The organism is Prosthecobacter debontii (assembly GCF_900167535.1).
Classification (GTDB): Bacteria; Verrucomicrobiota; Verrucomicrobiia; order Verrucomicrobiales; family Verrucomicrobiaceae; genus Prosthecobacter; species Prosthecobacter debontii.
Map to the genome: position 1 here is coordinate 1 of NZ_FUYE01000020.1, position 111708 is coordinate 111708.

82 protein-coding genes are annotated in these 111708 nt (G+C 56.7%); 20 read left to right on the forward strand and 62 right to left on the reverse strand.

Annotated elements, in window-relative coordinates:
- A partial coding sequence (locus B5D61_RS21745; RefSeq protein ID WP_078814018.1) for a beta/alpha barrel domain-containing protein occupies positions 1 to 825 on the reverse strand: 825 nt, incomplete at its 3' end.
- A gap of 105 nt (positions 826 to 930) precedes the next feature.
- On the opposite strand from B5D61_RS21745, the gene B5D61_RS21750 reads away from it, so the two are divergent.
- On the forward strand, positions 931 to 1755 hold the full coding sequence (locus B5D61_RS21750; RefSeq protein WP_078815553.1) for an AraC family transcriptional regulator: 825 nt from the start codon (positions 931 to 933) through the stop codon (positions 1753 to 1755).
- A 22-nt stretch (positions 1756 to 1777) separates the two neighbouring features.
- Here B5D61_RS21750 and B5D61_RS21755 read toward each other — a convergent pair whose 3' ends face one another.
- The gene (locus B5D61_RS21755; protein WP_078815554.1) at positions 1778 to 2422 is read right to left on the reverse strand and encodes a 3-keto-disaccharide hydrolase; all 645 of its coding nucleotides are present in this window, start codon (positions 2420 to 2422) and stop codon (positions 1778 to 1780) included.
- A gap of 117 nt (positions 2423 to 2539) precedes the next feature.
- Here B5D61_RS21755 and B5D61_RS21760 point away from each other — a divergent pair, with 117 nt between their 5' ends.
- The 4 genes from B5D61_RS21760 (at position 2540) to B5D61_RS21775 (ending at position 6928) form a co-directional block, all read left to right on the forward strand.
- Positions 2540 to 3160 carry a L,D-transpeptidase gene (locus B5D61_RS21760; RefSeq protein ID WP_176159608.1) on the forward strand — a complete coding sequence of 207 codons (621 nt, stop codon included), beginning with the start codon at positions 2540 to 2542 and terminating at the stop codon, positions 3158 to 3160.
- A 45-nt stretch (positions 3161 to 3205) separates the two neighbouring features.
- Positions 3206 to 4447 carry a 4-hydroxy-3-methylbut-2-enyl diphosphate reductase gene (locus B5D61_RS21765; RefSeq protein ID WP_078815556.1) on the forward strand — a complete coding sequence of 414 codons (1242 nt, stop codon included), beginning with the start codon at positions 3206 to 3208 and terminating at the stop codon, positions 4445 to 4447.
- Positions 4448 to 4502: 55 nt separating this feature from the next.
- A complete protein-coding gene (locus tag B5D61_RS21770; protein ID WP_078815557.1) occupies positions 4503 to 4946 on the forward strand; it encodes a hypothetical protein in 444 nt (147 codons plus the stop codon).
- A gap of 95 nt (positions 4947 to 5041) precedes the next feature.
- A complete protein-coding gene (locus tag B5D61_RS21775) occupies positions 5042 to 6928 on the forward strand; it encodes an adenylate/guanylate cyclase domain-containing protein (protein WP_078815558.1) in 1887 nt (628 codons plus the stop codon).
- A gap of 33 nt (positions 6929 to 6961) precedes the next feature.
- Here the strand turns inward: B5D61_RS21775 and B5D61_RS21780 are convergent, their stop codons facing one another.
- From B5D61_RS21780 to lysS, 33 genes are all read right to left on the reverse strand, one after another.
- Positions 6962 to 7522 (reverse strand): response regulator, encoded by a 561-nt coding sequence (locus B5D61_RS21780; RefSeq protein WP_078815559.1) that lies wholly within the window; start codon positions 7520 to 7522, stop codon positions 6962 to 6964.
- A gap of 757 nt (positions 7523 to 8279) precedes the next feature.
- Positions 8280 to 9107, reverse strand: a complete 828-nt coding sequence (gene map, locus B5D61_RS21785) for a type I methionyl aminopeptidase (protein ID WP_078815560.1) — start codon at positions 9105 to 9107, stop codon at positions 8280 to 8282.
- A gap of 29 nt (positions 9108 to 9136) precedes the next feature.
- On the reverse strand, positions 9137 to 10645 hold the full coding sequence (gene secY / locus B5D61_RS21790) for a preprotein translocase subunit SecY (protein ID WP_078815561.1): 1509 nt from the start codon (positions 10643 to 10645) through the stop codon (positions 9137 to 9139).
- A gap of 99 nt (positions 10646 to 10744) precedes the next feature.
- Positions 10745 to 11185 (reverse strand): 50S ribosomal protein L15, encoded by a 441-nt coding sequence (gene rplO, locus B5D61_RS21795; RefSeq protein ID WP_078815562.1) that lies wholly within the window; start codon positions 11183 to 11185, stop codon positions 10745 to 10747.
- A gap of 44 nt (positions 11186 to 11229) precedes the next feature.
- Positions 11230 to 11760, reverse strand: coding sequence for a 30S ribosomal protein S5 (rpsE, locus tag B5D61_RS21800; RefSeq protein ID WP_078815563.1), 531 nt, complete (start codon positions 11758 to 11760; stop codon positions 11230 to 11232).
- An 18-nt stretch (positions 11761 to 11778) separates the two neighbouring features.
- Entirely contained in the window at positions 11779 to 12135 is a 357-nt protein-coding gene (gene rplR / locus B5D61_RS21805; RefSeq protein ID WP_281251809.1) for a 50S ribosomal protein L18, read from the reverse strand.
- 18 nt (positions 12136 to 12153) lie between these two features.
- A complete protein-coding gene (rplF, locus tag B5D61_RS21810; RefSeq protein WP_078815565.1) occupies positions 12154 to 12693 on the reverse strand; it encodes a 50S ribosomal protein L6 in 540 nt (179 codons plus the stop codon).
- 16 nt (positions 12694 to 12709) lie between these two features.
- The gene (rpsH, locus tag B5D61_RS21815) at positions 12710 to 13099 is read right to left on the reverse strand and encodes a 30S ribosomal protein S8 (RefSeq protein ID WP_078815566.1); all 390 of its coding nucleotides are present in this window, start codon (positions 13097 to 13099) and stop codon (positions 12710 to 12712) included.
- 27 nt (positions 13100 to 13126) lie between these two features.
- Positions 13127 to 13714: a 50S ribosomal protein L5 gene (gene rplE, locus B5D61_RS21820; RefSeq protein ID WP_078815567.1), complete on the reverse strand. Its 588-nt coding sequence runs from the start codon at positions 13712 to 13714 to the stop codon at positions 13127 to 13129.
- An 88-nt stretch (positions 13715 to 13802) separates the two neighbouring features.
- Positions 13803 to 14075 (reverse strand): 50S ribosomal protein L24, encoded by a 273-nt coding sequence (gene rplX / locus B5D61_RS21825; protein WP_078815568.1) that lies wholly within the window; start codon positions 14073 to 14075, stop codon positions 13803 to 13805.
- A 4-nt stretch (positions 14076 to 14079) separates the two neighbouring features.
- Positions 14080 to 14448 (reverse strand): 50S ribosomal protein L14, encoded by a 369-nt coding sequence (rplN, locus tag B5D61_RS21830; protein ID WP_078815569.1) that lies wholly within the window; start codon positions 14446 to 14448, stop codon positions 14080 to 14082.
- Positions 14449 to 14493: 45 nt separating this feature from the next.
- Positions 14494 to 14775 carry a 30S ribosomal protein S17 gene (gene rpsQ / locus B5D61_RS21835; RefSeq protein WP_078815570.1) on the reverse strand — a complete coding sequence of 94 codons (282 nt, stop codon included), beginning with the start codon at positions 14773 to 14775 and terminating at the stop codon, positions 14494 to 14496.
- Positions 14776 to 14810: 35 nt separating this feature from the next.
- On the reverse strand, positions 14811 to 15017 hold the full coding sequence (gene rpmC / locus B5D61_RS21840) for a 50S ribosomal protein L29 (RefSeq protein ID WP_078815571.1): 207 nt from the start codon (positions 15015 to 15017) through the stop codon (positions 14811 to 14813).
- 24 nt (positions 15018 to 15041) lie between these two features.
- Positions 15042 to 15461, reverse strand: a complete 420-nt coding sequence (rplP, locus tag B5D61_RS21845) for a 50S ribosomal protein L16 (protein WP_078815572.1) — start codon at positions 15459 to 15461, stop codon at positions 15042 to 15044.
- 48 nt (positions 15462 to 15509) lie between these two features.
- The gene (rpsC, locus tag B5D61_RS21850; RefSeq protein ID WP_078815573.1) at positions 15510 to 16328 is read right to left on the reverse strand and encodes a 30S ribosomal protein S3; all 819 of its coding nucleotides are present in this window, start codon (positions 16326 to 16328) and stop codon (positions 15510 to 15512) included.
- Between the two features lie 28 nt (positions 16329 to 16356).
- The gene (gene rplV / locus B5D61_RS21855) at positions 16357 to 16740 is read right to left on the reverse strand and encodes a 50S ribosomal protein L22 (RefSeq protein ID WP_078815574.1); all 384 of its coding nucleotides are present in this window, start codon (positions 16738 to 16740) and stop codon (positions 16357 to 16359) included.
- Positions 16741 to 16744: 4 nt separating this feature from the next.
- Positions 16745 to 17548, reverse strand: coding sequence for a hypothetical protein (locus tag B5D61_RS21860; protein WP_078815575.1), 804 nt, complete (start codon positions 17546 to 17548; stop codon positions 16745 to 16747).
- Positions 17549 to 17580: 32 nt separating this feature from the next.
- Positions 17581 to 17859, reverse strand: coding sequence for a 30S ribosomal protein S19 (gene rpsS, locus B5D61_RS21865; protein ID WP_078815576.1), 279 nt, complete (start codon positions 17857 to 17859; stop codon positions 17581 to 17583).
- Between the two features lie 31 nt (positions 17860 to 17890).
- A complete protein-coding gene (rplB, locus tag B5D61_RS21870; RefSeq protein ID WP_078815577.1) occupies positions 17891 to 18730 on the reverse strand; it encodes a 50S ribosomal protein L2 in 840 nt (279 codons plus the stop codon).
- A 42-nt stretch (positions 18731 to 18772) separates the two neighbouring features.
- Positions 18773 to 19057, reverse strand: coding sequence for a 50S ribosomal protein L23 (gene rplW, locus B5D61_RS21875; protein WP_078815578.1), 285 nt, complete (start codon positions 19055 to 19057; stop codon positions 18773 to 18775).
- 1 nt (position 19058) lies between these two features.
- The gene (rplD, locus tag B5D61_RS21880) at positions 19059 to 19664 is read right to left on the reverse strand and encodes a 50S ribosomal protein L4 (protein ID WP_078815579.1); all 606 of its coding nucleotides are present in this window, start codon (positions 19662 to 19664) and stop codon (positions 19059 to 19061) included.
- An 18-nt stretch (positions 19665 to 19682) separates the two neighbouring features.
- Positions 19683 to 20333 (reverse strand): 50S ribosomal protein L3, encoded by a 651-nt coding sequence (rplC, locus tag B5D61_RS21885; protein ID WP_078815580.1) that lies wholly within the window; start codon positions 20331 to 20333, stop codon positions 19683 to 19685.
- Between the two features lie 38 nt (positions 20334 to 20371).
- Positions 20372 to 20680 carry a 30S ribosomal protein S10 gene (gene rpsJ / locus B5D61_RS21890; RefSeq protein WP_078815581.1) on the reverse strand — a complete coding sequence of 103 codons (309 nt, stop codon included), beginning with the start codon at positions 20678 to 20680 and terminating at the stop codon, positions 20372 to 20374.
- A 39-nt stretch (positions 20681 to 20719) separates the two neighbouring features.
- The gene (gene fusA / locus B5D61_RS21895) at positions 20720 to 22870 is read right to left on the reverse strand and encodes an elongation factor G (protein WP_078815582.1); all 2151 of its coding nucleotides are present in this window, start codon (positions 22868 to 22870) and stop codon (positions 20720 to 20722) included.
- 52 nt (positions 22871 to 22922) lie between these two features.
- The gene (gene rpsG, locus B5D61_RS21900; RefSeq protein ID WP_078815583.1) at positions 22923 to 23396 is read right to left on the reverse strand and encodes a 30S ribosomal protein S7; all 474 of its coding nucleotides are present in this window, start codon (positions 23394 to 23396) and stop codon (positions 22923 to 22925) included.
- A 51-nt stretch (positions 23397 to 23447) separates the two neighbouring features.
- A complete protein-coding gene (rpsL, locus tag B5D61_RS21905; protein WP_078815626.1) occupies positions 23448 to 23858 on the reverse strand; it encodes a 30S ribosomal protein S12 in 411 nt (136 codons plus the stop codon).
- Positions 23859 to 24317: 459 nt separating this feature from the next.
- Positions 24318 to 24722, reverse strand: coding sequence for a Fur family transcriptional regulator (locus B5D61_RS21910; protein WP_078815584.1), 405 nt, complete (start codon positions 24720 to 24722; stop codon positions 24318 to 24320).
- 140 nt (positions 24723 to 24862) lie between these two features.
- Positions 24863 to 28297 (reverse strand): chitobiase/beta-hexosaminidase C-terminal domain-containing protein, encoded by a 3435-nt coding sequence (locus B5D61_RS21915; protein WP_078815585.1) that lies wholly within the window; start codon positions 28295 to 28297, stop codon positions 24863 to 24865.
- Positions 28294 to 31569 (reverse strand): fibronectin type III domain-containing protein, encoded by a 3276-nt coding sequence (locus B5D61_RS21920; protein ID WP_078815586.1) that lies wholly within the window; start codon positions 31567 to 31569, stop codon positions 28294 to 28296. The genes B5D61_RS21915 and B5D61_RS21920 overlap by 4 nt, the downstream gene beginning before the upstream one ends.
- A gap of 37 nt (positions 31570 to 31606) precedes the next feature.
- Positions 31607 to 37057 (reverse strand): hypothetical protein, encoded by a 5451-nt coding sequence (locus tag B5D61_RS21925; protein WP_078815587.1) that lies wholly within the window; start codon positions 37055 to 37057, stop codon positions 31607 to 31609.
- 68 nt (positions 37058 to 37125) lie between these two features.
- On the reverse strand, positions 37126 to 40833 hold the full coding sequence (locus B5D61_RS21930) for a WD40 repeat domain-containing serine/threonine protein kinase (RefSeq protein WP_078815588.1): 3708 nt from the start codon (positions 40831 to 40833) through the stop codon (positions 37126 to 37128).
- A gap of 46 nt (positions 40834 to 40879) precedes the next feature.
- Entirely contained in the window at positions 40880 to 41617 is a 738-nt protein-coding gene (locus tag B5D61_RS21935; protein WP_176159610.1) for an RNA polymerase sigma factor, read from the reverse strand.
- A gap of 56 nt (positions 41618 to 41673) precedes the next feature.
- Positions 41674 to 43149 (reverse strand): lysine--tRNA ligase, encoded by a 1476-nt coding sequence (gene lysS, locus B5D61_RS21940; protein WP_078815590.1) that lies wholly within the window; start codon positions 43147 to 43149, stop codon positions 41674 to 41676.
- An 877-nt stretch (positions 43150 to 44026) separates the two neighbouring features.
- Here lysS and B5D61_RS21945 point away from each other — a divergent pair.
- On the forward strand, positions 44027 to 45505 hold the full coding sequence (locus tag B5D61_RS21945) for a DNA polymerase Y family protein (protein WP_176159611.1): 1479 nt from the start codon (positions 44027 to 44029) through the stop codon (positions 45503 to 45505).
- Positions 45498 to 48602, forward strand: a complete 3105-nt coding sequence (locus B5D61_RS21950; protein ID WP_078815592.1) for a DNA polymerase III subunit alpha — start codon at positions 45498 to 45500, stop codon at positions 48600 to 48602. The genes B5D61_RS21945 and B5D61_RS21950 overlap by 8 nt, the downstream gene beginning before the upstream one ends.
- 2 nt (positions 48603 to 48604) lie before the next feature.
- Here the strand turns inward: B5D61_RS21950 and hemW are convergent, their stop codons facing one another.
- The 5 genes from hemW to B5D61_RS21975 all read right to left on the reverse strand — a co-directional run bounded on the left by hemW (position 48605) and on the right by B5D61_RS21975 (position 57127).
- The gene (hemW, locus tag B5D61_RS21955; protein WP_078815627.1) at positions 48605 to 49708 is read right to left on the reverse strand and encodes a radical SAM family heme chaperone HemW; all 1104 of its coding nucleotides are present in this window, start codon (positions 49706 to 49708) and stop codon (positions 48605 to 48607) included.
- 49 nt (positions 49709 to 49757) lie between these two features.
- Complete coding sequence (locus tag B5D61_RS21960; protein ID WP_078815628.1) at positions 49758 to 51182, reverse strand: DUF1501 domain-containing protein; 1425 nt, start codon at positions 51180 to 51182, stop codon at positions 49758 to 49760.
- A gap of 20 nt (positions 51183 to 51202) precedes the next feature.
- Positions 51203 to 54352, reverse strand: a complete 3150-nt coding sequence (locus tag B5D61_RS21965; protein ID WP_078815593.1) for a PSD1 and planctomycete cytochrome C domain-containing protein — start codon at positions 54350 to 54352, stop codon at positions 51203 to 51205.
- A 226-nt stretch (positions 54353 to 54578) separates the two neighbouring features.
- On the reverse strand, positions 54579 to 56360 hold the full coding sequence (gene rho, locus B5D61_RS21970; protein WP_078815594.1) for a transcription termination factor Rho: 1782 nt from the start codon (positions 56358 to 56360) through the stop codon (positions 54579 to 54581).
- Positions 56361 to 56377: 17 nt separating this feature from the next.
- Positions 56378 to 57127, reverse strand: coding sequence for a YebC/PmpR family DNA-binding transcriptional regulator (locus B5D61_RS21975; RefSeq protein ID WP_078815595.1), 750 nt, complete (start codon positions 57125 to 57127; stop codon positions 56378 to 56380).
- Between the two features lie 321 nt (positions 57128 to 57448).
- On the opposite strand from B5D61_RS21975, the gene B5D61_RS21980 reads away from it, so the two are divergent.
- The 4 genes from B5D61_RS21980 (at position 57449) to B5D61_RS21995 (ending at position 62899) form a co-directional block, all read left to right on the forward strand.
- A complete protein-coding gene (locus B5D61_RS21980; RefSeq protein WP_078815629.1) occupies positions 57449 to 59389 on the forward strand; it encodes an NAD(+) synthase in 1941 nt (646 codons plus the stop codon).
- A gap of 91 nt (positions 59390 to 59480) precedes the next feature.
- Positions 59481 to 60911: a glycoside hydrolase family protein gene (locus B5D61_RS21985; RefSeq protein ID WP_078815596.1), complete on the forward strand. Its 1431-nt coding sequence runs from the start codon at positions 59481 to 59483 to the stop codon at positions 60909 to 60911.
- Positions 60912 to 61019: 108 nt separating this feature from the next.
- Positions 61020 to 62528, forward strand: coding sequence for a peptidylprolyl isomerase (locus B5D61_RS21990; RefSeq protein WP_078815597.1), 1509 nt, complete (start codon positions 61020 to 61022; stop codon positions 62526 to 62528).
- Positions 62529 to 62557: 29 nt separating this feature from the next.
- Positions 62558 to 62899 carry a tetratricopeptide repeat protein gene (locus B5D61_RS21995; RefSeq protein WP_078815598.1) on the forward strand — a complete coding sequence of 114 codons (342 nt, stop codon included), beginning with the start codon at positions 62558 to 62560 and terminating at the stop codon, positions 62897 to 62899.
- Positions 62900 to 62976: 77 nt separating this feature from the next.
- On the opposite strand, the gene B5D61_RS22000 is transcribed toward B5D61_RS21995, so the two are convergent.
- From B5D61_RS22000 to B5D61_RS22010, 3 genes are read right to left on the reverse strand one after another with little or no spacing between them, the layout of a single operon-like run.
- A complete protein-coding gene (locus B5D61_RS22000; protein ID WP_078815599.1) occupies positions 62977 to 63357 on the reverse strand; it encodes a rhodanese-like domain-containing protein in 381 nt (126 codons plus the stop codon).
- 44 nt (positions 63358 to 63401) lie between these two features.
- Positions 63402 to 63971, reverse strand: a complete 570-nt coding sequence (locus B5D61_RS22005; RefSeq protein ID WP_078815600.1) for a hypothetical protein — start codon at positions 63969 to 63971, stop codon at positions 63402 to 63404.
- Positions 63972 to 63985: 14 nt separating this feature from the next.
- Positions 63986 to 64708: a superoxide dismutase gene (locus tag B5D61_RS22010; protein WP_078815601.1), complete on the reverse strand. Its 723-nt coding sequence runs from the start codon at positions 64706 to 64708 to the stop codon at positions 63986 to 63988.
- Between the two features lie 104 nt (positions 64709 to 64812).
- On the opposite strand from B5D61_RS22010, the gene trmB reads away from it, so the two are divergent.
- Positions 64813 to 65400, forward strand: coding sequence for a tRNA (guanosine(46)-N7)-methyltransferase TrmB (gene trmB / locus B5D61_RS22015; protein ID WP_078815602.1), 588 nt, complete (start codon positions 64813 to 64815; stop codon positions 65398 to 65400).
- 82 nt (positions 65401 to 65482) lie between these two features.
- Entirely contained in the window at positions 65483 to 69301 is a 3819-nt protein-coding gene (gene hrpA / locus B5D61_RS26870) for an ATP-dependent RNA helicase HrpA (protein ID WP_245846585.1), read from the forward strand.
- Positions 69302 to 69310: 9 nt separating this feature from the next.
- On the opposite strand, the gene B5D61_RS22025 is transcribed toward hrpA, so the two are convergent.
- The 8 genes from B5D61_RS22025 to B5D61_RS22060 all read right to left on the reverse strand — a co-directional run bounded on the left by B5D61_RS22025 (position 69311) and on the right by B5D61_RS22060 (position 84295).
- Positions 69311 to 71005, reverse strand: coding sequence for a PPC domain-containing protein (locus tag B5D61_RS22025; RefSeq protein WP_139373424.1), 1695 nt, complete (start codon positions 71003 to 71005; stop codon positions 69311 to 69313).
- Entirely contained in the window at positions 71002 to 72330 is a 1329-nt protein-coding gene (locus tag B5D61_RS22030; RefSeq protein WP_078815604.1) for a DUF1501 domain-containing protein, read from the reverse strand. The genes B5D61_RS22025 and B5D61_RS22030 overlap by 4 nt, the downstream gene beginning before the upstream one ends.
- A 26-nt stretch (positions 72331 to 72356) precedes the next feature.
- Entirely contained in the window at positions 72357 to 74540 is a 2184-nt protein-coding gene (locus tag B5D61_RS22035) for a DUF1549 and DUF1553 domain-containing protein (protein WP_176159612.1), read from the reverse strand.
- 29 nt (positions 74541 to 74569) lie between these two features.
- On the reverse strand, positions 74570 to 75895 hold the full coding sequence (locus B5D61_RS22040) for a c-type cytochrome domain-containing protein (RefSeq protein WP_078815606.1): 1326 nt from the start codon (positions 75893 to 75895) through the stop codon (positions 74570 to 74572).
- A complete protein-coding gene (locus B5D61_RS22045) occupies positions 75892 to 77355 on the reverse strand; it encodes a DUF1501 domain-containing protein (RefSeq protein ID WP_078815607.1) in 1464 nt (487 codons plus the stop codon). The genes B5D61_RS22040 and B5D61_RS22045 overlap by 4 nt, the downstream gene beginning before the upstream one ends.
- 42 nt (positions 77356 to 77397) lie before the next feature.
- A complete protein-coding gene (locus tag B5D61_RS22050; protein ID WP_078815608.1) occupies positions 77398 to 80049 on the reverse strand; it encodes a PSD1 and planctomycete cytochrome C domain-containing protein in 2652 nt (883 codons plus the stop codon).
- 85 nt (positions 80050 to 80134) lie between these two features.
- A complete protein-coding gene (locus tag B5D61_RS22055; RefSeq protein ID WP_078815609.1) occupies positions 80135 to 82108 on the reverse strand; it encodes an ATP-binding response regulator in 1974 nt (657 codons plus the stop codon).
- A 21-nt stretch (positions 82109 to 82129) separates the two neighbouring features.
- Complete coding sequence (locus tag B5D61_RS22060; RefSeq protein WP_176159613.1) at positions 82130 to 84295, reverse strand: PAS domain S-box protein; 2166 nt, start codon at positions 84293 to 84295, stop codon at positions 82130 to 82132.
- A gap of 195 nt (positions 84296 to 84490) precedes the next feature.
- Here B5D61_RS22060 and B5D61_RS22065 point away from each other — a divergent pair, with 195 nt between their 5' ends.
- Positions 84491 to 85318, forward strand: coding sequence for a TrmH family RNA methyltransferase (locus B5D61_RS22065; RefSeq protein ID WP_139373425.1), 828 nt, complete (start codon positions 84491 to 84493; stop codon positions 85316 to 85318).
- Positions 85319 to 85357: 39 nt separating this feature from the next.
- On the opposite strand, the gene B5D61_RS22070 is transcribed toward B5D61_RS22065, so the two are convergent.
- The 4 genes from B5D61_RS22070 to B5D61_RS22085 form a co-directional block, all read right to left on the reverse strand.
- The gene (locus B5D61_RS22070) at positions 85358 to 89050 is read right to left on the reverse strand and encodes a beta strand repeat-containing protein (protein WP_176159614.1); all 3693 of its coding nucleotides are present in this window, start codon (positions 89048 to 89050) and stop codon (positions 85358 to 85360) included.
- A 146-nt stretch (positions 89051 to 89196) separates the two neighbouring features.
- Positions 89197 to 90105, reverse strand: a complete 909-nt coding sequence (locus tag B5D61_RS22075) for an anti-sigma factor (RefSeq protein WP_078815613.1) — start codon at positions 90103 to 90105, stop codon at positions 89197 to 89199.
- Positions 90102 to 90671 carry an RNA polymerase sigma factor gene (locus B5D61_RS22080; RefSeq protein WP_078815614.1) on the reverse strand — a complete coding sequence of 190 codons (570 nt, stop codon included), beginning with the start codon at positions 90669 to 90671 and terminating at the stop codon, positions 90102 to 90104. The genes B5D61_RS22075 and B5D61_RS22080 overlap by 4 nt, the downstream gene beginning before the upstream one ends.
- Positions 90672 to 90839: 168 nt before the next feature.
- A complete protein-coding gene (locus B5D61_RS22085; RefSeq protein ID WP_078815631.1) occupies positions 90840 to 91358 on the reverse strand; it encodes a glutathione peroxidase in 519 nt (172 codons plus the stop codon).
- Positions 91359 to 91501: 143 nt separating this feature from the next.
- Here B5D61_RS22085 and ptsP point away from each other — a divergent pair, with 143 nt between their 5' ends.
- From ptsP to B5D61_RS22100, 3 genes are all read left to right on the forward strand, one after another.
- Positions 91502 to 93280 (forward strand): phosphoenolpyruvate--protein phosphotransferase, encoded by a 1779-nt coding sequence (ptsP, locus tag B5D61_RS22090; RefSeq protein ID WP_139373426.1) that lies wholly within the window; start codon positions 91502 to 91504, stop codon positions 93278 to 93280.
- A gap of 384 nt (positions 93281 to 93664) precedes the next feature.
- A complete protein-coding gene (locus tag B5D61_RS22095) occupies positions 93665 to 94720 on the forward strand; it encodes an Mrp/NBP35 family ATP-binding protein (protein ID WP_078815616.1) in 1056 nt (351 codons plus the stop codon).
- Positions 94721 to 94856: 136 nt separating this feature from the next.
- A complete protein-coding gene (locus B5D61_RS22100) occupies positions 94857 to 95708 on the forward strand; it encodes a phosphatase PAP2 family protein (RefSeq protein WP_176159616.1) in 852 nt (283 codons plus the stop codon).
- On the opposite strand, the gene B5D61_RS22105 is transcribed toward B5D61_RS22100, so the two are convergent.
- The 6 genes from B5D61_RS22105 to B5D61_RS22125 form a co-directional block, all read right to left on the reverse strand.
- On the reverse strand, positions 95698 to 97407 hold the full coding sequence (locus B5D61_RS22105; RefSeq protein WP_078815618.1) for an ArnT family glycosyltransferase: 1710 nt from the start codon (positions 97405 to 97407) through the stop codon (positions 95698 to 95700). The two genes, B5D61_RS22100 and B5D61_RS22105, sit on opposite strands and share 11 nt — an antisense overlap.
- A 194-nt stretch (positions 97408 to 97601) precedes the next feature.
- Positions 97602 to 99113, reverse strand: coding sequence for an anthranilate synthase component I (gene trpE / locus B5D61_RS22110; RefSeq protein WP_078815632.1), 1512 nt, complete (start codon positions 99111 to 99113; stop codon positions 97602 to 97604).
- A gap of 143 nt (positions 99114 to 99256) precedes the next feature.
- Positions 99257 to 99373: an MFS transporter small subunit gene (locus B5D61_RS27240; protein WP_425440079.1), complete on the reverse strand. Its 117-nt coding sequence runs from the start codon at positions 99371 to 99373 to the stop codon at positions 99257 to 99259.
- Positions 99374 to 99478: 105 nt separating this feature from the next.
- Entirely contained in the window at positions 99479 to 100786 is a 1308-nt protein-coding gene (locus B5D61_RS22115; protein ID WP_078815619.1) for an L-lactate MFS transporter, read from the reverse strand.
- Between the two features lie 61 nt (positions 100787 to 100847).
- Positions 100848 to 101144: a GYF domain-containing protein gene (locus B5D61_RS22120; protein WP_078815620.1), complete on the reverse strand. Its 297-nt coding sequence runs from the start codon at positions 101142 to 101144 to the stop codon at positions 100848 to 100850.
- A gap of 213 nt (positions 101145 to 101357) precedes the next feature.
- Positions 101358 to 104588, reverse strand: coding sequence for a LamG-like jellyroll fold domain-containing protein (locus tag B5D61_RS22125; RefSeq protein ID WP_176159617.1), 3231 nt, complete (start codon positions 104586 to 104588; stop codon positions 101358 to 101360).
- A 225-nt stretch (positions 104589 to 104813) separates the two neighbouring features.
- On the opposite strand from B5D61_RS22125, the gene B5D61_RS22130 reads away from it, so the two are divergent.
- The 3 genes from B5D61_RS22130 to B5D61_RS22140 all read left to right on the forward strand — a co-directional run bounded on the left by B5D61_RS22130 (position 104814) and on the right by B5D61_RS22140 (position 110785).
- Entirely contained in the window at positions 104814 to 106280 is a 1467-nt protein-coding gene (locus B5D61_RS22130) for a GTPase domain-containing protein (protein ID WP_176159618.1), read from the forward strand.
- A 578-nt stretch (positions 106281 to 106858) separates the two neighbouring features.
- On the forward strand, positions 106859 to 109129 hold the full coding sequence (locus B5D61_RS22135) for an outer membrane protein assembly factor BamB family protein (protein ID WP_078815623.1): 2271 nt from the start codon (positions 106859 to 106861) through the stop codon (positions 109127 to 109129).
- Between the two features lie 27 nt (positions 109130 to 109156).
- Complete coding sequence (locus tag B5D61_RS22140; RefSeq protein ID WP_078815624.1) at positions 109157 to 110785, forward strand: outer membrane protein assembly factor BamB family protein; 1629 nt, start codon at positions 109157 to 109159, stop codon at positions 110783 to 110785.
- Between the two features lie 248 nt (positions 110786 to 111033).
- Here the strand turns inward: B5D61_RS22140 and B5D61_RS22145 are convergent.
- A partial coding sequence (locus B5D61_RS22145) for a transposase (RefSeq protein ID WP_078815625.1) occupies positions 111034 to 111708 on the reverse strand: 675 nt, incomplete at its 5' end.

Here is a 111708-nt window from a genome sequence, read left to right on the forward strand (position 1 = left end):
CACCCCGCTGGCACCCTGCTGGATGGCGTTGTAGCTCATCTTCAGCGCGTCCAGCTCAGGCAGCTTCTTACCGCCGGCGATCACGATCGGCACCGGGCAGCAGGAAGTGATCGTCTCAAAACCTTCGTCCGTGTAGTAGCACTTCACCACGTTGGCTCCCAGCTCCGCCATGATGCGGGTGGCCAGACGGAAATACTGCGCGTTACGTGCCATCGCACGACCCACAGCGACCACACCCATGACGCCGATGCCGTAACGGCTGGCGGCGTCCACAAGGTCGGTCATGTTCTTCAGGCTCTGGCGCTCGTAAGCGCTGCCGATGAAGACCTGCACGGCCAGGATGCTGGCGTTCAGGCGGATGGCTTCTTCAATGTTCAGAGCGGTGCTCTCGTTGGAGAGAGGCTCGAAACCTGGGCGGCCAAATTTCACCTTCTTGCCGTCGAGGTCACCTTCCCACTCTTCGAAAGGGCTGACCATGGAGGTGCCACCGGAGGCACGCAGGGCGATGGCCTTCTGGGTGGAGGCAGGGATGACGCTGCGCTGGATGCCACGGGTGAGCATGAGGCAGTCGGCATAGGGCTCCAGGGGGAGAATGGTCTGGTCCACACGCTCCAGGCCGGTGGTCGGGCCCTGGAAGTAACCGTGGTCGAAGGCGAGCATGACGGTGCGGCCGTCTTTAGGATTGAAGACCTTGCTCAGACGGTTCTTCAGACCCCAGTCATACTGGTGGGAACCTTTGAGGAAGAAGCCCGGAGCCTGCTGGGGCACGTCGGTGAAGTATTCCTTTTCCTTCTTGTCTGCTGCGCTGGTGCTGATGTCGGCCATAGTTTTGTTTAGGTTGGTGGTTCTATTAAAGGGCGCACATGCTAGCCATCCCAGTCTTGTCATCCATACCACCATTGGCTAGACTTGTGTCGAATTTCGCAATCCATGCTTCAGGAAACCAGTGTCCTCAGCCTCGTCCCCGCCGGTGCCGCGCATCGTGTGGTGGGAAATCGCGCCGTCGCACTCCCCGGGGTCACCGTGGATATTCTGACCACCCGGAAGATCGAGCTGGAGCAGTGGGAACTGCGCCGGTTTCACGATCCCTACTGGCGCCTCTACTGGCCCCTCGGCGCAGGGGGCATCATCGAAATCAATGGGGAGGAAACCGCGCTTCAGCCGGGGCATGTTTACCTGATCCCGCCCCACACCACCTTCAGCACCCGCACCCGGCAGCCCTTTGCCAAATGGTATGCGCACTTCAATCTCGGCCCCTTGGCTGACCGAGCCGCGCCGGGCATCTATCAATATCCCATCACGGCGGAGATGCGCAGCCTGATGCAAAAGGTCACCCTGCCCTCCAGTGAAAAAATCCGCTTTCCCTGGCACTCCATCCTCTGGGTCACCGAGGCCGTGCAGTGCCTACCCGACAGCGTGTGGGAGCAGCAGCGGCTCGACCCGCGTGTGCTCACCGCCATGGAGTTCATGAACACGCATCTGAGCCTGAAACTGACGGCAGAGCAGATCGCCAAATACGCTGGACTTAGTGTGCGAAATCTGAACCACCTCTTTCAGCAAGAACTCCAGCAGGCCCCCATGCGCGTGCTGCTGGACTACCGCCTGGATGAAGCCTGCCGCCTCCTCCGCCATGGCGATGCTAGCATCGATGAAATCGCCGAACAATGCGGCCTCATCAATCGCCACTACCTCAGCCGCATGATGCGCCAGTATCGCAACACCTCACCGGCGGCTTATCGGAATGAGATGGTTTAATCGGTAACCAAACCCACGTGTCTTACTTCACTGGCAGAGTTTTCATGCGCACGTTTTTGATCGCAGCGGTGGTGTTGTAGGTGGTGAGGGAAAGTGGGGCATAGAGCTCGATGGGCCCCTCCCGCAGGCTGACCTTACGGTCCTTGATGTCCTGATCCACCACCTGTTTGTCATCCACCCACACGCTGAGGTTTTCAGGCGTCACCCGCAGGCGAAAGGAATACCATTTGTCGTCGTCATAACGCTGGTAGGTGCCCGTGGCATTGTTGGCCGCATCCATGCCATCGATGCTGCTGATGCCCGTGACACTGCCGCCCCAGCCGCCGCAAATGAGCGTGGCATTGCGCTTGAGGTCCCCGACGGGAAAAGTCAGCCCGCAGAAGAAATCCACCCCTTGCAGGCGCTTGGCCTGGAGCGTGATCTCATAATTCGTCAGCGGCAGTTCTTCCACCTTCTTGTAAACCACACCGCTGAGGCTCTCCCCCTGGTTGATAATGAGCTGCCCGCCCTCCACGGACACTTCACCACTCCCTCCCATGTCCACGGTTTCCCAGTCCTTGAGGTCTTTTCCGTCGAAGAGCACCCACTCGGTCTTCGCCGCCTGCGGCTCTTGAGCCATCGTGAGAGAAGACACAGCGAGGAGAAGGGCGGAGACGAGCGTTTTCATGGGGGATGCCAAGATGCTGCTATGAAACGCCGCTGCTCGTCAAGAATACCGACATTTTCTCCAGAAGAAAATCGGTGGAGGGACCGCCAGGAGCATGCTAGCCGTATGCTCACCAGCATGAACTCCACGCTCACCCGCCGTTTTTTCCAAACCATCGCCGTTGTCGCCGTCGCTGCCGCTCTGAGCAGTTGCGCCACTAAAAAGGGAGGTCACTACTCCGTTCACTTTGACCCACCGGCCAAACCTGTCACCAATCCCTCCGCCCTGAAGGTGAAACTCAGCACTGGTGCCCAGCGCGTGTATGTGGTCCAAGGCAATGAAGTGCTGCTGGCCACGCCCTGCTCGGTCGGCACCGCCAGCACACCGACTCCCCACGGCACCTTCACCATTTATAACAAACAGGCCAATCGCCGCCGCGTCAGCCAGCCCGGGGCCGGTTACCCCATGACCTTCTGGATGGAGTTCAAGTCCGCCTACGGCATGCACTGGGGCTGGGTGAAACCTTATCCATGCACCCATGGCTGTGTGCGTTTGCCCATCAAGTCCGCCCAGAAAATCTTCAGCATGGTGCCCACTGGCACACCGCTGATCATCGCCTCCAGCCACCCCGAGGATGCCACCATTGGCAAGACGCTGCCCGTGCTGGATGACTCCTCCCTGGCCGATCCTCCGATGAGCTACATGCTCAGCGCTCAGGTCTTTGAAGACGCCAAAAAAGGCAAGATCTACACCTACTAATCGGTCCCTCACCTGCCCCTTTTCTCCACGCCTCCAATCAAACCAATGTCCGCCGCCCCTGCATCCACCTCCCGCCGTGTCAACGTCCGCACTCCTGAAGTCATGGAGCGCGTGCAGGCCGAGGTGGAGACCCACTACCGCAGCACCTTGGTGGAGGCCATTCGGGCCCAGGGCAGCGTGATCCAGATCGGTGAGACCACCGTTCGTTTGGCTCGTGACTTTGGCTTCTGCTACGGCGTGGAGCGGGCGATTGACCTCGCGTATGCCGCGCGCCGTGTCTTCTCCGATCGGCGCGTTTTCCTCCTCGGTGAAATCATTCACAATCCCGAGGTGAACCGTCAACTCCTGGAGATGGGCATCATCAGCATCCCCGTCAGCCAGCATGAGGAAGAGCTGGCTAAACTGAACAGCGACGACGTCGTCATCGTGCCCGCTTTCGGGGCCGAGACGAAGCTGATGAAGATCATCGCCGAGCGCGGCTGCATGATCGTGGACACCACCTGTGGTGACGTGATGAGCGTGTGGAAGCGCGTGCGCAACTATGCCAAAACCGGTTTCACCTCCATCATCCATGGCAAGGCGAGCCATGAAGAAACCCGCGCCACCTCCTCACGTGCACTCGGAGATCAGGGCAATGGCCACTACCTCGTGGTGCTGACGCTGAATGATGTGGACTATGTCTGTAACTACATTCGAAATGGCGGAGACAAAGCCGCCTTTCTGGAGCGCTTCAAAGGAGCCAGCGCCTACTCCGAAGGCTTCGACCCCGAGGTGCATCTGAAACAGATCGGCGTGGCCAACCAGACGACGATGCTCAAATCCGAAACGGAAGAAATCCAGCGTCGCCTGAAACAGGCTGTGGAAGACCGGGACGGTCAAGGCAGTGCCAATTTCCAAGTCTTCGACACCATCTGCGGAGCCACCCAGGAACGCCAGGACTCGCTATTCCTCCTGCTCCAGCAACCTCTGGATGTGCTGCTGGTGGTCGGTGGCTACAACAGCTCCAACACCACCCACCTGGTGGAAATCGGCGAGCAGCAACTCCCCACTTTCTTCATCCGCACCGCTGAGTGCCTGAAAAGCCTGGAGGAGATCGTCCACTTTGACCTGCATCTGAAGGCAGAGAAAACCAGCTACTCCAATAAACTGGCTTCCGAATCCCCCATCGTGGTGGGCATCACTGCCGGTGCCTCCTGCCCGAATAACCTCATCGAGGACACCCTGCTGCGTGTTTTCAAACTGCGCAGCATCTCCGAAGAGCAGGTGCGAGCCGCCGCTGGCGTCTGATTTGGCGTAAATCCCTGCTGAAAAGCGGTTTCGTGCAGCGTTCCTGGTGAAAGCCATGACACGTCTTCCCCTTTTCCTGCTGCTCTGCTTTGCCGCCCTGCTTTGCTCCTGCTCCATGTCCTTCCACAGGGAGTGGAAGGCGGCCCTAAAAGCGGGACCTCAAGAGGGTGTCGAAGGCGCCTGGGAAGGCACCTGGCAGAGCGACGTCAACGGCCATCACGGCAAGCTGCGCAGTGTCGTTGGGCCGGTTAAAAATGCGGAGGGAGATCACAGTTTTCATTATCACGCCACTTGGGGGAAGATCCTCAGCGGCGCTTATCGGGCCGATCATCGGGTAAGACAGGTCAAAAATGTATCGGCCTTTCAAGGCCAGCACCAGATGCCCAACTGGGCAGGCGGTCTCTATACCTATGAAGGCACCGTCAAAGGCGACGACTTCAAGGCCACCTATGAGTGCTCCATGGATAAAGGCAGCTTCACCATGAAGCGCGTCCGCTGAGCGAAGAAGGAGCAGGTGGGCATCGACTCACTTTACCTGCATCCTTTTGTCTCGACTCGGGGTTCATACCCGGCGCATCATCGCATGCGCTACTCATGAAGTTTTTCTCCAGCTTTCGCGCCAAGCTCATCCTCACGATCTTCCCGGTCGTGGCTGGCGTCACGATGGGGGCGATCATGCTATCCGAGTGGAAATTCAGCGCCACCTACCAACGATTGTTTGAGGAGCAGTTCGAGAGCCAGATCACGGCAGTCACCCAAGCCAAGAATCGACGATTTTACGCCCTCTCCAGCGTGCTCGATAAAATGGCGCAGAAGCCCGACCTGCTGCAAGCCATGCGCTCTGGCGACTATGGCAAAGCCATGTTTGATCTGCGTCCCGCCTTAGAGTCTCTGGCTCAGGAACGACTGCAAAATGAGTTCAGCAATCTCGGTCGGCCACCTCCCCTGCTCCCAAATGACCCGCGCGACGAACGCCAACGTCCGTTTCGAGAGGCATCTCGCTTCAATGGCGGTGGCCAATCCGCCCCTTTCATTGCCCTCATCAATGCCCAAGGGGAATTGGTCACCAACTCGCGTAGCCGGAGCACGCTAGCTTTATCCAGCACCTCCGACGACGCCGAGCCGACGGTCCGCCGCAGATCCGAAAAACTTCTCTGGCTGAGTGACCGCAAGTTTGAAGAGACGCTCAAACAACAAGAGGTCGGTTACCTCCTCGTCGAAGCCGGAGAAAAGCGCGCGGAACAAATCCGTGAAGTTTTCATCACTCCTCTGCACGATCCCATGGATGGAACCTTCCTGGGTGCCTTTGCCTTTGGTCTGCCGCTCCCCGCCATCGCAGACCGACTGCTCTATGAACAAACGCGGCGTAGTGACTACGGGGAGATCATGGGAGGGATCTACCTGGAGGGGAAACTGGTGTCCACCACCGTGCCCGACGACCAAAAAGAAGCCGTCGAAAAAACCATTGCGAGATTGTTATCCATTTCTGACCGTCATCACCGCCATGCGCTCCTTCCTATCGGGGGTGTCCAACACCGTCTCATCTATCGCGTCCTCAATCCCGACAGTCCCTTCCCCCAAGCGGTGCAGGTCAATCTTTACTCCCTTGCCGCAATGGACCACGAAATCGCGGATCTACGGCGCAGTTCCATCGGCTTAGGTCTCGTCGCCCTCATGACGGCCTTGCTCCTGGTCATGTTCATTTCGCGCGGATTGTCAGGCCCCATCAGCACCCTGGTCAATGCCACGCAAGAGATCGAACGCGGCAACTATGACATCCGAGTCAAAGTGACCCGCAACGAAGTGGGCCGTCTCGCACGTGCCTTCAACGACATGGCCACTGGATTGGCCCTCCAAGAGAAATACCGTAGCATCCTCAATGCCGTCGCAGATCGCACCGTGGCGGAGAAGCTGATTGAAAATCGGGAAGCTCTGAGTGGGGAACTTAAAGACGTCACCATGCTTTTCTGCGACATCCGCGGATTCACCGCCCTCACCGAAAAAATGCAGCCTCACGAGGTCATTGATTTGCTCAATGAGCATATGACTACCCTCACAGAAGTAGCCTATGAGCATGGCGGCATCGTCGATAAATTCGTGGGCGATCTTATCATGGTGCTCTTTGGAGCTCCCGTCAGCACCGGAAACGATGCTCAACGTGCGGTGGCCTGCGCCCAGGCGATGCTCAAAGCCCGGAAAGAAAGAAACCTCACCTCCACCCATGCCCTGGAGATTGGCATCGGCATCGCCACGGGCACGGTGGTGGCCGGCTGCATGGGCTCAGATCAACGCCTCAGTTACACCGTGATCGGCCATCGGGTCAATCTCGCCTCACGCCTCTGTAGCATCGCGCAGCCGGGGCAAATCATGGTGGATGCAGATACTGCGTCCAGACTGACTTCGGAGATCCATGTGGAATCCATGCCCCCAGTGCAGCTAAAAGGCATTTCCCAGCCGACGGAGGTCTTCCGAATCGGGTGAAAAATGCCCTGCAAAAACCCCAGCTATGATCTGTTAGGCCTCAGCGCCTTTGTGACCAAGCTGTTTCACGGCTTTGTTCAGCTGATCATACTCAATCGGCTTTTTAATCACCGTGACGGGGCCGTGAGAGAGAATGCGGCTGAGGATCTCGCTGTCAGGATAACCCGTGATGACCACGATAGGCAGATCTGGGTGCATCTCCTTAAGCTGAGAATAAACTTCGTCTCCGGGCACGTCCGGAAGTTTCAAGTCAAGGAAGACGAAATCGAAGCGCTGCTTCTTCGCCATGCTGATGGCCTCAGAGCCTGTTCCAACGACGAGACGCCCAAAGCCAGCCTTCTTTAAAAACTGCTTAAAGAGGGCCTGCAAAGCAGGATCATCATCCACAACCATCACGGTGGGCTGACCAGACTCATCTTCCTTACGCAAGACATCACGGTCCAACAGGCTGCGCTTGATGCGCCAACGGCCCCCAATCTGCACAGCTGGCAGCTGTCCTCTCTGCACAAGATAATAAACCGTAGGCAAAGGGATGCGAAGATACTCCGCAGTCTCTTTGACTGTCATAAGTTCTGGGGAGGAGAGTTCAGCCATAATAAGGTTGTGGTAAGAATGGAAATTCATTGCGAGTTTTGTGAACAAACTCGGCAAACTCAGAATTGAGTCGAAGTTGCTATATAATTTCTATCACATCAAGCCCGTTTTTGAAGATTTTAGCGATCCTGTAATTTCCAATGAGTGTCATATTTGAGAAACTCATTGTCTATGCATAGCAAAATTGCATCTTTCACGCTGTCTGGCGATATGCATGACTGAGTTTTAGCAAGATTAAAAATTCAAGATGTCTTAATTTTCACAATCATTAGACTGGTCTCAACTTTGATGAAATACCTACAGGCAGAGAGTTAGCAGCTTGAAGTCGATGGCCTGTTTAAAACGCCAAGAGGGGGGGAAGTGTCTCGGCTAAAATATTCAGATGAACATCTTCGTCATTAAGATCGCTTAGACGGTTAAGATGTTCGAAAAAAATTTCCTCGTCCGTAAACCACTCCATCAACCTCTTAATTGCATTAAGGGCGTCGTGTCAGCGCGATCTGTATTATTTGACGCATGTGCTTGCCGAATGCGCTGCGCAACCGCAGGCAGACATCGCCTTGAAGCCTGAGTGCGGCTTCACGAAAACGACTTGTGGCTAGAATTGTCGAAAGCCGTGGCTATTCGCCCGCATTTTGGGTTGGCCCCGCCTTTCAGCTCAAATATGTGGCCAAGTGCGGCCTCCGGCTGACGATATCTGTCGTCATGCCGACTTAACGCTATTCCAATCAAGACGCAGGGCTGTGCGAAAGCGATCTTAGATCAACTCCGATACAGGGAGCGGTGTCAGGTCCTTGACCCCTTGAGGAAACATGCGCTTGCGGAAAGTCAAAATTTCCGGCTCTGTCGAAGTGACCAGCACCACATGCTCAAAGTGGGCGCTAGGCTTCCGATCCTGCGTGATAGCCGTCCAATTATCAGAGAGCACTCGCGTTTTAGCCGTGCCGAGATTGATCATCGGCTCAATGGCCAAAGTCATGCCCGCCTTGAGGCGTGGGCGTTCCCCACGTTTGCCATAATTGGGCACCTGGGGTTCCTCGTGCAGTTTGCGGCCGACACCATGGCCGACAAATTCCCGGACCACGGTGTAACCGTATTGAATGACGTGTTCTTCAACGGAGGCGCAGAGATCTCCGAGCATCCAACCATCGCGAGCGTGATTGGCAGCGATGTGCAAAGACTCCTCTGTCGCCGCCAAGAGATGAAGTGTCTCCTTGGCGACATTCCCGATCGGTACCGTGAGAGCGTTATCTCCGATCCAACCGTTGTATTCGATGCCGACATCGATCTTCACGATATCGCCGTCTTGAATCACCCGGGGCCCACCGATGCCATGCACCACCTCTTCATTGATGGAGATGCAGATGTGACCAGGAAACTTGCGATAGCCTAAGAAAGCACTCTTGCAGCCACGCGCTTTCATTTCTGCCGCCGCATAGCGATCCACTTCCCCGGTCGTCACACCCACTTGAGCTTGAGCGGCTGTTTTCAGCAAGATGTCGCGGGCCATCTGACAGGCCTCGCGGATACCCTGCTGCTGGGCTCCGTGACGAATTGGGATTTTGTTGCTACTGAGCAGTGCCATGAAGATGAAGCGTTTCCTTCGGTCTCGAATTACATGCCTTTGTTATAGATCAGCCAAGCCACGCCCAGAAGGGTGATCAGGGCGATCCCGGTCCAAAGCATGACCACAGTCGCAGGATTCGCCACATTGCCGGTCTGCTGCATGCGGTCGAAGCGACCACGAATGCGGCCCTTCTTCAGGAAGCCATCATAGTGGCTCTGCAGAAGGTGGGTCTCAATCTGACGCATCACGTCGAGAACCACACCGACCAAAATCAGCAAGCTGGTGCCGCCGAAGAACTGAGCGGTCTGAGGTGCGATGCCCAAGATGGAGCTGACGACGCCTGGCATGATGTAAAGCAGAGTCAGGAAGATAGCGCCAGCAAAGGTCAGGCGGCTCATCGTGAAGTCCAAGAAATCTGCCGTGGGCTTACCAGGGCGAATGCCAGGAATGTAACCACCACTGCGCTTCAGATCTTCAGAGATCTGCGTCGGTTGGAACATCGTGGCCACCCAGAAGTAGCTAAAGAAGAAAATCAAGGCGGCGGACAAGCTGTAATAAACCCAACCGGAAGCAATGGTCTGGGAGAAACGCTGCACCCAGCCCACGTCAGGGAACATCGAGGCAATGATGGAGGATGGGAAAAGCAGGATCGCTTGCGCGAAGATGATCGGCATCACACCGGAATAATTGATCTTCAAAGGCAGATACTGAGTCTGGCCGCCATAAACTTTACGACCAACCACGCGCTTGGCATACTGGATGACGATTCGGCGTGTCGCCTGCGTCAAGGCAATGACTCCAGCAATGACAATGATCATGAATGCCAGCAGCAGCACCAGGGTGGCGGGCTTGCTCATATCGCTGCCCACATTGCCCACGTAGGTCTGCCAGACCTGCACCATGGCGCCAGGAAGATCGGAGACGATGTTCACGCAGATCAACAGAGAGACACCGTTGCCGATACCGCGCTCCGTGATCATCTCACCCAGCCACATCATCAGCATGGTGCCGGCAGTGATGGTGATCACCGAAGGCAGCACAAACCCCCAGAAGCTGTAGTCTGGAACGAGAGGGCGATGCAAACGCTCAATGGTTTCCTGAAGACCACCCAAGAAGATGTTCTGACCTGGGTTCTGCAACGACTGCGCCAACAGATATCCTTGGAATACGCAGAGAACGATCGTGGCCAATCGTGTGTATTGAGTGATTTTCTGGCGACCTCCGTCTTCACGAGCCATTTTGCTCAGCCTAGGCACCACAGCCGTCAAGAGCTGCAGCATGATCGAAGCACTGATGTAGGGCATAATGCCGAGGGCAAAAATCGCGCAATTTTGCAGACCACCACCGCTGAAAACGTTCAGCAAGGCGGCTACTTGAGCAGCACCAGAGCCAGCATCCGCCGTGCGGTTTTTGATCCATTCATCGAGCACAGTCACATCAATGCCAGGAAGCGTGATGGAGGCGCCAATGCGGACGATAACGATCATCGCCAGCGTGAACAGGATCCGGGAGCGGAGGTCAGGAACTTTGAAGCTGTTAGCAAAAGCAGAAATCATGAGAGAGGGAGGTAAGAGAAAGCGGGCCTAGCCAACTCACAACCAAAGAGGTTGATCGGTGACCGGCCCGCTGACGGGGTTGGGATTCGATCTGAATAATCAGGCGGCGATGGAGCCACCGGCCTTCTCGATCTTCTCGCGGGCCGATGCACTGACGTTCTTGATCTCAATCGTCAGCTTACGGGAAAGATCGCCAGAGCCGAGGATCTTGATAGCGTCGCAGTTGCGGTTCACAATGCCTTTCTCACGAAGAGCGGCTTCATTGATCACAGCACCATCTTCGAAGGCGTTCAGAGAGCTCACGTTCACGACTTCATACACATCGCGGAACTGAACATTGCTGAAACCTTTCTTCGGAAGGCGACGATGAAGGGGCATCTGACCACCTTCGAAGCCAGGGCGGATGCCCTTACCGGCACGTGCCTTCTGGCCCTTGTGACCTTTACAGGAGGTCTTACCGTGGCCGGAGCTTTCACCGCAGCCGATACGCTTGCGGCGCTTCTTAGCACCCGGGCGGGGTTGGACGTCTTGGAGTCTCATACTATTTTAAATTGGAATGGAAGTTCGAGGGGTGAAGGCCAAAATTACAGAGCCTTCTTCTCTTTGATCTCCTTACCGCGAGCGCGGAGGATCTCATCCTTCGGACGAAGAGCGCCGAGGGCGGCCAGAGTGGCCTTGACGACGTTGGCATGGTTGCTGGAGCCCAGCGACTTACCGATCACGTCTTTCACACCAGCGGCTTCAAGCACAGCGCGGGCTCCACCACCAGCAATGATGCCAGTTCCGGGACCTGCGGGCTTGAGCAGGATGCAACCGCCGCCATGCTCGCCGAGCACTTCATGAGGAATGGTTGCCTCATCGAGATGCACACGATTCATGTTCTTGCGGGAAGCTTCCGTAGCCTTCTTGATCGCGTCTGCGACTTCGTTAGCCTTACCGAAACCCCAGCCGACTTTGCCCTGCTGGTCACCAGCGACCACGAGCGCGGAAAAGCTGAAACGACGACCGCCTTTGACGACCTTAGCGCACCGGTTGATGTGCACCACTTTTTCGATGGTGTCCGGACGGGAATCCGAAGATTCACCTGTGGCGGGACTGAGTGTAGCTGCTGCCATATATAGGATTCGTCGAGATTAGAATTTCAGACCTTTTTCGCGGGCGGCATCAGCCAGCGCTTTCACTTTGCCATGGTAGGTAAAGCCGCCACGGTCAAAAACGACGGCCGTGATGTTAGCTCCGAGAGCGCGCTCAGCGATGGTCTGACCCACCTTGATTGCGGTTGCCACGTTAGCGCGGCTTTCGCCGAAGCCTTTTTCTTTGGTAGAAGCAGAAACAATCGTCTTGCCAGCGACGTCATCGATCAACTGGGCATACACGTTGGAGTTTGAGAAATAAACTGCCAGACGTGGACGCTGAGGAGTGCCACTAAGGGTCTTGCGAATGCGCGCGTGAACACGCGTGCGGGTGAGTTTGCGATTCTTCACAGCCATGATCAGGGTCCTCCTAAATTACTTCACACTCTTACCGGCCTTACGGCGGATCTGCTCACCAGCGTAACGAACACCCTTGGCCTTATAAGGCTCTGGCGGGTAGTAAGCACGGATGTCAGCGGCGAGCTGCCCGACGACCTGCTTATCGATGCCTTCAATTGCGATCTTGGTGTTGTCAGTGACGGTCACTTTGACACCATCCGGGATCGGATGAAGACGTGGGTGGGACTGGCCCAGGTTAAGATCGATCACGTTGCCCTTCACAGCGGCACGGAAACCCACACCGTGGATTTCGAGGTTACGGGTGTAACCTTTGCTCACGCCTTCGATCATGTTGCTGATCAAACGCTGAGATGTGCCGTGCATGGCACGCACTTTGCGATCTTCGCTAGCGCGGGTGACGTTCAGTTGATTGCCTTCTGGAGTAACGGCCACCCCTTCAGGGAGTGTCCAGTTAAGCTTGCCCTTAGGTCCTTCGACAAGGACGCTGCGGTCAGCACCGATCTTCACGGTGACCTTGTCAGGGAGAGAAATGGGTTGTTTACCGACTCGTGACATGATGATGATCCTCGTGTTACCAAATTTGCGCCAGAAGTTCGCCGCCCACTTTGGCTTTCTTCGCACGGGCACCAGTCATGATGCCGCGGGAGGTGGACAGGATAGAGATGCCGAGGCCGCCGAGCACGCGAGGGATCTCGTCGGAACCTACGTATTTACGCAGACCAGGCTTGCTAACGCGGGTCAGGCTGCGGAGAACAGGGGCTTTGCCCTGATACTTAAGCTTCAGCTTCAGGCGTGGGTGAGCTTCAGTGGTGTCCACCTCGTAGCTCCACAGGTAGCCTTCTTCTTGAAGGATGCGGGAAATCTCGGCCTTCATCTTGGAATAAGGCACAAACACCTCTTGCAGGCCAGCAGCAGCGGCGTTGCGAAGACGGGTGAGATAATCGGAAATCGGGTCAGTCATGGATCGCGGAATTATCGACGTTACAGATTAGGCGGCGGCTTCGGCAGACCCATCAGCTTTCGCTTGGGTAGTCTTACCACGGAATGGCATGCCGAGGGCGCGCAGCAATTCACGCGCATGATCATCATTGCTGGTGGAGGTGACAAACGTGATGTCAAATCCGAGAGTGCGTTTGACCTTTTCCAGTTCCACTTCTGGGAAGATGGATTGGTCGCTGATGCCGAGGGTATAGTTACCACGGCCGTCAAAAGCTTTGGTAGCCACGCCGCGGAAGTCGCGGATACGTGGGATGGCGGTCTTGACCAGACGCATCATGAAGTCATACATGCGGCGACCGCGAAGTGTGACCTTAACACCGACAGGCTCACCCTGGCGAAGCTTGAAGTTAGCGATGGCCTTTTTGGAGAGCGTGATGACTGGCTTCTGGCCAGTGATCAGGGTCACATCATTAACGGCGTCTTCGACGGCTTGTTTACGCTCGCCCTGGGAACCGACGGAGCAGTTCAGGACGATCTTTTCAAGCTTCGGGACTTGATGGACGTTTTCGAGGGCGAGCTGAGACTTCAGCGCGCTACGGACGGTGTCTTTATAGAGCTTTTGCAGCTGGGGTTCCATGGATCAGATTTGGCTGTGCTTCCTTTCCTTTGGAGGCCTCGCGAAGACGAGGCGGGAAACAAAGGGGGTGAGCATATTCGACGGACTACTACTTCTTCGCAACTTTCTTCTTCGTCGTTTTCGCTTTTGTTTCAGCGACCTTGACGTTGGAGATATGAATCGGGCCTTCCTGCTCGACAATACCACCGTTTGGGCGCTCCTGGGAGGGCTTCACGGTTTTCTTGATCATGCGCACGCCTTCAACAAGGACGCGGTTCTTAGCAGGCTGCACCTCAATGATGGTGCCCTGGGCACCCTTATGGGCGCCGGAGATGACGACGACGTTGTCGCCTTTTTTGACGTGGGTCTTGATTCGGCTCATGGCGTTACAGCACTTCGGGGGCGAGGGAGACGATCTTCATGAAGTTCTTATCGCGCAACTCACGGGCGACAGGGCCGAAGATACGGGTTCCCTTGGGGTTGTTGTCTTTGTCGATGATCACGATCGCATTCCGGTCGAAGCGGAGGATGGATCCATCATTACGACGAATTGGATGCGAGGTGCGGACGACCACAGCGCGAACGACTTCACCTTTTTTCACGCTGGCAGTCGGGGTGGACTCACGAACGTGGGCGGTGATGATGTCACCGACATAGGCGAAACGGGTATTTTTCTTGCCGAGCACACCAATCATTTTGGCGACGCGGGCTCCGGTGTTATCGGCCACCGGAATAGATGACTCCATTTGCAACATAACTTTTCTTCCTCAGATGAACGGGTTGAACTGTCTCGACAAGGCTTAGTGCTTCTGCACTTCCACCAGGTTCCAGCGCTTCAGCTTGCTAAGCGGGCGGCACTCCTCAATGAGCACCTTATCACCGACCTTGGCTTGCTCGTTTTCATCATGCGCATAGAACTTGGAAGTCTTGCGGATGATCTTCTTGAACCGTGGGTGTGGCACGCGGCGCTCCACTTCGACCACGATGGTCTTGTTCATCTTGTCAGACACCACAACACCGACACGCTCCTTGCGGACCGGGGCTTTGGTGGGTTGCGCTTCTGCGGTAGTAGCCTCACTCATGATTTGGAAAAAGGGTCAAAGGTTTGTGGTTCGGCTTAAGCAGCCTTGCTGGCAGCGATACCACGCTCCGTCACGATGGTCTCGATACGAGCCACCTCACGGCGAAGCAGGGAGAGACGGGAAGGATTTTCAAGCTGGCCACTCTGCTGCTGCACACGCAGATTCAGCATTTCCTGGCGCAGCTCGCGACGACGAGCATTGAGCTCTTCGACGGACAGTTCACGGAGTTCTTTGGTCTTCATGATGGGTCTAGTGCGAGAGGAAAATTAAACAGATGCAGTGCGGGTGACGAAGCGAGTGCGCAGACCCAGCTTGTTAGCAGCAAGGCGGCAAGCTTCACGGGCGGTCGCCTCGTTAACGCCGGAGACTTCGAAAAGCATGTGGCCTGGAAGCACCACTGCCACCCAGAATTCTGGAGAGCCTTTACCTTTACCCATACGAGTTTCAGGTGGGCGGGCCGTGACGGGCTTGTGAGGGAAAATACGGATGAAGACCTTCCCCTTACGCTTGAGGTAACGGTTGATTGCCACACGGCAGGCTTCGATCTGGTTGTTTTTGATCCAGCCACGATCCAGGGTCTGAAGGCCAAACTCACCGAAATCGAGTTTGTTGCCACGGGATGCGGTGCCCGCGCGGCTGCCGCGCTGGGTCTTGCGATGTTTTACACGACTGGGAAGAAGGGCCATAAGTCAGCTCCTGGTTAAGATCCGAATAAAGGGGGTTACAAAGATGAATTACACTGCTGCAGGAGCTGCGGCTTCAGGCTGTGCCTGAGGCTGCGACTGTTGAGGAGCTTGCTGCTGCTGGTTGTAGGAGCGAGGACCACCCGGACGGTCACCACCACGGCGACCAACGCCACCTGCACCGCCACCGCTGTTGCGGTCACCACGATCACGACGACGCTCGTTACGAGGGGTGGTGTTTTCTGGGGCGTTACCACGGTTCATCCACACTTTCACGCCGATGATACCATACACGGTCTTAGCTTCGGTGAAGCCGTAGTCGATCGGGATACGCAATGTCTGAAGAGGCACTTTACCCTGACGATATTGTTCAGCGCGAGCAATGTCAGCACCGCCGAGACGGCCTGCGACACGGATACGAATCCCTTCGCCACCCATATCCATAGCCGTCTGGACAGCACGCTTCATCGCACGGCGGAAAGAAATACGACGCTCAAGCTGCACGGCCACGCTCTCAGCGATGAGCTGGGCGTCGAGTTCTGGCTGCTTGATTTCGAAGATGTCGATCTTCACCTGCTTGCCACCGCACATCTCAGAAACCTTCTGGCTCATCACCTCGATTTCCTGACCTTTACGACCGATCACCAAACCTGGGCGAGCCGTGTGCAGAGTCACGCGGACCTGGTTCCAAGCGCGTTCGATGATGATCTTGGAGAGGGCGGCCTGCATGAGCTTCTCTTTCAGATACTTGCGGATGGCAAGGTCGCTGTGAAGAGCTTCTGCATATTCCTTCTCTGGAGCATACCACTTGGAGCGCCAGTCTTTGGTGACTGCGAGGCGGAAGCCGATTGGATTAACTTTCTGTCCCATAAATCAGGTGTGTGTGGCGGGTGAGTAATTATTCAGCGGCGACTTTGGCTGCCTTGGCTTTCTTCGCAGGCTTCTCTTCCTCTTTCGCGCCGAGCACGACAGTGATGTGAGTCATGCGCTTCTTGATCGGAGATGCAGAGCCGCGAGCACGAGGAGTGATGCGCTTCAGGGCAGGACCAGGGGTGGCCACAGCACTGCGAACGATGAGTTCATCGGCATCGAGCTCGTGATTGTTTTCTGCGTTAGCAACAGCGGAGCGCAGGACTTTACCGACCAGGAACGCGGCCTTCTTCGGGGTGAAGTCGAGGACGCTGAGGGCCTGAGACACTGGCATGCCAGTGATGGCTCGTGTGACTTGACGCGCCTTCTGCGATGAGATGCGGGCGTATTTATAGATTGAACGCACTTCCATAACCTTAGAATGATCTGTTGATATCCACTTTGCCTCTGTCTCCGACCTTCACCGGATCAGCAGCGTTTGCTAACTCCTGAACCACTGCACCGCTGACGGAGCCGCGCACTTCAGTGACAAGGATCTTTGCGATGGGTTTATCCTCGCGAAAAATTTCAAATGGCATCCCGGGCTTAACGCCATCACGGGAGCCTACTGAGAGAACTGCAATTCCCAAATCGGGCTTCAAACTCACGATGCGAACGTTTTGCAGATCAGATACCGCAGCAGGTGCCGGTGCCTGACCCTGAGGAGCAGCAGCAGCGCTCAGGACTTCCTCGGCCTTGGAGAGCGCTTTCGAAAGCTGCTCGCCGGCGATCGGCTCGGGTGTTGGGACGGTCTTTGCAAACTGAAGGGATGCTTCAGCCAGTTGCATCAGGCTTTCGGCCAAATTTTGGCGGGACGTCTCAGAGATTCGGAGATCACTGAGAGCGGAGAGCAGACGGGCCTGAGTCTGCTCGGTTGAATTTTCCAGGGCACCGATTCCAAGGCCTTCTAACAGACCCCGCAAGCGTTCATAACGATCGCGGAGCTCGGCTGCCTCTTGGTTGGCTGCCGCAGCACTCTGCGTCAGCGCATCTGTTTTATCTTTGGCGGCGGCTACTTGCTTCTCCAGAGACTGGATCTTCTGAGCCGCCACTTGCAAAGCGGTATTAAGTTCCTGCAACTCGAAGGCCGTCTGGGCCTGCACACCGCCACCTAGCACCACCAGAGCTGCAAGGAGCAGCTTAGCGCGCTGAGCGATTCGGTTGTGCAGAGTGACGATCATGTGAAGCAGGGTAAACAGCGCGCTTTTAAAACTTACTTCGAAGCCTTCACAGTGTGAGCACCGTGGCCTTTGAAGAGACGCGTCAGGGCGAATTCACCCAGACGATGTCCAACCATGTTTTCCGTGACATACACGCTCACGAAGTCCTTGCCGTTGTGCACCAGGAAGGTGTGACCGACAAGATCTGGAGTGATCATGGAGCTACGGGCCCAAGTTTTGATTGGGCGCTTCTGACCGGCGTCATTAAGCTTGTCCACTTTTTCAAGCAGAGCTTGCTGAACGAAAGGGCCTTTTTTGAGTGAGCGTGCCATAGGGCTAGAGAGTCAGAATTCAGGAAACAGGTTACTTCTTGGCGTGGCGGGTCTGAACAATCAGTTTGTTCGTCGCCTTCTTCTTGTTGCGAGTCTTCTCGCCCTTGGCATGACCCCATGGGCTCAGAAGGTGCTGGCGACCACCACCGGACTTGGAGCGGCCTTCACCACCACCGTTCGGGTGATCAATCGGGTTCATACACATACCACGGACGGTCGGGCGAGTACCCTGCCAGCGTGTGCGGCCCGCTTTACCGGAGACCACGTTCATGTGCTCGGTGTTACCGACCTGACCGATGGTTGCGTAGCACTCAGCGTGGATCTTGCGGATCTCACCGGAGGGCATGCGCACCAGAGCGAAATCACCTTCGCGGTTGGACAGGATCGCAGCCTGACCAGCGGCACGGGCGACGACGCCACCACGACCCTGAGTCAACTCAACGTTGTGGATGGAAGTTCCGAGAGGGATCTTGCGGAGGGGAAGAGCGTTGCCCACTTCAGGAGCGGCCTTCTCACCAGCCATCACGCTAGCACCCACTTGAAGGGCGTTTGGAGCGATGATGTAGGCGCGCTGTCCGTCATTGTATTCCACGAGGGCGATACGAGCGGAACGGTTGGGATCGTATTCGATGGCGATCACCTTCGCGGCTTCATCACGGCGGGAGCGCTTGAAGTCGATGAGACGGTAGCGGCGCTCGTGGCCACCACCGATGTGACGGGTGGTGATGCGACCGGTGTTGTTACGTCCGCCGGACTTGCGAAGAGCAACGGTGAGGCTGCGCTGCGGGCTGTCCTTGGTGATCTCCTCAAAGGAGTTCCACTCCTTGTAGCGGTTGGACGGGGTATTGGGCTTGAAAGTTTTCAGCGCCATGGCTCTGCGTCTTTCTTTTTAAAGGGTTACCGAATTTGAGGATTACACGAGGTCGAGACGCTCACCTTCTTTGAGGCGAACCACGGCCTTTTTCCAATGATTGGTCCGGCCATAATCAGCGCGGCGCTCGCGGCGAGCTTTGCCAGCGTAGTTTGCGGTGCGGACGGACTCGACTTTCTTGCCGAAGTGCTTTTCGACAGCCTGCTTGATCTCCAGCTTGTTAGCCTTGGGATGCACGACGAACACATACTCATTGTTCGTTTCGCCAAGCATCGTGGCTTTTTCTGTGAGACGAATCGTTTGGATGATCGTTTGCGGATCTTTCATATCAGGCAGTCCTCCGGGCAAGAGTTGGGAGAGCGTCGGTGGTCACGAGCACCTGCGGGTAGAGAAGCAGGTGTTCTGCGTTGACCTCTTCGGCAGAGATAAGCTGGACGTTCTGCACGTTGCGTGCGGAGCGGAAAGTCAATTCATCGAAGGAACCGACGATGAGAGTCTTCTTAGCGGTGGAAAGAGAAGCCACAGCGCTCACGAAGCTCTTGGTCTTGCCGTCAGCGACAGCAAAGTCGGAGATGGTGGAGACGGCGCCGTCCACGATACGAGCGGTCAGAGCGGTGCGAAGAGCAAGCTTGCGGACGTTTTTCGTGGTCTTCTTGGAGTAGTCGCGAGTTTTGGGACCGAAGACGACACCACCACCAGACCAGATCGGGGAGCGTTTGCTACCCATACGGGCGTTACCAGTGCCCTTCTGGTTCCAAAGCTTCTTGCCGGATCCGGAGACTTCAGCACGAGACTTGGTGTGGGCATTGCCCTGACGGCGATTGGCGCGATAAGCGACGAGGACGTCGTTGAGAGCCTGCTTACCCTGGTGACCTTCGACAAGGTTCAGGTTCGCCTGCTTGGCGCTTTCAGTAGAAAGAACGGTTGCTGACATGATTCAATTCCTCCGGGGTTACTTGGCTGGGGCAGGCTTCTTCTTGGCAGGGCGCACCACGACGATGCTGCCTTTGTTGCCAGGGATGGCTCCGCTGATGAGAAGCACGCCATCTTCTGGGCGGCTCTGGATGACTTTCAGGTTTTGGGTGGTCACACGATCCACACCATCATGACCAGGCATTTTTTGGTTTTTCCAAACCAGACCCGGAGTCAGACGGCAACCGATGGAACCAGGACGACGATGCATCATGGAGCCGTGAGTGGCGGGCTGACCGGCGAAGTTCCAGCGTTTCACAACGCCCTGGAAACCTTTACCCTTGGTGGTTCCGATCACGTCCACCCACTGACCGTTGCTGAAAAGGCTGGCATCGATCTTTGCATCAGCAGCTGGAAGCTGATCGTCAGAAGTCACGCGGAATTCTTTAACGATGCGCTTTGGAGCGGTGCCGTGCTTCTTGAAGTGACCCAGAGCTGGCTTGCTCAGGCGGGACTCCTTTTGGTCTCCGTAGCCGATCTGAACGGCAGAGTAACCATCTTTACCGGAAGCCTGCTTCACTTGGACCACTGCGTTTCCGCTGACGTCCACCACTGTGACAGCAATCGCTTCACCTTTGTCGGTATAGACTTTGGTCATACCGAGTTTTTTGCCAATCAATCCTAAAGACATAATGTTTTACCTCCCAGTAGGTCGTTCGAAGGTTAAGACTAGATTTTGATCGTGATGTCCACGCCGGAAGGAAGGTTGAGCTTCTTCAGCTCATCCACCGTGCGGGAGGTGGGGTCAACGATGTCCAACAAACGCTTGTGCGTGCGGATTTCGAACTGGTCCATGGACTTCTTGTCCACGTGCGGAGAACGGTTCACGGTGAACTTCTCGATACGGGTCGGAAGCGGGATCGGGCCGGCCACTTTGGCACCCGTGCGCTTGGCGGTTTCGACGATGTCTGCGGTGCTCTTATCAAGCACGCGATAGTCGTAAGCGCGGAGGCGGATTCTGATTCTCTGATTGTTCATGACGTGTGTCCGGCGTGAATAGTTATCTTTGAAAATTGCTTAGTTCTTGTCACCGCCGCGCTGCTCGACGATCTGATCCACGATCTGCTGTGGCACCTGCTCAAAGTGGGAAGGCTGCATGGAGTAGCTGGCTCGACCGGAAGACAGGGTGCGGATGGTGGTGGAGTAACCGAACATTTCCGCAAGAGGCACTTCAGAACGAATGATGGCAGTGGTGCCGCGAGTGTCGATACCTTGGATCTTACCACGGCGACGGTTAAGGTCACCCATGATATCACCCTGATAATCTTCCGGAGTGGAAGCTTCGACAGCCATGATTGGCTCAAGGAGGATGCACTTGGCTTTCTTCAGAGCGTCTTTGACGGCGAAGATAGCGGCCATCTTGAAAGCGTTTTCGTTGGAGTCAACGTCGTGGCTCGAACCATCAACCAGGTCGATGTGCATGTCGATCACTGGGTAACCGGCGATGATGCCGTTCATAGCAGCTTCGATACAGCCAGCCTTGGAGGGGTTGATGAACTCCTTCGGAATGCTTCCGCCGACAGTTTTGTTTTCAACCACGATGCCGGAACCTTTTTCACCAGGGCGGACCTTGATGACGACGTGACCATATTGACCACGACCACCGGACTGCTTGACCAGCTTGCCTTCACCATCAGCCTCTTTCGTGAGGGTCTCACGGTAGGCGATCTGTGGCTTGCCAGTGTTGGTTTCCACTTTGTGCTCGCGCTTGAGGCGGTCGCAGAGAATTTCAAGGTGAAGCTCACCCATGCCAGCGATGATCGTCTGGCCGGTCTCTTCGTCCGTCTTGACAAAGAAGGTTGGATCTTCTTCCGAGAGACGCTGCAGAGCGTTACCCATCTTCTCCTGGTCACCCTTGGTCTTCGGCTCAACAGCCATGGAGATCACAGGCTCAGGGAAGGTTGGAGGCTCAAGCAGAACTTCCAGACTTGGATCACAGAAGGTGTCACCGGTGCGGACGTCTTTCACACCCACGAGGGCGGCGATATCACCTGAGTAGCAGACTTCGATGTCCTTATGGACGGAGGCTTGAATCTGAATCAAGCGGCCCACGCGCTCAGACTTACGTGTGCGGGGGTTGTAGATGGTGTCACCCTTCTTGACGCAACCGGAATAGACACGGAAGAACACCAAGCGACCGAATTTGTCGGACCAGAGCTTGAAACCAAGGGCAATGAACTTGCCGTTGTCATCTGGGATGGCCTCAACTTCGTTTTCAGGCTCATCAATGACGTGACCTTTCTGAGGCTCAATGTCAAGGGGTCCTGGGAGATAGTCGATGACGGCGTCGATCAGATACTGAACACCTTTGTTCTTGAAGGCAGAACCACCGGCCATTGGGATGATCTTATTAGCGATCACACAGCGACGAAGACCTTCCTTCAGTTCCTTCACGCCGATTGGCATTTCCTCAAGGAACATCATGCCCAACTCTTCGTCATGGCTGCAGACCTGATCAAGGAGACCATCGTAGGCTTCTTTAGCCTTAGCGATTTCAGCACCCTCAAGTTCGCGCACTTTGTAGGTAGAGCCGAAACGGTCATCATCAGAATAGATGATCGCCTTCTGGTTCACCACGTCGATCTGGCCGGAGAGGTTGTCTTCAGCGCCGATTGGAATCAGGATCGGCCAGGCATTGGCACCCAGCTTTTCACGAACGTCTTTCACCACGTTTTCGAAGTTGGCACCTGTGCGGTCCATCTTATTCACGAAGGCGATACGAGGAACACTGTATTTCTCAGCCTGGCGATAAACGGTTTCAGACTGCGGCTGCACACCTGCCACACCGCAAAGAACGAAGATCGCGCCATCAAGAACACGAAGGGAACGTTCCACTTCAGCGGTGAAGTCCACGTGTCCAGGAGTGTCAATGATGTTCACCCGCATGTCTTCCAGCTCACGAAGCTTGAAGATTCCCTCTTCCTTAAGCTGCTTCCAGCGAGCCGTCACAGCGGCGGAGGTGATGGTGATACCACGCTCTTTTTCCTGCTCCATCCAGTCGGTGGTGGCAGCACCATCGTGCACCTCACCGATCTTGTGAATCATCCCTGTGTAGAACAGGATACGCTCAGTCAGAGTCGTCTTGCCCGCGTCGATGTGGGCACAGATCCCGATGTTACGGGTGCGCTCCAGAGGATATTCGCGGCTAGGGGAATTAGGGTTCGACATGGGACAAAAAAGTGTGGTGTGAACGATTCAGCGTGATGTGAAAAGCGCCAGATTAGAAGCGGAAGTGAGCGAAAGCGCGGTTGGCCTGAGCCTGCTTATGCACATCGTCACGCTTACGGACAGAGGAACCCTGACCCGTGGAAGCTTCTTTGAGCTCGTTAGCAAGAGCGCGGTGCATTGGAACACCCTTGCGACCACGAGCATAACCAACGATCCAGCGCATCGCCAGAGACTCGGAACGAGCCGTATTCACTTCCAGAGGAACCTGGTAAGTAGCACCACCCACGCGGCGGGCCTTCACCTCAACCTTCGGCTTCGCATTATCGATCGCACGATTAAAGAGCTCAAGCGGGTCGATGGAGTCAGACTTTTCATTCAACTGCTCGATAGCAGCGTAAACAATGCGCTCAGCGAGGGACTTCTTACCACTCTGCATCACGCGAGCGATCAGGTGAGCCACAAGTTGGCTATCATAGCGAGAGTCCTTGTGAACCGGCTTGTCGTAAACTCGTTTTCTGCGGGCCATAACGGTAAAGGGGCGTGTGTGTAATTAACAGAGATTCAGTTTAACTGAGGCTTACTTCTTGCCTTTGGCAGGAGCAGCGGCGGCAGCACCCTTCTTCGGACGCTTAGCACCATACTTAGAACGACCACGGCGACGCTTATCAACTCCAAGGCAGTCCAGAGTTCCGCGGACGATGTGGTAACGCACACCCGGCAAGTCTTTTACACGACCACCACGAACCAACACAATGCTGTGCTCCTGGAGGTTGTGACCTTCACCGCCGATGTAGGCAATGACTTCGTAACCATTCGTCAGACGAACTTTGGCAACCTTACGCAAAGCCGAGTTTGGCTTTTTAGGCGTGCGGGTCATGACCTGAAGGCAAACGCCGCGACGCTGCGGGCAGCTTTCAAGCGCAGGCGACTTCGACTTCACCGCTTTATCTTTGCGGCCGTGTCTGACGAGTTGATTGATGGTGGGCATGGTCTGAAAAGTTTTCCGTTCCTTAATGGCCAAATCAGGCGGGAATCAGAAGAGACAGTGCCTCACCCCTATTGTCAGGGATTAGCACAGTGTTTTTCCGGTTCACTGCTCCGATAGCGAAAGACTCACTCTCGTGAATCGTTTAGCCGACACTCACGAGGAGCGTCTGGGCCGGGGAGCGCGCACTTTGCGATGGATCCTCATCTTAGCAAGATGTTTTTTGACTGTTTTTGCACTTTTTCACAGTTCATTGTCTAAGTTATGCTAAGTAAATGCGGCTTTCCGGGCACTTTTCTTGGCGGCTAGATCGCGTCGCAATCCTGGTTAGACTACATACCATAGATCGTGTTAGGCCTGACCACCGATGGGACTTGGCATTGCAAACCGTCGAGTGTCACTCAAGTCAATGCCTCTGCAGAACCCGCGTAAACCGCTCATTACCAGCTTTTTGCAGCCGACTTACTGAGCGCATTCCGGGCATTGACCGAAGAACTCGAGCTCATGATAGAGCTTTTTAAAGCCTGACTTCTTGGCGATTTGTTTCTCCAATGCCTCGACCGGACAGGAGATATCCAGCTTCTCTATCCGCCCGCAGTCATTACAAATCAGGTAATCACTGTGTTCACCAGGTAAAATGATCGTGTAGTAGGCGGCGCGGTCATGCAGGCCCAATCGCCGGATCAAGGAACGCTCCTCCAATTTCATCAAAAGACGATAGACCGTGGCCTTATCGGCCCCGCTATCCAGCTCCTCTGATTCGGCGATGTCAGCCAGAGTCAGGGGTTGGCAGGCATGGATGAGGATGCTCAAGACATCTTCGAGAGCTTTTGTCCGCCGTAGGCCAGCACCGCGGGCACGTTCCATCGCCTCTTTGAGGAGCTTTTCAGGCTCTGGCCGGAAACAGCCTTCATGATGGTGGTGGTGGTGCTTACTCACAGCGGCTTATTTCGCCGAAATCTCAGGCAATGCAAAGACGCTTTCACCGACTAAATAGGATTCTGATCCTATGGCAGACGTACACCCACCCGGTAGTAGGCACGCGGATCTGCTGAGGCGGGAACCATCGCTCGATAGCGATTCTCCCCTAGACTCTGAATCTCTGCATCACAGGGAGAGAAGTGAACCAAGTCCGCAGAACTTTGAACGACGAACTCGAAGGCTCCTGAGAGCGTATTGGTCCACGCAAACTCAATCACGAAACTGCCGTCAGGCTGTCGCTCCTGGGAAACAGGCCCGAAACGGAAAGTCGCAATTTCACCCGTAGGGCTGCTCTGGGCATCGGTGGGATCTGTGCCAGCCAGGAATTCCTGGAGCAAGCTGTAGCCGCTGCCATCCATGGACAGAGAGGCATTGAGCCCCATGCGTCCAAAAAACAGCAACTCCCATTCATCGGGTAACAAATTGCCGTCGGCATCGGTGGAACTCGGAAGAGGAAGGGTTGTTAGGCTCAAAGAAAGCACTTCCAGGGCCGATTTTCCACCGACACTGGGCAGATCATCGTAAGCGGTGATGGAAAACTGGCTCCCTGGGGTCACCCGAAAATGCCCGGGGAGCTCAAACGGACGTCCTCTGGCATCCATGAGCACATACAACTCGCCCTCAGGCACGGACGCCGCATAGGTCAGCCCGTCCAGGGGCGTTTCTTCTGGGATCTGGAGGGTCAGAGTCACGTGCGATCTCACCGGTGAATCAAAGCGAAGCGGGTAGAGGATGGGATAAATCTGCTGCAGTTCAGCCTCCGTCAGATTGACGCGGTTGGCATATTCTTGGTCGAGATTGATGAAACGCACAAACTGCCGCAGCACGTCCAAAGGTGGTTTGAGCAGGCCAGGCTCTTCATCATGGTGCTGGCTACTCACTCGGTAAACCTCACGGGCGAGACGCTTCAGCAGTTCGACGGCTGGATCCATGGCATCATTGCGCACCACCGTCTCATAATGTCTCAGCAGATCATGCAAGCGGACCGCTGTGGAAAACTGCGGGTCACCCACGGCACGTTCTAAGCTGCGCAGTTCCGCACTGGACACCGTGGAAGGGAAAAAGGGATCCCGATACTCATGCTCACGAAAAGGAGTTAGGCTGAAACCCGTCGTCGAGCCGCCTAACCCACGGAACTGCAACAGATCCGCAAGGCGTGCTTCCATGAGCAGAAAAGCCAGGGTCTCATCCACCCCCACCGCCTTGATCACCAGAGGCGGACTGGCTGAGCGGTAAGCAGCCTGTGCTGCAGTAATCCAGCTCTGCACCTCGGTTCCGAGCGTTCCATCTTGGTATTGGTAGGCGACTTCGATCGGCACTGCCGGAGGCACCTCGATCAGCCCGATCAACTCCCTGCCACGCCGCTCCCCTTCCCCATCACTGCGCAGGGAATAATGCAGCGGTGTGCTAACGACTAACAAACGCTGCTGCGCCTCTGCGGGCTGAGCAGAAAAGACCGCGACCGGCTGATCCAAAGGCTTGTCCGCCGTGCCGGCACCTAACAAAGCTCCGTCCACTTCATGACACTCCACAGCAAGCCCCACGCTCGCGTAAACCTCATGGTTAGACCCGCCATCCCACGGCAGCGGCTGAATGGCGAGATTTAACTTAGCAGCGGTGTTAGCCCTTTCTTCATTCGGAAAACTCTCTGGATCATTGAGCAAGGTGCCTGCTAAAAGCTCCTCGAGATCACTGTATCCATCTCCATCCGAATCAGCTCCACCGGTGGGATCCAGGTTCCGGGCCACTTCGACAAAGTCCGGCACGCCATCGCCATCCGCATCCTGCTTTTCGGGAGGTTGGTTGAAATGAAACACCACTCTTGTCACGGGCGTGCGCTCTCCTGTGGTCAGTTTGGCATAGGCTTCCACCGTTGTTTCCCGAAACAGATAGAATGGAGCCCCATAGGGCTCAAAGTCGACTGATCCCGTCCGCCGCACATGCAGGGAAGCACCGGGCTGCGCTGCGGTCAGGCTCACCAGCACAGCTTCACTGAAGACTCCCCCGCTCGGTGAAATACCAACGCCGGAGGAGACTTCCCCCAACACCCGAGGGGTTCGGTCCAGCCGAGCCAGGGAAATATCATCGCGGTATTGGTTAGCCAGGGCCCCCATAGCCCCCATGGGTTTGGGATTGAATTGGCGGGTAAAACGACTGCCTAGCCCCAGCGTGCTGCTCACAAAGGATTCTCCATCGGCTCGCGGAGTGGCTCCAAAAATCATCGCCGAGGACCAATCCCCCACGCTCCATTGCCCCACCAAGCGTGGGTTTTCCTCCAGAAAAGGCACCCCATTGAAGAAGAACACATTTCCCCACATGGCACTCCCCTGCCCGAGTCGTGGTAGCGTTCCCCCCGAATGGGCGAAGTAGCCCTCAGGCCCTCGACGATACAGACGATAAGCCACAGGTCCCCCATCGGCACCACGCCCGGTCAGCAGAGCAAAGGAACCGTCAGCCAAAACGACAGCGGTCTGGGCTGCCCCAGGATCTCCGGTGAGATCCAGTGCTTTCTCCAAAATGAAGCCTCCGGCGCGGCTGAAGTCATAGATTCCTGCCGACCCATCGGCAGAGAGAATCAACATCTGATCCGCTTCCTCGGCCTCGCCTTTCAGCCGCAGCATCTGCGTCACTGGTGCGTCAAAGACGGCTGTTTGCCCCGGCAGAAAGCTCTTCTCGTTCGCCGCCACACTCAAGACGTCCACCTTCTCGTGACCAGGGACATAGATGAAAAAGTCACTCTGAGCTGAGTCGAACTGACCATAAGCGAGCCGCGAATCAGCACGCAAATCACTCACGGAAAGAGGATCGGAATAGTCTCCTGCGGGTAATGTGTGAACACGAAGGATGGCAGACACGGCCTGCTCGAAATAAGCAAGCCTCACCGTCCCCGTCCGAGAAAACGTCACCGGATTCCAGCCGCTCAGCGTGGCTGATGTGACCGAGCTCACCGTCGGGGTGAATTTCCCGTTCTGCAGATTCGCCATGAGACCGAGAGACTTCGTCCCCATGGAGCCACCCGCAAAAGCGATATCGTCGAACGCACCTTCGCCAAACGCAGCCAGGAACTGCGGTTCCGCCAGAGGATACTGCGCCTGAAAAGGCAGCAGATCCTCTGCCTGGAGAGAAATCACCTCCACCCGATTCGCCAAGGGAGCCGTGAGTGCGAGGGTGTCTTGATCTGCCGATTGAAAGCGGCCCATCGCCATGCTGGAAACTTCAGGAATTCCAGACGCTACAGGTGGGCGGAAAATGAGGCTGCCATCGGCCTGCTGAATCCCCACGGTCACAACACCACTCACGCGATCCACCAGCACGGCATCTGAGCGTCCATCGCCATTGACATCTCCGGCTGTCGTAAAGCCGCTCGGAGATTCGTGGACAAACTCCGCCCCCTGCCCCCCACCGCTCAGGCTGAGAGCTAATAAGATCCACCGTAGGAAGTTCCAGTTCACGTTCTTCATGGGATTTGGACAGCGTTGGTGGTCAGGATCTCGGCGATCTCTCCGTTCTTGGCGTAGCGGACCAGCATGTAGGTGTAGGAGGCCCCGGCGATGACCGGGTTTCGATCGAGCCAAAAGATCTCCCCATGAATTCCGCCAGGGATGCCGCTGACCTGAATATTGATAAAAGGATCGTGGATCTGAGTCACATTGTCCGCATTCGCCGTCTCTTGCGTGTGGGCGATGACTTCCATCAGAGGAGACGCCTGGGCCGTATCCGCCGAGATGGGGAGCAAACTCACCGCCGAACTCGTCTGCATTCGGTAAAGCACACAAGGGAGCAATTCGTCCTCACGCTCGCTGTTGGCGGCGGCCGAGACCCGCCGAAACAGCATGGTCTTTGGATCGATGTGATCTTTGAGCGCATATTGGGGCAACCCCGTAGGCCCTGGATTTCCCACTTTGATCAAGGTGCTATTACCTCCCACATAATCGTATTCACCGATCCGAATCCCCACTCCCTGCCAATCTCCATTGGTAATCAACTTCGGGAGATACACGGCCCTGATGCGCGGATGAAACGTCGTCGCGGCCACAGCGTCGGGCAAATCTCGCGCAGGCCAAGGCACCTGGATCCCTGGATTAACCTCCGACGCATTCCACTGAAAGACCTGCATGTTGGAGAAACCACCGGCCAAGCGATCCCCAAAACGGCCTCGATCCACAGCACGGACCAAGACGTGATAAGTCAGGAGTGTCTGAACTGGGACATCCACATAGAAGACCGCCCCGTCTTGGAGGGTCGCAAGTCCACCCACGAGCCCTGTCTGATAGACGCCAAAGTCCTGGCTAGGAGACGAAGGATTCCGCGTCGGACGAATGAGGGCCAGATTGTCACTGAGCAGGCTGCCACTCCAACCCGTGTTCGGTACCCCTTGCTTCTTGGCAATCCAAAGCTCAAAACGCTCCACACCATAAGAGGCACATGACCAACTCAGGCGTGCCTTGTTATTCGCCAGGTGCTCAGGAGGGAGCAACATGGGCACCGGCAAAGCGGCTGATGAACCGGTATGAATTTCCCCCCCTGCACGAACCAGCTCACTCGGCTGACCATTTTCATCGAAGCCTTGGACAAAATACTGATTGTCAGCCGGGGTCACGGGGAGCTCTCCATCACACCACTGCACCGGTGTGCCGGGCGTCACTTCTTGAACCGAAACCAAGGTCAGCGGCCCGTCATCCACCTGCCGATAGATCTTTAGCTCTCGTGTGCTAGGTGCCGGCATCACCGACATACAAATCGGAGACACGTCATCCGTTCCCGGCTGAGTCGTCAAATGGGTGCTGCCACAGGCCCCGCCAGCGATGGCCGGCGTGCTGTTGAGTGAAGCCGTAAAAAGGATCTGAAGTCGCTGATCTCGGGCTTTGGAGGGAGCCGAAACGGTCGCCTGCACCCAGTCACTGGTGCGCCCACCTCGCAGGGCAGCCCGACAGTAGATCTGGTTGGGCCAAGCCTCCCGTGAAAGCAGCAACCGAGCGATCTGGGACTCGGTGCCGCGATCTCCGAAATACACACGCCCCACGGGGCTGGCCACGTAAGTGAACCCATCGCCGAAACGAAACTCCGTCCATTCAAAGGTCTCTTGAAAGGGAGTCACGCACACCAATTCCAGATGATAAGCATTCTCCGTCAGTCCGGTTTCAGGTTTCAGCGACGCTGAGGTAAACTCCACCACAGGTTGATGACACTGAATCACTACCTGCCCGATAGGTGCTGCCGGGCCTTCAGGATCGCGAATCACGCCTCGAGAAGGAGCGCTGTGGGGTGAGGCGTTGGCCCCGCAGGCTCCGGAATCAAGCGCCCGCACCGTGTAAATGAATCCCGTCCCCGAGATGTCGGGCTGACCCTCAAGCGGAGGAAAACGAGGCGCTCCATGGCCTGCATCCAGATAACGGTATTCCCTCGCTTCTGGATCATGAGGAATGATGGCTACACGATTCATTTCAGGCTGATTCCCCTTCTCCTGCATCTCCTCGAGACTGCTCCAGCGATAGACGTGATACGCGGACACACTGCTATCTGCATCCTGGACGGGTGCCCAACGCACCAGCAATTGCTGAATGCTTTCGCCATTCACATAATTCACCTCAGGAACCACCCGAACCTGGACGGGAGCCGGGGGTCTCATGCGATCACAAATCGTCGTGAGCCTACCTGGAGAAACCTGGCCATCTCGCAACAGGATGTCTAACGCCGTGACGAAGTAATAATACTGGGCTCCGTTGGGCAGGGGCTCTCCACCCGGATCGAAGCGATCATTGTCATCCGTAAAAAAGTAGGTGGTCTGATCCCCCGGATTCTCAGCCCCTGTCGCCCCAACTCCCTCATCCATGAGTTGATCGGGATAAATCGGCGCTGCATTCACTTGGTGCACTTGGTCAGGCACCGTATGAGCCGCCGTCAGCAAGGTATCGGCACTCGGAGGTGTGTTTTGCCACTTGCGGGCACCGTTCTCCGCATAAGCACGCGTCACCCGATAGACGCGATACCCGGAATGTTTCAGAGCCAGTTCACGCAAGGAGTTAGGCGTGGCCCAACGCAGATGGACTGAAAGATGGCCTTCTTGTTTTCGGGCATCCGGCAAGAGCATCACATAAGGACGCCCAGGGGCGGGCAAACGGATCGCAGCAGAAGTATCCACCGTGACTCGTCCCAAGACTCGAATATCCTCCTGAACCGCGGAGTCAAACTCACGCAGTTCATACGTGTAGCTCCCTGGAGCGGGAAGACGGTCTGGCAACGCCTGGCCTAAGGCCATGGCAACCAGAGGGTGACTGCGGGCTACGAAGGCCAGAGAGGTGCGCCGCTCCGTATCGCCGCGCGTTCCTCGAATGACCGCGGACAGCCGTGCGGCGAGAGACACCTCCTCGCTGGGCACGAGATCCTGAAACATCCGCCGCAGACTGCTGTTTAGGGCCTCCACATCCTGACCCAGACGCACAGCTCTGGGGATCAAGGCCTGGAGGGTGCGTTCATCACCTTGATCCGCCGTTACGGCCAATCGCTGAAACAATCCAGCCGGGGTATCCCGACGATACAGCGCCAATCGGCTTCCCTCAGCCAAGCTGTCTTCGGTGGACTGCCAGAGCAAATAGGCCCAGGACTGCCCTTCCACCTGAGTCGTGGTGCCCACCATGGAGATGAAACCCACATCATCCGGGAGCTGAGCCGATGCCATCCAGGGTAACACCCAGGAGAAACTCAAAACCAAAAAACAAAGAACAACCTTCATGAGCTAAAAAGTTAAAATCTGAGCCTCCACATCGAGATCAATAATCCGCGTCCCAAGAGCCGCCCTGATAGGTGAAGCGAACCGTTTTGTTAAACCGCTTGCAGAAGGGACACACACCGATCTTGCCCTTGATGCGGCCTTGACCCGAGAACCGAAAATCATCCCCCCGCTTCACGCCGATCAAATTGACATCCCCTCGGACGCTGATCACACAAAGCGCCTCACCGCTGGCACTCATCTGCATTTCGCCCCCCCAAGTCGGGCCTTCCGCGGCATAAAAGACGCCCGCGCCAATCCCTGCCGAAAGATTCAACAAGCAGCCAAAGTCCACGATCGGCAGTCGGCCCGCACCAAAGACGTATCCACCTGTGAAACCTCCGCTGCCCAGCACGTTCCCCAGTTGCGGATTGAGAAAGAGGATCGGTTCCAGCGTGCAAGCGCGTCCCAAGAAAATACACCCTTCCAGCCCCGAGCCGGACAAACGCACCGCCCCTGCAAGCCCGACGTAATTTTCTCCCAGCACCAAACCGTTCTGCCCCGGTGCCATGCCGATTTTCACCGTCCCTTTCACATCCGTGACCTCCGCACCGCCAAACCCCATACTGCCGACCGTCTCAAAACGTCCGCCAACACTGATGGGCAGAGGCACGCCCTGAGGAGCATAGAAACCCACCGTTGCCTCCACGTCTGCCTGCACGCCCGGGCTGAGCCATTCTAAAGAGGTGTTACGAGCACCCAGTGTGACTTCTCCCGCCGAGACAGGCGATGGCCCTCCCATATCAGGGCAACCTCCCGGCCCCACACTGTCCAACTGCTGAAAGCGAGCATACCCATCGAATCTGAGCGGCGTCTCATCGGGGATGCCGAGTTGCAGCCGTGCATCTAGCCGCAGTTCTCGCAAGGCTTCGCCCTGAATATGGGCATGGCCTGTGATGCGTCCTGCTTGGATCACATCCCCCAACCCCTTGGCATAACCATTGAGAGTATCGTCCAGGCCCGACAGCGCCCCGGTCAACGCCTTGCGGATGATCTGATTCACCTCGTCAAAGGCCGCATCCACCGCTTCTCGATAAGCGAGATGCACCACCTGCAGTTTCGCCCGCAAGGCTTCCTGCACCCCCCGTATCGCAGGGGTAGCCATCAGCCGAGTCAGCAACTCCCGTCGGACTCGACTTTCGATATCTTCCCTCAAGCGATCCAGGTAAGCGTTCATCTCCGCTTCTGTTGGGAAGGTGCTTGTGGCCTCATTCAACACCTCGTCCAAATAAGCCTGCACGGCATCGGCGAGCGCCTCCAAGACCAAACCTTGCAGGTCAATATCAAGCTGCGTCTGTAAGTCCGTCAGTTGGTCCAAGAACCCGTGATTGGGCAGTTCAAAATCGAGTTGCTTTCTCAAGGCCGAGATGGCCTCTCGAATATCCAGAAAGGAAGCCTGAATCTGGGATAGCGCGCCTTCCGCCTCTTGGATGAAGGTAAAACGGGGCGCGGACTGGATCACATTAACATACTGAGGGGCCAAATCCGTCACGAGGTTCTGCACCAGAGCATCCAACACCGCACGGCTTCCGAAAGCATCACGCCCCAGAACACCGGCGTTCGGGAGTGGATTCTCAAGATCATCCGCATCTCCAGCGAAGGCGAAGAGCGAGGTCTCGATCCCTGACAAGCGTAAATTTAATGAGGGCACGAGACCCGCCTGTGTATCCAGGTCACCTACCCAGGACGCGAGATGGGTTGAGATCGGCACCAGAGGTGGTCCCTCGATCTGACTGACCTGCTCCCGATCCGCCGCCTCCCGGGAGGGTCTCAGGTAAGTATCCACCACATCCTTAACGGCTTGACGCACATCTTGTTGGGCCGCCACCGCCTCTCCCGCAGCGGCCTTAACGTGAACAAAAAACACCTCCAAGCCTGGATTGACGACTCCCGCCACCGTCTCCGCCAGCATCGCGTCCAGTCGATCCGTTAACAGGTCTGCAAAACCATCCACTCCGCCTTCAATGCCTGCCAAAACTTGATCTCCAGCAGAACGGGCTAGGCTGCTCGCCACCCCCACATTTTCATCCACCAGATTGGTCAAGGCATTGCTGATGCTGATGCGGGGTAGGCCCGTGTATTCGACTCCGAAAGATATCTCAGTCTGATCAGGACTGAGATAATCCACCCGATGCTGAGCCTCCATGATGAGAAGATCCGCAGGCACGGTCGAAGGAGATTTGAAGGTGCGTCTAGCGCTGTTCCATTGCAGCGGGTAGTTGAAATCAAGGAGACCTAACCAGAGCTGATGTGCATGGGTGCGATGAGCTTCACTGCTCCGATAACTCGCCGGACTGCTGCCGGTGAAACCCACATGAGCAGCGTCAAAGTCCCGGTCGGTAAACATTTCTCCCCATCCACCCGTCACATGCAGACTCGCCAAGGGTTCGGCGGGATTGGCGCTCGTATGCGCATGCACTTTCAAATCCTCAAAGAAAGGCACATCCATACGGCCCACCAGATTCCAAAAGCCGACGCGATCGACATCCGGTGGACGACTATCCGCAGCTTCGTGGTTGAGATAAGCCCACCTCGTTGGCGTGAATGCATAAGACTCCGCTGGAGATTCGGAAGTCCGCTTCGGACCATCCACCCGGAACACCGCAGGCAGCGGTAACTCTGAGGTGATGTCAGCCAGATGATCTGCCGGACGAATGACCTGGCCATTCTGGCGGAATCCCAAAACACCGGTCAAGGGCTGCGAAATATTTTTGGCCGCCAACCTCATAGCCACGGTTAGAAACCCTGCCGACGGATCACAAATGCCCTCATGCTTAAACTCCAGGCCGAAGGCGGTGAAGGGTGCCTGCCAGTAATCCAAGTCTTCCGTCAAGCTGCCCCCTGCCATTCCCCCGATGGAAGGTGCCCCTAAACAAGTGAAGGTCAGATCATCAAAAGCCAGGGTGAAATCCGAAGGCTCTGGAACCAGAAGTGAGCCATCGGTGCGAGAAAGGATGTTTTCATTGCTCAGCCAACTCAGACCGAAGGTGTCAAACACCACCGGATATCCCATCAACAATCCCGTAGCCGAAGACAGCCCCCCCAGAGCCTGCTGCACGCCGCTCACACCGCCATAACGAAGGTAAAACTTGCTGTTGGAAGTGAGCTCATAGGCGTCTGACAAACTGCCTCCCAAGCGACTGCGAAACGAGCACGCGGCATCCGAGCTTGGAGCCCTGAGATTCATACCTGCATAATCGCCTGTCCCTGTCACATAGGCCGCCGACCCGGGCAATTCGGATTGGGTTAGATTGGCGGGGTCCACGCCGCGCAGATGAATGTAGGCGGGGGTTAAACCGCTACCGAAGGGCAAAAGGGTGGTCGGCAAGAAATGACCGCTCATCAAGAAACTACCGCGTTGAAAGGGCGTCACCGCTTCATGAGCCGCCGGAGATTCTTCATTGAGAACACCCCAACTGATCAGGTGTGAGAAAGCGGTGGCCCCACTCCCATGCAATCCTCCATCAGGGGTGAAACGCAGGCGACTGCTATCAGGATTAATGCGATAGTAGTAAAAACTCTTCTCCCCACCTGGACACTCGTCCACCACCTCCGTGCAATGCCGCCCATAAGGCACGGTCACGCCAGCAACACCTTCCAAGCTACTGTTGGCTGAATTGATGGAGTCCCCCTGAATCTGCACGACACCCGAGGTCCAATTGATGCTGGTGTTCTTGGGAAAGTGCGTGGAGAAAAATCGGTTAGGCAACAGATTGACGGTCGCATGCAACTGAGCAGCCCCGGTCACACTGGCCTGGAGATAGGGTGTCGTATTGATCGTGGCGACTTCATTCCAATAGGCATCGTTGGAGGCTTTGGTCTTGAACTCATTGGCCAAACCTGGAATGGTTTCCATGGCATCCACCAGAGGCCGCCTCAGGGAGTGCACCGCTGTCGCATTCAGCGTGAAACGCCCCAGGCTTGGGCTCCACGTGATGACTGAAGCCTCGGTCTTAAAAGGCTTGGTCTCTTCATGAACGAAAAACTTGGGACTTCCTGAAAAGGCCACCGACGAGGTGGGTGCGAGGCTTTGGTTGAGCGCCACACTCCCCACAGGCCCTAGCTTATTTTGCAGCCGATTCTCCGTCAAAGTGCTGCTGTATCCACTGCCCACAGGCATCCAGGCCGAAACGTTGCCCACCAATCCGCTTTGAGTCAAAACCAGATTCTCAAAGCTGTATTGGACTCCATTGAGCAGATTTGGCTCTCCCGTCGGACCACTCACCTCTACGGACATTCCCTTGAAAACCGCGTCTCCTCCCGGCTTGAGCAGAACCTCCAAGTTTTGTCCCGTGCCAAAGGTCCATAGTTCCGTCCCACTGATCCCACCTGCGTCTTGAGCTACGGGAACGTTGAGTCGAGGCTCGGCCACATTCACCGTCGTGATGGAGCCATTCAAAGCTGTGAACTGAGTATTGATCGCACCGAATATCAGCTTGCCCGTGAAATGGAAAAACTGGGCATCCGACGTATCCCAAGCGTTTCCGGTGACTTTCGGTTGTCCTAAAACCTCCTCATGCAGGACCGTTACCTTCACATAATACTGCTCATCAAAATCCAGCCACTCGGCAGGGTCCAGCCTCAGATCAAGCAGGTCCACATCCGAGGCCGTGACGGTGACAGGCACCTTGATGCCGCTCTGGGATACCCATGGCGAGATCGAAACTGTGAAAGGGCGCTCCGTAAAATCCGCTGCGTTTCCCTGATCGTTGAGCACCTGTATCACCCCATCATCGGACACGCGCCGCAGTTCCAGCTTCAAAGTCACCGCGATGTTGGTCGCTACACTGACGATGCTATCCCACGCATCATAACGAAGCAGGCGAAACCCGGCCGCTGCGTGGATGTATTCGTTTCCGCTCACACTATCGACGAGGTAACGACGCACGGCTAAAGTGGCACCCGTCATTTGGGCAATGACATTGCGCTCTGGATCTCCCGTCGTCACGCTGGGAAAGTGATAATAGGCGCGCCCGGTGGCTTCGGTTTGGCTGGCCTGAGGGAACCAAGCAAAGTCAAACGGAGGCGGTGAACCCGTTGCCTCTCGACGCGCGACCTCGACTTTCAACCGTGTCCGCTCATACGGGCCAATCCGCGAAGGAAAACTCGTAATGTCTGAGGAGTCATTGATCGTGGCGCCTGCACTGACGCTCCCAAGGGCTTTGAAGACTTCCGTCAAAACATCTCCCGAGGAATCGATCAACTGATACCGCAAACGATAAGTGCCCGCCGATGGAAAGGTCACGCTACTGGAACATGTCACATAGTGACGATTGGTATTGGCATCGCCATCCACGCTATCAGCCGCGATCAAGTAAGTGCTGCTCGCCTCGTTTCCACGATTGAGAACTTGGATGCTGTTGATGGTCTGGCCAATGGCTGACACAGAGCTGCCAAGAATGAGGCAGCAAAGGGCGATGAATCGAAAGTAAGAAGACCGGGGGAAAGTCATAGAAAGCAGGGCTCGCTGCTTCCTTCCACCGCATTCCCTTCAATTCGTTACAACCGAGCGAGAAAAAATCACTCAGGCCGTTCCGCACGTTCGTCAGGATCGGCAGCCAACCATTTCATCCAGGCGATTTGAGGATTGGTGGGATCATCAGGCAAAGCCAAAACTTCTCGGCGGGCTTCATCGAACACTTGATACGACATCACCTGCAAGACATTCTCTGAGGTCAATCTCCAGCGGCCAAATCCCTCCGCAAAACGCAAAAAGCATTCTGGCAATGGGAGTCCTTCTGAAGGAGGAAGGCTCCAGACAGACACTTCTCCCGTCTTTTCCACGGCCAATGCTTTCCGGCCATTGGCCGAAAAATCCAGACTCACCACGGAAGCATTCAATTGGAAACCCACAGACGCTGGCAGATAACGCGATAAGCTCCACAAGGAGACACGATTGTCCAACTCAGCGGTCAGCAGGAGCCCTCCTTCAGGAGACTGAACAACGTGCGTGACCGGACTGGTATGAGTCAAATAAGGGGCTGTGTGTTGCCCTGTCTGCGCGCTAAAACTGCGAACGCGAAGATCCCTCGAATTGTAGCTCAGGAACTGCTGGGCATCTTGAGCAAACAGTGTCTTCACACCACCTGCCATCGAGCTATCGGCGTGGCGAGGTGTTCTCGCTAAAGATTCTGGCACTTCGGTCCTCGACTTCACATCCCAGAGATACAAAAGAGCGTCCTGTGAACCCGAAACCAAACGAGTGCCATCGGGATTCAACGTCAAGCTCAACACCTCAGCCTTACTTCGGGACTTCACCGCCCATCTCGCCTCATGGACGAGATCATGAAAAACAAGCATCCCATTCGGATGTCCCGTCACAACTATCCGCCCATCTCGACTCATGGTCAAAGCCGTGATACTTCCCTGATCGGATTCCCAAGAATAACCAACTTTATTGGAAGCCAGCGAGATCAGACTGACCGATTCCCGACTCGCATCTAAAGCCAGCAAGCGTTGCCCATCCTCCGTCGCGTGAAGCTCCACCACAGGACCAGGGGCCATGCCCTCCTTTTCCACCTGCCATGTCACTAAATTAACGGTGGTCATGCGTACCCCGGCAGCTATCACCAATCTCGGTTGTCGGCCTGTGGTTTGATAAAAAGCCGAAGGTTTTCGGCCCAACTCGACGAGAGGTTTTGACAGATGCCCCGCCCAATCTTGGCGCCGTAACGTGCCCGAATTTGTCAAAACGAAGACGCCGGAGTCCTCAGGCAAAAAACCTCCCATCATCACAGGTTCACCCGTTTGTAAAATCTGGGGGAGCAATCGTCGCGAACGAATGTCCATGACCGCCGCCGTTTCAGAATGACAGGTCACGAGAAGCTTCTGTGCCTGGGGATGAAACGATAGATCCGTCACCACGCGATGCATCTGGAGAGGGGCTCCCAGAGGCACGCCGGTTTGACCATCCATGAGCGATACGGTGGCCTGAGGTTCCTGCGTTCCAGCAGCCAGCCAACGACCATCCGGTGAAAAGGCCAGCGACCGCACCACATCCGGCATACGCTCGGCATGAATGAATACACCTTTGAGATTTCGTAGCCGCACGTAACCGTCCTGCCCCCCTGTCGCCACACGTTCGCCTCCTGGTTCGACCGCCACATCATAGAGCCGATCATAGTGCTCGAGATTGCCGTGCTTTTGACCCGTTTTGGCATCCAGAACTGCCGAAAAGGTATCCCCCCCTTTGATGAGCACCCTCTTGCTGTCGGGGCTGAACATCACCCCCTCCACTCGATTGCGCTGCACAGGTGCCTCATGAATCACCTGACCGTTCAAGGCCTCGTAAAGCCCCAACCGAGTATCATCATAACCGGCCGCCACACGTTCCCCATCGCTGGAGACAGCGAGACACCGCGCCACGGATGTCCCTCTGACCTCCCATGCCAAAGTCGAGTCAACCCATCTCCAGGCTCGTAGAGCTTTGTCCGAGGTGCTAGTGTAGAGGAGTTGTGCATCGGGAGAAAAAGCCATCGACACCACTTGGTGAGGACTCCCCTTAACCGCGTTGTCTTCACCAAGCATCATCAGGGGTTGCCCCTGCAAATCTCCACTCTCAACGGACCACACTCGCGCTTGGCAGCTCTTTTCAGCGACTGAACCCGAAGCCACCCAGCGGCCATCTGCAGAAACAGCAAAGGCAGAGATGGCATCGGGCATGACAAAACTGCGGACGCGATTCACCTTCCCAGGCTGCCAATCCCACAAAGCCAAGATGCCGTCCCTCACGGATGCGGTCAAAATCTGCTTCCCATCCGGCGGGAGAAAGCGCCCTTGCCAAATGGATTCAAAATGTTGAAGCGATGGGCAATCCATCACGCCCACAGGGGCTTCTGCCATCAGAGTCATCAGTCGGAAAGCCGCTTCCCGATTGTGCGGGTCCAATCGCAAGGCTCGACACAAGAGAGCCACGGCTTCACCATACTTTTGGCTAGCCACCTTGTCGTGGGCCGCCGTCGTATCCGAAAGGCTGAAGGCATGACGTGTTTTCTTCTCCGCCACTTCGGCACGCATGGCCATGGTCAAACTGACCACCGACCCCACCACTAAAACCACCACCACGGCAGCCGCTGCTAGAACCTGTCCGCGATGCCTCCGCACATACTTTCGGGTGATGTAGCTGAGGCTAGGAGGTCGGGCACTGACTGCCTCATCTCCCAGAAAACGCCGCACATCTTCCGCGAGCTCACGCACGGTTTGATACCGACGCTCGCGCTCTTTAGCCAAAGCCTTCAGTACCACCCAATCCAATTCATTTTCGGTTCTTGAAGTGAGGAGTTTCAACTCTTGCGCTTCAGCCCCAAGCGTGGCCAACCGACGCGATGGACGAACCGGAGAGACCTCTCGAATCACGCGCACCCATTCATCCAGGCCTGTCTGGGCAAGCTGCGCACCGCTCAGCGGTGGTTGCCCGGTGATCATCTCATACAAAAGCGCGCCCAGTGAATACACATCGGCTCGAGTATCGATATTCAATCCACCATGAAGAGCCTGCTCCGGGCTCATGTATTCCGGCGTTCCCAGCATCTGTCGTGGATGCGTGTAGAGCGTATGGGGTGTCAGTTCCTGCCAGAGTGCTTTTGCGATGCCAAAGTCAATGATGGTGACCTTCGGCAAATCTCCCTTTTGCCCAGTGGAAACCATCACATTGGAAGGCTTCAAGTCACGATGGATGACGCCCTTGGCATGCGCGTGCTCCATCCCCGCACAGATGTCCAAAAAGAGTTGCAGACGCTCATTGAGCGTCAACCTGTGCTTCGCGCAAAACAGATTCACCGGCAGCCCCTCCACCAATTCCATCACGAAAAACGGACGCCCATCAGCCGTGGTTCCCGCATCGAGAGCACGTGCGATATTCGGATGATCCAGCAAAGCCATGGCCTGTCTTTCCGTCTCAAATCGGGCGACGACGACTCGGCTATCCAATCCTGGCTTGATCAACTTCAAGGCCACCTGACGCTGAAACGGTTGCGTCTGCTCCGCACGATAAACGATGCCAAAGCCGCCTTCGCCGATGGGCTCCATCAAACGATAGCGCCCAATCATGTCCCCAGCGGCCCGCACCGGCTCATCCATGGACAAGGGTTCGGCACCATCCGAGCTGAAGAAATTCGCAGCCAAACAAGCCGGGCATAACCACATGGGGCCATCCAGGGGCATGGGACGCCCACAGTCCGGACAAGACACCGGGCGCGGCATCGGCTTGGTTGGAATCTCCTCAGTCATTTCAGCTCAGGACATCCCTTTCACTCAGATTCGTTACAAGCCTGCCTCATTTCATCAGAATGGCCTGGAGATGCTTCAGCTCTTCGGTGACCTCGGCCTCATCTCCCACCGTCTGAGCAATCACTTCACAGAGCGCGGAGCGGAAATGTTTGCGGATTCGGTAGAGAAGCACGCGGAGATGCCCTTCCGTCACATCCGCCTTCACAGCCAATTCGGCCATCGGCACCTTGGCATCTCCTCGGCTGAGCATGGGAATCAATAAAGCAGCAAGCTCCCCCTTCCCGGCAGACTCGTAGTCAGCCCGCAAGCGCACGATCGCTTGATCCAAAAGGGTCAAAGCCCAACGCCGCTCAAACAATCGTTCAGGAGTCTCTGAATGGGAAGGCTCCAGCTTATAACGCTCCTCTGCGGTCAGGGAGTCCATGGAAAAGACCGTTCCCCCTCCACGCTTTTGCGCAGCACGCTTGTGATACTGCTTGGTCATCCAGTTCTGGATGGAAGTCAGCAGATAAGATCTCAGCTTACCTTTATCGGCTCCGCCGAGTCTCTCAATCACCTTGAGTTCCAGCAAATGCTCAAAGAATCCCTGCGTGATATCTTGAGCATCGTCAGGGGTCGCTCCTCGCCTCCTCACATAGGCATAAAGCGGATACCAATACTGCTGGCAAAGCTCGGATAAAGCCGCGCGCCTCAGAGATGCATCTTCCCCGCCGGCAGCCAAAACTAGGCTCCACCGCGTCTCAGGAAAGCTCGCCTTCCCTCCCACTGACAAATCATGAAACACGGAGCTTTAGTGGCGCAAAATCCCACTTCGCGCCACTAAAGATGTCTTAAATCGAATCAATCCGCCTTGCGCTTGAGCTGTGGGAAAAGCACCACATCACGGATGCTCTCCGCACCCGTCAGCATCATGATGAGACGGTCAATGCCGATGCCAATGCCCCCTGCTGGCGGCATGCCGTGCTCCAGAGCCAGGATGAAATCTTCATCGATCTTCTGGATCTCTTCACCCGCCTGATGCTCCAGACGCTCGCGCTGCACGATGGGGTCATTCAGCTCAGAGTAACCCGGGCTGATTTCCTGACCGTTGATCACCAGTTCATACACATCCACCACGCTGTCATCCGTCGTGTTCTGCTTAGCCAGCGGCACCAGCTCTTTCGGCACATGGGTCACGAAAAGCGGGTTGAAGCTTTTCTCTTCCACCAGCTTTTCAAAGATCTTCTGATCGAGCTCGTAGTGCTCATCACCCGCGTGAATTTCCTGCACGCCGAGGCTCTGGGCACGCTCCACCTTGGCTTCCTTGCTCAGGGCAAACCAGTCTTCACCGGCAGCGCCTTTGACGAGATCACGATACGGTGTGCGCTTCCAAGGACGGCTAAGGTCAATCGTCTTGGTGACATTGCCTTCTTCATCCTTGTGCTCAATCACCAGACCTCCGCAGAACTTCTCAGCCAAATGGCAAACCATGCTTTCCACCAAGTCTGCCATTTGTTCGAAGTCAGAGAACGCCCAGTAGGCCTCCAGCATGGTGAACTCAGGGTTGTGACGACGGCTCACACCTTCATTGCGGAAGTTACGGTTCAGTTCGAAAACCTTCGTGAAACCGCCTACCAAAAGACGTTTCAAATACAGCTCTGGCGCAATGCGCAGATACATCTTCTGATCCAGGGCATTGAAGTGGGTCTCAAACGGACGTGCCGCCGCACCCCCAGGAACGTCCTGCATCATCGGTGTTTCCACTTCCAGGAAATCGCGCTGCTGGAGGAAGTTACGAATCTCCGCCACCATCTTGCTGCGTGTCACGAAGACTTCGCGGCTGCGGTCATTGGAGATCAGGTCCAGATAACGCTGGCGATATTTGATCTCGCGATCCGTCACACCATGCCACTTATCCGGCAGCGGACGTAGGGCCTTGGACTGCGGAGCAAACTCCTTCACATGAATGGAACGCTCCCCTTTTTTGGTCACGAAAGTCTGGCCGGAAAGACTGACGAAATCACCGATGTCGATCTGCTCGATGAAAAGCGCATAGCCTTCATCACCGACATCCCCTTTGCTCAGGTAACACTGGATGCGGCCAGAGATATCACCGATGTCAAAGAAAGTGGCCTTACCCATCTGACGACGAGAAAGGATACGACCCGCCACACGGACATCGATACCTTCGACGAAGTCTGCCTTCAGAGCACCCGGAGCATGGGTGACGTCAAATTTACCGCCGAACGCCGCGATGCCACGTTTCTGCATCTCCTCCAGCTTGTTGCGGCGGAATTGGAGCAGTTCGGATTCGGTGTGTTCAGGGGCAGGTTGCATGGTCAGACGAATAGTGGGGCGGAGTCTTTAACTGATTTGGCAGCATTTACCACGGTAAATTTAAGCTCTGGAGCCAAGGGCATGCCCCTTGGGCTGCCGTCTGTTTTTTGATCGAACCCAAATGGCGGTTGCAAAACCCGGCGATCAAACAATGTTCTAATGAACATATATGAACACTTCGACATCAAAGCTTTCTCACCTCAGATCGCTGCTTCAAAGCCGTTTCCCCACAGCGATGATCACGGCTCCCGCGCGAGCAGATGCCGAAGTTCATTCCGCCGACGTCACCCTCTTGCCAGGTAGATTGATCGAGGTCGTCTCTCCGGCCAACCGTCCTGGCGGTGGACTTATTTTAAGGCGACTAATGCGATCAATTTCCACGCCTCTCGCATTCATCGATGGTTGCGACTCGCTCGATCCAGCCTCCATCGATAAAGCCGTTAGGCAGCGCTTGCTTTGGGTGCGTTGCCATCAAGTTCGTGAGGCTATTCGTGCAGCGGATCTGCTCTTGAGGGATGGTAATCTCTCAGCGCTGCTCTTGGACCTACGCCAGGCACCCACGAAAGATCTTCTTCATCTACCGTCCAGCATCTGGCACAGGCTGCGTATGCTGGCTGAACGGACAAATGTTTCCTTGGCCGTGTTTTCTCCCGGGCCAGTCATACCCTGTGTCGCTAAGCGATGGCTCCTTCGCCCTAATCTGCATTTAGCGGATCTAGAAACATCAGCGCAAGATCTCTGTCTGCGTGTGAATGCGCAACTGCAACGTGGAAGAGGTCTTCCTTCAGCCCAATCTCCAGCGTTGGTCTCTGTCTAGCTGATCCCAATCGAAGATGAGGTGTCTATCATGTTCGCGGCTTGGCTCCTTCCCCGTTTTATGCTGCAAGCTCTGCGGGCTCGACAGCCAGATCGAATTGCTGTCTTGGAGGAAACTCCCTGTAAAACAGTCAGCCAACAAGAGAACACCCTGATTCTCAGTATCAGCCATGGAGCAGAAAGAACCGGCGTGCATCCAGGTATGACCGTGTCCCAAGCACTGGCACGCTGTCCAAATCTCCAAGTGCGCTATCGCGACGGACAGGCGGAGCAAGCCGTGCAGTCACTCTTGCTGAAGGCGGCGGAATCATGGACTCCCGACTATGAATCGACTCGTCCAGGGATCTGTGTCCTGGACCTCTCTCATACACGCTGGCTCTCCCAGGAAATCCATCTCCATGCTTGGCAAGATCGCGGATTACAAATGCGTCAGGACATGCAGACTCAAGGCTATGATCTGCGCGTCGGCTTCGCTGAAAATGCGGATCTTGCCATCTTAGCAGCTCATGTAGCAGATCCAGTGCGAGTCCTGCGTGCGGGAGTGGCTGAGGAAAAACACGTGCTGCATGACCTGCCCCTCACGATTCTCAATCCCTCTCCGCCGGTCCTGGAAGTCTTATCGCTCTGGGGTATCCGCACATTGGGGCAACTCGTCGCACTCCCTCGGGCGGACCTCGCTAGTCGTCTGGGAGCGGAAGGTTTGAGACTCAGGGATATGGCCCAGGGAGGAAAGGAGCGGCTGCTGAGTCTAGTCCGCTCTCAAGAGCAATTCCGGGAGGTCGTCGAACTTGAATCTCCCATCGAAAGTCTGGAGCCGTTGATGCATCTGCTAGAGCGACTGCTGCAGCGGCTCAGTGCCCAACTCGCCGCCTCCTGGCATGTCGCGGGCAGCCTGAATCTGACACTCAGGTTTGCAGATCGCAGCAGTCATGAACGTGATCTCGGTGTAGCCGAGCCCACTCGCGAAGTGCCTGTGTTGATGCGTCTTTTACGAACTTATCTCGAGGGGCTCACAGCAGCAGCCCCCATCATCGGAGTCTCACTAGAACTCACCCCAGTGCGTGCTGCCAGCAGCCAACCTACACTCTTTGAGCGCGGCCTAAGCGATCCGAATCGTTTTGCCGAAACACTTTCCGCTCTAGAAGTTTTGTTAGGCCGTGGACGAGTTGGCCGAGCAGAATTGCTACCCTCTCGGCGTCCGGATGCTTACCATGTAGCCGGATTTCTTGAATCGTTCACAGCCAGCGCTTTGGCCAGCACCTCAGATGCAGACCAGTTCATCGGGCTGCCTCTCCAGCGCTTCCGTCCCCCCCGTCCAGCGCTGGTGACTTTGCATCAGCAGCGCCCCGTGGAGCTTCGGCTGGATGGCACCGTGCTCTCCGTGCGTGAAAGTCGCGGGCCTTGGTTGCTATCCGGCAATTGGTGGGATCTCAGACAGGTTTGGCAACATGAAATCTGGGAGGTTGAGGACATGCAAGGTGTGCTTTACCGTCTGATTCAGGAAAACAACCGTTGGTTTGTGGAGGGGCTGTATGGCTAATCGTGTTTTCCATGAACTGCATGCTCGCAGTGCCTTCAGCTTTCTACGAGGCACCTCGCTGCCTGAAGATCTCATCCAACGGGCCGCTCATCTGGGCATGAGCACTCTGGTGCTGACGGATCGTGATGGTGTCTATGGCTCACCCAGCGCCCATCATGCCAGCCGCGAAACCGGCGTGCGCGCCATTGTGGGCAGCGAACTCACCATGGAAGACGGCGGTGTTTTACCGGTGATCGTGCGCTCGCGAGCGGGCTATCAAAACCTGTGCCGCCTGCTGACACGTTCGAAACTCGCCGCGCCCAAAGGAGAAAGCCGCGTCTCTTGGCAGGAACTGGAAGCCCATGCGGACGGTCTCACCGCACTCACAGGCGATGAAGAAGGCGTGCTGCATCGGGCCCTAAATTCAGGAGAACCCACCGCCCCAGTCCTCCTCGTGCAACGCCTCTGTCGCATCTTTGGTCACGCCCAAGTGAATCTAGAGATCCACCGGCACCGCATTCCTCGGGAAAATCATCGGCTCCACGAAATCTTGGATCTGGCTGCACACCTTCGTCTCCCCGTCGTCGCCTCCAACGCCCCTTATTACGCCACATCCGACCGCCGTATCCTCCACGACGCATTCACCTGCCTTCGCCATCACACGCATCTGGATGAAGCTGGTCTGCGGCTTTCTCCGAACTCTGAACGACATCTCAAAAACCCTGCGCAGATGCAAAGTTTGTTTACCGACCTCCCCCAGGCGTTGACACAAACACAACGCATCGTCGAAAGCGTCGACTTCGGCTTGGACAAACTGGGATATGAATTCCCGAAATACGACGTCCCATCCGGTCATGATCAGGACAGTTTTTTGCGTGAGGTCACTTACCAGTCCGCACGCCATCGTTTTCCCAAGATGACTGAGGCCGTCCGCCAACAACTTGACCACGAACTGGGATTGATTTCCAAACTTGGGTTCAGTGGCTACTTCTTGGTGGTATGGGACATTGTCCGGTGGACAACGGAAAACGGAATTTTAGTCCAAGGTCGAGGCAGCGCTGCTAACAGTGCCGTCTGTTACAGCCTTGGCATTACCAACGCCGACCCTATTGAGAGAAAACTGCTCTTTGAACGCTTCCTTAGTGAAGGTCACACCAGTTGGCCCGACATTGATCTCGATCTACCCAGCGGTGATCAGCGCGAGCGTGTGATTCAGGAAATGTATCGTCGTTTTGCGCCCTATGGCGCGGCGATGACTGCCAACGTCATCACTTACCGAGGACGCAGTGCGATGCGCGAGATGAGTAAGGTGCTCAACTTACCTCAGGATGTTTGTGAGCGTTTCACAGACCTCTATGCCAATGGCGACTTTCCCCAGACGCTGCCCCTCGACGAGCAAGTCAAACTAGCGGGCTTACACCAGGGTCATCCCCGTCTGCCGGCCCTGTTAACCTTACATCGCCAGGTTTACCGACTGCCGCGTCATCTCGGTCAGCACAGTGGAGGTATGGTTTTATGCACCAACGGGTTGGACGGCATCGTACCTCTGGAACCCGCCTCCATGCCAGGCCGGGTAGTCGTGCAATGGGACAAAGATGACTGCGAAGACCTCGGCATCATCAAAGTGGATCTGCTGGGCCTAGGAATGATGGCGGTATTAGAAGAAACCTTTGCTTCCAGCGCAGAGCGCGGACGCCCCATTGGCCTGTCTGAAATCCCACTGGATGATCCTGAGACGTTCGAAATGATGCAGAAGGCGGATACCATTGGAGTTTTCCAAATCGAGAGTCGCGCGCAAATGGCCACTCTACCTCGGATGAAACCCAAAGAGTTTTATGATGTCGTCATTGAAGTCGCCATCATTCGCCCTGGGCCTATCGTTGGCAATCTGATGCATCCCTATCTGAACCGCCGGAGCGGGAAAGAAAAAGCTGACTGCATTCACCCACTCTTCACAGATATCCTTGAACGCACCTTGGGAGTTCCCTTGTTTCAGGAGCAGGTTTTAAAGATGGCCATGGTCATAGCTGGCTTCAGCGGAAGAGATGCTGAAGAACTACGTCGAGCCATGAGCTTTCACCGCAGTGATGAACGCATCGATCATGCAACCCAAAAGCTGCGTGCTGCAATGAATGAACGATCCGTCGAAATCGCCGTTCAAGATAAACTCATCGAGAGCATCAAAGCCTTCGCCCTCTATGGATTCCCCGAAAGCCATGCCATCAGCTTCGCACTCCTGGCTTATGCCAGCGTTTGGCTGAAAGTGCATCGAGCGGCGGAGTTCTATGCAGCGCTATTGAACTGCCAGCCGATGGGTTTTTACTCCAGCGCCACGTTGGTTCGTGATGCCAAGAAGCATGGCATGCGCTTTTTACCCGTGTGCGTCGCAGAGTCCGCCATGAAATGCACGGTCCTAACCGACAACACCATCCGACTCGGTCTCAACCAGTTGTGCGGTATCAGCCGAGGTTCGTTAGAGAATCTGCTCGTGCAGCGCCAGCATCAGCCCTGGCGGGATCTGGCCGACCTACTCAGCCGCTGTCCGCTAAGCCGTGATGAACGGCGGGTGCTGGCTAAAGCTGGAGCATTGAACATCCTGGGGTATCACCGGCGCAGCGCTCTCTGGGCGGCAGACGCACCGTTTCACGACGATTTGTTAGGCCCTTTGACAACGGTCCAGGAATCTCCGCTGGCACAGATGACTCCGATGGAGCGGCTGACGGCAGATTATGACACCACCACCCTCACGGTGGGCGCACATCCCATGGGTATCGTCCGAGCTCAACTACGCACGGCTAAACGAGCGTCTGACCTGTCCAGTCTCCGCCACGGTCAATGGGTGACCATCGTCGGTATGGTCATCTGCCGCCAGCGTCCTGGCACAGCTAACGGTCATTGCTTTATCAGTCTGGAGGATGAGACGGGCATATCGAATGCGTTTGTCCGCTCTGAGCTTTTTGAGAAGAAGCGATTGGTGATTACTCAAGAGCCTTTTTTGAAGATCAATGGCTGGCTGCAAAGTCTGGAAGGCGTGATCTCCGTCGTCGCCAAAAATATTCAGGCCTATCGCTATGATAATACCAAGCGAGTTTCTGTAAAATCCCATGACTTCGGCTAACCTCACCCCATCAAGGCGACGGCAATGGAATCCACGAGCGGTTTACCCTCGCGAGTGAGGGTAATGAAGTGATCCTTCACCGAGAGCAGCCCTTCCTCCTCAAGGGTTCTGAGCATGCGCTGCTGCTCGGATTGAATAAGATTCACGGGCAGACCACGGCGTGTGCGTAACTCCAGACCAAATCGTTCGGTGCGACGGCGATCTGGAGTGAGTTCTTCCCCCGGCAAGGCGGTCCCCTGCCCGTTCTGAATCCGTGCGATGTAAACCCCCGTATCGGCCACATTTTGCCAACGCTTTTCATTCACCGTGGAATAAGCGCTGGGGCCTAAACCGAGGTATTCTTCACCTAACCAATAACTCTCGTTATGAATGGAGCGGAAGCCTTCCCGTGCATAATTGCTGATCTCGTAGTGTTGATAACCAGCCGACTCCAACTGATCCAGAGCGAGGTAGAAAAACTCCGCATCTCGCCCCTCATCCTCCTGATAACGACCGCTACGCAAGCGCTCGAAGAACTCCGTGTCTTCCTCATAGTTGAGGTTATAGGCGGAGATGTGATCGGGTTGGAGTGAAATGGTTTTTTCCACCGTGCCACGCCAAGCTTCTAGGCTCTGTCCAGGGATGGAAAACATCAGATCCAGGCTGACGCTATCGAACCCGGCACTGCGCAGCAGTTGATAGGTTTCCTCGGCATCCACTGGAGCATGGTCGCGGCCAAGGGTTTTCAGGGTCGGTTCATCCCAGGCCTGAATGCCCAAGCTGATGCGTGTGATTCCCTTTTCACGCATCATGGCCGCTTTGGAAGCCGTGATGGTGCGCGGATTCACCTCACAGGTGAACTCGGTCACTTGGGAAAAATCCAGGGTCTGACGCAGCCCAGAGAGCAAACGCTCCAGATGCTTTTCACTCAAGGCGGTAGGCGTGCCACCGCCCAGATAAGCCGTGCGCAAATCCAGAGATCGGGCGGCCTGCTCGCGATTCGCTTCCGCTACCACCGCCTCGACAAACCCCGCCATGTCCGTGCTGCCATGCTGGTGCTTGTAAAAAGAGCAGTAGGGGCAGATGCGATGGCAAAAAGGGATATGGACGTAAAGGTGCTGAATCACGGACCGATACCATGACACAAATCCGGCCGAACCGCGAGATGAAGTATGATCAGCCCGTGATCTTCGTATAAGCGTGGCCTTCGTTCTGATCGATGCGCTCCGGACGTCCCTTTTGGTGGAAGACCAGTTGGGTGTGATCCACACCCAGCAGATGCAGGATGGTGGAATGGAGGTCATGCACGTGCAGGCGATCCTTCACCGCATAGAGGCCGAGTTCATCGGTCGCACCGATCACCTGACCACCTTTGACGCCACCACCTGCCATCCACATGGAGAATCCGGTGGGGTTATGGTCACGGCCACCGCCTTGTTCGCTCATCGGTGTGCGGCCGAATTCGCCGCCCCAGATGACGAGGGTTTCATCCAGCAAGCCCCGCTGTTTAAGGTCCGTGAGCAAGCCTGCGATCGGACGGTCCACAGAGCGGCAGAGGCGACCGTGATTTTCTTCGATCTTGCTGTGAGAGTCCCATTTGCTGCCCGCACCGCTATAAAGCTGCACAAAGCGGACGCCGTTTTCCACCAGACGACGAGCCAACAAACAGTTACGTCCATACACCGCCGTCTCTGGTTTATCCATGCCGTAGAGAGCTTTGATCGCGTCGCTTTCCTTGCTGAGATCCACGGCCACTGGCGCCTCGGCCTGCATCTTGTAAGCGAGCTCGTAGGAGCGAATGCGTGCATCCAGCTCCGTATTGTCAGTGCGGGTGCGATTGTAGTCCTGATTGAGCGCAGCCAGCAGGTCCAGTTTCTCACGCTGCTGAGTCGCGCTGTAGCCTTTAGGATTGTCCAGATACTTGATCGGCACTCCATCGGAGCTGAACTCCACGCCCTGATAGACCGCAGGCATGAAGCCACTGCCCCAGTTGCGCACGCCATTCACGACGGTGCCTTCACTGTCCTTGATGACCACAAAGCCGGGCAGATTGTGGTTTTCCGTGCCCAGACCGTAATTCACCCAGGCCCCCAGAGAGGGACGCCCCCCGAAGATGCTGCCGGTATTCATCTGACAGACCCCGCCTGCGTGGTTGATGCCATCAGAGGCGCAGGAGTTGATCACGGCGAGGTCATCGGCATGCTCCGCCACGTTTTCAAACCAATCGGAGATAAGCAATCCGCTCTGCCCATAACGCTTCCAAGTGCGCTTACACTCCAAAAGCGGTGCCCCACTTTCTCCCATGGCCAGCACGGGTTCCTTGAAGCTCGGCGGGAGCTTTTGCCCTGCCAGCTTATTGAGCAACGGTTTGTGATCGAAAGTGTCCAGATGGCTGGGACCGCCTTCCATGAAGCAGAAAATGACGTTCTTGGCTTTCCCCAAACGCTGCGGCAACTGCTTCAGCACGGGATTGCTCGCACTGGGAGCCCCGAGCACGGGTTCCTTCATCAGTGCCGCCAGAGCGACAGCTCCAAACCCGCAGCCAGCACGGCTGAGGAAATCACGACGGGTCGTCAGGATATCGTAGTTATGACAAGGCATGGCATTCTGGGGGTTGGAGATCAATGCAGGTAGAAAAACTCGTTGGCGTTCAGCAAGACATGGCAGAGGTCGGCCAAAGCACGCTTGTAGGGGTCCACCATTTCGGCCATCGTTTGTTCAGCACTGGACCAGGCCAAGTTAGCGGCAAGGGGTTCACGAACATTCCAACTCACTAAAGACTCACCTGCCCAACGGGTGGGATCAGAGGTCAGTTTCTCATCAGGTTGGATGCCACGAACGACGCGAGCCGCTTCGATGATTCCATCCCACTGATGCGGCACCGCGCGACGATGAACACCGCCGATGACCAGCGATGAAGCTCCTTTGCTCAAGCCACTGCGGACGCTGTGCTGTGCGACCGAAGTCAGCATCGGTGCATTTGGCTTGTCCACCTGCTGCATCTGGAAAGTGACCGTATGAGCGCTGCAAGAAACTTTGACCGCTATGTGATAACTGACCCCCAGTTCCAAACGAAGATCTGAAGCCACAGGTTCATAGGCGATGTTGCGATTTTCATCTTCGCCCACGAGTTGGATCAATAAGTTGCGGGGTTTGAAGCGGGACTTCTCACCCGTGACGCCCAAGCTCCAGCCAAAGGCTTCTTCATTATCCTTTCCGTTATTCCAACGAGAGGCAATGGTGCGCACGGAGGCAGCCGTATCCACGCTATCCAGCTTCACAATCGCTTCGATCGTGAATTCATCGCCTTCCTTTTCATCGGAGGTGGAGACGAGACGTTCATGAGGTGTGTTTTCTTTGAAGCGGCTCGCAGCTTGCACTTCATCGCTACTCATAGCCAGCGGGCCACTTTCATTGGCGGGTTCTTCCGCCTTGGTTTGCCGTGCGATAAACTCTTCCGCCATGGCACGCTCCTTCTTTGTGGGCAGGCGCCCCAGGGCATACTCCCAGACATCATCCAGAGACGAGACCCGAGCGGCCATCTTCTGAGCCCGTGTCAGCGTCCAGTCACCATTCAGCAGCAGCAGCGCTTGCGTCGGTGTCGTGGTGCTTTGCCGTTCTGAGGTGCTGGCAAAACCTGCGGGTGCATCCAGGCTACGCAAAAGCTCATTCTGACTGTTACGCTTCTTGATCGTGTAAATGGAGCGGCGGGTGCCATTCCCATCGGTGGAAGGGCCGCCGGACGTGAGATCCAGCTCGCCGCTGGTCGCCAGCATGGCGTCACGAATCTGCTCCGCATCAAGGCGACGAGGATTGAAGCGCCACAGGTATTTGTTGGCCGGATCAATCTTAGCCGCAATGTCGGGGACTTCACGATGAGCCGTCTGGCGATAGGTCGCTGACAAGAGAATCTCACGATGCAGCTTTTTCAGGCTCCACCCACCTGCCAGGAAACGCTGGGTGAGGTAGTCCAGCAATTCAGGGTGAGACGGCGGTTGGCCCAGCTTGCCGAAATCATTGGGGGTTTCGACAATGCCTTTGCCAAAGAGATAGTGCCACACGCGATTCGTGATCACCCGAGTCGTAAGCTGATTTTCTGGACGTGTGATCCAGGCCGCCAACGTGCTACGACGGCCGGTGGAGTTCGGCAGCGCTTGGATCTCAGGGTCCTTCGGCTCCAACAAGGTCAGGAATCCAGGAGCGATATCCGTTTCTCCCTTGCGCGTTTTCAGAGGATTTGGCGGCGCTTTGGCCGTGGCATCCGTGGCCACGAAGGCCTTAACCAAGGGCTGAGGTTTAAGGTGATCAAACTTCTTCAGTTCTTCGATGAGAGCCAAATACTTCTCCTTGTCCTCAGGCTTTTTAATGGTCTTCAGCGCATCAAAACGCTCCCGCTCATAAGCCATCTGGCGCTCGCAGAAGTAGGAGAACTGCCAATCGGATGGCTCGCGCTCTTCAGGCTTCTTATCCACCATGGCGCGGATGTCGTCTTTAAACCGGCCATAGGCGGTCTTGATCTTGTTTTGGATCATCGGCTCGATGATGGCATCGATCTGCGATTGGATGTGTGCCGTCGCTGCTTTGTAAGCCGCCTCCGCCTTGGCATACTCCGCCTTTTCCTCATCGGTGGCCAGATCCATATCATCCCGCCAGCGCACAGGCGTGAAGAAGGCGCGCAGACGATAGTAGTCCTTTTGCAGGATGGGGTCGAACTTATGATCGTGACACTTGGCGCAGCCAAAGCTAAGCCCGAGGAAAAGCTCGCCTGCATTATCCGTCATGTCCGTGAGGATCACCTCATACTGCCCCCGGGCATCACGCTGATTGTATTCGTAGATGGGATTGCGCAGGTAGGAAGTCGCCACCAGCACATTCGGGTCCTTCGGAGCGATCTCATCGCCAGCCAACTGCTCGCGCACGAATTGATCAAAGGGTTTGTCCTCGTTCAGGCTCTTGATGACGTAGTCACGGTAAGGCCAGGCCGCAGGGCGGAAGGCATCCTGGTTGTAGCCATCGCTCTCCGCATACCGCGTGAGGTCCAGCCAATGCTGAGCCCAGCGCTCACCATAGCGTGGGCTGGCTAAAAGTTCATCCACCAGCTTTTCATAGGCCTTAGGGTCCTTGCTGTTCACGAAGGATTCCACCTGCTCCTTCGTCGGCGGCAGCCCATGAAGGCTGAAGTAGAGACGGCGCAGCAGTTCATGACGGTCGGCTTCAGGCGCGGGAGTCAAACCCAACTCCTGATGCTTCTTGGCGACGAAACGATCGATGTCATTGCGCCCCCAGGTGCTCTTGATTTCCGGCGGGGTCGGATTGCTCACGGGCTGGAAAGCCCAGTATTTCCGCTCTTCCTCGGTGAACCCAAATTCATCCTTCTTACTGACGGCCACTTTAGCCGTTTCGGTTTCCGGCCAAGGTGCCCCCAGCTTGACCCATTTCTCCAGGACCTGAATCTCCTTCTGGGGGAGTTTTTCTTTCGGCGGCATGGCCAAGTCTTCATCCTGGTAACGCACGGCGGAGATCACCAAAGACTTGTCCACATGACCTGGAATGAGTGCAGGACCGGAATCCCCTCCTTGGGTGATGTAGGCCAGATTGTCCATGCGCAGCCCACCCTTCTGCTTCTCCTCCGCATGGCAGGAATAGCAGCGATTGGCCAAAACGGGACGAACTTCGTTTTCAAAGAACTTCATCACCTCGGGCTCCAAAGCGGAAGCCTGGGTGGCGATAGCCAGGGTAAAAACGGGTAAAACTGAACGCGACAGGAACATGATGCCTTTATAAGGCGATCCAGCCGGACTTTTTGACAAAAAAATTCGATTAAAGGCTGCTTTCCTAACGAAGAGGGTGCCGATTCCCCTCTTAGCCCGTGGCTTTCACCCTCGTTTGCGGATCTCTCGTCCGGCCTTGTCCATGCTAGCCCAGCCAAACAAATCGGGCCTTCACGCTTAACGCATGAAGGCCCGATCTAAATCACTTCAAAAGGATAAGGGTCACCTAACAAGCAACGCCTTTGCTCGGCAGATCCACCAGCATCTGAGCATTGCTCGGATAACGCTCCATGAGGGTCAGCACACGCTGAATCGCATCGATCGGTTTATGACCGGCGAGTCCACGGCGGAGCATGTGAATCTTATCCAACTGGAAAGGCTGGAGAAGAAGCTCCTCACGACGAGTGCCGGACTTGAAGATGTTCACGGCGGGATAGTAGAACTGCTCAGCGATCTTACGATCCAACACGAGTTCCATATTTCCGGTGCCTTTGAACTCCTGGAAGATGAGGTCATCCATGCGGCTGCCAGTTTCCACAAGAGCCGTGGCTAACACAGTCAGACTGCCGGCCTGACGAGTGTTACGAGCCGCCGCGAAAAGGCGGCGAGGGATCTCCATGGCACCCACGCCCATACCACCGCTCATGGTCGCACCACCTTGTTTGGCATTGTTAAAGGCACGTGCCAGACGAGTGATGGAATCCATCAGCATGAACACATGCTCTCCACACTCCACCAAGCGCTTGGCACGCTCCACGGCAAAGGTAGCAATGCGAGTGTGGCTCTTGATGTCCTGATCGTTCGAGCTGGCGTAGATTTCAGCCTTCGGCAGGATGCGCTTGAACTCCGTCACTTCTTCAGGCCGCTCATCCACCAGCAGGATCATCAGATGCATGTTAGGATGGTTGGCCACCACAGCTTCGGCGATGTGCTGAAGCATGGTGGTTTTACCCGCACGCGGAGGAGCCACAATGAGTCCACGTTGGCCGCGCCCCACCGGCGTGAACATATCGATCACACGCGTGGTTAGGCGGTCCTTCACGGTTTCCAGCTGAATCTTCTTGTTGGGGTTGATGGCTTTCAACTCTTCGAAGAGAGGCAAGTCACGCATCGCCTCAGGCGCACGTGCATTGACTTCAGCCACGCTGGTGACCTGAGGGCCGCGCGGGCCTTTTTGTGCCACCCCTTTGATCTGCATCCCCTCCCGCAGACCATACTGACGGATAAAATCCGCTGAGATGAATGGATCATTCGGATGCTGAGCATACATCCGCTCACGCTGACGCAGGAATCCATACCCTTTCGGTGTCAATTCGAGCACGCCATCGGCGGGTTCAGGGGGGCCCATCGGCACTTCTGGAGCACGTGTGCGATCATCGTCGCCAGGTTGGCTGCTGGATTGACCACCGTTGGCTGCGGATGCCGCCTGCTGACGGGCCAATTTCTCCTGGCGGAAGCGCTCACGACGTTCCTTCCAACGCTCAAATTTAGACTTCCGGCGTTCAGGCGGAGCAGGAGCTTCCGACGTAGGGGCTGGAGCAGGAGCCGATACAGGCTCATTCTCAGGCGCAGGTGGCGGGACAGGAGTCGCTTCAGCAATGATGGGCAGAGGCTCCTCAACAGGTGCGGCAGCGGGTGCGCTTTCGGCAACTGGGGCTTGAGTCGCCGTCACTTCCGAAGGAGCTGACGGAGCAGAACTCTGTTCCGTCTGTTGCATCTGCGCCAGCATCTCCGCAGCCTTTTTCGAGACGGCTGATTTGCGTGGAGCCCGAGGCTTTTTCGCTTCAGCAGCTTGGACTGCAGGAGCTTCAGCGACGACGGCTTCAGGCTGGATTTCAGGCGCTTCGTCAGGCTTGGCTTTAGCCGCTTTTTTCGCCGGCGCTTTCTTAGCGGCGGTCTTTTTCGTTGCAGCTTTTTTTGCCGCAGCCTTTTTGGCTGGAGCCTTCTTGGCAGCCTTCACAGGCTTATCATCCGAAGTTGGCAGATCGAGCAGGAGTTCGTCACTCATGATGGTTTCAAAAATGGTTAGGACAGTTCATCGGCGATCTCGTCCGCGATTTCGAAGTTCGCGTGGACGTTTTGCGTATCGTCGTAGTCATCGAGGATGTCGTAGAGCTTGATCAAGGCACGCCCGATCTCGACATCAGTGATGGTCACTGTGGTGCTGGGTTGATAAATCAGTTTCTGAGATTTGGTCGTCAGCCCCTTCTCACGCAGGGCGGATGCCACCTGAAAAGTTTGTTCGGAGGCGGTGTAAAAAATCCACTCATCATCTCCGTCCTGGACGTCGTCCGCACCTGCTTCCAGGGCGATTTCGGTGGCTTCGTCTTCACTCATGCTGCCCTTGTCCACGCGAATTTCGCCACGCCGTGTGAAAAGGTAGGCCACACTGCCTGCATCAGCAAACGTGCCGCCGTTTTTACCGAAAAGCACCCGCAGGTCATTGGCGGCGCGGTTTCGGTTATCCGTCACCACTTCCACCATCATGGCCACACCGCCGGGGCCATAGCCTTCATAGGTGATCTCTTCAATCGCCGCACCTTCCAACTCTCCTGCGCCTTTCTTGATGGCGCGCTCGATGTTGTCATTCGGCACATTTGCAGCACGCGCAGCCAGGATGGCCGAGCGGAGGCGAGCGTTGAGATCGGGGTTGGAGCCACCGTTCTTCGCGGCGACGGTGAGTTCTTTGGAAAGCTTGCTGAAGACCTTGCCACGCTTCACGTCCACCACGGCCTTGATGTGCTTGACCTTGGACCACTTGTTATGTCCTGCCATGTTGCGATGTCTGGGTTGGGGAAAATGGAAGGGGCTCTGGCGCTTCGCAGACGGCGAGTCCCTTGTGGGAGATAGGAATGGAATTTGGGGGAATGAGCGGCCTTGCCGCGGTGTCTGCTCAGTTACAGGCCGAGACCTGTCGCAGGATGGATTTCGTGAGCCTTGGCTTTTTGAAATCACAGCTCCAATCGCCGGAGCAGTCACCAGTGTTCACCTGATTGAGAGAACCAGGAACAAGGGGAGTTTGAGGGAGGGAGAGGCGAGATGCAAGGTGTTTTTTTCTTCGATGCCTGCTCGCAGAGACATGCTATCGTCCTTTCTATGCCCAACCCACCCCTCCCCAGCAGCCTCCGAGAGCAATACGGTTTCGTGCGTGTCGCGACCGTATCTCCCGAGCTGACACTTGGGGATGTCGCGTCCAATGTCGCCGTTTTGAAAGGCGAAATGCAGCGCCTCGCGCAAGAGGGTTGTCGGCTTATCGTTTTTCCTGAACTGAGCCTAACAGGCTATTCCTGCGCTGATCTTTTTTACCTGCGCACGCTTCAGCAGCAAGCCCTCGCAGGCGCTCAGGAGTTGGCTGAAGCCAGCTCGGGCCTGGGTTGCTGCCTCATTGTCGGCCTTCCCTTGGCAGTGCAGGGGCGCCTTTACAATGTAGCTGCGGTCATCGCGGCGGGTGAGATTCTCGGCTTTGTTCCCAAAACCTTTTTGCCCAACGCAGGTGAGTTTTATGAACGGCGCTGGTTTTCCCCTGCAGAGACGCTGACGTCAGGTCACACAGACGATGGCACCCCGATCGGCACGGATCTGCTCTTTGAGGCCACGGACCTGCCTGGCTTTGTGGTGGGGGTCGAGATTTGTGAAGATTTATGGACTGTCATTCCGCCCTCCAGCCACGCGGCTGTCGCCGGGGCCACGCTTTTAGCCAATCCCTCCGCCAGTAACGAACTGCTGGGCAAGGTTCATTACCGTCGTACCCTAGTCACTCAGCAAAGCGCACGCTGTCTGGCTGCTTATGTTTATGCCGGAGCGAGCGCGGGAGAATCCAGCACGGATACCGTTTACTCGGGACACGGCATCATCGCCGAGAATGGAATGCTCTTGAGCGAAACCGAGCGCTTCAGTTTTGACACACGTTCGGTTATGTCCGATGTGGATCTTCAGCGCCTGGAGCATGAGCGGCTGCGGAGCACGGCTTTCAGAGATGCGGCCGCCACGAAGTCATTCACCCATGTCACCTTTCATCTCGGTGATCATCGTGGCCCTGCCCATGACGGCCTTAGGCGCCCGATCTCAGCGCATCCCTTTGTGCCTCCCGCAGGGGTGAATCGCACTGCGGTGTGCGAAGAAATCTTTGCCATCCAAGCCACGGGCTTAGCACGCCGCCTGCGCCAGACGAAAAGCAAGACGGCCGTCTTAGGTCTGTCCGGCGGCTTGGATTCCACGCTGGCGCTGCTGGTGATGATCGAAGCTCTGAAGAGAGCTCAGATGCCGCGGGAGGCAGGTCTCACCATCACCATGCCCGGGTTTGGCACCACGGCCCGGACCAAAGGCAATGCCGAGAAACTCGCCGAAGCCCTGGGCATTCCCTTGCGCACCATCCCCATCGGCCCCGCCGTGGAGCAGCATTTCAAGGACATCTCCCACCCACCAGGATTGCACGACGTCACGTATGAAAACGCGCAAGCACGCGAACGCACTCAGGTGCTCATGGACGTGGCCAATCAAACGGGAGGCATCGTTGTCGGCACCGGAGATTTATCCGAGTCGGCCTTGGGCTGGTGCACCTTCAATGGCGATCACATGTCCATGTATCACGTGAATGTCGGGGTGCCGAAAACCCTGGTGAAATACATCATCGAATGGTGCGCTACGGAGCTCTATGCAACTGAAGCAGGGGCTATCCTGCATGATATCATCGACACGCCGATTTCCCCTGAGCTCCTGCCTGTTGGAGCGGATGGGAGTCTGGAGCAGAAAACCGAAGATACCGTGGGGCCTTACGAGTTGCATGACTTCTTCCTCTTCCATTTCGTGCGGCATGGATGCGGCAAAGCCAAGATCCTCTACCTCGCCGAGCAAGCCTTCAGTGATAAATACCCCATTGAGGTGATCGAGCGCTGGCTGACGGTCTTCCTGCGCCGTTTTGTGCAGAGTCAATTCAAGCGCTCCTCTATGCCCGATGGTCCTAAAGTGGGCACGGTGGCCCTCTCCCCACGTGGTGATTGGCGCATGCCCAGCGATTACTCCGGCACGGATTTTTGATCCTGATGGATGCGTTTATTGGTTAGCCGTTTTCTACTGAAAACAGGCTTCGCAAAGCTGACTCGAACGGTTCCGTTTATAGACGGAACGTATGAAGGTCTGCACGCTCCTGATTCCATCCCTTGTCTGGCTCTGGCCCGGCCTCGCTGCCACGGCGGCTGAGCCGATCTCCCTGGGTTCACGCCTGGAGTTGTTTGTCGATCCCTACCTCATCGAAAGTCTGACACAGACCTCACTGAAGCTGCATGAACCGGTGAAGGCCCCGCGTCCTCAGTCTCCCCTTCCCGTTCAGCACATGATGACGGTGATCAAGGATGGCGATCTGTTCCGGGCCTGGTATCGCGGCAGTGACTCAAACTACAAAGGCCCCTTTCACAGCGGTCATCCAGGCGAGATCATCCAGTATGCCGAGAGCAAGGATGGCCATGAATGGACCTTTCCCAAGCTGGGCTTGCACGAAGCGAACGGCAGTCGGGATAACAACGTGATCCTGGCGAACATGCCGCCCTTTCTCACGAACTTCATGCCCTTCCTCGATAACCGTCCTGGCATCCCGAAGGAAGAGCGTTACAAGGCCTTGGCGGGTTATCCTGGCCCTGGAGATAAACGCGGCACGACACAACCTGGGCGAGGCTTGTTCGCCTTTGTTTCCCCTGACGGCATTCATTGGACAAAGAAACACGAAGCCATCCCTTACCGCCCCGAATGGCGACACGCTTTCGATTCTCCCAATGTCTCGTTTTGGTCGGAGGCCGAGCAAAAATACGTCTGTTACTTCCGCACCTGGAGTGAGCCGGATCGGCTGCGCACCATCAGCCGCAGCACATCACCGGATTTCATCACCTGGAGTCCGCCAGCCGCCATGCAGCCCAATCAACCCGGAGAGCATCTCTACACCAGTATGACGCATCCCTATTTCCGCGCACCGCATCTCTACATCGCGCTTCCTACCCGCTACGTGCCTGGAGTCGGTGAAAAGAAAGGCAGTGAGACCACCAACAACGTCACGGACGTGCTCTTCATGACCAGCCGAGCGGGAACCGAGGCCTTTGACCGTACTTTTAAAGAAGCCTTCATCCGGCCGGGTCTCGATCCCAACCGCTGGGTCAATCGGGCCAATTACGTCGCCTGCAATGTCTTGCCCACAGGTCCGCAGGAAATGTCCATCTATCATCGCAGTGGTGACCGCTACACGCTCCGCACCGATGGTTTTGCATCCGTTCACGCGGGGGCTGAGGAGGGAGAGTTTCTGACCAAACCGATAACTTTCACAGGCCGAACCCTCATCCTCAATTTCAGTGGGAGCGCCGTGGGTCAGCTTCGAGTCGAGATTCAAGACGTGCACGGCACTCCCATCCCTGGCTTTTCCTTGGCTGATTGTGAACCGGTCACGGGAGATCAAATCGAACTCCCTGTACGCTGGAAGAACGGCCAGGACCTGGCAAAGCTGGCGGGGCAGCCCATTCGATTGCGGTTTACCCTTCGAGACAGCGACCTGTTCTCCCTCCGATTTCGCCAATAGGAGGCATTCCCCAATGGGGGCCCCGTCACAATCTTAGGTTCTTGATTTTCCGGTTGCCCTTGGGAGGGCAGCGGCTTAGTTGCGCGCCCGTTTCACCTTCCGCCAGCCATGCTCGAATTTTTCCGCCGTCATCGTGGGGCTTTCCTCATCACAGTCACCGTGATCATCATCATTAGCTTCTCCGTCTGGGGCGGCTGGAAGCGGAGTGATCACACTCAAGTCGGCCAACCTACCGACACCGCCTTCACCATCTATGGGCGCAATTACACCATCGCTGAAGCCCAGCGTCTGGAGCGTCGCATGAACATCATCTACATGCTGCAGATGTTCGATCTGATGAGCGGCCTGTCTCGTGCCGGTGGTGACGACTCCCGCGGGGGTAACTTCATCCTGAACCAAATCGTGCTTCAGCATGAAATGGAATCCATGGGCATCCATCCTAGCGATGCGGAAGCTAAAAACGCCCTGATGAAGCTCCCTGCCATGCAGGAAAACGGCAGCTTCAGTGAGCAGCGCGCCTACACCGTCGAACAGACCCTGGGCTCCTATGGCTTTAGCAGTGCCGATATGCTGGAAGTGGTGAAGCTGAGCATCGGCTACAATAAGCTGAAAGACCTAGTGGGAGGTAACTACACCGCCGGTCCTCTGGAAGCAGAGAAAGCCTACGCCAGTGAATATCAGACGCTGAAGGTCAACACCATCGAGTTCAAACTCGAAGACTTCAAAAAGACTGCCGAAGTTAAGGACGAAGACATCCAGAAATATTACGACGAAAACAAAGACAATTACAAGACAGCCGGGAAGCGTGCGATCAGCTACGTCCACTTTGAGGATCCTAAAGACCTCGACAAAAAGCCTCTCGAAGAGCGCCAGAAGCTGCAGCAAGCAGTGGTGGAACGCGTCAATAAATTCAACGACGCCAGCATTGCCCCAGGAGCGAAATTTGACGAGATCGCCAAAACCCTCAAGGAGACCGTGCTGAAGGCCGACCTCTTCACGAAAGACGCAGCCCCAGAAGCTCTCAAATCCGAGCGCGAACTGGTGGACGCCATCTTCGCTAACAATCCCGAAGCTCGCCCCATCAGCGACCCGGTCAAAGGCAGCAACGGTTATTATATCTTCGCCGTCACCAAGGTCGAAGAGCCGAAGCAGCAGGAACTCGCTGAAGTGAAGGACAAGGTCAAAGAAACGCTGGTGGCTCAGAAAGCCCAAGAAGCCTTGGCCAAAGCCGTCAATGATGCCCGCACGGCTCTGGCGGATGGCTTGAAAGCAGGCAAGAAGATCGCCGATCTGGCCAAGGAAAAGAAACTGACCCTCTCCCCTGTGACTGAGATCACCGTGGCAGAACCCGCCCAGGACGTCGCCAACGGCTACCTGATCGCTCGTCAAGCCCAGGACGTGGCTGCCGGTGAACTGAGCAAGGTCATCGATACCGACAGTGGTTCTCTTCTCGTCTATGTGACGGCCAAAGAACTGCGCAAGCGGGACGATAGCGCCAACCTGCGCGACAACCTGGGCAACAGCCGTGCCGACCAGGAGCGCACCCGCCTTTTCGACGCTTGGTTCAACCGCCGTCGCGAAGAGTCCAAAGCCAAAATGCTGATCACCCAAGCCTAATCAGGCAGTGATTCAGGGAGTTTATTTCCATGAGTGATTCACTCCCGATTGAAGATCTTCTCGATGAAGCCAACGGTCACCTGGCCGTTGGTGAATTGAGCGAAGCCATCGCTCTTTACCGTCAATGCGTGGCTCTGGACCCCCAGTTTTTTGACGGGTGGCAAGCTCTCGGCATGGCTCTCCTGAAAACCGGCGAGATCAAAGAAGCCATCGGTGCAGGTCTCATGGCCACCACCCTACGTCCCAACGATCTCCTCGCCTGGACAGGACTTTCTCAAATGTATGTGCGCAATGGCCAGATCGCCGAGGCGGAAGACGCCAAAGGCAAGGCGCGCATTCTATCTCTGGGTGGTAAGGTGGTGAAGGAATAAGGACGCCCCAAGACAGCTCAAAACAACAAGCCGCACTCCTGGTGCGGCTTGTTGTTTTGAGGGGCTGGCTGTTCCTGTTATTTTTCCACCGGCTTGCCTTTCTCCTGCCACTCACTCATACCGCCTTTGAGGTGGTAGATTTCGTTAAAGCCAGCCTGCTCTAACTTGGGAAGAGAACGCGTGCTGCGCCCTCCCGCTTGGCAATGGACCAAGACGGGTTTGGTTTTATCGAGCTGCGCCAGCTTCTGGGCAAAGTCTTTACTCATGATATCGACGTTCTTCGCCCCCTTGATGTGACCTTCCTTGAACTCCTCTTCCGTCCGCACATCCAGCACGGTCACTTCGGATTTCGAGATCAGTTTCTCTGCTTCATCTGGGGTGACGTCTTTAACCTTATCAGCCGCCATCAGCAGAAAGGGGCAAAGACACAAGATCGCGATAAAAAGAGAGCGTTTCATGACGGGGATACGCTTCGAGAGCGTAACAATCCTCACCGAATCCTTCAAGAAGCCGCCGGACGAATCTCGACGCCCATGCGTGCCAGCCTGGAATACAGTCGGCGCTTTGCCAACAGGGGCCACCAACGATAGAGGTAAATCTCCAAAGGACGCCACATGGCCACCCAACCAACGATCGTTAGCCCTTCTCGAAGGAAGCTACTCGTTTTAGCCAAGAGTGGCGGCCACAGGGAAGCGATCCCCTCGGCCGTCGTCGGAATGAAAAGGATCAACGCAGCCTGACAGAGAGCCAGGAAGGTGAGCCCGACCAGCAGAGAGATCCTTCCCTCTTTCATGAGCTGGCGAAACTCCCTCCAGAGCAAATCAGCCCGGTAGGCAAAGTAATGCCGCACCGACTCCTGCACCGACGGGACGGACGTAGAGTCCCCCGGCGAGAGTGGCGACGTTAAATGAATGATCAGGCGCAGTTCCTCATCCCGTGGATGCTCCTGCGCCCAACTCACGATGAACTGCTCAGCGTCATGATCGAGATCACGTTCATGGAATGGCGAAGGGTCCATTGAATTGAACAACTGCGCCAACTCCGTGAGCTTAACCTCGATCAAGGCTGCCATAGGAGATGCCTCAATCAGGCCTTAGCCGCTGAATAACCTTTGGCAACGGCATCCCAGTTCACCACGTTCCACCAGGCGCTGACATAGTCGGGGCGCTTATTCTGATACTTCAGATAGTAAGCGTGCTCCCAGACATCCAGACCCAGGATCGGTGTCCCCAGATCGCTGTCTGCAACCACGCCTTTCATGAGCGGGTTATCCTGATTCGGAGTGGAGGTCACTGCCAGCTTGCCGTCGGCTTTGACGATCAGCCAAGCCCAGCCGGAGCCAAAACGCTTCGCGGCAGCCTCGCTGAAAAGTTTTTTAAAGTCGTCCACACTGCCGAAGCTGCTCTGAATGGCCTCGCCCAGCTTGCCTTCAGGGGCTGTCGCACCACTGCCTGCTGGGGCCATCCACTGCCAGAACCAGGTATGGTTCACATGACCACCGCCATTGTTGCGCACAGCTGTCTGCACGGCCTCGGGCAGCTTTGAAATGCCACTGATCAGTTCCACCACGTTGGAGGTCTCCAGCTTGGCTTCATCCAGGGCTTTCTTCAGGTTGGTGATGTAGGCCACGTGATGCTTGCCAAAGTGAATGTTCATGGTCGTGGCATCAATGTGCGGCTCCAGAGCTTCCGGAGGGTAAGGCAGTGGGGCCTGATCAAGAGTGATGCTGGTAGCGGCCTGAGCTCCAGTGCTGAGAAGAGAGCCTGCAACTGCGGCCCCGGTAGTGGTGATGAAAAAGCGGCGGTTCATGGTCAGTTGGAATGTCTCGAAGGTTCAGACAGACGGATGAAGACTGTCTTGATATACGGATTACGTTGCAGAGTGATGAATGTCACGACTCATTTGTAATCGTAATGTCCCTCTTTATTCCGCCTGATTATTTTCGTGAATTGCAAGCCAGTGAAGTCTTTGCCGATACCTCCCGCCCCCTCGAGGTCGATCTGGGCAGCGGCGAAGGCACCTTCCTCCTCGGGATGGCTGCGCAGTTTCCAGATCGTCAGTTTTTAGGTGTCGAGAGAATGCTGGGACGCGTGTCCAAAACCAGCCGCAAAATCAATCGCAGAGGTCTGGATAATGCCAAAGTCATGCGAGTGGAGAGCGGCTACGCGGTCGGCTGGCTGCTGCCCACCGCTGGTGTCTCGCGCCTGCACTTACTCTGTCCTGACCCATGGCCCAAAAAACGCCACGCGGCTCGACGTCTGGTGAATCAGGACGAATTCCTCACTGGCCTAGCTCGCATTCTCAAACCAGGCGGTGAGTTTTTGCTGAAAACGGATGACCGCGTTTACTTTGAAGACGCCCTCGCCAGCCTGGGTTCAAGGCCGGAATTCGAGGCTCTGGACTGGCCCCAAGACGCGTTCTTTTATCCCACCACAGATTTCGAGCAGCACTGGCTTGAGAGCGGACGCTCCATCCACCGGGCACGCTGGCGGCGCCTCTAGATCCCCTGTGGACGGTGCGCGGCATTTGCTCACAGCCCATTTATCGGCATGTTAGGTGCCCCTCCAACGTCCCTTCCCGATTTTGATCCGTTACCCCGCAGACCTCCCCATCACTGCGCGTCGTGAAGACATCCTCACGGCCATCCGCAACAGCCAAGTCGTGATCCTTGCGGGGGAAACGGGCTCAGGCAAAACGACCCAATTACCCAAAATGTGTCTGGAGGTGCTGGGAGAAAATCCCGGCATGATCGGCTGCACCCAGCCTCGGCGTGTCGCCGCCATGAGCGTCTCCAAACGGGTGGCGGAGGAACTCGACGTGACCTGGGGCCGCCAAGTCGGCTGCAAAATGCGCTTCAGTGACGACACGAGCCGCGACACGCGCGTGAAGTTCATGACGGACGGCATCTTGCTGGCCGAGATTCAGAGTGATCCCCTGCTCCGTGCCTATTCCATGCTGATCCTGGATGAGGCTCATGAACGGTCCCTCAACATTGACTTTTTGTTAGGCTATCTCAAAAGCCTTCTCACCAAACGCCCCGACCTGAAACTGGTCGTCACTTCCGCCACGATTGATACCGAGGCCTTCAGCGCTCACTTTGGCAATGCTCCGATCATTGAGGTGTCCGGGCGACTCTATCCCGTGGAGATCCGCTATCAACCGGTAGGTGAAGATGACGAGGACCCCAGCCATATCGAAGCAGCGGTAAGCGCGGTCGAAGAGGTGCTGATCGAGACCAGTGATGGCGACGTCTTGGTATTTATGCCCACCGAGCGCGATATCCGCGACACCCGAGATCTCTTGGATGGGCGTCTGGGTAAAGGCATGGAGGTCTTGGCATTGTTTGGCCGCATGGCCGCTCACGAGCAGCAACGCGTCTTCTCTCCAGGTTCCAAACGCCGAGTCATCGTCGCCACCAACGTGGCGGAGACCTCCATCACGCTTCCCCGCATCCGCTATGTGGTGGATACGGGACTGGCACGCATGAGCCGCTACAATCCACGCACGCGCACCAAACGCCTGCCTGTGGAGGTCATCAGCCAGAGCAGCGCCAATCAACGTGCCGGACGTGCCGGACGTCTTCAGGATGGGGTGTGTATCCGCCTCTACGAAGAGGAGGACTTCAATAAACGACCTCGCTTCACTCAGCCAGAAATTCAGCGCTCGAACTTAGCTGAAGTCATCCTTCGGATGAAGGCCTTTAAGTTAGGCGAGATCGAGACCTTTCCTTTCATCAATCCTCCCGTCAGTGCGGCCATCCGTGCAGGCTACGACCTCCTCCACGAACTCGGAGCTCTGGGGGAAACCCATGAGATGACCCCGACAGGACGAGAATTAGCCGCGCTGCCGCTGGACCCGACTCTTGGCCGCATGCTGCTCCAGGCCCGCCAGGAACACTGCCTGGAGGACATGCTCATCATCGCGGCAGGTCTCAGTATCCCCGATCCGCGTGAACGTCCCGAAGAGAAACGAGAGCAAGCCCAGGCCGCTCACAAACGCTTCGCCACGCCTGAATCTGACTTTCTCGGCCTGATCAAGATCTGGCGGGCAATGCCAGAACCGGAAAGCACTGGCAAAAACGCACTGCGTAAATTCTGTAAAGCCAACTTCCTGAGCTTTACCCGCATGACGGAATGGCGGGATGTCTGGCAGCAATTGCGGGACACCTTCCGTGAAGACCGTCGAGCTGCCCATCAAGCATCCTCGGCAGCTTCGCCGCCCTCTCCAGTCGCTAAAAAAACCGCTAGTGCGCCCCAAGCCGCTTCGAATTCGCCCTGGGACAAAGTCACGGTGAAGGAGAGCGAGCCAGATGAGGAGCAGGCCAACCAACAAGCGCTCCATCGCTGCATCCTCGCCGGTCATTTGGGGCACATCGCCACACGTCTCGAACGCAACCTCTACAAAGCCGCCGGCAACCGCGAGGTTACAGTGTTCCCAGGTTCCCACCTCTATGAACGCCGCGAGAAGCAGGGCGGCAAACCGGGCCAAGAGAAAACCCGCCAGCCTTTGTGGATCGTTGCGGGAGAAATCGTTCAGACCTCTCAGCTCTTCGCCCGCACTCTGGCTCGGATTGATCCGCAGTGGGCCGCAGAACTGGGAGCCCATTTGCTGGAGCGCCGCTACAGTGAACCTCATTGGAGCGCTAAAGCCGGGCGCGTGCTCGTGACAGAGCGACTGCTCCTGCATGGCTTGGAGGTCAAACGCCAACCGATTGACTTCGGTAAGATCGATCCCATCGCCGCCACCCAGTTGTTCATTCGCGGGGCCTTATTGGAGGGCACCACCCATCTGCCGCATCGCTTTTTCCAGCATAACCAGAAGCTTCGCGATCGTCTGGAGGCCGCTCTGACTCGTGTGCGCAGCAGCCGTGTCTATGCCGTCGAGGAGCATCTCTTCGAGTTCTACCGGGCCCGGCTCCAGAACATCTCGTCCGTGCATGATCTGAATAAGCTGGTGAATGCCCGCGTTCGCGAAGAGCCCGGGTTTCTCTGCGCGCGCGAGGAAGATCTCACCGGGGGAGACGATCTCTCATGCGATCTCCAGATGTTTCCCGATACTGCGCCGGTAGGGAATGCCGTGCTGCCGATCACCTACGCCTATAAACCCGGCCAAGAGGACGATGGCGTCACGGTCCAGGTGCCGCTGCCCATGGCGGAACATCTGACCAGCGGGCAAGTGCTGTGGATGGTTCCCGGCTTGCGCGAGGAGCAAATCCTCACCTTGCTTCGTGCTCTCCCGAAAAACGTTCGGCGTGAACTCTTACCCCTCGAAGCTCGAGCCCGTGAGATCGTTCGTGACTTCAATCCGGGACGTGAAGATTTCCACGGAGCCCTCGCAATCTTTCTTCGCCAACGCTACCGTTTAGAAGTCCAGGCCAGCGACTGGAACGAGCAGTCTCTGCCCGATTACCTCAAACCTCGCGTCGAAGTCATCGCTCAGGGAAATAAGACCGTGCTGACCAGTCGCGATCTCGACAGCATTCGTGAAACCGTGCGTAAGCAGGAGCGCAAGTCGAGCCGTTGGGACGAGGTGGCCAAACGTTTCGAAGATTATGCTCTTACCACTTGGTCCTTTGGCGACTTGCCGGAAACCTTGCAGGTCGAGGTGATCCATAACGTCCCTGTGCTGGGTTACCCAGGACTCAAGCTTCGGGACGATGAGGTGGATATCCGTCTTTTCAAAACACCTGCCGAGGCTCTTCAGCACAGTCCAGCAGCGGTTCGTAAACTCGCTGAAAACTGGTTAGGCAAGGATCTAGCTTGGCTGCACAAAGAGTTGCGCGTACTGGATATCAAACCCGTAGCCCAGAAAAACTTTAGCTTTCAAAGTGGTCTGGCAGCTTTGGGCTCATCCGCCGCTTCACCATCGGCTTCCTCACAAGAGAATCGCTCCGAGGCTGCCTATCATCACATCCTGGCGCATGTCTTGCGCCTAGATCCATTGCTACCTCTAAGCCAAAAGCGCTTTCTGGAGATGTGCGAGCGCGCCAAGCGTGACTTACCCGCCATCACCCATCGAGTGCGTGAGCTGCTGAAACAAATCGATGATCTCAGGACCAAAATCCTGGCCTTCCCTCGGCGTTATGCGGGGTTGGAACAAGACGTCAATCGGCTGGTTCCCGCCAATCTTCTGACAGCGACTCCCCACACTCAGCTCCAGCACCTTCCTCGCTACCTCAAAGCCATTCTTCTTCGCGCCGAGCGAGCTTCCAACAACCCCGCCAAAGATCTGGAGAAAGCCGCCTACATTCAAGACTTCAATGGCTGGGAACAGGAAGTGAGCGAGGCCAATCGCGAAGCGTTCCGCTGGCTATTTGAAGAATACCGAGTCTCCGTCTTTGCCCAAGAACTTGGCACCGCCCAACCTGTCAGCGTAAAGCGCCTGGAAGCCCTTTTAGGGTGATGGGACCTTTCAGTCTCGCTTCGGTTTGACCGTCACCCACACCTGGGACGTTGTATCGAGGAGCGAGGTGCCCCGCTGATTTTCACCCCGTAGTGCTCCTTGGGCAACATGCATTTGGGCCCCCTCTCCCCCAGTCCAGACCTCCACTTGGATCGGCTGTCCACTCGCAGGAGCATTCACGGCGGCGTGAATCTTCAGCTCAACTTCTCCATCTTTGTCTGGCACGGTTACGTCGGGGGCATGCACACCCACAGGCAAGCCAGAGGCTCGAACGACCAAAGGAGCTTTGAATCCATTCAGACGCTTGATTTTTGCCTTCAAACTGACTGTTTTCCCGGCCTCTAGCAGTAGGGCCTTGACGTCAACCAGATCCACTTGGAAGTCGGGTTCAGGGGGCCTCACCTCCAACACATAAGCATGTTGGGCGCTGCCCTGATGCATCAGATCCTCCACCACGATTTGATGCTGCCCCTCGCTCGTTGCCGTCCAGGTCAAAAGTGGATCACGGTTCAGCTCGCTGACGTCATCACTGGAAGTCATCACCTTTCCATCTGGAGTTTCCACTGAGACGATTGCATCCAAAGGGAGTCCCAATTGTTTGGCCCAGATTCTTGCCTGAAGCTTCTGCCCCTTTTTCATTTCCACGGCGTAGCGATCCACATCTCCCTTCGTCTGAATCACGCCGCTGGCATACACGGTCGTTATGGAAGTGGCTTGTTCACGGCTGTCATTCGGTTCCTTTTCAAGGATCGGAGCCTCAGATGTTACCACCGCCTGGAGAGGCAATACGGCCGCTGGAGGCGTCAACTGAACCCATGGTTCGAACACCTGAAGCTCATTCGGTGAATAACTGTATTTGCTCTGGCTGGCCGGAATATCTGGACCTGCGAGAGTGACGTCATGTTTACCCTGCCTGCTCACGACTGGCGGAAATAGGTGCGTCGCCACCGCACTTCGGGTCAGGTGAAGACGATACACCACCGACGCACCGCCGGTAAACCGGACATCTGCCACCGGCGGATGGGCAAAACCCGCGAGTTGCACCGTATAGAGCCCCGCTGCGGGGGCCTTGAAAGCCAATGAGGGGTCTAAGTTACGCCCATCACTGGCGGTCAAAACACGAATCCCCTTTTCATCTATCACATGAGCCAGCATATCCACACCGGAACCTAGCGCATACGCTTCAACCACGGCCGTGAGCGTTTGCCCAGCATCTAAGCGCACGGCATAGCCATCCACATCTCCACCTTTATCGAGGCGACCATTGATGCAGATCGGTAATTTCGTCACCTCCTGAGATTTACCCAACTCATCGTTAGGCTCATTTTCAAGCATCTCAGCAAACGATCCGATGCTAAACCACCGAGGCTCTGAAGCTCCCTCATCATTGATGGCACGAACGAGATACAAGCCAGGCTTCGTTTGATCCGACACCGTTGCCCGCCACTCCTGTTTACGCCCAGTCGGCATGAAGAAGACCCCTGGAGCATTGGTCCAGAGTCGGCATTCAGCTCCCACCTTCCCGGTCACCGAGACCTCAAAGCTGGAGCCCTTTTGCCCTCCTGCGGGGAAGAGTGCCTCCATTCTCGGCGCATCGGCTAAGACTGCCTGAGTGTGCCCACCCAGACAGTAAACGCCGATGATGCCTTTGATCCAACCGGGGAGAATCACTCTCCAGACTCTCGTCACGACTCTGTTCTTCACACGAATAGCTCCTTGATCAGCTTGCCGCCATTCACCAGTTGCAGGGGGCGACCCGTGTTGGTGTGCAGAACCTGGTGCGGATCGATCCCCAATTTGGTGTAGAGAGAGACCGCAAAGTCTTCAGGCGAATAAATGTTTTCGGCAGCGTAGTAGCCCTTGGGGTCGGTGGCTCCCACCACTTGTCCGCCAGGGATGCCCGCACCTGCCATCAGCACACTCATCGCGCCCGGCCAATGATCCCGACCGGAATCCTTATTCACCTTCGGCGTGCGGCCAAACTCACCCAAACAAATGACCAGCGTATTGTCCAGCATCCCGCGCTGGTCGAGGTCAGTGATCAATCCATTCAATCCTTGATCCAGCTTGTCGGCAAACCCACCTTTGAAAGTTTTAAAGATATCACGATGATGATCCCATCCGCCCCAATAGGCGACGGTGAAAGAGACGCCCACCTCAGCCAAACGGCGCGCTAGAAGCAAGCGTTGGCCGAAGTCATTTTCACCATAGAGCTTACGTGTGGCTTCAGATTCCTTGCTCAGATCAAAAGCCGCCTGAGCTGTCGGAGAAGTGACAAGCTCAAGCCCCTGCTGATAAAACTGGTCGAAACCCACCGTCGGATCTTCAGCCGCCTTATCAGTAATGCGCTTGAGGTTATCCAGCGAGGCTCGCAGGCGATTCCGACTCATGGCTCGCCCCTCGCTGATCTCTTGTGGGATGGCCACATCACGCACACGGAAGGACTTGCTGTTGGGATCTCCTCCAATCACAAATGGCGCGTGCTGGGCTCCGAGGAAATTCGGACCTCCAGAGCGCGAGGCCGCAGGCAGACTCATGTAAGCCGGCAAGCCACCGCGAATACCGCGCTCATGAGAAACCATGGAGCCGAACGATGGATGAAAGCTTACAAATGCCCCACACCCCACGGGCACCGGAGTGGGGGATCCCGTCATTAAATAATGATTTCCTCCACCGTGATTGGGATCCTTGTGACAGATGGAGCGAACGACCGTGAACTTGTTAAAGCTTTTGGCCAGCCGAGGCAGGGTTTCGCTGAAATGAACCCCCGGCACGCACGTGGGGATGGATTTGAATTCCCCCCGGATCTCTTTGGGAGCTTCAGGCTTAGGATCGAATGTCTCGTAATGCGATGGACCTCCATCCAACCACACCAGGATACAATTGATCTGATCAGGGCTCAGTTTGCCACGTGCCTGAGCCGCCTGGGCACGCAGAGCCAGAATATCCGAGAAAGCGATCCCACCCAGCGCGGCAAAGCCTGTCTGGAGGAAATCTCGGCGGCCAAGGCCATTGCAATTATACTTCATGGGTGACGCAGGGTGCGAGCGAAGGGTTAGTGATTGAAAACAAATTCCGCCGAGTTGATCAACGCCCACGCCAGATCCTCGATAGCGATCTCACGCGTGCTACCTGGTTGGGAAAAGAATTGAAGAGCTGTTTTAAGTTCCTGATCGGTCGGTAACCGGTTGTAGGCCGCCAAGTAGATCTCCGTCACCACTTTGGGCTCAGGCAAGTTTCCCTTGGCCAGAGCCTTCAGCTTCCCAGAAGGGCTGCTCAGCTTGGTCTGAAGACTGTTGGAATTCATCAGATGCAAAGCCTGCACCACACTGGATTTGCGATCTCTCTCACAAGGGCATTCCTGACTCGCATTCGGTCTTCCAAAAGCATCCAAGAAATCGCTATCAAGCTCGTGATTCCATGTCTGCACGGCCCGCGAGTTCGGCGGCAGACCACTGAAAGCATCCCGAATACCCGTCAAATCGCTGACTGCATCTAGAAGCACCTCGGCACTGAGGCGTCGCTTGAGACTGTGCGAGAAGTTTTTGTTATCCGCCAGATTACTGTCATTGGGCTGGGAACTCAGTTGATAGGTTCTTGAGTTCACAATCGTGCGCATCAGGTGTTTCAAATCATAACCGTGCGAACTGAAATCATGCGCCAGCCACTCCAGCAAGTCTTCGTTGGTGGGTGGGTTAGACACCCGAAAATCATCCACGGGATCGACGATACCTCGGCCAAGGAAGTCGGACCAAATGCGATTGACGATGGCTTTGGCAAAGAACGGATTGTCACTGCTGGCCATCCAGTCGGTTAATGCCACCCGTGGGTCTTGCCCTTTCACATACGGCATTTCCGGACCGTCCGGCGGTTTGGGCACCATCACAGCATCGGTCACCGGGTGAGTCACCTCGCCTTTGCCGCCATACCACCAATATTCAGGCTCCCCCGAGATTGGCGCGGAGATCGCCTGCCCCTTACGTTTCATCTGACCAAAGAAGGCCGCGAGTTGATAATAATCCTCCTGGGTCCACTTCTCGCTCGGATGGTGGTGACACTTGGCGCAATCCAACCTCACTCCCAGAAAGATCTGACTGACGAACGAACTGGCATCGATCGGCTCTCGCTTATCACGTAGCACCGCTACAGGTCCATACTCGTGGGAACTTCCTTCAGCCGTCAAAAGCTCACGAACCATCTGATCGTAAGGCTTGTTCTGACGGAAACTGTCACGAAGCCACGCATCCAACAGATAGACCGGCTTCACACCGACGCGAGATGGGTTAGGCCGGATCAGATCCCCCCATTTGACAGCCCAGTGGTCAGCGTAGTTAGGGTCACGCAAAAGTTCATCCACCAGACGCTGACGTTTGTCTGTCCGTAGATCAGCAATAAAACGCCGTGCCTGATCTCCCGTTGGCAAGCGCCCAACCAAATCCATGGAGACGCGCCGCAAGAACTCTTCATCCGTGCAAGTGTCTGACGGTAAGATCCCCAGCTTTTGGTGTCGGGCATAAACCAATCGATCAATCTCGTTGTTCACGGGTAACTTCGCATACAACTCCGTTGGCAGAGCCTTCTCGGTAGGCACAGTCACACGCGCCACATCTACGAAGCCCATGTAGCGCACCACAATCACACCCTCACCGCTGACGCTTCCAACCTCGACTCGCCCAAGCTCATCCACATCAGCGACTTCCTTGTCTTGGGATAGATAATCACTCAGAGCCGTGACATCCCGCTGAGTGCCGTCTGAAAACTTAGCCATCACCTTGAGCTGCTGCGTCTCCGCTTTCCGATAGTTTTTCTCACGTGGCTCCACCTGCACTTGGGCTAGCTGGGGTTCGCCGGGAATCTCCATGGGCATTCCAGCTCGAATCCATGCCACGGTGTAGCGATACGCCAGACTGTCTCGTTTGATCCGGGCTCCACCTTCATGAGGCACCTCTCCCGTCGCTTTTTTTAACAGCAGGCTTTCCTCAGGTGCCGCAGGAAAGACTCGGCGACCACGATCATCACGCACAATCTCATGATAGTCATGCTTGGGATCGTATCCGAATACGGACAGCTTAAAGTTGTTCTGCCCTTCAGGTTTAGCGTGGCAATTCCCCGCCGCACAGCCCGCCTTCATGAGATGTGGCATGACATCATGAACGAAGCTGACAGGCTTCTCCTGGGCCCAGCCTTGGCTGGCTGCGAGAGCCACCAGCATAGGGTTGAGCAGAGAAAGCCGAATCATAAGCCACATACGCATCATCGTTCGGATTCTTATCGTTGTTCGTTAGGCCACATCAAGACACCGGCAGGTTTGCCACCCCCATCCCAGATATGGACATTGCCTTCAAAACTCCCGGCATAGATCCACTTCGAGTCATCCGTGATCACCACGGAAGTGAGAGATTCATTCACGGAGGTCAGTTTGAGGGTCTTGCCCGTCTCGCTGCGCTGAGCTCCATCGTGCTTCTTTAATTCCGAATGGACGCTGCCACTGCCTTTATCGGTCACGATCACCAAGGACTTGCCGTCAGGCGTCCAGGCGGCCCCTGTAAACACCATCTTCTTATCCCCCAAGGTGACATCTTGCTCGCGACTTGAGACATCCCACACCTTAACCTCACGATCCGCCCCTGCGGTCGCAATCTGAGTCGCTTCTTTGTTAAAGGCGACCGAGAGCACATGATTCGTATGACCTTCGTAAGAAGCCATCAATGCGTGACTTTCAGCATCCCAAAGCCGGGCCAATTTATCCGCACCGCCACTGAGCAAACGGTCCCCACGGGATGACAAGCGCAGGGCTAACACATTGTCTTCATGAGCCTTCCAAGTGGCCATCAGTTTCCCTGACTGAAGATCGAACTTCCGGATAAATCCAGCTCCTCCGGCTTCTCCATCAGCGGCGAACAAGTGGGCCTGAGTCGCAGCCACTGCCGTGATGTTACCCATCAAGGTGCCTTCCAAAGTCTTGGCCGGCGCCTGAAGCTGCACATCCCAGAGGATGAGTTTTTGGAAACCACCGGAAACAAGATAACGGCCGTCCGATGTCCAAGCCAGCGACTGAATCGCCTCCACGTGGCCCTCAAGCTTGCTCTTCACAGGTCTTTCGGGTCGGGATAGATCGAACACAAACACGGTGGGCCCCCTTGCCACGGCCAGAGACTGATTGTCAGGGGACAGGGCCAACGACAAAACAGGACGATAGGTTTCTGGCAATCCACTTAACTTGACGGGCCTAGGCTTCGGAGCCTCATCAAAAACGGTCGAGTCCCAGACGGCACCTGCATCGATCCAGGCCTTAACCACGGCGACTGCCTCTGAAGACAGGGCTTTTTTCGGCGGCATCTGGGGATCTGCGTCTGGCAGAAGCAATTGATACAAGAGACTTTGCTCCGCCTTCCCGGGCACAATCGCCATGCCGCTATCGCCGCCCTGCATCATCTTTTCATGCGTCGTCAGCAGGAGTCCTCCCTTGGCCTTCCCCGGTTTATGGCAGCCCAGACACTCGTCACGCAAAAGACGTAAGGCAGCCTTAGAGTCAGCCGCTTGAGCTGAAACCAAGAGTCCTACGAGTGCGATCAACAAGTGAGCGATCTTCATGCCAGCAACTCCGACACCACACGTGCAGCGGGGTTTTCGACGAGCACTTGTTCGGTGCCATTTCGCTTGTAGCTGAGCTTCTTGGCATCGAGACCAAAGAGGTGCAGCAAGGTGGCGTGATAGTCATAGTGGTTCACCACCTTTTCCACGGCATGGTGACCAAATTCATCCGTGGCCCCGTGGACATGACCGGCCTTAAACCCACCGCCTGCCACCCACATGCTGAAGCCGTAGGTATTGTGATCCCGGCCCACGGTGGCACGACCGCTGGCACCTGCTCGGTTTTGAATCACTGGCAAGCGCCCCATTTCACCGCCCCAGTGGACGATGGTGGAATCCAGGAGGCCCCGCTGTTTCAGATCCAGAACCAAAGCGGCCGCAGGCTGATCCACCTGCTCACAGGCTTTGGGCAAACTGGTGAGGATGCTGCTGTGATGATCCCAAGTCTGGTTACCCGTGAAGATGGAAACAAAACGCACGCCTCGCTCCACCAAGCGCCGAGCAATCAGGCACCGCTTACCAAACTCTTCGGTAGCCGGTTTATCGATACCGTAGAGCTTCTTCGTCGCTTCACTCTCACCACTGATATCGAGAGCTTCTTTCGCAGCCGTTTGCATGCGAGCTGCCAGTTCGAAACTCTGAATGCGTGCCTCCAAGTCGGTCTCTCCCGGCCGGGCGTCTGCATGCTCTCGATTCAGACGCTGTACAAAATTGAGATAGCGCGTTTGCGCCTCGCCCTTTAGGGACATTGGGGGATCGAGATTGAGAATGCGTGGCTCCTTGGAGCGCACGACGGTGCCCTGGTAAACCGAGGGTAACCAGCCGTTGCTGAAGTTGTCCACGCCCAGCACCGGCAGGCCGCGCGGATCTGTCAAAGCCACGTAGGCAGGTAGATCTTGGTTATCACTGCCCAGGCCGTACGTGATCCAGCTCCCCAGGGTGGGTCTGCCGCCGACGATCTGGCCATTCATCAAGGCATAGATGGACTGACCGTGATTGTTCACTCCGGTATGCATCGAACGGATCAGCGTCATTTCATCCGCGATACTCCCCATGTGGGGCACTAGGTCACTCATCTCGATGCCACTCTCACCCCGCGGGCGGAATTTCCACTGAGGTCCCATCACCTCACGGCTGGCACCTGCCGCATCGTCATACTTCACCTCACCCGGAAAGTCTTTGCCATCCAGCTTCATCAGCTCGGGTTTCGGCTCGAACATGTCAATGTGACTCGGCCCGCCCTGCATGAACATGGAGATCATGGCTTTGGCCTGACCAAAGCCATGAGCAGGTTTGGGAGTGAGATCGAAATGCTGCGGCTGTCCTCCCGCCAAAGCAGGGTTGGCCAGGAGTCCTTCGCGTTGCAGGAGCGATGCCAGAGCAATGCCGCCAATGCCATAAGCACTGCGGTGCAGCCATTCACGACGGCTAAGGGAAGACGCAGGAAGCGTGACACACATAATGAAACAGGGCAAAAAGTTCAGGCAAGAGCGCCATACGGATCAATCCACATACAGGAAGGCATTGGAACTGAGCAAGGCATGACACAGAGCTGCAAGGCCTAACAAAGCAGGATCTGCATCCTTCTTCTCCGGAGCCGCAGCCACGTGCTCCAACTTGGCGGGATGGCTTTTGTAATGCTCCGTCTGAGCCTTGACCAAGGCCATCGCCTCAAGCTGATCCGACATGCTCGGACTGCGGCTAAAGCTGAGCTCCCAAGCACGCTGGACTTGCTTCTCCAAGTCTGGCCCCGCTTCACGCTGCACACGCAGAGCCAGATCCTGTGCATGCTCACGCATGTATCCATTGTTCATGAGCAGCAGACTCTGAGGGCTGACCGTCGTCACCGGACGGCTCGCGCAGTTGGGATCCGTCATGGCCGGTGCATCGAAGGTGGCAAACATCTCCAGCGGTGTGCTGCGGCGAGCCTGCACATAGATGCTGCGCCGATATTCCTCACCCTCCAAAGTGACAAACTTTCCAGTCTGGCGGCCTGCGGCATCACGAGTGTCGATGCCAATGACGATTTGTCCTTCTTCGTTGAAGGTCACAGGAACAGGCTGCCCACCTAACTTAGGATTCAACTTGCCAGAAACAGCCAAGAAAGAATCCCTCAGGGTCTCAGCTTCTAAACGCAGAACATTCATGCGGCTGAGCAGTCGATTATCCGGGTCAATCCGCTCCCGCTCCGCATCCCGTAATGAGGACTGGCGATAGGTGGTGCTGGATAGAATCAAATGATGCAGCTTCTTCAGGCTCCAACCCTGACGCATGAACTCACTGGCCAGCCAATCGAGCAGTTCGGGGTGGCTCGGACGCTCGCCCAATTGGCCGAAGTCATCCGGTGTATTGACGATCCCTTTACCAAAGTGACGCTTCCAAACTTGATTGACGATCACCCGTGCCAAAAGCGGGTGTTTCCCGTCTGTCAGTGAATTGGCAAACGCAAGGCGACGTCCTGTCGTCGGTAAGTTAGACGCTTTTTCTGGCACCTCAATTTCGCGCTGCCCTGCCAAGACGGTGAGGTCACCAGGCTTCACCTTATCCTTAGGCTGCTCGATATCTCCGCGATGGAACACAAAGGTAGCGGGCACCAATTCTGGCTTGAGGGGCAGCTCGTCAAAGGCCTGGAGAAACTCCTCCTTCGGCTTCGTCGCACGGACTGCAGCAGCTTCCTCGGCCATCTTCTTCAAGGTGTCTGCATGCTTGGTCTTATAAGTCGTATCGTAAAGGTAAAGCGAACCAGAGCTCAACTTAGCCACTCGTGGATACTTCTTCAGCAAGGCCAAATGCTCAGGGGTGCGCTTCTTAACCTCCGTGCGATAAGCCGTGCGCAGGGATTCACGGTCTTTTTCCTCGGCCTTGGCCACCTCTTTTTCCAACACTTCCGTGATAAACTCCTCCGTCTTCGCGGCACGCGCTGCATCCAGTTTTTTAGCCTCCACTTCGATCTTATCTCCCGCAGCCCGCTCTTCATCGGTTAATAGCGAGACAAGGCGTCCGTTGGGCACTCTCCACTTCGTCGTATTGAAGCCCGGCTCGAACACTGCCCGCAGACGGTAGTAGTCCGCTTGGCTGATCGGGTCATAACGATGATCATGGCATTGGGCACAGCCAATCGTCATGCCATAGAAGGCCGTGCTGACGATCTTGATGGTATCCGCAATGGTGGAGTTTTGAGCCACCTTATCATTCATCGCACCCGTGCCGTCTGCAGCCATGCGCAAGAAGCCGGTGGCGGTGATCTTCTCGATGGCCTCCGCACTGAGATTCTTATGCGGTTGGGGCACCATCTCATCCCCAGCGATTTGCTCACGCACGAATTGATCGAAGGGTTTGTCCTTGTTGAGCGAGTTGATGACGTAGTCGCGATACTTGTAAGCCCACTTACGCTCCAGGTCCTTGTCCGTGTAGCCGTCGCTATCCGCATAGCCAGCGATATCCAGCCAATGACGCCCCCAGCGCTCGCCATAGGCGGGGCTGGCTAACAAACGCGTGATCGCTTCATCGTAGGCTTGCTGAGGAGCCTTCACATAAGCCGCGACAAAAGCCTGAGCTTCCTCAGGAGTTGGAGGCAACCCCGTCAGATCAAAGCTGAGGCGGCGAATCAAGGTGACAGGGTCAGCTTCAGGAGAGAATGACAATTGGTTAGCCGCTTGTTTATCGGCAATGAAAGCGTCGATCGGATTGGTGATCGCCACTTTCACGGCAGGCACCTTCGGACGTTGGATGGGCTGGATGGACCACCAGGCGCGTTCTTCATCGGTAAAGGCATGCTCAGGCCCAAGCGTCTCGGGCTCCGGGCGGATGGTTTTAGCCCCTTGCGCGATCCATTGCTCAATGAGAGCGATCTCCGTGGCTTTCAGCTTCGATTTGCCTTTCGGCATCTCGCCTGACTGCACCATCTTCAGCAGATGACTCTCTGCAGCCTTCCCAGGCACAATCGCCGGACCTTCATCACCACCTTTGAGGAGAAAGCGCGTGAGGCGCACATCCAGCCCGCCTTTCACCTCTCCTTCCTCACCATGACAATGGAAGCACTGGGCCTTGAGAATCGGGCGGATGTGTTTCTCAAAGGTGATGGTCCCAGACGCGCCAGAGGCAGCGAGCGGGGCCAAGACCAAGAAACTGAGGGATACAGCGAGTGAATGCATCGGAAGCGGGGGAGCAGCGTAATCTACGCCGTCCGCCTCGCTTTTTATAATCCTGGGTTAGACTTGGTCACATTAGGATGTCTTTTCAGCCCAAAAGTGCGGCCAACTTCTCCCGGATCGCTTCGACCGTAAAAGGTTTCTGGATAAAGGCTGTAGGCACCCCCTCCTCCAGCAAGTCCAGAGCCTGGTGGGAGGAGTAGCCGCTCATCATGATGATAGGCAGGCGCGGCATGCGCTCGCGCACTAGCTTATAGACTTCACGACCATCCAAATTCGGCATGGTCAGATCCAGCAAGACCACACGGTAGTTCACCGCCTGGCGCAGGATTTTCTCCAGGCCGCGCATGCCGTCCTCTGCCAGCTCGACCTGGAACCCGAGGTGACAGAGCACCGCGTGGGCCGCAGCACGGATGGCGGCTTCGTCATCGACAATCAAGGCATGCCCTGTCGCCAACCAACCGGAGGATTCATGATAGGACGGTGGAGTCGGCATCTCGGGTTCCACCAAAGCCGGGAGATAGATGCGGAATGTGCTGCCCGCACCGGCGATACTCTCCACCGCGAGGTCTCCACCATGGCTACGGATGATGCCCAGCACGGCGGCTAAGCCGAGCCCACGACCGGTAAACTTAGTGGTGTAAAAGGGATCAAAAATCCGGGCCTGCACATCCTGGGGCATGCCTTCACCGGTATCCTTGACCTCGATCATCAGGTAATCTCCTTCGGGCAAGGTGTTACCACTCCGGCAGAGATCGAGTTGGGCCTGCGGCACATGTAGGTAGCGGGTCTTCAGCTTGATCTTGCCGGGCAGATCTTGCAGGGATTCAGAGGCATTGATCACGAGGTTCATGATCACTTGCTGAAGCTGGCTGCGGTCGCCCTGGACCTTGGGCACCGTCTCACCGAGATCGAGTGAGAGCAGGGCTTTCTTACTGATGGCCGTGGTCAGGAGCTGAATGGTATCCCGAGTGAGTAAATTGATGCACAAGGGCTCCTTAACCACTCTGCTCTTCCCTGCATAGGCCAGCATCTGGCTACAGAGTTCCGCAGCCCGCTCTGCCGAGCCCTGAATGTCCATCAGGCTTTTCATCACGGGGGAGTCCTTGGTCACATAGGTCTTAGCCAGGGATGTGTTCATGGTCACCACCGTCAGCAGATTGTTAAAATCATGAGCGATGCCCGCTGCCAAGACGCCAAGGCTCTCCAGGCGTTGGGTCTCCTGCATCTTGGTTTCCAAACGTCGCCGCTCTTCCATGATCTGGCGGCTCTGCGTGCAATCCCGGAAGACGATCACACAACCGGTGATCTGGTTTGCATCGTCGCGTATGGGCGAGATGCTGTCGTCCACCGGGATGCGCCGACCTTCACGGGAGCGGAGATACTTCCCCTCGCCCAGGTGAATGGTCACCCCCGTGCGCATTGCTTCGGAGTAAGCGGCAAAGGTTTCATTCACCTCCGCCTCACCGTAAACCGGATAAATCTCCTCCAATAGACGCCCCACGGCTTCTGACTTGGTCCAGCCGGTCACCATCTCCGCGAGAGGATTGATCAAAGTGACACAGCGCTGGTCATCGGTCGCAATGATGCCGTCTCCGATGCTGCTCAGCGTGGTTGACAGCCAACGTTCCACCTTGTGCAAGCGCGTCTCTGCCCGGTGCCGGTAGAGCGCCATCTCAATCGTTGCTCGCAGCTCCCTCTCATCAAAGGGCTTCAAGACATAACCAAAAGGTTCGGCCTGCCCCGCACGACGCAGAGTCGTCTCATCCGCGTGAGCGGTAACAAAGACCACCGGCACATCGGAGACTCGGCGCAGGGCACTGGCCACATCCACACCATCCACCCCGTCCCGCAGATGGATGTCCATCAGCACGAGGTCCACCGCTTGGCCCGTGATGGCTGTCAGAGCTTCCTCGCCACTATCCGAGATCCCACAGACGACATAGCCCATTTTCGTGAGCCGCTCTTCCAGATCCATGGCCACGAGACTCTCATCCTCCACCACAAACACCCGCAAAGGTTCAGAGGCGGAGGGCGCAGCATCGCGGGAGACAGACATCATAGGCAGATGATAAGGCAGGCTTTAAATATCAAAAGTAATCTCAACACAACATCCGGGGCTGTCCGACAAGAATAAAATCTTCGCCCGCAATTGATGGCTCAGGGAGCGCACCAACCTTAGTCCGAGGGTGCGGGGTCGTGAAGAATCCGGATCCGGGGCTAAGCCAGGGCCATCATCCGCCACTCTCAGCCGCATGCGAGAGTCTTCCGCAGGCTCCAGAGACACACAAATTGTGCCGGATGTCCGGTCTTTAAACGCGTGCTTGAAAGCGTTGGTGATGAGTTCGGTCGCGATCAGCCCTAACGGCACCGCTTTATCCAAATCCAGCTCCACATCTTCACACCGGGTCTCCAGACGGATGTTTTTGCCCCCATCCGCCTGCCCTCGGATCAGCAAGCCTGCGAGTTCCTTCACATGCGCGCCGAAGTTAATGGTGGAAAGATTGCCAGATCGATACAGCCGGTCATGCACCATCGCCATGGCGTGAATGCGCGTCTGGCAGTCTTTGAAAATCTCAACATCTGCCGAGTCGTGCAAAGAAGCGGTCTGCAACTGCAAGAGACTGGAGATGATCTGCATGTTGTTTTTCACCCGATGGTGAATCTCCCGCAGCAGCACTTCTTTTTCTTCGAGCGACGCGCGGATTTTTTCAGCAGCATACTTCCGCTCGGTGATGACCTCCGTAAACATCACCACGCCACCGATCTCCCCACTCACCTGGAACCAAGGCCGCACCTCCCAGCGCAGCCATTCCTGCCGGCCATCATGACGGACAAACATATCCTCCTCACGGCTCTCCACCTCTCCGGCTAGGCAACGACTATGGATCGTGCGCCACTCGCCACCGATCTCCGGAAAAATATCGTAATGGCACCGTCCCACCAAGCTGGAGGAATCCAAATGATAGTCTTCCACCCAGCGGCGGCTGGCCGCAACGTAGCACATCTCCATATCAAACATGGCCACGGCCGCCGGTGTATGTTCGATGAGCAAGCGAAGCTGCTCCTGCTGATGCTTCAGCACCTGCTCAGCCTCATGACGCTGAGTGATGTCTTCGATCTGGGAGATGAAATAAGCCGGTGATCCATCCCGCTCTCGGACCAGCGAGGCGGTAAGAAGAATCCACACCACCCGCCCCTCGCGATGGATGTAGCGTTTCTCCATTTGGTAATGGGTGACGTCTCCCCGAATCAAACGCTGGACATTGTCCAGATCCTTACTCAGGTCTTCGGGATGAGTGATGTCTTGGAAGGTGAGCTTGAGCAGTTCTTTTTCCGAATAACCAACGATATCACAGACGGCTTTATTGACCGCCATCCAGGTTCCGTCAGGCTCCAAGAGAGCCAACCCGACGGCAGAGTATTCAAAGGCATGACGGAAGCGCTCTTCACTTTCATGCAGCCCCGCCTCCACCATCACCTGCTGTGTGATATCCGCATTCGTTCCCAGCATACGCACGGGGTTACCTTCAGAGTCCCACTGCACCAGACCCTTGGCCTGAATGTAGTGCGTCGAGCCGTCCTGCCAGAGGATGCGGAAAACGGTGTCAAAAGTGGCTTTGCCCGCCAGGGCCTCCTGAAGAGCAGAGGCGACCATTTTTTGATCGTCGGGATGAACCATCTTTCGCCAGACTTCAAAGGTCAGCTCCGTATCGCTCTCCTTAATGCCATAAATCCGGCGCATCTGTTCGTCCCAATTTAATGAGCTGTCCGTGAGGTTCCAATCCCAGATGCCGATTTTGGCGGCCTGGGTCGCCAGATGCAGACGGCGGGACATGTTTTCCAGTTGTTGTGCAGCCTGTTGAACGTCTGTGATGTCTCGCCCCTCCGGAACGATGAAAATCACCTTCCCGGTGTCATCGCACACCGGCCTGAGTGAAAAATCCACGACTCGAGGACTTCCGTCCGCAGCAACATACTCCATTTCATGCCGCACAGGCTGCCCTTGAGCGGCCCGTTGGATGCTCTTGCGCAGGCGTTCCCGCTGCTTCTCAGAGTGCTTCCACCAGGGACACTCCCAGAAGGGTTTACCGATCACCTCGTGAGCTTGAACTGCCCCAGCCTCTAGAGAGGATTGATTGGTCTCCAGAAGAATCCCCTCAGGCGTGAGCAACCCCATGAACTGCAAGGCATGGTCGAAGATGATGCGTAACCGTTTTTCTCTCTCCACCAGTTCTCCGTCACTCACAGAGGCCCCCACCCCCTCAGCATGGGATCGATCATAAAAAGCAGAATAAACCCCGGGCGGGGAATCGGGAGACGTTGAACTCATTGGAACCTTGCCAATAGGACACTCTTACCATGCCACGTCAGCCGCAGATGCACAATAAGGCTCTGCCCGATCTCGCCATTTGTCGCACTTTCCTACACAGCACGTTTCTGCGTGGACCGCCCTCGGGAGATGCGCTATGCCCACCTCATGCAGATCACCAGTGCCAGCAATGAGAAAATCAAACATGCCAAACGCGTGCGCGAAGGGAAAGAGCCAGGCCTCATCTTCATCGAGGGGCTTCGTCTCGCAGAGGAGGCGTTTCGCTCCGCGCTCACCATCGAAATGGCGTTTTCATTGTCCGGCAGCGAGCTCTCCCCTGCTTTGAGCCAGACTCTCGATCAGCAGCAGATTCCGGTCTTTGAGGTCACCCCAGACATCATGCGGGCGCTGGGAGACACCGTGCAGCCGCAGGGCATCATCCTACTGGCACAGCGGCCTGTGGCGAATTTGACTCCCGACCACAGCCTGGAGTCTTCGCTTTGGCTCGGGCTCGATCGACTTCAAGACCCGGGGAATGTGGGCACTCTCCTGCGGACGGCGGAGGCGGCTGGAGTGACCGGCATCGTGGCCCTGAAGGGATGCGCGGATGCCTATGCCCCGAAAGTGCTGCGGAGCGCCATGGGTTCCGCCTTCCGCCTTCCGATTCAGGCCAACGCCTCAGCGGAGACCTTGACCTCCTTTCAGAAGGCTGGCGTCAAAGTCGTCGTTGCCGCAGGAGACGGCGAGATGGACTACGATCGTTATGACTGGACCCAGTCCACGCTTCTTTTGTTAGGCAATGAAGGCCGCGGCGTCGCGCCTGAGTTGATGCAGCAGAGCGATGTGCGTCTGCGCATCCCGATGCAGGCCGGAGTGGAGTCTCTGAATGTCGCTGCGGCAGGAGCCGTGATGCTCTTCGAAGCAGCTCGTCAACGCCGCCTCAAAACCGCCACCGCATGAGCTGGACGGCCCGCCGATGACTCGTTGCGTTGACCCTTCTTAGCAGCGTCGGCGACGGCGCAGCATGAGCAGCCCTAGGCTGCCCCCCAAGAGTAACGCCCGGCTCGGCTCCGGCACCGCCACGATGACCAAGGCACCGCTGGTGGTAAACCGGCTGACATCCCAGTAGAGACCGCTGCCGCTGATGTTCGGCAAATTGAACTGGCTGGCATCATCGTCCGCTCCATTCCGCAAGGTGCCGACATTGAAGCTGGAAAAGTCTGCCGCAATCAAGCTGGACCAATCCAGCAGATTAAACACCTGCCCGGCAACTGGAGTGAACGAGGCACTCTCCACTGTAATACGACCGCTGAAATCAAGCGTCGAACCCGTGCCACCATTGAAAACGAGCTGATCATGATTTCCGGCGCCACTGATGGCATCCACATAGGCATTATAACCAGCACTTCCGAGGATATTGCCGCCGAAGGTCGAGTCCAGCGCACTCTGATTCGTCGCGCTGGTGATGCTGAGCAGAATGCCAGAATTGGTCTGGAAATCGTAATGCCCCACGCCCGAAGCCGGGGTGAAAGTCAGTGTGCCATTGCCTGTTGCAGTCCCGCTGGTGATGTTCCCCGCTTGCAAGCCAGCCCCTTCGACCAAACTGAAAGAGTTAGCCTGGACTGTGCCAGTGCCGACAAGCTGAGCTCCATAGGTCACGGTCGTCGCACCGGTGCCGCTGAAAGCTCCACTGCTGATCTGGACTGTGCCTGCATTGATTTCGAATGTCCCGGCATGGGTGTTATTTGCACCGGTGAACGCAAGCGTGCCCGTGCCTGTTTTGGTCAAATTACCACTGCCAGTCACAGCATTGGCCACCGTCCAGGTATTTGTGCCTTCCACCTCCAGCGTCCCGCCATTAGCACCAATCGTGATGCCTCGATTGGCATCATCCATGGTGAAAGTGGCATAGGCGCTCACCGTGCCGCCATTGAGGGTCAGATGAGCCCCGTTGAAGGCGGCGGGATTGGTGCCTAAGTTCCACTCATTGTTCAACCGCAATTTACCGGCATTGACGGTCGTCGTGCCTGTGATGGAGCCAGCTGCATTCTCGAGTGCTTCTGTCAATGTGCCAAAGGTCACGGTCAACGTCCCTGTGCCATTTTTAACAATGTTCAGGTCATAGGTGTTCGCCCGTCGAGTGAAGTAGTTCACCGAGGTATTTCCCGATCCCTCGAACACGAGATTCATGTTATAAACCGTCCCTGTTCCTTGGCGATGCCACATGACGGGTTGAGTCAGGTTTAGAGTGCCTTGGTTGATAATGTAATAATTCGCAACGTTCGGGCTCGATGGGCGAAGTTGAACGCCAAAATTTTGCACCCCCCCCAAGACTTCTAAAGTGTTACCGTGGGAATAAAGCACCCCCCCAGACCCCGTATTGATGGTGTAATTTTGCTCACCACTGAAGAACAAATTTTTGACACTCTTATCCCCATTGATGGCGCTGGTGAGGTTTGCCGTGGAATTGAGAAAAAACACGTCCGTGCTGGAGGTGGGCACAGTGCTGGCCTCCCAGTTGGCCGCATCAGCCCAGGAAGAGCTGGCGCCGCCTAACCAAGTATGATTGTTGGCGGTTTTAACGATGGAGATGTTTCCGGTGCTGTAAACATCCGTCGTCACCCAACTGTAGCCACTGGCCAAAGGCGCATTGGCAAAGTCAAAGGTAAACACACCGCTTTGAGTCGCGGATGCAGCCCCTGTCCAATCAAGGATCTGCCAGCTCCCAGCCGTCCATGCTGGGCGTCCTTGGTTGCTCACATTGGCGACCGAGATCTGCCCGCCCAGCGTGATCGTGGAAGCCGTCGTCGCCAGCACCAGACGGTCCGAGCTGCCTGCACCGAACAAATCAAACTGTAGGGTGCCGGCTAAGGTGATGGCCACATCCGTCGCGGAGCCTAGCCGTAGCTGGGAGGCGGCTCCGGTATAACCTGCGGTGCCGACATCACCGCTGGCTGTTAGGTGGGTATTTCCCACCATGAGCTTCGTGCCCGAGGCGATGGTGATGCTCGCACCACTGCCGCCGGATACGATCCCGGTTCCACCCAGGGTGCCTGTGCCGCTGGTGATCACATTCCCTGTCCCCGTGGCGGAACCGGTGGTGTTCGTGGCCAAGAGAGTCCCGGCACTGATCAAGGTGCCACGGGAGTAATTATTGGCGGCCGCCAGTGCCCAGGTTCCCGTCCCTGTCTTGGTCAGTTGCATCGCAATGGTGGCACTGGCATTGGCATTGGTGCCGCCGATGATGCCGCTCATGATGCCGTTACCCACACCAGTCAGATTGAGGCTGGAGACATGGGTCGCATCCGTGCTGGTGCTGCGCACGGTGCCGCTCAGTGTCAGCGTTTGCCCCGCCACCGTGTTGTCGATTCGGCCATTGCCGCTGCTGGCACCGTTACCATTCTGGAGGCGGATATCGCGGTTGCTCGATCCCCCATTTGCCCCCGTGAACTCGATTCGCCCGACTGTGTTGCTATTTTGCCCGAGGGTGATGGTCGTTCCAGCGCCAATGCCCGACGCGATGCCTTTATCTGCAATGGAGGCAAATCGGAAAGCTCCATCTTGAGCACTGACATTCCCGCTAAAGCTGTTCACATTGTTCAAATACACGGTGCCTGGATCCGTGCGGTTCAGACTGCCCGTGCCTCCGATGACGCTCTCAATGATGAAATTCTGGCTGCCACGGAACGTGATTGTGCCCACAGGGAGAAAGGTGCCGGTCAGAGTCAGCGCTCCCGTGCCTTGGCTGTAGAGGGAGCCGCTGCCGGTGATCGTGCGGTTGGTGCTCGCTGCGGGCCCCGCATACTTCACCTGCGCACCGTTCTGCATGGTGAGTGTGTTGCCCGCTCCGATGGCGCTGTTTTGACCGGCATCGGCGATACTGGTGAAGTAGAGCGTTCCGTTATTGACCGTGACATTGCCCGTGAAGCTATTGCTATCATTGGTCAGCGTCCATGCACCACGATCTCCCCCATCGGCACCAGTCAGAGAGATGGAGAGTCCACCCAGAGCTCCCCCATTGGAGATAAGGCCGCTGATCGTATTGCCAGAGGTATTCACACTTCGACTTCCGGCTGAGCCGGTCAGATTCAGCGTGATGGTGGAGTTCGTGTCGCCCCCTGAGATGTTGCCTGTGACATTCAGCTTATAGTTGTTCGGGTCACCGTCCACATCCGCAGAGTTGTTGGTCAAGGTATAAACCCCGGCGGTCGTGGTTGAGGCGGGCATGAGGATCAGTGGCGCATCAATGGTGGTGACGGTCTTGGCGGTCGAACCGACGGTGATGTTACCTCCATTGCTCAGTCTCAAAGCTTCGCCGAGATTGGCCCCGGCACTGCCGATGGTGTAAACTCCAGCGGTATCTGAGCCATTGAAAAGCATGGACCCGATGATGCGGTTGGCATCGATGGTGATCAGCGTCACTGCCGTGGTGGTGCCAAACGTCGCCAAGTCACTATTGAGTGTCCCCGCGTTGTTGCCTGCGATCGCGCTACCCTGCCAGTTGTTCAAGTCATTCCAGGCCGTCGTTCCCGTCACCGTCCCTGACCAGGTGCCGTTGGCTGCCGAGAGCGATTGAACCGCCATCATCATGACGAGGATCATGGCGACCAGCATCTGGCATCTGGCGATCCGAGATGGGAAAGAATAGGCGACAAGAGTTCTCGAACCCGATGCGGGCAAGATTCTGTTCATAGAATGAAGGGGGGCTGGAAAAAGGGGGGATTCTTGCCCAAAAAGAGCGAAGAAACCTCCCATCTAAGGTCAGGTCAGCCCGCCATGCAAAGGGGAAATCCTTTAGCCGCAAGCGCCTCAACAGGCGGAGTGTTGAAACCACGCTTTCAGGGACCAATCAAAACGATGGGCCCCTCCCCTTTCGGGACGCCCCCCTCTTTTTCAACACTGAGGGCAAACTTAGCCGCTTCCGAGATTTCACTGACGGGTTTGAAGTCCACCTTGGCAAAACCGTCAGCATTCACCCGCACCACACCGGCATCGACAGGCGCAGGCTTCTTCGGATCCACCACCCAGAGCTGATAATCTTTACCCGCCTCCACCGGCGGCATTTTTTCCAGCTTCAGCACACCCTGCGCTTTTTCACTATCCCACACAACGACAGCGACACCTTGTTTGTAGGCTTCGACCGAACTCTGCAATGTGGCGATCTGCACCTGAGCCAGGGCGTCGCGCTTCTGCAGTGTGGCCAGTTCATGATTCAGCTTCTTGACCTCCAGCTCAGCGATTGAGCTGCTTTGACGTCTCATTTCCAGCTCCTTCGTCAGGGCTGTCAGCTTGGCCAGAGTTTCCGTGTGCTTTTCCTCCAGAAGATCTCGTTCATCCCGCACGAGGATGAGCTGATGACGGGCTTCAGCTTCCACTTCGGTCATAGCGGCCACCTGTTGAGCCAACTGCGCACGCTCACTCCAGAGCAGGAATGCCCCGGCAGCCAGAGCCGCCGCCAAGCCCCAGCCTACCCAGAGGAACTGACGTGTGCGTTTCAACGTGCGCTGAGCCGGTTTCCTGGCCGAGATTCGGCGCCGGACCTCAGCCATCAACTCGCTGCGTAACTCCGCAGGAGGCTGCACGGCAGGTGCCGCAGCCATCAGAGCGGCGGTGGTTTTCTCCATGTCCGAGGTCAAAGCTTCGAGTTCACTATCGCGGGCCACCTCGATTTCAAAAGCACTGCGTTCCTCGTCCGTCAAAGATCCAAGGGCTGACAATGCGGCCAGTTCTTCGCATTCTTCATTCATCGTGACAGTCCTCCTTTCATCAGGTCGCGAAGTTTCAGCAATCCTCGCCGGATGTGAGTCTTCACCGTGCCCAAAGGCAGGCCGAGAGACTCTGCAATCGCTGGATGCGTCAGGCCTTTGAGAAAAGCGAACTCGATAAGACGCCGCTGCTCAGTCGGTAGGGCTTGGAGGGCCTGCTGCACCCACAGGCGCTTTTCCCGCTCTTCCAGGGTTTCCCCCGGCACTTCCGAACTCGTTCTTAACACGGCCTCCTCCACAGCGGCTTTCTCCAAAAGTTTCTCGCGACGCCCGAGAGCGCGCAGCCGATCAATCGCCTTATTACGGAAGATCATCACCAGCCAGGTGGACGGGGCACTGCGCGTGGAATCATAAGCCTTGGCGTGATCCCAGACATAAAGGAAACCTTCCTGAAGGACATCCTCCGCCTCCTTCTCATTCCCCAGCATCTGGCAGAGAAAGCCAAAGAGCCGGGGTGAGTGACGGTCATAGATCTGCTCAAAAGCGCGAGCATCTCCCGCGCCAGCACGCTGGAGCAGGGTTTCATCAGTGAGTTCAGGAGAAGGCATGAGGCGTGTCTGAAGAACCGTCCGGCGTGCCCAAGGAGTAGAAGCACCATGGTCACGCCATCCCTCATCCGCCGCAGCGGATCCGCGCACACATGTCAAAGAAAAGGCAACCACACAAGCTCTGCGTTGCTCAGTTCCCGTCGGATTCGAAAAAAAATCAGATTGATTTTACTTCACGAGGGCTGCTTTCACCGCTTCCTCGATCTCCCCACCTTCCGGCTCAGCATCCGACCCAAATCGCGCGAGCATCTCGCCCTTTTTACCGATCAGGAACTTTTCGAAGTTCCACTGCACCTCCCCCGTCTTGGTCAGTTCCGCAAACAATGGATGCTTGCTCTCTCCCGTGATCGATACCTTGGCAAACATCGGGAACGTGACACGGAAACGAGTGCTGCAAAAGTTTTTGATCTCCGCCTCACTGCCTGGCTCCTGCCCGCCGAAGTCATTGCAAGGAAAGCCCAGGACGGAAAAACCCTGTTTTTCATACTTCTCATGCAGTGCCTGGAGTCCGGCATACTGGCCGGTGTAACCGCACTCCGAGGCTACATTGACGATGAGCAGCACCTTCCCCTCATAGGCCTTGAGGGAGGTATCGGATCCATCAATGGTCTTGAGCGGGATGTCGGTCAGCTCAGCAGCCGAGACGGCAAAGGTGATCACAGAAAAAAGGGTGATGAGGGTTTTCATGGCCGTTGGAACGACAGAAAACGACTCGACGCGGAAGTTTCCTTCATCCCCCACGCCATCCATCGCCACCGACAAAAGCTTTATCGGTATTTGTGTAAGAGTTGACCTGAGGGCTGTTTCCCATTTGCGAAATCACGCAGACCTTGCCAAGCTGGAAGCCGATGACTCAGGAGGCGCTCACAGAGGAGAAAATTTGGCAGGGAACGGCAGTTTCCTCCGGTGTGGCGCACGCCGTGGTCCATGTGCTGAAAGAGGACTTCGATGAGCCCGACGCGGAGCCGATCACGGCGGAGCAGGTGGAGTCGGAGATGGAGCGCTGGCGCGCGGCCCTGGACGCCACCCATCGGGAGATCGAGCAACTGAAGGAGATGGTCTCCACGGAGGCTCGCAGTGCTGAGGCGGATATCTTTGACACCCATCTGCTGATCCTGGAGGATGTCTCCATCCGCAAGCAGGTGGAGAAGAGCGTGCGGGAAAAGCTCATCTGCGTGGATGCCATCTACTACCGGCTGATGTGCAAGCACATGGATGCCCTGCGTGGCCTGGCGGACAGCTATCTGCGGGAGCGGTTTTTAGACATCAAGGACATCACTCAGCGTGTCATGCGGCACCTGCGTGGGGAACTGCTCCAGCACCCGATGTTCGATGATCCGGTCATCATCGTGGCGCATGATCTCACCCCCTCAGACACGGTGCAGCTGGACCGCAGCAAGGTGCTCGGTTTTGCCATCGAGATGGGGAGTGGAAATTCCCACGCGGCCATCATCGCCCGCTCGCTAGGTCTCCCTGCGGTGGTGCGCATGCATGGCATTGCGGAAGACCTGCATTCGGGCGACCCCGTGCTGCTGGATGGCAATGAGGGCCTGGTGATCCTGAACCCCACCCCGGCGACGCTTTCAAAGTATCGCTCTCGTGAGCAGCAGGCGGAGAAACTGGAGGATGCGCTGCATGCCACCCGCCACCAGCCCGCCGTCACCACCGATGGCTTCAAGGTGCAGGTGTGTGCCAATGCGGAGTTTGTGGAGGAGATGGGGGATATCCGGGATAGCGGTGCGGCGCATGTGGGCCTGTTCCGCACGGAGTTCCTCTATATGGAGGACCCCGCCGGCACGGAAGACTGGCTGGCAGAATCTTACACCCGTGCGGTGAAGGCCATCGCTCCCGGTCATGTCACCTTCCGCACGCTCGACATCGGCGGCGATAAAGTGGATGACCAGATTGGCGCGGAAGAGGAGCCGAATCCTTTCCTGGGCTGGCGTGGCATCCGTGTCTCTTTAGGTCGGAAGCAGATGTTCCGCCGTCAATTGCGTGCCCTGCTGCGGGCCGCCGCGCATGGCCCCATCGGCATCATGTTCCCCATGGTCTGTGACGTGGGTGAGGTGCGGGCGGCGAAGGAACTGCTGGCCGAGTGTGCCCAAGAATTGAGCGAAGAAGGCTATCCGCCACCGAAGCAGGTGGACATCGGCGCCATGATCGAGATCCCCAGTGCAGCCCTGACGGCAGACCTCATCGCTGCGGAGGTGGATTTCTTCAGCCTCGGCACCAATGATCTGGTGCAATACACCCTGGCCGTGGACCGGCTGAATGAGCGTGTGGCAGATCTCTACAGCCCCACTCACCCGGCGGTGCTGCGCCTGATCGGGCTGACGGTGGAGGCCGCCCGGCGTGCGGGCATCCGCGTCTGCATTTGCGGTGAGATGGCGGCAGATGTGGAGGTGCTGCCTCTGCTCCTCGGACTCGGTTTGGATGAACTCAGTGTCTCCGCAGGCCAGATCTCCCGTGTGAAGCACGCCATCCGGCGGCTGAATGCGGCGGAGTGTGCCAAGATCGTCGAAGATTGCCGCCACCTGGGCTGCCCGAAGATGATCCTGGAGCGCAGCCGTGCCATCGCTCAGCGTCTGTATCCCGATTTGTTCGAGTGAGGGATGAAAGTGAGGCGGTGCCACGTGGCCCGCCCACTCCGTATGCGGAATGCCAGTAGGCAGGCCAAAACGGAAGCTTTATCTCTGACATCCGAGCCGTCGATTTCAAAAACTTCGGGATGTGGTTATGGAAGGGCCTAACTCGGACTTCCACGTGGTAACCCGCACACGGAGTGTGCGGACCACTTCACCACCTCATCCTCTAAAGTGAGAAAGCGCAAACCGTTACCAGTCTGCGCCTTCTCCTTGGGAGTTTGGGTTGTCTTAAATAAAACGTCGCCAGCAGGAAGGACGGATGTGATAAAATCATCAGCGCATTCCCGGTGAAAGGCCGCTTGAGTTTTGTCGCCAGTCCGCTAGCGAAAGCGTATCCCAACCCCCGACATGCTCACTGACTCTGCTATCCGCCAGGCCCTGGCCCAAGTCCGCTATCCCGGCTTCAGCCGCGACATCATCTCCTTTGGCCTCGTCAAAGACATTGTGATCGAGGGCGGCCAAGTGACCGTGGAGATCTCCGTGGCCACCCGGGACCCTAACATTCCCCGCCTCATCCATGAGCAAGCCATGGACGTGCTGCAAAAGCTGCCCGGAGTGACCGAGGCACGATTGAACTTTGACATCAAGGAACCGCCCAACCCGGTCACCAACACCCCGGACAAACTGCCCAAGTCCTCCATCCCTGGGGTGAAGCGCATCATCGCCGTCGGCTCTGGCAAGGGCGGCGTGGGCAAGAGCACGGTGGCCTCCAACCTCGCCGTGGCCCTGGCTAAGACCGGAGCCCGCGTCGGCCTGTGTGACTGTGATCTCTACGGCCCCAGCATTGCTCACATGTTTGGCACGGATGAACGTCCTTACCAGAATGAGGAGCAGCAGATCGTGCCGATCGAGCGCTATGGCTTGCAGCTCATGAGCATGGGTTTCCTGCTGGAGGATGATGCCCCGGTCATCGTGCGTGGCCCCATCGCCACCCGCTACACCCAGCAGTTCCTCCGCCAGTGCGCCTGGGATCACCTGGACTACCTCGTCCTGGACCTGCCACCGGGCACCGGAGACATCCAGCTCACCATCGTACAGACCGTGGCCCTGGATGGCGCGGTGATCGTCACCACGCCTCAGGAAGTGGCCTTGATCGATGCCCGCAAGGCGGTGTCCATGTTCCAGAAAGTGAACGTGCCCATCCTCGGTATCATCGAGAACATGAGCTACTTCCTCTGCCCGGATAACGGCAAGTCGTATCACATCTTTGGCAAAGGCGGCGGTGAACACGAGGCCAAGCGCCTGCAGGTGCCGCTACTCGGTCAGATCCCCATCGAGATGAGCGTGCGTGAGGCCGGTGACGAAGGCCACCCGATCGCTCTCGAAGACGTGACCGAGTCCACGGCCTCCATGGCCTTCCTTGGCATTGCCAATCAGATCCGCAGCGCAGTTCCCTTGGAGTAGCGCAGTGTGATGAGGCTGCGTTTGGTCTCATGACAGGGGACGGTGCGAGCTGGCGTGCCCGTCGAGCGACGATCTTGTTTCGCGATGGCCCTCGCGGCCTGTTTCGGGATCATGCAGGATGCCTGACCAGCTCCCCATGGTCCTCAGCTCTCTCTCCCAGACCCTTGGTCATCTCACTCTGCCTGCCCAGCGTCGTCATCTCTGGCAGGTGTTTCGGTATCACCTGATCATCCGTCCTCTGGGTCGGGTGCTCCAGCTCTGGCGAGATGCCCGGGTGCTCAGTCTGGAGATGGTGCACATGATCTCCCGAAACCGGGTTTTGGCGCTGTCGGGAATCGCGCTGGGGGTGTTGATCTGCGTGGCTCTCATCAGCCCTCTCGATCAGGCCTGTCTGGAGACGCTGTCTGTCTTTCGCAGGCAGAAAGGTTGGGTCTATCACACCGCCAAGGCCTTGAGCCATTGGGGAGATTTCCTGGGGTTCAATCTGCTCGTGCTGCTGGGGCTGTTCTCCATGTCGCTGCTGCTGCGGTCCCGGTTTTTGCGGCTCGTTGTCGTCGCCTCGATTTTGGGGGCCACATTCACTGGCGGCACGGCCAATCTCTGCCGGGTGATGCTGGGTCGGGCTCGTCCCTGTGCCAAAGTGGCACCGGGTTTTTATGGCCCCTCGCTGCAATCCCAGCTCCACGCCTGCCCGAGCGGGCACACCGCCACCGCCTTTGGGGGCAGCCTCCCCGTCGCTGTGGCCTTCCCACCGGCCGGAGTGCCTCTGGTCATGGTCGCGGGCGGCATCGCGTGGTCACGCATGCAGAACAATGCCCACCATCCCACGGACATCTGGCTATCCATCCTGCTGGCGACACTCTATGGCATACCGCTGGGGCTGCTGGCTCGGCGGATGCGTCGGCATCGCAGTCTGCGCTTGCAGAAGTATGCAGCCCTGAAGTCCAGCCGACCCGCGCAAGCGGAGGTCATCCCGATCAAGGCGTAACCGGTTTGGGCGGCTGCACCAGCACTTGAAGCTGCACCCAACTCATCCGGGCTGCATTCAGGCCGCTGACCTTCTTCACCTGGAGTCCTGGGTGGCGGATGAGCAGGGCCTCCACCTTGGCAGAGGCATCCCGGGTGGGGAGAACAGTCGTCGAACCCGACCATCGGGCTTTTAGCCAACCCTCCAGCGTCCACTCCTGGCTCAGAGCCACCACGCAGGCTTGCGGATGCTCGTTTAAAAAGCGCTCAACTCGCTCCAGCTTGCCAGTGAACTCCCACGTGCGACCGGTGTAAAACACCAGACTGGGCTCGGTGTAATCCCACCCCAAGCAAGCGGTAGCGGCGATGTCATCCGTGGCTGAATCCAGCGCCGCCTGGGCCTGAAGGGTGGCGTTGCCTTCCCGTAGAGAGTGCGCTAGGCGCTCCAGGGTGAAGCCAAACATCATCAGCGCGAGTGTGGGCCCGATCCACACACGCGGCTGCACCACCCAATGAGGCAGGCGTGCCCCTGCAAAGGCTAGCACGACGAACAGAATCCCTGCCCAGAGAAGAACCGGGCTCAGGAGGCCGGATGCCGTGCGGCTGACTCCGGCCAGCCCCAGGCCGATGAGGCCGAGCAACACCACCAGAACCAGATGCAGACGGGGCAACCGGAAGCCTTCGCCGAAGGTCTCACGCGTGCTCGCCAGCCAAGCCCCCACCAGCAGAGCCGCCGCAGGAAAAGCGGGCATCACATAGTGAGGGAGTTGAGTGGCATAGAATGAAAAAATGACATACGGAGCGGCCAACCAGCCCAGCAAAAACGCTGTTACCGGACGCCACCGTGAACGAGTGAAGCGCCACACCGGCCAGGCCAGGCCGACCCAGGGAAAGAGGCTGATGAGTGAGGTCAGAGGGTAATAGATGAGGGGGATGAAACGGCGGCCATTGAGCACTTCCGTGCCACGTTTCACCACATGCTCTCCCATCCCCACCTTCCAGAACAGCCCATGAGTCTCGATCAACGCCGGAATGCCCCAGGCCGCCACAATGAGGAGGGCCAAGGCCAACCCCGACAGACATTGCAGATGCCGCCAGGGTAATTTCTCACGCCCCCACCAGCGCGCGAGCCCGAGCGCCACGGCAGGCACCAGCCATGCGAGCGGACCTTTGGCGAGAAAGCCCATGCCAAGCGCGATATACAGCACCCAAAACCATCGGCCCCAAGGTCTCTTGGGTTCAGGACTCAACCATAAGAGTTCCACCAGCGCCCGCCCCATCAGCGTGAGGCACAGCAGCAGAGGCATGTCCGCCACACAGAGCCGCCCATGCACCAGCACCTGGAGCGTGGTCAGCCAGACGATGCCCGATAGCAGCCCTGCCCGGCGGTCATGCAAGCGAGTGCCGAGGCTGGCGATGATCCAGGCCGTGAGCCACACGGCCACGACACTGTGCAGCCGTGCCATCCCTTCATTGATACCGCCCAACTCATGGTGCAGACGCATCCACCAGTAGGTGAGTGGAGGTTTATCAAACCGGTATTCTCCATTGAAATAGGGCACCAGCCAGGTGCCGCGCTCCATCATCTCCACGGTAGCTCGGGCAAAACGCGGCTCATCACGATCCGTCAGCGGAATGGTGCCGGTGCCGGGCAGGTAAAGCGCCAGCGTCACCACGAGGAGAATGAGCCAATGAGGAAGTGCACGAGAGCCGAGAGACATGGGTGGCAGTCATGCTTTTGGCGTTCCGCTTTTGCATGCGATCAACGCTGACGTTTCTGTTGCACGAAAAAGCCTACCTTAAAGCCCTTTTAGTTAGGCTAAATAGCAAGTTAAGTGAGGCGGCCACTCTTGGCCGCTCCTTCTCAGGTCAGGCTATCGCCACATGGCGGGCAGGAGCGCCCGCATGCTAGGCTCTAGGCCCCGAGCTGACGTGCCCACTCGATGGCGCGGAGCATGCCGGTGGCCTTGTTCACCGTCTCGCGGTATTCGTAGGTGGGGTCGGAATCGGCAACGACACCGGCTCCGGCTTGCACATAGGCTTTCCCGTCCTTCAGCACGCAGGTGCGCAGGGCGATGCAGGAGTCCAGGTTACCATCGAAGCCGAAGTAACCCACGGCACCGGCATAGGCATTCCGTTTGCTCTTCTCCACTTCATTGATGATCTCCATGGCACGCACCTTGGGGCTTCCGCTGACGGTGCCTGCCGGGAAGGTAGCACGCATGACGTCATAGGCATCTTTGTCAGGGCTGAGCTGCCCGTCCACGTTGCTGACGATGTGCATGACGTGGCTATAGCGCTCGATGATCATGAGGTCGCTGACCTTGACGGTGCCGTATTCAGCCACGCGGCCCACATCGTTGCGGGCCAGGTCCACGAGCATGATGTGCTCAGCACGCTCCTTGGGATCGTTGAGCAGTTCATCCGCCAGGGCATCATCTTCCGCCTTGGTTTGCCCCCTCCAGCGGGTGCCAGCGATGGGGCGGATATCAATGCGGCCATTCAGGCATTTCACATGCACCTCGGGCGAGCTGCCCACCAGGGAGAAGCCCTGCGGGAACTGGAGGCAGAACATGTAAGGGGAGGGATTCACGTGCCGGAGTGCCCGGTAGAGATCCATCGGCGTGCCGCTGTAGTCCGTCTCGAAGCGTTGTGAAGGCACGCCCTGGAAGATGTCTCCTGCGCCGATGTATTCTTTCATCTTCAGCACCATGCCTTCGTATTCAGCCTGGGTGGTGTTGCTGACGGGCGGCGGCAGTTGATCGTTGCTAACCGGGGCGATGGTTTGCAGCGGCTTTACGGCCAGAGGCTGCGAGAGCTTTTCGATCAGCGTGGCGATCTGCGCCTGAGCCCAGGCATAGGCCGTCTCCAGATCCGCATGCTCATCGGTGTGCACATTGGCCACCAGGGACATCTTGCGGGTGCGGTGATCGAAGATGACAACCGTATCCGTGATCATGTAAACCATCTCCGGCAGACCCAGCTCATCCTTCGGCGGTGGAGAAAGCGTGGGCTCAAAGAAACGCACCATGTCATAGGCCAGATATCCGACGGCCCCGCCGTGGAAAACCGGGATGGGGTGCGACTCCAGAGGCTGGAACGGAGCCATGAGCTTTTTCAGCTCTTCCAGGGGGTCGGTGGTCGTGGTGAAGGTGCGGGTTTTGCCCCGCTCTTCGATCTCAATCTCCTTACCCCGAGCGGTGAAGATCATGCGCGGAGAACTGCCGAGCAGGCTGTAGCGTCCCGAGTGCTGGGTGAGTTCGGCCGATTCCAGCAGGAACCCGCAGCGTCCGTCATGGATCTTTTGGAAAGCCGAGAGCGGCGTTTCGTAGTCGGCTGTCAGTTCCGCCACCACCGGCACGAGGTTACCCTTCTGCGCGAGGCTGCGAAAGGTGGCGAGGTCAGGCTGGAGATGCGGAGCGGACATGACGGCAAAAGGGCGCGCATGATGGACGCAATCTGGCCTCGTGGCAAGGCGTGGGATGGCGAAGCTGAGGCTCCTGGCTGGAAAACTGCCAGAATAGCCGGGCATGCGCTTTCCAGGGCAGGCTCAGGCCGCCCGAAAGCAAATCACTTGGCTCCCGCTGAGCTTTCGATGCCAAACAGCGGCAGAGATTTCTGCACGGACCGGGTGACCCCCCAGGACAGAGGCAGGATAACGATGAGCCAGATGAGGACGGCTTTCATAAGATGAGCGGTATTCAGTAAACAATGTTCAGTGGGACGCGGGCGGATCGAAACGAGATACCAATGACCAATGAATGATGACCAATGAATGATGACCGATGACTGTCATTTCACATGGTGTTTCGGATGCACCGGACGCACGAGGAGATTGGCGATGAGGCCGATCATCAGCAGGCCGCACATGAGGTAGAAGGTGTTGTTATACGCCTGGGCTTTGGGCACACCGGCGGCGACACGTTGGTCATAAAAGCCATTGATGAGAGTGGGGCCAATCACGGCGGCCATGCTCCAGGCGGTGATGAGGCGGCCGTGGATGGCGCCGACTTGATAGGTGCCAAAGAGGTCTTTGAGATACGCGGGAATGGTGGCAAAGCCGCCTCCATACATGCTGATGATCACCGCCGTGAAGATGACGAAGAACGTGCGGTTTTGGGTCTCCTGCGTCCAGGGCAATAGGGCATACAATACCGTGCCGAGCAGGAAATAGATGCTGTAGATCATCTTCCGCCCGGTGAGGTCTGAGGTGGAGGACCAGAGGAAACGACCGCCCATATTGAAGATGCTCAGCAGCCCGGTGAAGCCTGCACCGATGGCGGCACTGACGCCAAACATGTCCTGACACATATCCGCAGCGCGTCCCAGGATGCCGATGCCTGCGCTCACATTCATGCACAGCACGGTCCAGAGCAGCCAGAATTGAGGCGTCTTCCAAGCGGTATCCACGGACACACTGGCACTGGTGACCATGCTGTTGGTCTGAGTTTTCGGCACCCATCCCTCAGGCTTCCAATCCGCCGCAGGCACACGCACGATGAGGGCTCCTGCGATCATGAACGCGGCATAGATCGCCGCCATGGTGAGCAGGGCGGAGAAGGCTCCCGTATCGGCATCGGAGGCAAAGTGCTTCATCAGCTCCTGCCCGAGCGGGCTTCCGATCAATGCCCCACCTCCGAAGCCCATGATGGCCATGCCTGTCGCCATGCCGGGGCGATCTGGAAACCACTTCACGAGCGTGGAAACCGGCGCGATGTAGCCCAAACCCAGCCCGATGCCACCGACGACCCCATAACCCAAGTGCAGTAAAGCCAGCGACTTCATTTGCACGCCGAAGGCCGCGAGAAACAGACCGCCACAGAAGCATAGGCAGCTCACCACCATGGTCTTGCGTGGGCCTGAGCGCTCCACCCACTTGCCGAAGAACGCGGCAGAAAGCCCCAGCATGACGAGGGCGATTTGATAAGCCCAATTCACACTGGAGACAGGCACACCCAGCTCGGCGCTCAGCGGCTTATTGAAGACGCTGAAGCTGTAAACTTGGCCGATGCACATGTGCACGGCGATGGCCGCAGGCGGGACGAGCCACCGGGAGAATCCCGGCCCGGCGATGGTTGCGGCGCGGGAGAGAAAGGACATGCGCCCCGTTCTAGCGAGGCGCGGACACTTCCATCAAGAAGATGATCGAAATCTCCAGGGATCAGGCGCTTTTCTTGGCGGCTTTTTTCGCCGGAGCTTTTTTAGCTGCCGTTTTCGCAGCGGCTTTCTTCGCGGGGGCCTTTTTCGCGGCGGCGGCAGGTGCAGGTGCCTCGGCTACCGGGGCGGCTGGGGTGAGGCTGGCCACCCAGTCATTCACGTGAAGCCATTCATCGGCGGACTCGGCGCGGACGTAATCTGTATCTTTGAGAACGCCACGCACGAAGAAGCTGGAAAGTTCTTCTGCAGAGAAGGGACCAATTTCAACAAAGGAGCGGCTAAGGTAGAGCATGTTCGTCATGGGTGAAGGCAATCGTTGCTGAACGCACTGGTGCGTCCCTCAAATCATGTCTCAAGCAACTTCCTTGCCACATTCTTAGAGCCCAGACTATCTCTAACTACTCCTACAGAGAGACGAGGTATTTCTCGGACGAGGGTCTCCCACTCACAAGGAGTGCCGATATCCTTTGTCTTACAGGCGGTTAAGAGAGTAGCAGGCCACGTCACCTCGCCTTTACAATCCCACGCTCATCCACTTCACCACACTCATTCCCGAGGCCCGTTCACGCACACGCACTTCCCAACTTCCGGGATCGTCATTGTGGGCGATCTCCAGAGGCAGTTCCAGCAGGCCGTTTTCGACGGTGTAGAAGCCGCTGCCTTCAGCGCGTTTGCCATTGGCATCGCGGATCTCAATCTCCACGGGCACGGCCGCTTTGAGGACCGCCTCTTGGGTGCTGGTGAGTTGGATTTTCAGCGCGGCGGTTTGTCCGGGCTTGGCTGTGGCGGGCACGTCGCAGCGGAGTTGCAGCAGAGGCTTGGGAAGGATCATGTAGAGACGCCCATCACACGGTCCGAGCTCCACCTTCCATTTCAGATGTCCTTCAGCATCTCGTTGAGGAATGATGAGCTCACTGCGGCTCAATTCATAGATGCTGGCGTTGTCCTGAGTCAGCGTGATGTTGGCGGTCGTCGGTAAACCATTTTCGAGCACCAACCCGTTTTGACCGACATAGGTTCCAGCCTCTCGCTTGTCATTGATCACAAAGAGATAGGTGGCATCGCCATAAAGACGTGTGCGGAGGATCACTTCAGGGCTATCCGCCGTGACCTTGGGGGTATGACCGAGCGAGGCGACTTGGGGTCCAAGAGTCTCGGCCAGAGCGAGCAACTTGGCTTTATCTTCGGCTGCCTTTTTGACACGTCTAAAGCTGGTTAGGGGGATGTCCGCTTGGAGGCCTGGACAGAGGTTTTCATCGGCGATGATTTTACCACCACGCTTCTGCCATTCCTGAATGCGTTGGACCACGCTTTCACTGAGCACGTCACAATCAGGCATGATCAGGATCTTTCTCCCGCTGAGGCCTTTTTTGAGGAGGGTCTCTTCATACATGACATCGGTGCGGATATGCGCGTGCTGGAGCGCCATCCACACATCCGCAGACCAGCCCATGTTATTACCATAGCCACCTCGGCGAGCGAACATCTGCGAAGTGAAGCTTTCCAGCAGAGCGACCTCCGCACGTTCATCGGTGAGGCGCAGGAGCGTGGGGCCGAGGGGCTGCACGATGTCGTGAAGCAGCTCCGTCAGCACATGCACCGTATTGGGGTTGGTATAGCGATAGGAGCCCGTGCTATCCGTGGGCACCAGCGACTGCCAGCCGTGATACATGATGCCTTGGATAGGCCGAGACAGCTTGGTCCAAAGCGCCTCTTTGAGATGCATGGGAGCGATGGTGATGTAGGCGGCATCGGGATCGTGATCATCCCAGGCAATGACATCATCAGGCTGTGCTTTGCGGATAGGTGCGGTTTGGCTGCGATACCAGATGAGCTGCGTCATCTTCATCACACGCTGGCGTCTGCCGGTGGCTTCACTCATGGCTATGAGTTGATCGGTGCAAAGGCCGATGCGCTGTGGATCCGGGTAGGTGTAGGTCCAGTGCGAAAGTACATCCACACTGCCCCCAGCACCGCTGATGCTCGGCTGACGCACGGCCGGGTCGAAAAAGGTCCAGAAGCCGGGCCGAGCGGAGTTTTTCAAGCCTTGATGCAGGGCGCTATGCAGGTTGTTCCAACCATCGCCGACGGTCCAAAACCAACGATAGTATTTCAGCAGAGGATACTCATCGGAGATCACGCGATCTGCAGGAAAGTCCTTCAGCTTTTTCCATTCGACCCCATTTCTTGCGATGACTGCGTCAGGAATCTCTGCGCCAGCGAAGGTGCGATAATTGGTGCGATCGATTTCATTGAACGAGGGCTGAGAGGCATCACGCACTTCGGTATCCACTAAGGCCGCATCGAAGGCGGGATGCTGGCCATAAGCTCGTGAGAGACTGCGGCCCACGTTCTCATAGAACCCGGGCAGTTCCGGGAGTGAGGCGCAGATGTCTTTGCGGGGGTAGGGTTTACCGGCACGATCCACACGCAGCAGTTCCGTTTTATTCTCCAGCCATCGACTTGGAGAGACGCTGGCCACCAACTTCAATCCCTTCGCGAGAGCGGCATCGAGTTCTTGGGATTTGGCCGCAAGGCTCTCGGCGGAACTCGGCGGTGGAATGTTACGTTTGTCGGTTCGTGTTTCCCAGAGCTTTTCGAAATCTGGGTTGGAGATGCCTATATAATGAGTGAATCCGATTTGCTTGAGACGCTCCATCTCAGACCCATCGGCTCCCCACATGATCACGGGCATCTGCGGGGCGGGACGTGCCACGATCTCACATTCCAGTCCCTGCTCGATCACCGTTTCACCCGAACGAAGGGAGGCTCGCAGACGGTAGCGTTCAGGCTTCAAGGACGTGTCGATGGTGAATTTAACAGCATGATCACCACCTGGATTAAGCGCAGGCAGCACAAAGGTTTCGGCCTTTCCGCCATACTCCAAAGTCAATTGGGCATCGGCTACAGGATTGCGGCTCAGGTTCTGGCAGTGCAGTTCCACGGAGGCATTCTTTTCCATGCGCTGCCAGACGTGACGTGGGCTGCGAATCTCCAAAGCCAGGGGTTCAAACCGAAGCGCTCCTTCACACAAACGCACTTCATCGATCCGGCCTGGAAAGCCTCCATAGTTACTGCCGATACGATCCCCCAGATGCAAAGCCCGCACACCCGGCACCACCGGCCCGAAGCCAGGCTTGTAAGCTTGACTGATGAGTGAACCATTCCGATAAAAGGTGACGGTGCCCGCCGCGTCATAGCTGAAGGCGATGTGCTGCCACTGATCTGCAACCATGGGGATCGGTTCAGAGGCAAAGGTTTCAGACACCGAGCCAAAACCCAGCGTCACCCAGAGGCGTCGAGCTCCATTGGTCTCGGGTTCCAGCAATTGCCACGTGTAGTCGGTGTGATTGTCGATGACGTAACGTTTATCCGCCAGATAACAGCGGCCGGCCTGTGCATGATCGGCTCCCGGTTGGATCCACATCTCCAGGGTAAAGGCTCCTACCGGAGACAATCTTCCTGCGCCTGTGACGCGTAAGCCATGGGCCTGCTTGAGGTCATAACCACAAGTCATGCTGTGCCCCAGGCGACCTTCGGTGGCGGCCGCCGCTCCATTCAAGACGAGGTCGTGGCCTTTGCCCGAGCTGTCTTTGAGTTCACTCCCGGCATCGAACTTCCAATACCCCAGCACATGAGTCCCGGTGGCATCTGCACCCGTGTATCCGGTTTCCCAGTTTTCTTGATGAGCTGCCAGGCTGAGGCCGGGCAGGCAGAGGAGCACGAAGAACAACAAACGAGGCATGAGAAGTATGAGGTAGGCGCACACGCTTTGGCGGGATCGAGAATGTGCGGGCATGGGAGAGAGCCGCTAGGTCCGCGCAAGTAACGGTGATGGGACCTTGAAACAATCGTGCCTCGGCCACCTCCTTCCCGTTTCCTTTCTGACGGATGACCATCTTTTTGTGATAAAGAACTCATCACTTGAGTTGCGAATGTGGTCGGACTGTTTCACATGCTTCCAGTTATCATGCCACCCCCGCCAGGCATCACCCCACCAGCCTCGGACATCGTCACTCTGAGTTTGATCTCGCATACGAATGCGGGCAAGACGACGCTCGCCCGAACCCTCCTCCGCAAAGATGTGGGTGAAGTGAAGGATGCCGCGCATGTGACTCTCTTCAATGAATCCTTCACCCTGTTGGAGGAAGAGGCGCGTTTGCTACGGCTCTGGGATACACCGGGCTTTGGTGATAGCGCTCGCCTTTTGAAGCGACTGAAGCGGGAGCGTAATCCGGTGCTGTGGTTTCTCTCTCAAGCCTGGGATCGCATCTCTGACAAGCCGCTGTGGTGCAGCCAGCAGGCCTTGAAGAACGTGCGTGATGAAGCCGATGTGGTGCTCTATCTGGTCAATGCCACGGAGCCCCCAGAAGTGGCCGCCTACATCGCGCCTGAGATGGAGATCCTGAGCTGGGTGGGTAAACCGGTGCTGGTCTTGCTGAATCAAACCGGCCCGCTGAGTGATCCCGAAACGGAAGAGGCTGAGCTGGCCACATGGAAGACGCATCTGGCCACCTGGCCTCTGGTGCGTGACGTGCTGCGCATGGATGCCTTTGCCCGCTGCTGGGTGCAGGAAGATAAGCTGATGGATTGCCTGACGCCCCTGCTCTCCGAGCAGAAGGCCGAGCCCTTCAAGCATCTGAAGAAAGCCTGGCGGCAAAGAAATCTGGATGTGTTCAATCAATCCAGCCGTGTCTTGTCTGAACTGCTCACCGCAGCCGTGGTGGATGGCATCGAGGTGCGCAATGAAACGCTCTTGGAGCGTGTCGGCTTTGGCCGCACCGAATTGAATCGTGAGTATCAGGAGTCACGTGAAAAGCTGGCCACGCATCTGGCAGATCGCATGACTGCGGCGACGAATGCGTTGATCCGCTTGCATGGCTTGGAAGGTGAGTCCGCACGTGCACTCGGTGCGTTGGCCAAGGAGCAGTTCCATTCACCGCAAGCGGTGCCTGAAGCCATCTGGAGTGTCGTGGGCAGCTTCGCCGGTGGTGCCATGGGTGGCCTGATCGCAGACTTGAAGATGGGCGGCATGACCTTTGGTGGCGGTGCCTTGGTGGGCGGCTTAGCCGCAGGCCTTGGAGCTTATGCGCTGATCTTGAGCTATAACCTTGTGCGTGGTGAAGATCATCGCCTGCATTGGTCTCGAGAACACTTTCGTGAGCAAGTGCGCTTAGCCATCCTCACCTATCTAGCCGTGGCTCACTTTGGCCGCGGTCGTGGTGAATGGCAGGAGAGTGTGGAGCCCGAGCATTGGAACCGTGTCGTGGATGAAGTGCTGCAAGAACATCTCGAAGGCGTGGATCGTTTGTGGCGTGATGGCGTGCAGAAAGGTGTGTTGCCTTCTGCATTGTCAAAGGCGGCGCTTCCGTTGGTGACGGATTGCCTCTCATGCACACTCGCTCGTTTGTATCCCGATGCAGAGATCGAGATCTAAGCGCGTTTTATTCACAGTGAGATGGGTATAACTGCATCTCATCCGCATGCATGATGGGCTGAAACAAAGAGACCCTCCGGCATGCGGAGCCGGAGGGTCTGGTTTGGCGATCCAGCAACCAACAACAGTGAGGATCGTTGGCACGAAAGTCTTAGCTGAGGAATAGCTGCAACATCGTGTGCCTGTCAGGATTAACCTCAACAGACAGGCGGAGGTTAAAAAGTTTTATCCACCGCGTCAACCCACGGGGTTGTTTTTTGCAAAAACGGAAAGAATTATCATATTTGAGAACCCTTTTTTCCGTTAAAATCCTGATAATTTTAGAAGAAAGTGCCTTGACAGGGGTGTGCATAAGCAACTGTTCATGTGAATAAGTCCAATAAGATCCACCGCATTGCCATGGCTTCGAGAAGGGTTTCATGCAGCCTGAGAAAGATGGTGCGGGCCATTTTCGTTCCTGTTCTTCGCCCATCTTCAGAGAAGTGGGCTGGTCCTGAACCTGTCAGCGAAACTGATTGAAGATGTGCCAGTCACGCTGACGTTGGCACATCCCCACCCCCAGCCAGGACTTTCTTCACATGGTCACCCATCGCTTTCATCGCACCGCCACGTGGTCCGCATTCGCGGCGTCTCTTTTGACCCTCTCCCTCCACGCCAATGATTGGCCCACCTGGCGTGGTCCCCTTCAGACCGGTGTCAGCCTGGAGCATTACACCAATGCCGGAGGCCTCCCCGAAACCGCCGCCTGGACCTACGATGCCCGCAGCCGCGGCACGCCGGTCGTCTTCGAGGGCAAGGTGATCCTCTGGGGCTACCGCGGAGAAACCACGGACCTGACCGAACTCCTGACCGTTCTGGATGCGAAGACGGGCGAGAAGATCTGGGAAGTGGCGTTTTCAGACTACCTGAGCGACTCCATCTACAACCGCTACGCCATCGGTGCGCCGACGGTGGACCCGGAAACGAAGCGCATCTACCTGGTCAGCAATGCGGGCCTTTTCATGTGCTATGAGATGGACGGCAAGAAGGTCTTTGAGATTCCTTTGATGGAAGATCTGGGCCGTATGACCTTCCCCAACGCCCGTGTGGGGAGCCCCGTGATCGAGGGCGACCTGGTGCTCACGCACTTCATTTACTCCAACTGGGGTGCCGATGGCCCGGCCGCTGACCGCATCTATGCCTTCGATAAGAAGACGGGAGAGCTCGTCTGGTGGGCTCGCCCCGGTGTCGTCCCCCCCGTGGACAGCTCCTACTCCACCCCCGTGCTGGAGACTCGCGATGGCAAACGTGTGGCCTACTACGCCACAGGCTGCGGCCACGTGGTCTGCGTGAATGCCCGCAATGGCCAGACCTACTGGAAGATGCCGATCTGCAAAAACGGGGTGAACGCCTCCGTGGTGCTGCACAAAGGCAACAAACTCATCGCCATCCACAACGATGAAAACGTGGACAGCTCTGAAAAAGGCCGCCTCGTCGCCATTCGCCTGCCGGAAAAACTGACCGCCGCCCCTGGACCTGAGAGCACCGTCCTGGAAGGGGCTGAGATCTGGAGACAACCCCTGGGAGCCACCAGCAGTTCTCCGATCGTCGTCGATGACTTTGTCTATCAGCTCACCGACGGTGGTGAACTCTACTGCATCAACGCCGAGTCCGGCGAAGAACTGTGGAAGAAGAAACTGAGCAATGCCAACCTGCACTCCTCCCCCTTGTATGTGGATGGCCTGCTGTATTGCCCCATGATGGAGGGCAAACTCGTCGTCGTGAAAGCCGGTGCGAAGGACGCTGAGATCGTTCAGGAGATCAAATTGGAAGGTCAGTGCCTGGGGGCCCCCTCCGTCTGCGATGGTGTGCTGTATGTCACCACCACCGAAAGGCTGTATAGCTTCCCCATCCCCAACAGCGGCATCAAGGTGGACCCAGTCCCTGCGGTGCAAATCCCCAAAGCAGGTGCCCCTGCCGCCCTGCAGATCATCCCCGCCGAAGTGACCATGATGAGTGGTGGCAAGCAGAGCTTCCGCGTGCGTAGCGTGGATGCCAATGGCTTTGTCGTCAGTGACGATGTCAAAGGCGTGAAGTGGGAAACCTTCATCCCGCCCACGGCGAAAGTGAAGGCCACGATGGATGCCAAGTTCAACGACGCCGGTGAGTTGGTCGCCGCCGCAGATGCGAAGGAAAGCGCCGGGGCCTTCAAAGCCACCGCCGAGGGCTTGTCCGGCACCATTCGTGGCCGCGTGCTGAAAAATCTGCCACTCATCGAAAACTTCGATGAGTATGAGCTCCATGAAGATCAGCCCAGCGAAGGCGTGAAGTTCTCTTACCCGCCGCTGCCATGGATCGGTGCCCGCTTCAAGTTCGACATCCGTGAGCTGAACGGTAACAAGGTGTTTGCGAAGACCTTCGACCGCCTGCTCTTCCAGCGTGCCACCGTGTTCGTCGGTCCCTCCCATCTCTCCAACTACACCATGCAAGCTGATGTCCTCACCGATGGCAGCGCCCGTGCGAAGTCGGACATCGGCATGGTGAACCAGCGCTACCTCATCTGTCTGCGTGGCAATGCCAACAAACTGGAAATCAGCTCCAACCTGGAGCGCCTGAAGCAGGATGCCCCATTCAAGGTGTCCCCCAACACCTGGTATACGCTGAAGACCCGCGTGGATGTCCATGAGGACGGCAGCGGTGTGGTGCGTGGCAAGGTGTGGGCGAAAGATCAGCCTGAGCCTGAAGCCTGGACCCTGGAAGCCAAAGTGGCCAACGCCCACAAACAAGGCAGCCCCGGCATCTTCGGCTTCACCCCCCTCAACCAGAAGCGTGTTTATCTGGATAATTTGAGCATCACTCCGAACAAGTAACGCGTTCATTGTCTAATTGCCTTTCACATGAAGCTGAAAAACACCCTCCTACTCGCGCTTCTCAGCGCCTCTTCTCTCCACGCGGCCGATTGGCCCGAGTGGGGTGGCGGTAAGACCCGCAACATGGTGTCCGAGGAAAAAGGACTCCCCACGGATTTCGATCCCGGTAAAAAATACGGTCCCAAAGCAGCCCCGAAGATTGCTGGACGCCTCCGCCCCAACGCGGAAGAAGCCAATAAAGGTCCGGGCGCTGAAGACATCGACATGAGCACCACCAAGAACTGCCTCTGGGTGGCCAAGCTCGGCTCCCAGACCTACGGCACACCCGTGGTGGCCAATGGCACCGTCTATGTCGGCACCAACAATGAGTCTCCACGTGATCCGAAAAACATCGGCGACCGTGGCATCGTCATGGCCTTCGATGAGAAGACCGGAGCCTTCAAATGGCAGATGGTGAGTCCGAAAATGGGAAGCGGTAAGGTGAATGACTGGGAATACCTCGGCATCTGTGCCAGCCCGACCATCGTTGGCAATCGTGCCTACGTGCCGAGCAACCGCTGCCAGATCGTCTGCCTGGACGTGGAAGGCATGGCCAACGGCAACGATGGCATGAAAGAAGAAGCCGACTTCATGGCTGTGCCAGACAAGGACGGTAAGCTGACCCCCATCCAGCCCGGCGATAAAGATGCCGACATCATCTGGGTGTATGACATGTATAAAGAACTGGGCGTCTTCCAACACAACGCCACCTCCGGTTATCCCCTGATCATCGGTGACAAGCTGTTCGCCCCTACCTGCAACGGCGTGGACTGGACTCACACCAACATCCCGTCTCCACAGTCCCCCAGCTTCATCATGCTGAATGCCAACGATGGCTCTCTCATGGGTGAAATGGATCATGTGGCGAGTGAGCGCGTGCTGCATTGCTCCTGGTCCAGCCCGACCTACACCGAAGTGAATGGCAAGCCGATGATCATCTTCGCCGCCGGTGACGGCTGGGTCTATGCCATGGCTCCAGAGACGGAGAAGAAGGACGACTTCGACATCCTCAAAGAATACTGGCGCTATGATGCCAACCCACCTGAGTATCGTAAAAACGATGCCGGTGAGCCCATCAAGTATGTGGAATACGATGGCCCAAGTGAAATCATCGCCACGCCTGTGGTGCATGACGGTCTGGTCTATGTAAACATCGGTCAGGACCCAGAGCACGGTGAAGGCGTGGGCATGCTGAGCTGCATCGACCCGAAAGGCAGCGGCGATATCTCCGGTAAAGCCGTCTGGACCTTCAAGGGCATCGAGCGCTCCATCTCCACCCCTGCCGTCAAGGACGGGCTGGTTTACACCGCTGACTACACCGGCCGTGTGTTCTGCCTGGACGCCAAGACGGGTGAAGAATACTGGAAGTTCGATACCAAAGGTCACATCTGGGCCAGCCCGCTCATCGCAGACGGTAAGCTCTACATCGGCAATGAAGAAGGTGAACTCTTCATCCTGGCCGAGGGTAAAGAGCTGAAAGAGATCCAGACCATCGAGTTCCCATCCCCACTGCTCGGCGGTGTGGTGGCTGCCAATGGCTGCCTCTACGTGCCAACCCACACCCACCTCTACTGCTTCAAAGAAGGTGGCAAGCCTGTGGAAACGGCCGCCAAGTAATCGGCAGCTCAAACGCTCGATTCATCCATCACGGGTCGAAGGGAAACCTTCGGCCCGTTTGATTTTCCCTGCCCGCCCATCCATCAAACGTGAATCATGAATGCCTCACCGTCGGAGGCACCGAGAGGGTCCTTCGCGGAACGCTCCTGGATTCATGGGGAGTGACGAGCTCTTCGTCTCATATCAGGCGGGTATCAGAGGGGCTTGCGGTCCAAAGGACCGCCGGATTCAGCCCAGCAACTGTGTTTTCAAGCAAGGGAAATTTGAGGGTTTTTGAGGGCTGCGTTGAGCAGAATGAGGAGTTTCCTGGCGACGGCGATGAGGGCTACTTTGGCCGGTTTGCCAGCCGTGCGCAGCCGTTGGTAGAAGGCTTTGAAAACCGGGTTTTTGCGCACGGCATTCAGGCTGGCTAGGTAAAGGGTACGCCGCACGGGGGCACGGCCGCCGCTGATACGGCGCTGGCCCCGCCACTGGCCGCTGTCGCGGTTGAACGGTGCTAGGCCTGCAAGTGCCGCGGCCTGCTCGCGTTTGAGGGAGCCGAGTTCGGGCATGTGGGCGCACAGGCACAGGGCGCTGCGCCAGTCGATGCCAGCCGCTTCATCCAGCCGTTGTGACCTGGCCTGAAGTGCGGCGTTTTCAGCGGCGACTTCGCGCATCAAGGTTTCGAGTTTGACGATTTCCAGGTTCAAGTTGGTCATGAGGCGTCTGATCTGGGCCGCCAACCAAAGGTCGGCATGTTGACGCAGGCGGGTTTTATAGCGGGCGCGCTCCTCAACGAGGCTGTCGCGCTGGGCCACCAGCAGGGCCAGACGGGCAGTGGCGGGATCTGCGGGTGGAGTGGTCGCAGGCTTGAGGGCGGAGCCATAAGCAGCAAGGATGGAGGCATCGATGCGGTCGGTCTTGGCCAGGCGGTTTTGAGCGCG

Excerpts from the sequence above, each read along its gene's own strand:
- B5D61_RS21750 (WP_078815553.1), top strand. The coding sequence starts at position 931 with ATGCTTCAGGAAACCAGTGTCCTCAGCCTCGTCCCCGCCGGTGCCGCG.
- B5D61_RS21755 (WP_078815554.1), bottom strand. The coding sequence starts at position 2,422 with ATGAAAACGCTCGTCTCCGCCCTTCTCCTCGCTGTGTCTTCTCTCACG.
- B5D61_RS21760 (WP_176159608.1), top strand. The coding sequence starts at position 2,540 with ATGAACTCCACGCTCACCCGCCGTTTTTTCCAAACCATCGCCGTTGTC.
- B5D61_RS21765 (WP_078815556.1), top strand. The coding sequence starts at position 3,206 with ATGTCCGCCGCCCCTGCATCCACCTCCCGCCGTGTCAACGTCCGCACT.
- B5D61_RS21770 (WP_078815557.1), top strand. The coding sequence starts at position 4,503 with ATGACACGTCTTCCCCTTTTCCTGCTGCTCTGCTTTGCCGCCCTGCTT.
- B5D61_RS21775 (WP_078815558.1), top strand. The coding sequence starts at position 5,042 with ATGAAGTTTTTCTCCAGCTTTCGCGCCAAGCTCATCCTCACGATCTTC.
- B5D61_RS21780 (WP_078815559.1), bottom strand. The coding sequence starts at position 7,522 with ATGGCTGAACTCTCCTCCCCAGAACTTATGACAGTCAAAGAGACTGCG.
- map (WP_078815560.1), bottom strand. The coding sequence starts at position 9,107 with ATGGCACTGCTCAGTAGCAACAAAATCCCAATTCGTCACGGAGCCCAG.
- secY (WP_078815561.1), bottom strand. The coding sequence starts at position 10,645 with ATGATTTCTGCTTTTGCTAACAGCTTCAAAGTTCCTGACCTCCGCTCC.
- rplO (WP_078815562.1), bottom strand. The coding sequence starts at position 11,185 with ATGAGACTCCAAGACGTCCAACCCCGCCCGGGTGCTAAGAAGCGCCGC.
- rpsE (WP_078815563.1), bottom strand. The coding sequence starts at position 11,760 with ATGGCAGCAGCTACACTCAGTCCCGCCACAGGTGAATCTTCGGATTCC.
- rplR (WP_281251809.1), bottom strand. The coding sequence starts at position 12,135 with ATGGCTGTGAAGAATCGCAAACTCACCCGCACGCGTGTTCACGCGCGC.
- rplF (WP_078815565.1), bottom strand. The coding sequence starts at position 12,693 with ATGTCACGAGTCGGTAAACAACCCATTTCTCTCCCTGACAAGGTCACC.
- rpsH (WP_078815566.1), bottom strand. The coding sequence starts at position 13,099 with ATGACTGACCCGATTTCCGATTATCTCACCCGTCTTCGCAACGCCGCT.
- rplE (WP_078815567.1), bottom strand. The coding sequence starts at position 13,714 with ATGGAACCCCAGCTGCAAAAGCTCTATAAAGACACCGTCCGTAGCGCG.
- rplX (WP_078815568.1), bottom strand. The coding sequence starts at position 14,075 with ATGAGCCGAATCAAGACCCACGTCAAAAAAGGCGACAACGTCGTCGTC.
- rplN (WP_078815569.1), bottom strand. The coding sequence starts at position 14,448 with ATGTTGCAAATGGAGTCATCTATTCCGGTGGCCGATAACACCGGAGCC.
- rpsQ (WP_078815570.1), bottom strand. The coding sequence starts at position 14,775 with ATGAGTGAGGCTACTACCGCAGAAGCGCAACCCACCAAAGCCCCGGTC.
- rpmC (WP_078815571.1), bottom strand. The coding sequence starts at position 15,017 with ATGAAGACCAAAGAACTCCGTGAACTGTCCGTCGAAGAGCTCAATGCT.
- rplP (WP_078815572.1), bottom strand. The coding sequence starts at position 15,461 with ATGGCCCTTCTTCCCAGTCGTGTAAAACATCGCAAGACCCAGCGCGGC.
- rpsC (WP_078815573.1), bottom strand. The coding sequence starts at position 16,328 with ATGGGACAGAAAGTTAATCCAATCGGCTTCCGCCTCGCAGTCACCAAA.
- rplV (WP_078815574.1), bottom strand. The coding sequence starts at position 16,740 with ATGGAAGTGCGTTCAATCTATAAATACGCCCGCATCTCATCGCAGAAG.
- B5D61_RS21860 (WP_078815575.1), bottom strand. The coding sequence starts at position 17,548 with ATGATCGTCACTCTGCACAACCGAATCGCTCAGCGCGCTAAGCTGCTC.
- rpsS (WP_078815576.1), bottom strand. The coding sequence starts at position 17,859 with ATGGCACGCTCACTCAAAAAAGGCCCTTTCGTTCAGCAAGCTCTGCTT.
- rplB (WP_078815577.1), bottom strand. The coding sequence starts at position 18,730 with ATGGCGCTGAAAACTTTCAAGCCCAATACCCCGTCCAACCGCTACAAG.
- rplW (WP_078815578.1), bottom strand. The coding sequence starts at position 19,057 with ATGAAAGATCCGCAAACGATCATCCAAACGATTCGTCTCACAGAAAAA.
- rplD (WP_078815579.1), bottom strand. The coding sequence starts at position 19,664 with ATGTCAGCAACCGTTCTTTCTACTGAAAGCGCCAAGCAGGCGAACCTG.
- rplC (WP_078815580.1), bottom strand. The coding sequence starts at position 20,333 with ATGTCTTTAGGATTGATTGGCAAAAAACTCGGTATGACCAAAGTCTAT.
- rpsJ (WP_078815581.1), bottom strand. The coding sequence starts at position 20,680 with ATGAACAATCAGAGAATCAGAATCCGCCTCCGCGCTTACGACTATCGC.
- fusA (WP_078815582.1), bottom strand. The coding sequence starts at position 22,870 with ATGTCGAACCCTAATTCCCCTAGCCGCGAATATCCTCTGGAGCGCACC.
- rpsG (WP_078815583.1), bottom strand. The coding sequence starts at position 23,396 with ATGGCCCGCAGAAAACGAGTTTACGACAAGCCGGTTCACAAGGACTCT.
- rpsL (WP_078815626.1), bottom strand. The coding sequence starts at position 23,858 with ATGCCCACCATCAATCAACTCGTCAGACACGGCCGCAAAGATAAAGCG.
- B5D61_RS21910 (WP_078815584.1), bottom strand. The coding sequence starts at position 24,722 with ATGGAACGTGCCCGCGGTGCTGGCCTACGGCGGACAAAAGCTCTCGAA.
- B5D61_RS21915 (WP_078815585.1), bottom strand. The coding sequence starts at position 28,297 with ATGAAGAACGTGAACTGGAACTTCCTACGGTGGATCTTATTAGCTCTC.
- B5D61_RS21920 (WP_078815586.1), bottom strand. The coding sequence starts at position 31,569 with ATGAAGGTTGTTCTTTGTTTTTTGGTTTTGAGTTTCTCCTGGGTGTTA.
- B5D61_RS21925 (WP_078815587.1), bottom strand. The coding sequence starts at position 37,057 with ATGACTTTCCCCCGGTCTTCTTACTTTCGATTCATCGCCCTTTGCTGC.
- B5D61_RS21930 (WP_078815588.1), bottom strand. The coding sequence starts at position 40,833 with ATGACTGAGGAGATTCCAACCAAGCCGATGCCGCGCCCGGTGTCTTGT.
- lysS (WP_078815590.1), bottom strand. The coding sequence starts at position 43,149 with ATGCAACCTGCCCCTGAACACACCGAATCCGAACTGCTCCAATTCCGC.
- B5D61_RS21945 (WP_176159611.1), top strand. The coding sequence starts at position 44,027 with ATGCTGCAAGCTCTGCGGGCTCGACAGCCAGATCGAATTGCTGTCTTG.
- B5D61_RS21950 (WP_078815592.1), top strand. The coding sequence starts at position 45,498 with ATGGCTAATCGTGTTTTCCATGAACTGCATGCTCGCAGTGCCTTCAGC.
- B5D61_RS21960 (WP_078815628.1), bottom strand. The coding sequence starts at position 51,182 with ATGCCTTGTCATAACTACGATATCCTGACGACCCGTCGTGATTTCCTC.
- B5D61_RS21965 (WP_078815593.1), bottom strand. The coding sequence starts at position 54,352 with ATGTTCCTGTCGCGTTCAGTTTTACCCGTTTTTACCCTGGCTATCGCC.
- rho (WP_078815594.1), bottom strand. The coding sequence starts at position 56,360 with ATGAGTGACGAACTCCTGCTCGATCTGCCAACTTCGGATGATAAGCCT.
- B5D61_RS21975 (WP_078815595.1), bottom strand. The coding sequence starts at position 57,127 with ATGGCAGGACATAACAAGTGGTCCAAGGTCAAGCACATCAAGGCCGTG.
- B5D61_RS21980 (WP_078815629.1), top strand. The coding sequence starts at position 57,449 with ATGCCCAACCCACCCCTCCCCAGCAGCCTCCGAGAGCAATACGGTTTC.
- B5D61_RS21985 (WP_078815596.1), top strand. The coding sequence starts at position 59,481 with ATGAAGGTCTGCACGCTCCTGATTCCATCCCTTGTCTGGCTCTGGCCC.
- B5D61_RS21990 (WP_078815597.1), top strand. The coding sequence starts at position 61,020 with ATGCTCGAATTTTTCCGCCGTCATCGTGGGGCTTTCCTCATCACAGTC.
- B5D61_RS21995 (WP_078815598.1), top strand. The coding sequence starts at position 62,558 with ATGAGTGATTCACTCCCGATTGAAGATCTTCTCGATGAAGCCAACGGT.
- B5D61_RS22000 (WP_078815599.1), bottom strand. The coding sequence starts at position 63,357 with ATGAAACGCTCTCTTTTTATCGCGATCTTGTGTCTTTGCCCCTTTCTG.
- B5D61_RS22005 (WP_078815600.1), bottom strand. The coding sequence starts at position 63,971 with ATGGCAGCCTTGATCGAGGTTAAGCTCACGGAGTTGGCGCAGTTGTTC.
- B5D61_RS22010 (WP_078815601.1), bottom strand. The coding sequence starts at position 64,708 with ATGAACCGCCGCTTTTTCATCACCACTACCGGGGCCGCAGTTGCAGGC.
- trmB (WP_078815602.1), top strand. The coding sequence starts at position 64,813 with ATGTCCCTCTTTATTCCGCCTGATTATTTTCGTGAATTGCAAGCCAGT.
- B5D61_RS22030 (WP_078815604.1), bottom strand. The coding sequence starts at position 72,330 with ATGAAGTATAATTGCAATGGCCTTGGCCGCCGAGATTTCCTCCAGACA.
- B5D61_RS22035 (WP_176159612.1), bottom strand. The coding sequence starts at position 74,540 with ATGATTCGGCTTTCTCTGCTCAACCCTATGCTGGTGGCTCTCGCAGCC.
- B5D61_RS22040 (WP_078815606.1), bottom strand. The coding sequence starts at position 75,895 with ATGAAGATCGCTCACTTGTTGATCGCACTCGTAGGACTCTTGGTTTCA.
- B5D61_RS22045 (WP_078815607.1), bottom strand. The coding sequence starts at position 77,355 with ATGTGTGTCACGCTTCCTGCGTCTTCCCTTAGCCGTCGTGAATGGCTG.
- B5D61_RS22050 (WP_078815608.1), bottom strand. The coding sequence starts at position 80,049 with ATGCATTCACTCGCTGTATCCCTCAGTTTCTTGGTCTTGGCCCCGCTC.
- B5D61_RS22055 (WP_078815609.1), bottom strand. The coding sequence starts at position 82,108 with ATGATGTCTGTCTCCCGCGATGCTGCGCCCTCCGCCTCTGAACCTTTG.
- B5D61_RS22070 (WP_176159614.1), bottom strand. The coding sequence starts at position 89,050 with ATGAACAGAATCTTGCCCGCATCGGGTTCGAGAACTCTTGTCGCCTAT.
- B5D61_RS22075 (WP_078815613.1), bottom strand. The coding sequence starts at position 90,105 with ATGAATGAAGAATGCGAAGAACTGGCCGCATTGTCAGCCCTTGGATCT.
- B5D61_RS22080 (WP_078815614.1), bottom strand. The coding sequence starts at position 90,671 with ATGCCTTCTCCTGAACTCACTGATGAAACCCTGCTCCAGCGTGCTGGC.
- B5D61_RS22085 (WP_078815631.1), bottom strand. The coding sequence starts at position 91,358 with ATGAAAACCCTCATCACCCTTTTTTCTGTGATCACCTTTGCCGTCTCG.
- B5D61_RS22095 (WP_078815616.1), top strand. The coding sequence starts at position 93,665 with ATGCTCACTGACTCTGCTATCCGCCAGGCCCTGGCCCAAGTCCGCTAT.
- B5D61_RS22100 (WP_176159616.1), top strand. The coding sequence starts at position 94,857 with ATGGTCCTCAGCTCTCTCTCCCAGACCCTTGGTCATCTCACTCTGCCT.
- B5D61_RS22105 (WP_078815618.1), bottom strand. The coding sequence starts at position 97,407 with ATGTCTCTCGGCTCTCGTGCACTTCCTCATTGGCTCATTCTCCTCGTG.
- trpE (WP_078815632.1), bottom strand. The coding sequence starts at position 99,113 with ATGTCCGCTCCGCATCTCCAGCCTGACCTCGCCACCTTTCGCAGCCTC.
- B5D61_RS27240 (WP_425440079.1), bottom strand. The coding sequence starts at position 99,373 with ATGAAAGCCGTCCTCATCTGGCTCATCGTTATCCTGCCTCTGTCCTGG.
- B5D61_RS22115 (WP_078815619.1), bottom strand. The coding sequence starts at position 100,786 with ATGTCCTTTCTCTCCCGCGCCGCAACCATCGCCGGGCCGGGATTCTCC.
- B5D61_RS22120 (WP_078815620.1), bottom strand. The coding sequence starts at position 101,144 with ATGACGAACATGCTCTACCTTAGCCGCTCCTTTGTTGAAATTGGTCCC.
- B5D61_RS22125 (WP_176159617.1), bottom strand. The coding sequence starts at position 104,588 with ATGCCTCGTTTGTTGTTCTTCGTGCTCCTCTGCCTGCCCGGCCTCAGC.
- B5D61_RS22130 (WP_176159618.1), top strand. The coding sequence starts at position 104,814 with ATGCCACCCCCGCCAGGCATCACCCCACCAGCCTCGGACATCGTCACT.
- B5D61_RS22135 (WP_078815623.1), top strand. The coding sequence starts at position 106,859 with ATGGTCACCCATCGCTTTCATCGCACCGCCACGTGGTCCGCATTCGCG.
- B5D61_RS22140 (WP_078815624.1), top strand. The coding sequence starts at position 109,157 with ATGAAGCTGAAAAACACCCTCCTACTCGCGCTTCTCAGCGCCTCTTCT.